This window comes from Lactococcus lactis, assembly GCF_029023865.1.
Classification (GTDB): Bacteria; Bacillota; Bacilli; order Lactobacillales; family Streptococcaceae; genus Lactococcus; species Lactococcus lactis.
The window spans coordinates 2,072,538-2,185,957 of record NZ_CP118969.1 but is presented as its reverse complement, the minus strand read 5'-3'; the positions used below and the strand labels follow the sequence as shown (position 1 = coordinate 2,185,957).

Genomic DNA, 113,420 nt, shown 5'->3' with positions numbered 1-113,420 from the left:
TTGCACAAATGAACAGAAAATATTATTACAAAAAAAGTCTTGCACCCTGAGCCTAAAAAGGAAAAAACAAATGAAAAAATTTAAAATTGGAGGCCTCATCGCACTACTACTGGGACTGGTTCTGTTTACAGGACTAATCGTTAATGCTGATGAATTCACGGATGTTGGAGGTCTTTATGATAAAGCTGTCAACGAAAACATTATTGACCCCAATCTTTATCCAAAAGCAAAATGAAAGTAAGGATGATTATTTTGTTCATTATATTAATTGATTGGATAGGATACAGTTAAGAGAAGAATTTGCGGAAGCAGAAATGATTCAAAATGAAGCACACAAATATGCGAATAATCAAGAAATAAAAGTTAAGATACTTGAAGAAAATTTTGAAACTTTGAACTATAACAATGAGTGGCTTGAATTGCATTCGCAAGAAAGATTGACCAGACAATACACTGATTACCGTTTCTTAGAATTAACTGCTAAAGCTTGTCATCAAATATTAAATAAAGAAGAAGTAACAGAAATTAGTGATTTTTTATTTGGAATCGAGCTTTGGCTTGAATATAGTTTAGGAATTTTGGCTTTAAATGCTTGGCAACTCCCTTACTCTTTAGTTTATGCAATAATATCAGATATTAATTTACATGAGAAAGAATATAAAGGAAAATTAATTTATCGACGTCGTATTGTACAGACTGCCAGGCGATGTGCTATGACACTCATAAGTAGAGGGGAAACCCAAAAAGCAAGTGACTTATTATCAATGGTTCATCACTAGGCAGAAGCACTTGATACACATGTCCAAGGACTTTATCGCTTTGCTTGGGCTTATTTAGATTATAGGAATGGAAAAATAGAAGGTCAAAAAGAAATGATTAGAGTGATTGCTTTATTTGACTTTTTAGAAGTTCCTATTAGTCGTGATTTTGCTCAAAAATATTATAATCGCCATGTTCTTAATTTAGAAGAATCATAGAAGTTAAAATATTTTCTAAATCCTACAAAAGTTGCTTGCTTTGGCTCACTTTTTGCGTTACAATAATAGAAAAGAGAGTGAGTGTTGGTGAAAGCTCATAGGGTTTGTGACAGTGTTTATCGGTGATAACGTTATAATCAATCTGAGGCTCTGATTTTCTAGGAGCAAATTTAGGTGGTACCGTGCAATGATGCACCCTAGAGCGAGAAGCTTTGGGGTGCTTTCTTATGTAAACGGTATCTTTGAAATGAATGTTCAAACCCAATGAATAATCATAAAGATTTTTACTCCCAGTTAACCGAAAGGAAAAAAATGAAACTTCAAAAACCAAAAGGAACAGCAGATTTACTGCCTGCTGAAACTGCAAAATGGCAGTACATCGAAGAAATTGCTCGTGGCGTTTTCAATGATTATAATTTCAAAGAAATTCGGACACCAATGTTTGAAAGCTATGAACTTTTTAGTCGTGCAACAGGTGAAACAAGTGATATTGTTACCAAAGAAATGTATGATTTTGAGGATAAAGGGGGACGTCATATTGCGCTTCGTCCAGAAGGAACTGCCTCAGCTGTTCGGGCTTATATTGAGAATAAACTCTATGCCCCTGAAGTAGTAAAACCAGTGAAGCTATGGTATGACGCACCAATGTTTCGTTATGAACGTCCACAATCAGGACGTTTACGTCAATTTCATCAATTTGGTGTAGAGTGTTTAGGAGTGAAAAATCCAGCAGTTGATGTAGAAATTATTGCAATGGCTGACACACTTTTCCGCCAGTTAGGAATTACTGGTCTTAAACTAGCTCTAAATACACTTGGAGATATGGAAAGTCGCATGGCTTACCGTCAAGCATTGATTGATTATTTGACTCCTTTTGAGAATCAACTTTCAGAAGATAGCCGTCGTCGTCTCAATGAAAATCCTTTACGCGTTTTGGATAGTAAAGAAGCAGAAGACATCGCAATTGTTAAAAATGCTCCAGCTATTTTAGATTATCTCAATGAAGCTTCAAAGGCTTATTTTGAAGAAGTGAAAGCCTTACTTGAAGCTTTACATATTGAGTACACTATTGACCCAAATATGGTTCGTGGTTTGGATTATTATAATGATACAATTTTTGAATTTATTGTTGATTTTGATGGCAAAGATTTGACCGTATGTGGTGGTGGACGTTATGATGGGTTAGTTGAATATTTCGACGGACCAGCAACTCCTGCCTTTGGTTTTGGTTTAGGAATTGAAAGACTTTTGATGATTGCTCAAAAACAAGAAATTAATTTCATTCCTGAAGAAACTTTGGATGTTTATATTGCTGTAATGGGCGAAAAAGCAAATCTTGAAGCAACAAAATTAGCTGAAAGCCTACGTGAACAGGCCTTTAAAGTCGAACGTGATTTCTCAAATCGAAAACTAGGAGCGCAATTTAAAACGGCTGAAAAATTGGGTGCTGAGTTGATTATTACACTTGGAGAAGATGAGATTCGCACAGGTCAAATCAAAGTGAAACATAATCAAACACGTAAACAAGTAGAAACAACACTTAAAGCTGTTCACGAATCATTTGCACCGATTTTTGAAGAGATTTATGCGGATGAAGAACTTTAAGTGACTTAAAGCAGGGGTGAATTGATGACGGATTGTCCATTTTGTCAGATGAAAGATACAATCTTTGAAAATGAATTGGCACAGGCATTTTATGATGCCTATCCAGTCAGTGAAGGTCATATGTTGATTACGCCTAAAAGACATGTGTCTTCATATTTTGAGATGACCAAAGCTGAAAGAAAAGCAATTGAAGAACTTTTAGACTTATCAAAAGATAATTTAACTGAGAAATTTCATGCCGAGGCCTACAATATTGGCATTAATGTTGGTAAAGCAGCTGGACAAACTGTTTTTCATTGTCATGTTCATCTAATACCGCGGCATCAGGGAGATGTAAAGAATCCAACCGGTGGTGTTCGTGGTGTCATACCTGAAAAACAAAACTATAGATAATAAAAAGAAAGAGGAGTAAAATTTTACTTTGTGTACTAGAAGAGTAAAATTTACATTTATATGAAACGTACAAATTACGCGGGAAATATTACAGAAGAATACTTAAATCAAACGGTTACGGTTAAAGGCTGGGTAGCCAAACGTCGTAATCTTGGTGGATTAATTTTCATTGATTTACGTGACCGAGAAGGGATTGTCCAAATCGTTGTCAATCCTGAAACAGCAGCGGCTGATGTGGCAGAAGCAGCTGATAAAGCACGCAATGAATTTGTTCTTGAAGTGACAGGTAAAGTCGTTGAGCGCGCAAGCAAGAATGACAAAATTAAAACTGGTGGTATTGAAATTGAAGCGACTGCCATTGAAATTTTGTCTACTTCTAAAACAACACCTTTTGAAATTAAAGATGATGTTGAAGTTCTTGATGATACTCGTTTGAAATATCGTTACCTTGATTTACGTCGTCCAGAAATGCTTAAAAATATCACAATGCGTCATGCGACGACTCGTTCAATTCGTGAATATTTGGATGGAGCAGGATTCATTGATGTTGAAACACCATTTTTAAATAAATCAACACCAGAAGGGGCGCGTGATTATCTTGTTCCATCTCGGGTTAATAAAGGTGAATTTTATGCTCTTCCACAATCACCACAATTAATGAAACAGCTTTTAATGACTGCTGGACTTGATCGTTATTATCAAATTGTTAAATGTTTCCGTGATGAAGATTTACGTGGTGACCGTCAGCCAGAATTCACACAAGTCGATTTAGAAACATCATTTTTGTCAGAAGAAGAGATTCAAGATTTGACAGAAGAGTTAATTGCTAAAGTCATGAAAGATGTGAAAGGAATTGATGTCACTTTACCTTTCCCACGTATGAAATATGATGATGCCATGAACTTTTATGGTTCTGACAAACCTGATACTCGTTTTGAATTGTTACTGACAGACTTGTCAGCACTTGCTAAAACAATTGATTTCAAAGTTTTCCAAGAAGCAGAAGTTGTTAAAGCGATTGTTGTCAAAGATGCTGCTGACAAATATTCTCGTAAGTCAATTGATAAATTGACAGAACAAGCCAAACAAAATGGGGCCAAAGGCCTTGCATGGGTTAAATTTGAAAAAGGTGAATTTGCTGGTGGCGTTTCTAAATTCTTAGCAGAATCTACTGACAGCTTTGTTAATGAATTGAAATTGACTGATAATGACTTGGTACTCTTCGTTGCTGACAGTCTTGATGTAGCAAATTCAGCTCTTGGTGCGCTTCGTTTAACGATTGGTAAACAACAAGGATTGATTGATTTCCGTCAGTTCAATTTCCTTTGGGTCATTGATTGGCCTATGTTTGAGTGGTCAGATGAAGAAGAACGTTATATGTCTGCTCATCATCCGTTTACTTTACCAACGAAAGAAACACAAGCCTTTTTATCTGCTGACGGACATAGCAAAGATTCTGATTTGAAAAAAGTTCGTGCCCATGCTTATGATATTGTTTTAAATGGTTATGAACTTGGTGGAGGGTCATTAAGAATTAATACCCGCCAACTTCAAGAAGAAATGTTGAGCGCTCTTGGCTTTAAATTAGAAGATGCAAACGAACAATTTGGTTTCTTGCTTGAAGCACTTGATTATGGTTTCCCACCACATGGCGGTTTGGCACTCGGTCTTGACCGTTTCGTAATGTTGCTTGCTGGAAAAGACAATATCCGTGAAGTAATTGCTTTCCCTAAAAATAACAAAGCCTCTGACCCAATGACACAGGCTCCATCCATAGTTGCTGAAAAACAACTGGAAGAATTGAGTATTAAACTTGCAAACAAAGATCAATAAAATTCTCGGCGCCCTTCTAGATAGAATTGGACTTTATCAAGTTTTAAAATCTATTGGCGCTGAAAAAATGGCAAATAAATTTTCGGCAGCAGTTGTTTATGCTGTCTTCTCATCATTCGCATTGAACTTTTTCTATCAGCCAGGACATGTGTATGCTTCTGGTGCGACGGGTGCAGCTCAGGTTGTTACTGAATTAGTAGCCAGAATAAGTGGTCATAATATCTTACCTATTTCTGCTTCTTTGATATTAGTAAACGCGCCACTTTTCATTCTTGCTTGGCGAGGAATAGGCAAACAGTTCACCGTTTATACAGTGATTACAGTTGTTATGAGTTCAGTTTTCATCCATTTTATTCCAGTGACGCCCTTAACTCATGAGCCAGTTATTAATGCTGTCTTTGGTGGGGCAATTATGGGATTTGGTGTTGGGAATGCAATGAAATCTGGGATTTCTTCTGGAGGGACTGATATCGTCAGCCTCTATATGCGTAAGAAAACAGGAAGAAGTGTTGGAACTTTGGCATTTCTGGTCAATGGTGTGATTATTTTTACAGCCGGAGTTCTTTTTGGCTGGGAATACATGCTCTATAGTTTAATTGCTATTTTCGTTAACTCTCGTGTACAAGATGCAATCTTTACAAGACAAAAACGTCTTCAAGTAATGATTGTAACTAAAAATCCAGAATTACTGACAAAGAAATTAGTGAATCGTTTTAAACATGGAGTAACCATTTTACATGACGCGGAAGGTGGCTATACACATACCAGTCAGACCGTCCTCATGACTGTCATTACAATGTATGAATATCAGGAATTCAAGGATATTATTCAAAAATATGACGAACATGCTTTTGTATCAATATCGGAGAATGTTCGAGTGCTTGGAAAATTTGCAGAAGTAGAAGATTAACTGCTTAGGTTTTACATTGAAAAAAGAAAGATAAAAGGGAGAAAGCCAAAAGGAGGACTTTCTCCCCTTATTATCTAAAAAAATAAAGGAGGAAATAAAATGAAAAGATTTGCACGAGTACATTTTTTGTACTTGCTTGCCATCGCAATTGGTACTGGAATTTATGCTTTTGGCTTTGTCGCCTTTAATATGGCGAATCACTTAGCTCAAGGAGGGGTCGCCGGACTTTCTTTGATTTCTTATGCTTTATGGCATATTGACCCTTCTTATGTTCAACTTTTAATCAACATTCCTCTTCTGATGATAGGTTATCGTTTTTTAGGAAGAAGAACCTTTATTTATACAATTTGGGGAATTGTGAGTTTAGCTGTTTGGATTTGGATTTTCCAAAGGGTCAGTTTTACAATTAATATTGGAAATGATACTCTAATAGCCGCTTTACTCGCCGGAGTCTTTTCAGGTTCAGGAATCGGATTAGTCTTTCGCTTTGGTGGAACAACAGGTGGGACAGATATTCTTGCTAAGTTATTTCAAATAAAAAAAGGAATTCCTGTTGGGCGAATGCTTTTTATCTTTGACTCTTGTATCTTGGCTCTATCTTTAAGTTATGTTGACCTTAAACATATGATGTATACTTTGATTGCCAGTTTTATTTCAATGCAAATGATTAATTTGATTCAAAATGGTGGTTATACAGTTCGGGGAATGCTTATTATCACAAATCATCATGTAGAAGTTGCTAAAACAATTATTGAAGAAATTGGTCGAAGCGCAACATATTTACACGGTGAAGGAGCCTATTCAGGAACTGAAAAAGAAGTGCTTTACGTTGTTCTTAACCCAAGTGAAATACAAGAAGTAAAACAAATTCTATCGGTAATTGACCCGAATGCCTTCGCTTCAGTCATCAATGTTCATGAAGTTGTGGGAGATTTCGCTCCTAAACGGGGTAGATTTAAAGATTTAAAAAAATAAAATAGCTCATTGGGCTATTTTTTTTAAGATACTTAAGTTAAAAAGGGAGAAGTTTTCAAAAGTTGACTAAATTCTAAATTTAAACTACAATAGATTTAAACATCCTTGCCCTCGGCAAGGATATTTCATCGAAATTTTTGAGGAATATTATGAAAAAATTATCTAAGGTGCATTTTTTGCAACTTCTTGCTGTTACAATTGGTACAGCAATCTATGCCTTTGGTTTTGTTGAGTTCAACATGGGGAACCACTTGGCTGAAGGTGGAGTCGCTGGGCTTTCATTGATTGGTTATGCTTTATTGAATATTGACCCTTCCTACACCCAGCTTATCTTAAATATTCCACTTTTAATTCTTGGCTATCGCTTTCTTGGGCGCCGAACTTTTGTTTATACAATTTGGGGAATCGTGAGTCTTTCAATCTGGATGTGGATTTTCCAACGGATTCCAGTCGCAATTAATGTTGGACATGATTATTTAATCGCTGCCTTGCTCGCTGGTGTATTTGCCGGAACAGGAATTGGTTTAGTTTTCCGTTTTGGTGGAACGACTGGTGGGGCCGATATTATTGCCAAGCTTTTGCAGATTAAGGCTGGGGTTGCTGTTGGACGAACTTTCTTTATCTTTGATGCTTGTGTGATGTTACTTTCATTAAGCTATATTGATTTACGCCATATGATGTACACTTTGATTGCAAGTTTTGTGGCAGCACAAGTAATTAATGTGGTTCAATCTGGTGGTTATACGGTTCGAGGAATGCTTATTATCACGAATAATCATGCTGAAATTGCTAAAGCAATTATTGAAGAAATCGGTCGTAGCGCGACTTATTTACATGGAGAAGGGGCTTATTCAGGAAATTCTAAAGAAATTTTATATGTTGTTTTAAACCCTGGAGAAATTCAAGAAGTAAAACAAATTTTGTCTATTCTTGACCCGAATGCTTTCACATCAATTATAAATGTTCATGAAGTCATTGGTGATTTCACTTATCCACGCAGTCGTTATAAAGTGGCTAAAAAAGGAAAAAAATAGCTCAAGAGAGCTATTTTTTATTTTTGTCAGTGAAATTAATTATCTTGAAAGACGTGCGCCTTCAATTTCACCAGTAGATTTGACTCCTTCAACAGAAAAACTATCTGCATTGATTCCAGTTTTGATATTTTCCAACTGCTTAATTGTCTTATCTAACTGAATCAAGTTTTGAACATTGTATTCAAAAGTATAATTACTAATTTCTCGTTTTGCTTTCTTCAGGTGAATAATAGCTTTTTCGATTTCTTCAGTGGCTTTTGTAGTACGCATATAGAAAACCCTTTCTATTTTCGGAATTGTGTGAATATTTATTTCTATATTTATTATAACTAAAAAACCTGGAAATTTCCAGATTTCATATCGTTTTATTTGATTCCATTCACAAAATTATCGAGAATAGTGATAATTTCTGCTTGTGATTCTGCTTGATTGACAGCAACTTTTACTTTTGCTGCACGAGAAGCTCCTTTTAGGTAATATGCTGCGTGCTGACGAAATTCTCGGCTAGCAAGATTATCACCTTTTAATTCGACGAGACGTGCCAAGTGAAGTTTTGCAATTTCCATTTTTTCCGCAACTGTTGGTTCAGGCAATAGTTCACCTGTTCGTAGATAATGCTCGGTACGATGAAGAATCCAAGGGTTTCCAAGGGCTGCTCTTCCCATCATGACCGCAGTGACGCCTGTTTCATCAATCATGCGTTTCGCGTCTTCAGGAGTCTTGACATCGCCATTTCCGATGACCGGAATATTGACATTTTCGGTCAATTTTTTGAGCCAGTGCCAATTTTCTTGAGCATTTCCTGTATAAGCTTGTGCTTTGGTTCGTGCATGCATAGAAACAGCCGCTCCGCCTCCCGCTTCAATTGCTTTAGCATTTTCAACTGCAAAAAGGTGGTCGTCATCCCAACCAATTCGGATTTTCACTGTTAGTGGTCTTGAAATAGCTTTAGAAACAGCAGAGACCACATCATAAACTTTATCAGGATCAAGCAAAAGACGAGAACCGGCTTCGTTTTTAGTTACTTTGGGTACTGGGCAACCCATATTGATATCAATAATATCAGCAACAGTATTTGCTTCAACAAATTTGGCTGCTTCAACCAGAGTATCTACTTCACCCCCAAAAATTTGCATTGAGAGTGGATGAGGGACCCCTTCAAAATCCATCATTTCCAAAGTTTTTTTGTTGCGATGTTCAATTCCTTTATCAGAAATCATTTCAGTTACAACAAGTCCAGCTCCAAATTCTTTAGCAGTAGTCAGAAAAGCTTTATTCGTAATTCCGGCCATTGGTGCTAACACAATTTTATTTTTTATTTCGATATCGCCAATTTTCCACGATTCGTTGTAAATTTTGTCCATAGTCATAAAGAATATTATAGCAATTTTTTGAGATTTCACAAGGTTTTAAGGCTTAAAAAGTTACTGACAGCTCTGTCGGTGAATTCTGTCAGTAAGTTTTACTGACAAAAAATACTGACAAAATCGTCAGTATCTATTTTTTTACTAAATAATGTAATTCAACAAATTGTCCGTAGGTTTTTGTGTCAATCAGTTGAAGTTTCTCTTTGTAATTTCCTGACGGAAAAAGTGAAATTCCGTCTCCTAGTAAAACTGGGGCAATGGTAACTTGTAATTCATCAACCCAATGATTTTCAAGAAAAAGTTTGATGACTTCTCCGCCGCCAACAACCCAGATATTTTTGTCAGTATCCGCAAAATTTACTGACAGCTCTGTCAGTTTTTCTTTGTCAATAAAAACGATATTGTCAGTAGAAGAAATTTCTTGATGAGTTAAAATATAAGAAGTTTTGTCAGAATAAGGCCACTGACCGGCTTGCTCTTTTTCTAACCAATCATAAGTCTTTTTACCCATAATGATTGTATCAATATCACTATAAAAAGCACCATAGCCGTTATCACCCTCACCCTCAACATCAAAAAGCCATTGGAGACTTTCTTCTTTGGTGGCAATATAGCCGTCTAATGTAGAAGCAATAAAAAATTTTACAGTCATTTTTCTCAATTCTATTTACTGACAGAATTTCTGTCAGTAAAATAATTAGTTATTTTACTTAAGGAGTGCTTTTAATTCATCTTCAGAATACTCATATTTGTTTTCACAGAATTGACAAATAATTTCAGCACCGTGATCCTCGGCTATCATTTCCTCAATTGGTTCTCTTCCTAAAGATTTAATGCCTTCAAGGAAACGTTCCTTACTACAATCACATTTGAATTCCAAAGGAAATTCGCCAAGATTTTTGTATTCCATATCGCCATAAATATTGTCTAACATCGTTTTTAATGGTTCTTCACTGGTCAGCATTGTTGCAATTGAAGGCATACTTTTAATATTATGTTCAATTTCGGTAATTTCTTCGTCAGTAGCATCTGGCAAAGCTTGCAACATAAATCCACCAGCAATTTTGACTGTATCTGAGTCTTCATTAAGCAAAACATTCACACCAACAGAAGAAGGAGTTTGTTCTGAACTTAAAAAATACCAAGCTAAGTCTTCGCCAATTTCACCAGTAATTAAATCAACTTGACCACTATAAGGTTGTTTAAGTCCCATGTCTTTGACCACAACTAAAAAGCCATTACCAACAAAAGGAGCAACTAACACTTCACCAGTTGAAGCTTTTTTATAGTCGAGTTCACGATTTTTGACATAACCTTTGACATGGCCGCGGCTGTCAGCGACTGCGATGATTGGCCCCATTGTTCCATCACCCAGAACTTTAACTGTAATTTTAGTATCACCTTTTTCATTAGCTCCTAAAATTTGTCCAGCAATCAATGTACGACCTAAGGCAACCGTCGAAGTTGGCCATGTTTGATGGCGTTCCTGTGCTTCTTTCACAGTTAGGGTTGAATCCAAAGCAAAAGCTCTGAAATGCCCATTTTTTGAGATTGATTTGATAATTTTATCCATGAGTCTATTGTACCACAAGACCCCAACTGACCTCAATAGAGCACAAAAATTGTCAATCAATAAATGATATAAAAGCAAGAAAAAACCTCAGATTTTCCTTTGATGTTTGAGAAAGCTTAAAAGTGTTTGTTAAGAATAAAGGATTTTGATAAACTAATAGCAGTAAATAAATTTTTTGAACATATTATTACTAAAAACAACAAAAAAATGATAATGAAGATGAGAGAGGCCTGCTATGGAATTTGAAGATTATTTTAAAAATGATGAGTTAATGAACATTGTCAGAGAAACTGTAAAATTGGTCTTTCCTGAAGCACAAGAACGTATTTCCTCCGGAATGCCTGCATGGTTTAAGGATAAGAATGTCCTTATTTATGCAAGTCCTCAAAAAAAGCACATAGGAATTTATCCCAAACCAAACTTCATTGAAAATAATAGTGCGTCTCTTAAAGAACAATATGAATGCAGTAAAGGGACCATAAAAGTTCCTTATGATGTTGAAACCAATGAACTCAAACGCTTGGTTAGTGAGATTGTAAAATGGAACTTGGACCATTAAATTTAACTGGTGTTTTGATAATAAACTATAAAAATTATTTGTATTTGTAAATTTATGTATCCTGAAACCAATTATTAAAAGAAAGAATGTGAATTATGCGAACTGTACCACTTGGACCAATATTAATATTTATTGCTTTTTTATATTAATTTATATAGGATTATTCATAGCAATTATTTTAACTGCTTTTATCAATGCAGTTCGTAAAAATGAAAATGTAGATGAATCATTTTTAGATATATTTGAACGTCTTAATAAAGAATATTTTTATACGTTGTTTAAGAAAGGTTACAAGCCTAAAAAAGAAGCTTTGCCCGAATGGATTCGTTGGATAAGTAAACCCTGAGAATGGTATTTTAAAATAATCATATGTAAAAATTTAATATAAATTAATTGAACAAATACAGAAGTAAAGGATAATAACAATGGATATGAGAAGAGCTAAAAGACAGGTTACAGATATTGAGCTAATTAAAGAACTGGTTGAAGAAGTACAAGTCGTTCGTCTGGCCATAAATGGAGAAATTTACCCCTATGTAGTACCAGTAAATTTCGGCTATTCTTGGGATAATAATGATCAACTAACACTATATGTTCATGGAGCAAAAGAAGGAAAGAAAGTATCAATGCTAGAAAAAAATCCTTTAGTTGCTGTCGAAATGGATAGTCATCATAAGCTAATCGAAGGAAATAAAAATGCTTCAACTTATTCTTATGCTTATCAAAGTTTGATTGGTTTTGGAAAAGCAGAAATGATAGAAAATTTGGACGAAAAGAGGGTGGCATTGGAGCTTTTAATGGAGCATGCAGCAAAAGGAAAAGAATACGACCCCATGCCAGAAAAAATGTTAGAGCGAGTTGGAGTAATAAAAATTGAATTGGACTCATATACTGTAAAACAAAATATCCATCCTGAGAAAAAAAATTAGAAATTTTTGGGACTGATATTGTTAAGCTACATAAAAATGTTGTTTAAAAGAGAATGATTTTATATAAATTATGAAAATTTGGAGTAGAAAATGATTAGAAAAAAGGAGTGGGAGAAATCCTTTAAAAATGTAAATGGGCGTGAGCCTAATGAAGAAGACTATGAAAAGGCTCTTTCACTAGGCTTGGTACGCGAGGAGTCTAGTGTTCCAAACTCTAATAAAAAAACAGTGCTTGTTTTAGGAACTGTTATTGTGAGTCTTTTAATATTTGCGATAGGAATTTTATTAACGATCTTTTTCTATCCCAGTCCAAAGAGTTCACAAGCAAGTTTTGCTAGTAGCACTTCTCAATCTTCCAAAAAAGAAAGGGAGTCTACAGATACTGGTTCTTCAATTGATTACAAGGATTCATCAAAATTATCACAAGAAGATCAGGAGAAACTTGAAGAAGGATATAAATCTATTGAACTTGAGAAAGAGGCTTGGCATAGACAAATGTTGCGAGATATCATTACCATGTATGCTGAACCAAAAATAAGTTATAGTGACAGTCAGTTTCAAGAAAAATATGATAGCGATTATAAGCAGTGTACAGAAGCGATTGAAAACAAAGTAAAAGAAATACTCCCTGAACATTTAAGAGCTTATACTGAAGCTCATTATGAAAATGGAGGATTAGGACTTCCTACTTTTGATAATATAATAAATGAGGCAAGAACATATTATAATTCAACCACTAAAAATTGGACATTTCCTCAAGATTCATAATTTTTCAATCACAAAATAAAAAAACAAATTGACATGGAATAAGAGTTTAACAACTAGGAGTAGTTATGAAAAAAATTATCTTATGGGGTCTTACTTTTCTTGTAATATTAACATTATCGTCATGCTCAAAGAATAAAAATAGCAAGTACGATTCAGTAATTTCAGATTTAAAATCAGAACTTGCTGTTAAAGGGGATTCGAAGCTTACTTTTGATAATTATGAATGGAGCTATAAAGTCGTTCATAATGTGACAAATGCAGATATTTCTAAAGGAGATATGATTGAAGTTTATCCAAAAAAAGAAAGAGATTCAAAAAGGCTATTTAATATAAATATAGATTCACAAATGGGGGATTCTTATGCACAAAGTAAAATTATAGTCCTGCAAAAAATAGTTTCTAAAATTGCTAAGAAGCTGCCTAACGATAATTCTGAAATTACTCTAGGTTTTAAAAGTCAACAAAAAAGTAAAAGAATTGTCCCAGTTGCTCGTTCTCTAAAATCTATGGATGCATTTCCGATAAATGATTGAGAAAATAAAGTTTTCTAAGACAATTAGCACTAATAATTCGAAAAAATATAGCTTATTTTGCTAAAATATTAAAACTTGTATTAGGGTGCAAACTATAATCTCAAGATAAATGTAATCTATCATCCAACTGGATAAAATCCATTTTTATAAAATAGAAAGAATTTAGAACATGAAAAAAGGCGACATCATCATCTTAGCTGATGGACAGAAAGCTACCGTTATATTTGGTGATGAATCAAATTATCAACATAGCTGTATTTGTAAAATTGGAAAATGGTCAATTAAAAGTAGTTGAAGAAAAAAATATCTCGCTTCTTTCACTAAATTAATAACTCAAATGTCAGATAAGTGATAATAATTGTATAATGGATATTTTTCTAGCTCTTAACTGAAGAATATTGTCCTGTCTTTTATTCGTTTTCTAAAATTTAAAGAATCGAAACTTACAAGTTGTAACAAAAATAATAAATATCCATGGAAATTGTTCAAAGCATTTAAAGTTGTCAATCTTAAACCCTTTGCTTATAGCTTTTTATTTAGTAGAATAATGAAAAAGCTCATCCTCAATAGCTTTGAGAGGTTAGAAAATGGTTAATATGTTTTCAGTTATAATAAATTCAACGGTTATCTACTGGGCAACAGCCCTAGATTTACTTATATTACTAGCAATATTATATGTTCGTTTTGATAAAAAAAGTCATTTATCTATTACTTTGGGACAAATAATTGGTTCTTTTGCACTTGTATTGGTCAGTTTATTTTTTGCGGTCATCCTAAAACTTGTTCCAGAAGAGTGGATTTTAGGCTTACTGGGCCTGATTCCTTTAGGACTAGGAATAAAATATTTATTCTTTGGGGATGATGATGACGATGAAGAATTAGATGAATTGCTACAAAAAAGGAAAAATAAAAGCTTGCTTGGAACTGTTATTATCATTTCTTTTGCGAGTTGTGGAGCGGATAATATTGCTTTGTTTACTCCATTTTTTATGACACTGTCAGCTAATAATTTGCTATTATCAATAATAATTTTTGCCTTAAACATATTAATTTTAGGGCTTCTTGGAAAAACAATTGCAAAAAATCCTCACCTTCATGACGTTTTAGAAAAATACAGTCGTTGGATTCTTGCTTTTGTTTATATAATACTTGGAATAATGGTTTTACTAGAAAGTGGAACAGTCTCCAAAATTCTCAGTTTTTTGTAAAACATAATTTAAAGATTAAAAAAGTTCCGTATTTCCGAACGATAATTTAGATTTAATCAAAAGCATCAGGATTTTTTAAGTAAATCTTGATGTTTTTTGATAAAATAAAAAATAGTGCGATAGGAGCTTTCAAGAAATGGTTTATCTTTTACTTTTGATAAATTAGTTCAAAAGTTGAAGAAGTTTTTTAGAAATGCCAGCCAAGCGAACTTGGAGCGTGCAAAATATTTTAAGAAAAGTGGATAGTCAAAACTATCCAAAAGGAGAATATTATGCCATCAGTAGTAGTTGTCGGAACGCAATGGGGAGACGAAGGAAAAGGTAAAATTACAGATTTCCTAAGCTCAAATGCAGAAGTTATTGCCCGTTATCAAGGGGGAGACAATGCAGGTCATACCATCGTCATCGACGGCAAAAAGTTCAAACTTCACCTTATTCCATCAGGAATTTTCTTCCCTGAAAAGATTTCCGTTATTGGGAATGGTGTCGTTGTTAACCCAAAATCACTGATTGAAGAAATCGCTTATCTCGCTGAAAATGGAGTTTCTGCAGAGAGTTTACGTATTTCAGACCGTGCACATGTTATCTTGCCTTACCATAAAAAATTAGACTTCCTTCAAGAAGAAGCCAAAGGCGATAAGAAGATTGGGACAACCATTAAAGGGATTGGTCCAGCCTATATGGATAAAGCAGCTCGTGTCGGAATTCGTGTTGCAGACTTACTTGACAAAGAAATCTTTGAGGAACGTTTACGTACAAACCTTGAAGCTAAAAACCGTGAATTTGTAAAAATGTATGATTCAGAACCAATCGAATTTGAAGAAATATTTGAAGAATACTATGAATACGGTCAACAACTTAAAAAATATGTGACAGATACTTCAGTTATCTTGAATGATGCCCTTGATGCAGGAAAACGTGTCCTTTTTGAAGGTGCGCAAGGGGTAATGCTTGATATTGACCAAGGAACATACCCATTTGTAACTTCATCAAACCCAGTAGCTGGTGGGGTAACGATTGGCTCTGGTGTGGGTCCATCAAAAATTTCAAAAGTTGTTGGTGTTTGTAAAGCCTATACTTCACGTGTGGGTGATGGTCCATTCCCAACAGAACTTTTTGATGAAGTTGGACATCAAATTCGTGAAGTAGGACATGAATATGGAACAACAACAGGACGTCCACGTCGTGTTGGTTGGTTTGACTCAGTCGTAATGCGTCATGCAAAACGTGTTTCTGGCTTGACAAATCTTAGCTTGAATTCAATTGACGTTCTCTCAGGACTTGAAACAGTAAAAATTTGTGTTGCTTACGAACGTAGTAATGGTGAACAAATTACTCATTATCCAGCATCACTTAAGGAATTAGCAGATTGCAAACCAATCTATGAAGAATTGCCAGGATGGTCTGAAGATATTACTTCATGCCGAACTTTAGAAGAGTTACCAGAAGCTGCTCGTAACTATGTTCGTCGGGTTGGTGAACTAGTTGGCGTACGTATCTCGACTTTCTCAGTAGGTCCTGGTCGTGAACAAACTAATGTTTTAGAATCAGTTTGGGGCGTATAAAGTCAAAATAAAAAAGCCAGAGCATGCTCTGACTTTTTTTGTTTACAAGAAGGGTCCAAAGACTTGTGAACTAGAGTTTTTATTATTGACGTTGACATCAATTACATTATAAAAGGCATTAGAAGTATCAGCTACATCCCAGACAGCCAAAACAATGTGATATCCAGATCGATCAGTTGGAATGTTAATCGTATGTGAGAGATTATTTGTTGCAGGAGACCCATCGTGATTGATTGTCCCTATAAGTTCTAATTCTGAACGTTTTAAAGGTGCATTTTGGTCCCAACCTGTTTTGGTCATATAGTAGTGCCACTTAGTTGTTTTATGAGGTGCAGTGTATTTCCAAGTAAAGATGTTAGAACCTGTACTAATAGATGTTTTTTTCCATCGTGTACTAGTTTGATTATCTAGAACAAAGTCGCCTATTTGCCCTAAGCCTCCATTTGCAGAAGCAATCCGACCATCAGCGGGACCAGACACCGGGAAGCCTTTAGGTGCTTCTAAAGATTGTGGGTTACTAATAACATTTCCATAAATGTTAAAAGCGGCGGTCCACCCTAAACTTTGAGAATCTAATTGTCCTTGATAGCCTCTGGCTGGTGGTGATTGAACATAACCATGAGCTGATACAGTATCTGTTTTAATTAAAAGGGAGACACTGAGTAGACCTGCAGCGACTAATAAACCAGTAAGTAGTTTTTTCATAAATTTATTCCTCTCCTATTTATAGCTTTTTCCATGGACCAAAATCTCCTGATTGGTCAGGTTGTTGGCCAGTATTCCACCATTTTGCTTCATAATTTACTCCATTAAAAGTAACACGATCACCTTGAACATAAACTTTATCCTTTTGCCAAGTATTATTTTCCGCTGATGTGTCCAGTGTCATAAATGTAGCTCTGGCCGTATCAGAACGATTACCTGAAGGGTCAACTGCTACAATTTCAACATTGTATTCAGTTTTTTTGGATAATCCAGTCACATCTTGTAAGCCGGAAGTACTTTTAAATGATTGAGTACCAATCTTAATTTCATAGTGATCAATGCGAACATTGTCTGTAGATTTTCCTTGAATCGTGGCAGTAGAAGCAGTCACATTACTAATTGAAATTGTGGGCAAGGTTGGTTTTTCAGTATCTTCAATCGGTTGATTGTTAAAGAGCATTGGGGCGTATGTATTTACAAAAGTATTATTATATTTTTCGCCATTTGAATTGGTTCCAGCATCCCAATTTACTGACCAAGTCATTAAACCTTTTATTTCGTTACCGGAAGCTTTTAAGCGATTCAATGCATTTTTTACGGCATTGGGGTCTTTCACATAACCTGTTGCAGCAGCGTCATTATTAGATGGTAGACCAATAACGAATTTACTGGCTGGGATTTTAATAAACCCATCTGTTCCTGTTACGAGACGTTGAGTTAAACCATAGAGAAAATCTTCTTTTTTTTCGTCATTTGATTGAGAAATCCACATATTTAAATCACTATCCCAGAAACCATCTCCTCCTTGATTATAGTATTGAGGATTGATGAAATCATAGTACGAATCTAAATTGTTGATATATGGTGCATATTTTCCTGAACTTGTTAAATAAGGAAATTCTGGAGCCATCGTAATCATAAAGTTTTTACCATCTTTTCGATAATGGTCTTTAACTTTTTTTAAAGCGGATGGGATAACAGTTTGATTATCTGCTGCTTCAATTGCAGCCTGCTCTAAATCAATATCTAATCCATCAAAGCCGTAAGTATCTACAAGACGAATGATTTCATTAACAAAATCACTTTCCTGACTTTTCTTTAATTCAATATGAGCGTCAGCTCCTCCTAAAGCGATTAAGACGCTCTTACCTTCGGCATTTAATTTTGAAATTTCGGCTCTGAATTCAGTATCGGTTTTGTTATAAGGCTTGAAAGTGGGAAGGGTTTGTCCTTCAGGTGTTTTCATAAAGGAAACATTAATTACATTGTAGCCTTCTTGTGTACTTGAAAGATTGAAGTCAGCAGAACTTCCTCCTTTATAACCATCTTTTCCTGTTGATTTCCAATTGTGCCAATAACCTACAAGCACTTTATCTTTTGGATTGACCATTTCACTAGCTGCATCTGCTAAGACTTGTTGCCCTCCTAATACAACAATTCCTATAGATGCTGTTACCAAAAAAGCCTTAATTTCTCTACGTTTTTTCACTGAAATATAAATATCTCCTAAACAATAGTGATTTTAAAGATTCCGGAATCTTGTTCTGTAAGCGCTAACTTTATTTTAACAATTTTTTTCCTTAACTAAAAATAAAAAGGTTTATAAAATAATTATTTTTGAAGGATAAAAAAACACTAATATTCATAAAATATTAGTGTTTTTCTTATTTTAAATCTTTAAGTAAAGAATCTAACCATTCTTTTTTAAAAGTTTCTCTTTGAATAGCAAAATCTAAAACCAAATAGTGGCCACTTTTTTTATTTTTTTCATCTTCACCAAAGAGGTCTTTTTGACGTTTAATCAGATATTCCAGTTTTTTCTGGTGGACAATACTTTCTTCTTCAATTAGTTTTTGGAGATTTTCTTCATTTTTGTCATCAAGAAAATAAAGGCGGAGCATGAATTCATCTTTTTGAATTGGATAGCGGTCAACAGGGTGTTTTAACCACTCGTTAAATAGTTCGATTCCTTTTGGAGTAATTTGATAGGTTTTTTTCTCTAACTTTTCACCTACAATGTGTACATCAAAAGTAACGGCTTGATCGTTTAATAATACTCTAAGTGAAGGATAAATTTGCCCTGTGTTGGCTTGCCAAAATTCACCGACTTCACTTTCAAACTTTTTCTTAAGGTCATAACCACTTAATGGTTCGGTCTTTAAAAGTCCAAGTATAATATAAGATAATTTATCTCTATGGCTCATATTTTTTCTCCTTTATTTCCATGATACACAAAAAATAGTAAATTGTAAATTTTTGATGTAGAATTTAAACTTCATTTTTAAAAAACTGTCTATTCTATTATATATAACGAAATTTAAGGAAATCTAAATTGATAATTATTTAATGTTGATAAGCTGGTATTCTATTGATTTCTCAAATAAAGAAGAGACAAATTAAATATTATTTGTCTCTTTTTTATTATTTTTGACTTGAAAATTAATGCTTAATCATTTTATAATTTTGGTCAAAGTATTTTCCGTTACGAATATCATTTGTCATTTCTTTGTAAGGAGCTTGTGCGACGACATCGTCATTATCTTTACCTGCTTCAGCAGCATAAGTGATTTTTGCAAATTCTGGGACTAAATATTTAGGATAAGTTTCATATTTTTCGCGAGATTCATGCATTAAGTCAATAAAATCATTTTGGAAGCAGACAGTGATTTCTGGGTGTTCTTCTACCCATTTCGGGAAGAAAATCATGCCATGTAATTTTCCTTCATTTGGAAGAAAATCTAAGGCAACATCAGTACCAGTAGGTTCTGTCCATGTAATTTTATAAATCCCTTCGGTTAACATCACTAATGAAACTTCTTGGTCTTTGACCCAGCGGCCAGCGACCATTCCGCCATGGATACGGTAATCAATGGTATGGTCGTTTTTGACGTAAAGTTCATATTCCCAACCATTATCATAGGTATAGATAAAGTGTGTTCCGACAAAATCTTCTAAGCTTTTAAATGTTTTCATTAAATTCCTTCTTTCTAAACATGTTTTATAAACATGTTTTAAATATATATTTATTATAAAATACGTTTTTTGTTTTGTCAAGATAAAAAAATACACTTTCTTAAAGTTGACAAATCTTATGAAAGTGATAAAATTAAGCATAGATGTAAGAAGAGTAGATTGTCTATGAAATTTGAGGGAATTGTGGTCACCGACTGAAAGCCACAATATGGAATTGCAATTGAAGTTCACCTTACTAAAGAAAGCTATTTTTAATCTACCATTTAGAGTGATAGTCTAAAATGTAGGCTTTTGTGTGAATTAAATAATTAAATTAAGTGATAAAATAGGATGGTACCGCGGCTTTCGCTCCTTTGGAGATGAGAGTTGTGGTATTTTTATTTTCTATTAAATTTGGCTCAAATCTCTTTTTAATAACAAATATATATTTTTCATAAGTTGAAAGGATAAAAATGAACTTACAAGAAAAAATTGAAGACCTTCGCAAGCGGACTTTGTCTGACTTACTCTCTGTTGCTGATGAAAAAACACTGAATAATTTAAGAACTGTGATGCTCGGTAAAAAGGGTGAATTGACTGAAATTCTGAAAGGGATGAAAGACCTGACTAATGAAGAACGTCCAGTTATTGGCGCACTTGCCAATGCTTTTCGTGATGAGTTTGGGGCAAAATTTGAAGCTAAAAAAGTGGAAATTGAACAAGCAGTAATGAATGCCGCTTTAGAATCAGAAACTTTGGATGTGACTTTGCCAGGAAAAGCTCAGAAAAAAGGAAGTCGCCATATCTTAACTCAAACGCAAGAAGAAATTGAAGAAATTTTCCTTGGAATGGGTTATGAAATTGTTGATGGCTATGAAGTGGAAACGGACCATTATAATTTTGAGCGAATGAATCTTCCAAAAGATCATCCAGCTCGTGATATGCAAGATACCTTCTATATCACTAATGAAGTTTTACTTCGTACGCATACTTCACCTATGCAAGCTCGGACAATGGATGCTCATGATTTCTCTAAAGGGGGTTTACGCATGATTGCTCCTGGTCGTGTTTATCGTCGTGATACAGATGATGCCACTCACAGCCACCAATTTCATCAAATTGAAGGTTTGGTTGTAGATAAAAATATCACAATGGCAGACCTTAAAGGAACGCTTGACCTTGTCATGAAAAAAATGTTTGGTCAAGACCGTGAATTACGCTGGCGTCCAAGTTATTTCCCATTTACTGAACCTTCTGTTGAGGTTGATATTTCTTGTTTCAAATGTGGCGGAAAAGGCTGTAACGTCTGCAAACATACCGGCTGGATTGAAATTCTTGGTGCAGGTATGGTCCATCCCAATGTGCTTGAAATGTCTGGTTTAGATTCTTCAGTTTATTCTGGTTTTGCTTTCGGGCTTGGTCAAGAACGTATTGCGATGCTCCGTTATGGAATTAATGATATTCGTGGATTCTATCAAGGGGACGTACGATTCTTAGAGCAATTTGGAAAATAAAAAAGTCAAAAAACTGTGAATAGAAAGTGAAATAAAATGCAAGTATCATATAAATGGTTAAAAGAGTTGGTGCCTAATCTTAGAGCGACATCGGCTGAATTAGAACAAAAGATGTCAACGTCTGGGATTGAGGTTGAAGGCGTGACAAGTCCAATGGAAGGTTTGTCAAAACTTGTTGTGGGAGAAATTTTATCAAGTGAAGATATTCCTGACACACACTTACACATCACACAAGTGAATGTTGGAGCTGAAGAATCATTGCAAATTGTTTGTGGTGCGCCAAATGTTCGTGTGGGTATGAAAGTAATTGTAGCACTTGTGGGTGCTCGAATTGCTGATAATTATAAAATCAAAAAAGGTAAAATTCGAGGAGTTGAATCTCTCGGGATGCTCTGTGCGCTTGATGAAATTGGGATTGATGAAAAAATTAATCCAATGAAGCATGAGGATGGTATTTTTGAAATGCCAGCGGATGCTAAAGTTGGTGATAGTATTTTCTCTTATCTTGATATGGATGATGAAATCATTGAATTATCAATTACACCAAACCGTGCGGATGCTTTGTCAATGCATGGGGCAGCTTGGGAAGTTGGTGCTATTTATGGTTTACCAGTTCAATTAGAAAAGAAAGATTTAGTAGAAGCTTCTGAATCAGCAGCAAGTAAAATTGCAGTAAAAGTTGAAACAGATAAGGTTCCAACATATAAAATTCGTTTGATTGAAGGGGTTAAGATTGCTAAATCACCACAATGGTTGCAAAACCGTTTGATGAATGCTGGTGTGAAACCAATCAACAATGTAGTGGATGTGACGAATTATGTTTTGATGGCTTTTGGTCAACCTTTGCATAGTTTTGATTTTTCTAAATTTGGTTCTGATGAAATTTTGGTTCGTCAAGCTAAGGCTGGTGAAAAAATGACAACCTTAGACCATGTTGAACGTGAATTAGATGATTCTGATATTGTGGTTACCGCAAATGGACTTCCTGTAGCGCTTGGTGGTGTTATGGGTGGCGCTGATAGTGAAATTACTGACGAAACAACAAGTGTTGCCCTTGAAGCGGCTCTATTTGATGGGACTTCAATTCGTAAAACTTCTCAAAAATTTGCTTTGCGTTCGGAAGCATCAAGTCGTTTTGAAAAAGGAATTAATGAAGGAACGGTTCGTGAGGCACTTGATTTTGCAGCAGCAATGATAGTTGAATTGGCTGGTGGAAAAGTTCTTTCAGGTGTTGTTGAATCAAATGATTATCAACCTATTTTTCCAAAAGTATCAATTACTTTGAGTCGTGTTAATAGTGCTTTGGGAACAGATTTATCTCTTGAGACTGTGGAAAAAATTTTTGTTCAACTTGGCTTTGGGGTTGAAGTTGAGGGTGAAAAATTTACTTGTGAAATCCCATCACGTCGTTGGGATATTCATATTGAAGCTGATTTAGTTGAAGAAGTAGCTCGTATTTATGGCTATGATAATTTGCCAAGTACTTTGCCTTCCTCACAAAATGCTGGTGAATTGACTCAAATGCAAAAATTCCGTCGTACGGTGCGAACAGGTCTCGAAAGTTCAGGGCTTAATGAAGTTATTGGTTATTCGCTTGTAACTCCAGAAAAAGCAACTGAATTTGTGGGTCAGCTTGAAACAACAACGCTTATGATGCCAATGACCGAAGATCGTCAAACACTTCGTGCAAACATGATTCCAGGACTTTTGGATATTGTAAATTACAATCAGAATCGTAAAAATGCTGATGTGGCAATTTATGAAATTGGCAATATTTTCTTACCAAATCCAGATGATATTCGTCCGATAGAAGTACCAAACCTTGCTTTTGCTATTTCTGGAAATGTTGTGGATAAATCATATAATGGGCAAGCTGTTCCTGTTGATTTCTACTATGCTAAGGGAATTGTGGAAAACCTTCTCGAAGCATACAAAGAAGTAGAATTTATTCCAAGCAATAATCAAGCAGCGATGCACCCAGGACGGACTGCTGTCATTAAAATTAATGGTCGTGTGGCTGGTTTTGTAGGACAAATTCATCCGGCGACAGCTAAAAAATACGATATTGCAGAAACTTATGTTGCTGGTCTTGATATGCAAGTGATGCTTGAAGAATTACCAGCTCAAACTATCTTTACTGACATTCCGAAAGTTCAAGCTGTTCACCGTGATATCGCACTTTTGATTGATGCTGAAGTGACACATGCACAAATTGTTTCTGTCATTAAATCAAGTCGTGTCAAAACACTTAGCCAAGTTGAGTTATTTGATATTTATCAAGGCAAAAACTTACCGGCTGGTAAGAAATCAATGGCTTACAGTCTCACTTTCCAACCTGTTGAAAATACAATGACAGATGATGAAATTACGGCTGCGGTCAATAAAATTACAAAAAATCTTGTGGAAAAATTGGATATAGAAATCCGTTAATTTGAAAAAGTACTGACAAAAAAACTGTCAGTAAAAATCTCTATTGGTATTTTACTGATAGAGATTTTTTTGCAAATAAATAATAAAGAAGCGAATGAAAATTTGCTTTCAGTAAATCAAAAGGCTCTTGTGGAAGTGTCGTTTTGTATTTATTTTAAAATTATGTTAATCTTAGTAAAGATATTGCAATTAAAATCCTGAGGGGATATGTTAGAATAGACAAAGTATGAAGAATTTAATTCCTAAAAAAATAAAACAAGTTGGAATACTTGTGGGAGCTTTACTGATGATTTTGTCAGTACTACCATCTAATCTCTTAGGAGTAACAAAGGTAAATGCTGAGAGCTCTCAAACGGAAGTCAACCAAGAACTTACAAACTTCCAAACAGAACTCGATAGCAAATTAGCGCAGGCAAATAAGATTTATAGTCAAGCGCAAGAAGCTCAAGAAAAAGTTAAGCAGTCAAAGAGCAAAATCACAGAATATGAAGGCAAAATTGCTGAAACTGAAAATGATATTGTTCAACTCAAGGCTTCTGTCGCAAAACAAATGCGGGCAGTACAATCAAATGGTGGGCCACGTTCTCATATATTGATGTCGTTGCGTCATCAAAAAATCTCTCAGAGATGATTACACGTTTGACCAATCTGAATGTTGTTTTGACAGCCGAGGCTGACCAAGCTAAATCTTTGATAGAAAAAGAAGATTCACTTAAAACAATGAAAGTTAAATTGGAAGAAACGCAAGAATCTCTTGTGAAAAACCAAAATGACTATCAAGGACAAGTAGATAGCTTGCAAAGTAGTATTTCATCGCTTAAGGATAAAATTAGTTCTAATAAACAACTTTTGAGTGAAATGCAAGAGAAAGCAGCAGCAGAACAAAAAGCTCGCGATGAAGCATTGGCTAAATCGGTAGCTGAGGTTAAAGCTAAAGCGGAGCAAGAGAAGGCTAAGACTTCATCAAGTTCGTCAAGTACTCAAAACTCAAGCTCATCAAGTTCTCAAAGTTCACAGGCTTCAAGCGATAAAGGAACGGATGGTGCTAACAATGGCTCATCTACAACAACTTCTGGTGGTCGTACTTTAAATGTAGAAGCAACGGCTTATGCTTTGAATGGGATTACAGCAACGGGAATTGATTTAAGTAAAAATCCAATTTGTATTGCGGTTGACCCAAGTGTTATTCCTTTGAATTCTCTTGTTGAAGTTCCAGGATATGGAATTGCAATTGCTGGTGATACTGGGGGAGCAATTATTGGGAATATCATTGATGTCCATTTTCCAACTAATGACCAAGCAATTGCTTGGGGACGGAAAAATATTCAAATCACTGTTTTGAGTTAATAAACTTTAAAAAATAATGAAAGGCTTACAGTGAAGCCTTTTTTTGGTATAATGAGAACATGATAAAAAATGGACGTATTGTCAAATCTTTGGCAGGCTTTTATGATGTAGAATCAGAAGGTGAAGTTTATCAGACGCGTGCGCGTGGTAATTTCAGAAAAAAAGGAATGAAACCTGTTGTGGGAGATTTTGTTGAATTTTCTACTGAGGAAAATTCAGAAGGTTATATTTTAAAAATTGGTGAGCGAAAAAATTCTTTAATTCGACCATCTATTGCTAATATTGATCAAGCTGTGATTATTATGTCAACAGTGAGCCCAAATTTTAGTTTGAATTTATTAGACCGCTTTTTGGTTTTTTTAGAGCATAAAAATATTCACCCGATGATTTACATTTCTAAGTTGGATTTACTGACAGAGATGCAGGAAGGCTCAGATAAGAATAAAAAAACTTTTAATCAGCTGACAGATTATGAACAGATAAAAAGTGATTATGAACAAATTGGTTATGATGTTTTTTTTGATGCTGAGCATTTGGTCAGTAATTTAGCGGGAAAAGTAACTGTCTTTATGGGTCAAACTGGCGCTGGTAAGACTACTTTGCTAAATAAAATTGCACCAGAAATGCAACTGGCAACGGGAGAAACTTCAGAAAAACTGGGACGTGGGCGTCATACGACACGTCATGTTGAATTTTTTGAATTGGCTGGTGGCTTAATTGCTGACACACCGGGATTTTCTAGTCTAGACTATGAAGTGACGAATCAGCCGGATTTAAATGCTGCTTTTCCTGAAATTTTAAGAATCAGTCATGATTGCAAGTTTCGCGAATGTACACATACGCATGAACCCAGCTGTGCAGTCAAGCTGGCACTAGAAAATCATGAAATTTTAGAGAGCCGCTATGATAATTATTTACAGATTTTAGATGAAATTAATCACACGAGGGAAACTTATGAGAAAAAACGAAAAAAACAGGGCTAAAGATAATATTTGGTTAAAACAAGCTGGTTTTTTTGCCCTTGTTTTAGCATGGATTTTAGCGATTTATTTTAAAAATGATTTGTCAAAAACAATGATGATTATTGTATTTATCCTCTTGGTTATTGCAACTTTCTTTGTTATTTTTTGGTTAAACCGTGTCTTTTTTGGATTAACTAATCAGCCCAAAGAGGATAAAAAAGATTTAGAGAGTTCACAGGACAAAGAAAAATGAAAAAACGATTGAAAACAGAAGCCTTTTTAGCGGTTATTTTTGCGCTTATTTGCCAAATTTTAGAAATGTTTGTCTTCAAAAGTGGAAGTCTGGCCTTTGTGATGAATTTCTTGACAGTCATTGCTTTAGGCTTAGCAATTATGCTTGGAGTTCGTGCGGCAACAGTTGTAGAGCATAAACGTGAGGGTGAATCTTGGAAAACAATTATTAAAGAAGAACTTCATGATGATTCATCAGAAAATAGTGGTGAATAAGTGTTTTTAGTTTCAAAAGATAAATTACTAATTCAAGTTATTTAGAGAGAGGATAGAAATGAAAAATAAAATTGCTCCATCAATTTTGTCAGCAGACTTTGGAAATTTTGCAAGAGATGTGAAACGTTTAGAATCTGCTGGAGCTGACCTTGTACATATTGACGTAATGGACGGACATTTTGTGGATAATTTAACCTTTGGAGCTGGCGTTGTTTCGGCACTTCGCGCACAAACTCATTTATTTTTCGATGTTCACATGATGGTTGAAAATCCTGAAAAATATGTGGAGGATTTTGCAAAGGCAGGAGCTGATAGCATGAGTATTCATGTTGAAGCAACTCATCATATTCACGGAGCACTTCAAAAAATTAAGAATGCCGGCATGAAAGCTTCGGTAGTTATTAATCCTGGAACTCCTGTAGAGGCGATTAAAACTGTTTTACCACTTGTGGATATGGTCTTAGTAATGACAGTCAATCCTGGTTTTGGAGGTCAAAAATTTATTCCTGAAATGATGGATAAAGTTCGTGAAATCGCTCAAATTCGAGCTGATAAAAAGCTTGATTTTGAAATCGAAGTTGATGGTGGAATTGATGACCAAACAATTAAAGTTGCTAAAGCTGCCGGAGCTAATGTTTTTGTTGCAGGGTCATTTATTTTTAAAGGTGAAGTTGAAGTAAATATTAATAAATTAAAAGAAGAACTAATGGAAAAACTATGATTATTTGGTTAAATGGTGCATATGGTTCGGGAAAGACAACTATTGCTGAACTCTTGCATGAACGTATTTTTCCCTCATGGATTTATGATCCAGAGGAAATCGGAGATTTTTTTAGAAAAAATTTGCCAAAAGAAATTCAAAAAGATGATTTCCAAAAATATCAAGAATGGCGGACTTGGAATGTTCAGATTCTTGAAAAGTTAAATAGAGAATATTCAGGAACCATTATTGTACCAATGACCCTACATATGAAGTTTTGTTTTGAGGAGATTTTTAAATCACTAGAAGTGCGAAATATCGAAGTTCATCGGTTTTTACTTGAAGTTTCTAAAGAGGAACTAATAAGGCGTCTTAATTTAAGAAATGATGCTTTAAAAAAATGGGGCTTATCTCATTTAGAAGAAGAACTGACATTTTTTGATACACTACCAGATAGTGAAAAAATTAATAATCAACAAAATCTAGAACTTGTAGTTAAAGAAATTTTAGAAAAAGTAGGAAAATAAAAAATCAAGATGGAAGTCATAATTATTATATTACTTATACTTTTGATTTTACTGTCCCTTGCCAATTTTTTCAAAAAAACTGACAAAGGAAATACGAGTCATCAGTTAAATTATCTTAATCAAAATTTATCGGAAATGCGCTCAGATATTAACCAGCAACTTGCGCAAAATAGGCAGGAACTTTCTAGTAGTTTACGTTCAGTCAATAATGATTTTTCGGCACTGACAGAAAATATCAATAGTAAGTTTGATTGGCAGTTTAAAGATTTACAAAACTCAAATGAGCAAAAATTAGAAAAAATTTCTGTAAGTTTGGTAGAATCTACTGATAGAACGGTTAGTAAACTGTCAGAACTGACAGAGTCAATTACCGCCAAATTTGACCATAAATTTAAAGAATTACAAGATTCAAATGATAAAAGATTGAGTCAGATTCAAGAAACGGTCGATGAAAAATTGCAAGAAACATTAAATCGCAGAATTTCGCAATCCTTTGAACAGGTAACTTTACATTTGAAAAATGTGGAAGAGGGCTTGGGCGAAATGAGAAATCTTGCCAGCGATGTGGACAGCTTACAAAAGGTAATGACCGGTGTTAAAACACGTGGGATTGTTGGTGAAATTCAGTTAGGCCGAATTTTAGAGCAAATGTTTACAAGTAGTCAATACCGTGAACAAGTCAATATCCAAGGGGGCAATGCAGTTGATTATGCTTTGATTTTACCTGGAAAATCTGATGATTCAGAGCTTTTATTACCAATTGACTCAAAATTCCCGATGGAAGATTATCAACGCTTGCAAATGGCTTTAGAATCAAATGACAGTCTGGAAATTGATAAGACAAGAAAAGCATTGTTTAATGCCGTCAAAGCTCAAGCCAAATCAATCAGTGAAAAATATATTGTTCCACCAAAAACAACAGATTTTGCCATCATGTTTTTACCAACTGAAGGGCTGTTTATGGAAGTGGTCAATAACCCTGAACTTTATGAACAAATCAGTCGTGATTACAAGGTCAATGTGACAGGTCCAACGACAATGACAGCCGTCTTGAACAGTTTGCAAATGGGCTTTAAAACTTTGCAAATCGAACAAAAATCAGCTGAAGTTTATGAGCTACTAGGTGCTGTCAAAACAGAATTTGGTAAGTTTGAAGGTTCACTGAAAAAAGTTCAAGAACGTCTGCAACAATCTGAAAAAGAGATTAGCAATCTAATCACCACAAGAACAAATGTGATGAATCGGAAATTACGGAATATCAATGAAATTGATAATAGTAAAAGTAGTGAACTTCTAGGGATAGATAATGAATAAACTTCTCTTTCTAGTTTAGGTTCGATATCTAAGAAAGTCGCTCTTAAAAGCGGTAAAAAATTAACATATAAAAGTGGGACGTAAGAAAGAAAAACATTTATTTCTTTGGTGAAATGAAGCGCCCCTGCAAATTAATTTAACTGAGTTCGGGCTCGTAGAAGCGTGTGAAATAGGAACTGGATTATATTCAGAACCACAATTTTCATCACTTCTGAATGCTCGTTCTCACATCTTAAAGGAGAAAACATGGTGCTCATTAAAAACTTAGAAATTGGCGAATTTTTTGAAGGGTTTTATCTGATTAAATCAGTTGAATTACGTCAAACTCGTGCAGGAAAAGACTTTTTAGCTTTAAGTTTTCAAGACCGAACAGGAACAATCAACGGAAATATTTGGGATGCCAATCCTAAAGCGGTTGAACAATTTAGAGCTGGACGTGTCGTACATATGAAGGCTCTCAAAGAACTTTATAATGGAATGCCTCAAGTCAATAAAATACAATTACGTTTGGCGACAGATAGTGAACCTAATCAACCTCATGATTACCGAGAAAGTTCTCCTGTTCAAGAAAAAGATCTACGTGAATATGTTCAATCAATCGTCTTCCGTATTGAAAATGCGACTTTAAATCGAATTGTACGAACGATTTTGAAAAAATTTGATAAAGAATTTTATGAATTTCCTGCTGCAAAAACTAATCACCATGCTTTTGAAGGAGGTCTTGCTTTCCATACAACCACCATGCTTCAATTAGCAGAAAAAGTTTGCGAAGTTTATCCACAACTCAACGAAAATTTGATGTTTGCCGGTGTTTTACTGCATGATATGGCAAAATGTTTAGAGTTTACAGGTGCGGAAAATACTTCTTATACTTTGCGCGGAAATTTGCTTGGGCACATTGTTTTGATTGATGAAGAAGTGAGTAAAGCCGCCATTGAACTTGGCTTTGATGATGACAATGAAGATTTATTAATGCTTCGTCATTGTTTGTTGAGTCATCATGGTGAGTTGGAATATGGTAGCCCTGTTCGTCCGCAAATTATGGAAGCAGAAATGATTCATCAAATTGATGTTATGGATGCCAATATGATGATGATGACTACGGCGACTCAAACGCTTGACCCAGGTCAATTTAGTCAACGCGTTTGGGCTTTATCTAATCGTAATTTTTATAAACCAAGAAAAGATTAAACCGTGGCGCATGGTTCAAGTGAATAAAAAAGCTGTTTTGCACCTAAATTTGAACAATTTGGTGTGGAACAGCTTCGCACTTCATGCTAGGCTCTCCACTCTCGCAGTCGAGTGGATTGTTAAAAGGGGAGCCCAAGCGGCTCCTCTTTTGTCTATTTCCACAGACATTTGAGTCATAATTTAACTTTTTGATTTTTTGTGGAAAGTACTTTGTCAACATTCTGAAGTGTGGCGTACATTTTTTTACTGACAGAAATTTTTGTTAGTAAAAATGGTAAAATAGAGGAAGTTAAAAAAATATAAGGAGTTTTTTATGAATTACACTTTAAAAAATGACCACTTAAATGTTGTTGTGGATACTTTTGGAGCAGAAATGCATTCTATTCAACATGATGATATTGAATATTTGTGGCAAGCAGATGCAAAATTTTGGGGCCGTCATGCTCCAGTTCTCTTTCCAATCGTAGGGAAATTGAAAAATGGGGAATATCGCTATAATGACAAAACTTATAAAATGGGCGGACACGGTTTTGCACGTGATAATGACTTTGAATTAATTAAGAAATCAGCTGATGAACTTGTTTTTGAACTTCGTGACAATGAAGATAGCTTAAATCACTATCCCTTTCATTTTGTTTTCCGTGTTTCTTATAAACTAGTAGACAATAAAATTAGAGTTCGTTATGAAGTGAAAAATGAAGATGAAAAATTCATGTCTTTTGGCGTAGGGGCTCACCCAGCTTTCAATGTTCCTTTAAAAAATGGAACTTTTGAAGATTACCAATTAATAATTTCACCAGATGAAAAGCGGACATTTATTCCACTTGATCCACCGTCAGGAACTTTGAAACTAGACGAAAGAGTTGAAAGTCAAGTCAGTCAACTTCCGTTAACAAGAGCACTTTTTGATAAAGATGCTTTAGTTTATACCTCATCAAAGGAGATGAAAGTTTCATTGACCAATAAATTAGATGACCACGAAGTCAGCCTAACATGGAAAAATATGCCTTATTTTGGTTTATGGTCACCTTATCCAAATGAAGCACCCTTTGTTTGTATCGAACCTTGGTGTGGAATTGCAGATGATGAAAATACTGATGGAGATATTACCAACAAATTTGGAATCAATCAATTGGCACCAGAAGGAAAATTTTCTTGTGAATATACCATTGAAATTAAATAATCAAAAAAGACTCTCGTATTTTTACGGGAGTTTTTGCTTAAAAAAATGCTAGAATTAATTGAGATAGGCTGTCAGTAAACTTAGGAGTTACAAAATTACTGACAGAATAAAAAACGACTGACAGAAAGTAAAATAATGACTACAATTCTTCTCAACGCCTTGAGTATCATGCTTGTTTTATTTTTAGCTCTCCTACTAAAGAAAATTAGAATTCTTCATCAAAAAGACGGAGCATTAACTTCAAAAATGGTTGTTTATCTAACCTTGCCAGCAACAATTTTAATTGGAGTCAATCATACGAAACTCTCTAATATTTTTTTTATCTTGATGTTTATGGGACTTTTTTTCAATCTTCTTTTAGTTTTTCTAGGAAAATTTATTGGACGAAAAGCTACTGTTGAAGAACGTGGACTTTATATGTTTGATTTGTCAGGTTATAATATCGGAAATTTTTCAATTCCTTTTGTTTCTAGTTTTTTTCCAGCAGCAATTCCATTTCTTGCCATGTTTGACATGGGAAATTCATTAATGGTGACAGGGACTACTCAAGCAATTGTTGAACTTTCAAGTGGTAGAAAAAAACACGGCTTTATCTTACAAGAAATATTTGGCGTCTTATTTCGTAATCCACCCTTTGTTGTTTATATTTTTATGTTTATTTTAGCAATTTTCGGCCTATCTTTTCCGGATGAATGGCTGATTCCAATTCGCCCCTTAGCAAATGCTAATACTCTTTTATCTATCTTTACGATTGGGCTTTTTATGGAATTTCGTCTGCCAAAGGGAAAATTAAAACTTGTCTTAAAAATATTGACTTGGCGCTATTTACTAGCCTTTATTTTAGCTAGTTTGGTTTATTTTTTCCTTCCATTTCCAGCTATAATAAAAGAAATTCTTTTATTAATCTTCTTTTGCCCAATGTCCTTTTTACATATGATTCAGGCTATAGAACTTGGAAATGATAAGGCCTTAGCTGGATTGACAATAAGTTTATCCATGTTTATTTCTTTAATTTTAATGAGTATCATTGTAATAATTTTGTGAGGTGAAAAATGAAAAATCAAATAGAAAAATTATTAGAGAATTTTGTACCAGAAGGTCAGCAAGAAAAAACAGATTTTAAAGTTTTTCAAGATTTTGCAGCTGATGAAAAAAATTTGAATCGGTCTTCTATTGCACATTTTACAGCAAGTGCATTTGTTTTGAATGAAAGTCATGATAAAATTTTAGGAATTTATCATAAGATTTATCAAAGTTGGGGTTGGGTAGGCGGCCATGCTGATGGCAATGCTGACTTATTAGCTGTAGCGGTAAAAGAAGTTCAAGAAGAAACGGGACTGCGATCTTTCAAAAAACTTTCAGAAATGCCAATTTCAATTGAAGCCTTACCTGTTTTTGGACATCATCACAGAAAATATGGTTATGTCAGTGCTCATATTCATCTTAATGTTACTTTTTTATTTGAAGCAAAGGAAAGTGATTCACTTCAAAAGAATACGGATGAAACAGGGGGATTAGCCTGGATTCCCCTAGAAAAATTTTCCGAAAAATCCTCAGAAAAAGAAATGAGAGTAATCTATGATAAAATCATTGCTCGAATTATAAATAAATAAATAAAATACAAAACGAGACTTGCCATAGGCAAGTTTTATTATAAGATTAAAAATTTTAAATTAGACCATCACAGAATTAAAATGCGAGACTATTGCAAAAAAATCACGAAGGGCTATAATTGAGTCTAATTCTATTTGAAAGTTGAGTGATTTATGCCGGTAAAAGTGATTGAAGGTCTGCCCGCAATTGATGATTTGCGAGCGGATAATATTTTTGTTATGAATGATGAACGAGCGAAGAATCAAAATATTCGCCCTTTAAATTTGCTGGTGGTCAATCTCATGCCGCGTAAATTAATAACTGAAAGACAAATTTTACGATTACTATCGAACACTCCATTACAAATTAATGTTGAATTTTTATATATGACTTCTCATGATTTTAAAAATACGAAACAAGGGCATTTAGATTCCTTCTATAAATCTTTTTCTGAGATTAAGAGTCAATATTACGACGGATTAATTGTCACAGGAGCTCCGGTTGAGCAGTTAAACTTTGAAGAAGTGGACTATTGGAGTGAGCTTTTGAAAATTATTGACTGGTCTAAAAGCCATGTCTATTCAAGTCTGCATATTTGTTGGGGGGCACAAGCGGCACTTTATGCTCGCTATGGTGTAACTAAAGAAAATCTTCCGCAAAAATTGTGTGGTATTTACAAAAGCTCAGTAGAGCAACCTAAAAATCCATTATTTAGAGGATTTGATGATTTTTTTAATTATCCACAATCGCGATATACCCAATCAAATCCATCAGAAATAAAAAAAGTACCTGATTTGGAAGTCTTGTCAAGCTCCAAAGAAACCGGATTTTCAATTTTAGCGAAGAAAAATTTGCGTGAAATTTACCTTTTTGGCCATTTAGAATATGACCGTGAAACTTTAGCTTGGGAATATGAGAGAGATAAAGAAGAAGGACTGAAACCCAATCTTCCCCAAAATTATTTTCCAGAAAATGATGATAAAAATAAGCCAAAAAGTACTTGGGCTTCAGCAGCTTCCCTCTTTTTTTCAAATTGGTTGAATTATGCGGTTTATCAAGGAACGCCTTATCTAGGAGAACGTCTGAGTCAACATTTGAATGAAGAAAATTATGATTTTAATCAAAAAGAGTAAAAGTAAAAAATAATGAGTTAAAAAATGAGGAAATTTATGGATAAAAGATTAGATACTTTATTGGCGCAAGTCGGAATTCATCAAGATGAGGCAACGGGAGCTTTAGTTAGTCCTTTGCATTTTTCAACGACCTATCAACATCCAGAATTTGGTCAATCGACTGGCTTTGATTACACCAGAACCAAAAATCCAACAAGAGCAACCTTGGAAGAAGCACTTGCTTCAATTGAATCAGGACAATTTGCTCTAGCAACTTCGTCAGGAATGGCTGCAATTGTCTTGGCCTTTTCAGTTTTTCCAGTCGGTTCCAAAATCGTTGCCAGTCGAGATTTGTATGGAGGTTCATTTCGCTGGTTCGATGAACAAGAAAAAGAGGGGCGATTTTGCTTTTCCTATGCTAAAACTGAAAAAGAAATGCTTGAGCTAATAGATGAAAATACTGATATTGTTTATATTGAAACACCGACAAATCCAATGATGGTTAAATATAATATTGAAAAAATCGCCAATAAAGCACAGGCATATCATGCAAAAGTGATTGTTGACAATACTTTTTATACCCCAATTTATCAAAAACCATTAGAATTGGGTGCGGATTTAGTGATTCATTCGGCAACAAAATATTTATCAGGACATAATGACGTCTTGGCTGGAGCGGTCATTGTTTATGATGAAGATCTTTATGAAAGATTATTATATCAGCTCAATACTACAGGAGCAGTTCTTTCTCCGTTTGATAGCTATCTTGTCATGCGAGGCTTGAAAACTTTAAGCCTCAGAATGGAGAGGGCAACTAAAAATGCCCAAAAAATTGTGACTTTCCTAAAAAAACTTCCGTCAGTAAAAGAAGTACTTTACCCAGGATTAGGTGGCATGATTTCTCTAAAAGTTACTGACAAAAACAAAATTCCCGCTATTTAAAATCACTTGAGCGTTTTTACATTTGCTGAAAGCTTAGGAGGTGTTGAATCTTTAATCACTTATCCAACAGCGCAAACTCACCATGATATTCCACTTGAGATTAGAGAAAGTTATGGTTTAACAGATGATTTGCTTCGCCTTTCGATTGGGATAGAAGATGTTCGCGATTTAATAGAAGACCTCAAAGAAGCTTTAGAAAATTAAAAAATTACTGATGAACAAACTAGCATATCCGTAAAGGCTATCTACGCACTGCGTGCTATGCTGTCCGTTTTGTCTATCCGCTAAAGCGAAACGCCAACGGCTATCCTATGATGAGACTACCAGCGTATCCATAAGTGCTAAAATATGTTCTGTCAGTAAATTTTTTACTGATGGAACTACTAGCATATCTGTAAACTGTTAAAGCAGTGACAGTTATCCTATGATGAAAAGAAAAAAGAGAGTATAAAAATGACAAAATATGATTTTACAACCATTCCAAATCGACTTGACCACAATTCTGTAAAATGGCAAGAAATAAAAGAGAATCCTCATAAACTTCCATTGTGGGTGGCTGATATGGATTTTCTTGCCTTACCAGAAATAAAACAAAGTATCCATGATTACGCAGACTATGGAGTTTATGGATATGCTTATGTTGAAGAAGATTTAATTAAAAGCATTCAAAATTGGGAAAAAAATCAACATCAGTATGACTTTTCTAAAGAAGCTTTAATTTTGGTTGAAGGAGTTGTTCCAGGAATTGGTCTGGCCATTCAAGCATTGACCAAAGAAAATGATGCTGTTTTAATAAACACACCTGTTTATCCCCCGTTTGCCAGAACAGTTAAGCTAAATAATCGAAAGCTAATTGAAAATAAACTGATTGAAAAAAGTGGGGAATTTCTAATTGATTTTGAAGTTTTTGAAAAAGAAATTGTTGAAAATTCCGTGAAATTATATATTCTTTGTAACCCCCACAATCCTGGTGGGCGCGTGTGGACGAAAGAAGAACTGATAAAACTTGGCCAAATTTGTAAAAAGCATAATGTGATTGTCGTTTCTGATGAAATTCATCAAGATTTAACATTGTTTGGTCATCAGCATCAGACCTTTAACACTCTTTCAGAAGACTTCAAAGATTTTTCAGTTGTTTTATCTTCTGCCACTAAAAGTTTTAACATTGCTGGTGTGAAATGCGCTTATGCAATTATTGAAAACCAAGATTTACGTGAAAAATACTTGCAAAGAAGACTAGCAAATAATCAACAAGAAATTAGCACTTTAGGAATGCTAGCCACCAAAGTTGCTTATGAAAATGGAAGTGAATGGTTAAATGAACTCAAAAATGTGCTTGAAAAAAATATCACTTATATTGAGTCAGAACTTCATCAAAAAACAAAAATCAAAGTAATGAAACCTCAAGGAACCTATTTAATTTGGCTTGATTTTTCTGAATATCAATTAGAAGATAAGGTATTGGATGAAAAATTAGCAGAAGAGGCAGGTGTGATTCTAAATAAAGGAATAAGCTTTGGAAAAGCTGGACAAGCGCATGCCAGATTAAATGCTGCTGCACCTTTCTCATTGATTGAAGAAGCAAGCAAACGACTCGTAGAAACATTCAAAATTTAAGGATTTTAGTCGAAAATGTGTTTTTAAGAATGAAAAATATGTTAAAATCAACTTATGAATGATATTTTACAACTCACAATTGTTTTAATTGCCTCTTTAATTGCTACTCTTGTTTCAAGACGCCTTAAAATTCCAGCTGTCGTTGGACAAATGCTTGTTGGGATTTTGATTGCTCCATCAGTTTTAGGCTTGGTTCATAGCGGTCATGTTCTAGAAGTAATGTCTGAGATTGGGGTTATCTTACTCATGTTCTTAGCGGGAATTGAGAGTGATTTAACTGTTCTAAAGAAAAATTTTAAAGCATCAATGCTCGTTGCAGTTGGTGGTGTAATTGTGCCATTAATTGCCTTTGGACTTGTTGCTTTTGGCTTTGGTTACGGAATATCGACCAGTTTCTTTTATGGAATTGTTTTCGCTGCGACCTCAGTGTCGATTACGGTTGAAGTCTTACAAGAATATGGTAAACTCAGTACACGTGCAGGTTCGATTATTCTAGGAGCAGCAGTTGTTGATGATATTTTAGCTGTATTGATTTTATCAATTTTTACTAGTTTTAAAAATGGTGGTTCTGGTTCTCATCTTTTCATCCAATTTTTGCTTGAACTTCTCCTTTTTGCCTTTTTATTTCTTGTGCATAAGCTTATTCCAAGATTTTGGAAATTCGTCCAAAAACTACCCATTGCCAACAAAAATACGATTGTTGCCTTGATTATTTGTTTGGGCTTAAGTCTACTTGCTGATAGCGTAGGAATGTCAGCGGTAATAGGTAGTTTCTTTGCAGGACTTGCTATTTCACAAACAGAAGTAAGTCATAAGATTGAAGAATATACTTCAGCAATCGGTTATGTTATTTTTATCCCAGTATTCTTTGTACTTATCGCCATATCTGTTCAATTCGATAGTTTAATTCATCATCCTTGGATAATTTTACTCTTTACCTTCTTAGCAATTTTGACAAAATTTATCCCCGCCTATTTTGTTGGAAAAGCAAGTAAATTAAGTACTGGTGAGAGTATGTTGATTGGAACAGGAATGATTTCACGAGGAGAAATGGCCCTGATTGTGGCTCAAATTGGTCTGACGAGTGCCATTATTACAGATGAAGTTTATTCGGAGCTGGTTATCGTGATTATTTTAGCAACTGTATTAGCACCATTTTTAATTAAAATGGTCTTGAAAAAATATGATAATTAAGAAAAAATAAAGAATAAAAGACGAAAAATTTAAATTTTTTTAAATTTCATCTTATTCCTCCCAAAAAGACCAAAAAAGTGGTAAAATAGAAAAAATGCTTTTAGAGAATAGCGAACTTGCTAGGCTCTAAAAAATTTTGCCTAAAATTAGCAAAATTGCCTTTTAAAGGCAGTTTACAAATCTGAACTTTGCTTAGCAAAGGGATCTAGCGAAAGGAAAATCAAAATGTCAAAATTTCAAGTCGTAGAACATCCATTGATTCAACACAAACTCTCAATCTTGCGTCGTAAAGAGGCATCGACAAAAGAATTCCGTGAACTTGTTGATGAAATTGGAATGCTCATGGCCTACGAAGTATCAAGAGATTTACCCCTTGAAGATGTCGAAATCGAAACACCCGTTCAAAAAACGACGGTTAAACAAATCGCAGGTAAAAAATTAGCGATTGTACCAATCTTGCGTGCTGGTATTGGGATGGTAGACGGAATTTTGAAATTGATTCCAGCTGCTCGTGTAGGGCATATCGGAATGTATCGTGACGAAGAAACACTTAAACCAGTTGAATATTTAGTGAAACTTCCAGCCGACATTGCTGACCGTCAAATTTTCCTTGTTGACCCAATGCTTGCGACTGGTGGTTCAGCAATTTTAGCAGTTGATTCTCTTAAAAAACGAAATGCTAAAGCAGAAAATATTAAATTTGTTTGTCTTGTTGCTGCACCAGAAGGAGTGAAAGCTCTCCAAGAAGCACATCCAGATATTGAAATTTATACTGCAGCTTTGGATGAAAAACTTAATGAACATGGTTATATTGTCCCAGGTCTTGGTGATGCTGGAGACCGTTTGTTCGGTACTAAATAATAAATTTATCCCTATTTCAAATAGGGATTTTTTTATTTTATAAAAAAAGTAATTTTTTGAATCAAAATAGTTTACAAGTGTAAATTTATTTGATAAGATTACATATGTAAACAATAAAAACAAAAAAGGAAGTAATTATTATGTCATTCATTAAATCATTAGAAAACCGTCGCACAATCTACGCTCTTGGAAGAAACGTTCAAGATGAAGAAAAAGTGATTGAAACAATTAAAGAAGCTGTACGTTTTTCACCAACAGCTTTCAATTCACAAACTGGACGTCTTTTGATTCTCACAGGTGATGCCCAAGATAAACTTTGGAATGAAATTGTTGCCCCAGAACTTAAAGCAGCCATGGAAGCACAAGGTGTTCCTGAATCAGCTTGGGATAACACACGTGCAAAACTTGATGGATTTAAAGCTGCTTTTGGTACAATTCTTTTCTTTGAAGACCAAGCAGTTGTTAAAAATCTTCAAGAACAATTTGCTCTTTATGCAGATAACTTCCCAGTTTGGTCAGAACAAGGTTCAGGAATTATTTCTGTAAATGTATGGACTGCTCTTGCTGAACTAGGTTTAGGCGCTAACTTGCAACACTACAATCCATTGATTGACGAAGCTGTTGCTAAAGAATGGAATCTTCCAGAAAGCTGGAAACTTCGTGGACAACTTGTATTTGGTTCAATCGAAGCACCTCCTGGCGAAAAAACTTTCATGGATGATGCAGACCGTTTCATCGTTGCTAAATAATCAATCATTTTTAATGACCGTCAGTAAAATTTACTGACGGTTTTTTATTTTGTAAAGTTGAACTCTTAAAAGCTGCATGCTATAATTGTCCAAAAGGAAGTGAAAATGAAAAGGATAAAAATGAGGCGATTTTTACAAGATAAAAAATATCCAGCCCTTGATTTTTTGAAGTATGTTGGACCAGGATTGATTGTTGCGGTGGGATTTATAGATCCAGGAAATTGGGCTGCCAATCTTGCTGCGGGTTCTCAATTTGGTTATAAATTACTTTGGGTAATTACACTATCAACAATTATGTTGGCTTTTCTCCAGCATAATGTGGCCCACTTAGGGATTGTCACAGGAAAGTGTTTGTCAGAAAATGCGACCCAATACCTTAGACCCTGGCTCAGTAGAACAGTTTTGGGAACGGGAGTTTTAGCTTCTATTTCGACAGCAGTTGCTGAAATTTTGGGTGGAGCAATAGCTTTGCAAATGCTCTTTAAATTACCAATTGTGGTAGGAGCAATTTTAACAGCTGGTTTGGTTATCTGGTTTTTGTTTAGTAATTCATATCCTAAAATTGAAAAAGTTATTATTGGTTTTGTAAGTTTGATTGGGATTGCACTTTTACTAGAAATTTTTATTATTCCACATATTAATTGGGGACAAGCAGCAAAAGGAATGGTCATTCCTTTTGCTGATGCAAAATCAATGCCAATCATCATGTCAGCCCTAGGGGCTGTTGTCATGCCACATAATCTATTTTTACACTCGGAAGTTATTCAAAGTCGTCAGTGGAATTTAAAAGATGAAGCGGTGATGGAAAGACAATTGCGTTTTGAGTTCTTTGATACAATTTTTTCAATGTTTCTAGGCTGGGTGATTAATTCTGCAATTATTATCATTGCTGCGGCTTTATTTTTCCCTCGAATTGTAACAGAAATTAATCAAGCACAAGAAATGCTCGTTCCTCTCCTTGGTCCAGTGGCTGCAATTATTTTTGCGATTGCTTTTCTTTTTGCAGGAGTAGCCTCATCGGTAACAGCCGGAATGGCAGGTGGGTCAATTTTTGCAGGAATCTTTGCAGAACCTTATGATGCACAAGACCCACATAGTAAATTAGGTGTTTTAATCACAATAATTGGAGCAACGATTGCTATTTGCGCTTTAAGTTTTGTGACTTCGCCCTTTAATATTTTAATTTATTCACAGGTTTTCTTAAGTATCCAATTACCAATTACTATCTTTTTGCAAATTTATTTGACAAGTTCTAAAAGGGTAATGGGCAAATATAAAAATGTTTGGTTTACAAAGTGGCTCTTATTAGCAACAGGAGTTTTTGTAACTTTACTCAATATCGTATTAATCGTCGAAACTTTTAAATAATTCCGAAAAATTTGGTATAATAGTATTGTAAGAAGATTAAAAAATAAGGAGAAATTGATGCAAGCAAAATTAGTTAATAAAGTAGTTATCAAACGTAATGGACATGTCGTTGACTGGGATAGCTTCCGCATTCAAACGGCAGTATTCAAAGCTGCAATCAATGGTAAATACAAAGATAAACTGCTCCACGCCAATATGATTGCTAATAATGTAACAAAAGTCGTTGAAAAAGTAATTGCTGAGCTCTCTTTTGAAAAAATTGAGATTGAAACGATTCAAAACCAAGTGATAAAACAACTCAATGATTTTGATAAAGATGTGGCACGCGATTTTCTTGCTTACAAAACAAAGCAAAATATTGAGCAAAGACATTAATATAAAAAGAACTCATTGAGTTCTTTTTTACTCGTCAGTAAAAATTACTGACAGAACTTTTAATTTTGGGCTGTCAGTAATTTTATTTAGTATTATTTCCTTCTTGACAAATTTTAGGTCAAGCTTTACAATATAAAAAGAGACATGTTTTTAGTGAAAATTTCTAAGAAATCAGGCGGTTGATGCGAGCCTGAAAATGGCAGCTAAAAATACCACTCACTACTTACAGACTTTTTGTAAGTTAAATTCTTTTTTGGACAACAGAAAAGCGTCTCTGACACGTTACGTCAAAGAAGAGAAATTTACTGACAGCAATTTTATAGCTAGAAATTGAGCACTTTTGTAAGCAATAATTGCTAGAAAGAGCTTAACGAATTTTGTCAGCAAATAGAACAAAGGTGGTAACACGCAAGTAGCGTCCTTTATAGGATGAGATTTGCGTTTTTTTATTTCCATAAATTATTGACAAGACTTTAACAAGTAATTCATTGCTCCCAAGCAATTCGGATTTTTCTGTCAGTAATTTCCAACTAAAAAAAGATTAAAGAAAGGCACATAAAATGATTAAAATAACATTTCCAGACGGTAACGTAAAGGAATTTGAGGCGGGCGTAACAACATTTGAAATTGCTAAATCAATCTCACCTAGTCTTGCCAAAAAAACACTTGCAGGTAAGGTCAACGGAAAATTAATTGATGCCACTCGAGCAATCAATGAAGATAGCAACTTTGAAATTGTAACACCAGACCATGAAGATGCACTTGGAATTTTACGACATTCAGCTGCTCACCTTTTTGCTCAAGCAGCAAAACGCCATTTCCCTGATATTCACTTGGGTGTTGGACCAGCTATTCAAGATGGTTTCTATTACGATACAGATAACGAAGCCGGTCAAATTTCAAATGATGATTTGGCAACAATTGAAGCTGAAATGAAGAAAATTGTCAAAGAAAACTTCAAATCAGAACGTAAAGAAGTAAGCAAAGAAGAAGCAAAAGAAATTTTTGCAAATGATCCATACAAACTCGAACTCATTGAAGAACACAATGAAGATGAAGGTGGACTTACTATCTATACTCAAGGTGAATATACTGACCTTTGCCGCGGCCCACACGTTCCATCAACTGGTGTCATCAAATTTTTCCACCTTCTCAACGTTGCAGGTGCTTACTGGCGCGGTAATTCTGATAACAAGATGATGCAACGTATTTACGGTACAGCTTGGTTTACAAAAGAAGAATTAGAAGAAAATCTTAAACTTCGTGAAGAAGCAAAAGAACGTGACCACCGTAAACTCGGTCGCGAACTTGACTTGTTCTTTAATGACGCAGAACTTGGTGCGGGAACTGCTTACTGGCTCCCAGCTGGAGCAACAATTCGTCGAATTATTGAACGTTTTGTCGTTGACCAAGAAGTGAAAAACGGTTATCAACACGTTATCACACCAGTCATGATGAACCTTAATACTTATAAACAGTCAGGTCACTGGCAACATTACCATGAAGATATGTATCCACCAATGGATATGGGTGATGGCGAAGAAATGGAACTTCGTCCAATGAACTGTCCGAGCCATATAGCTATCTATAAACACCATGTCCATTCTTATCGTGAACTCCCAATTCGTATTGCCGAATTTGGTATGATGCACCGTTATGAAAAATCAGGAGCACTCTCAGGACTTCAACGTGTCCGCGAAATGACTTTGAATGATGGTCATACTTTCGTCATGTTAGAACAAGTTCAAGAAGAATTTAGTAAAATTCTTCAATTGATTATGGACATGTACCGTGACTTTGGAATCAATGATTACAGCTTCCGACTCAGCTACCGTGACCCTAAAGATACAGTGAAGTATTTCCCAGATGATGAAATGTGGGAAAAATCTCAAGCAATGCTCAAAGCGACAATGGATGACATGAATCTTGACTACGTTGAAGCAGAAGGAGAAGCAGCATTTTACGGTCCTAAACTTGACATTCAAGTTAAAACTGCGCTTGGTAATGAAGAAACACTTTCAACTATTCAGTTGGACTTCCTTAATCCTGAAAACTTTGACATTTCGTATATCGGTGCTGACGGGGAAAAACATCGCCCAGTAATGATTCACCGTGGCGTAATCTCAACACTTGAACGTTTCATTGCCTACCTTATCGAAGTTTATAAAGGTGCTTTCCCAACATGGCTTGCTCCAACTCAAGCAACCATTATTCCAGTAAATAATGAAATTCATGCCGATTATGCTTGGAAAATTCAACGTGAACTTCAAGATAAAGGCTTCCGCGTTGTTGTCGATGAAGCCAATGAAAAAATGGGCTGGAAGATTCGTCAATCACAAACACACAAAATTCCATATCAAATCGTTATTGGAGACCAAGAACAAGCTGATGGAAGTGTAAATATTCGTCGTTATGGCTCAAAAGAAACAAAAGTCATTCCGCTTGAAGAATTTATTGAAAATATCAGCGCAGATGTTGCTAATTTTAGCCGCGTTGATTAAAGAAAAAGAGACTGTTGAAAATCAGTCTCTTTTTTATTTATATTGGAGAATTATAGGGTATAATAAATTGTATTAAAAAGATTATTAAGGTGAAGTATAAAGGGATATGGAAGTGATTAGCAGTTTTTATTTATTTTTGGAAATTTTAGGAACCGTAGCATTCGCTATTTCGGGGACCGTGGTGGGGATCAATCATAAACTAGATATTTTTGGTATTCTTGTGATGTCAGTAATAACAGCAGTTGGTGGTGGGATATTTCGAGATTTACTCTTAGGAGCAACACCTCCTACAGCATTAAAATCGCCATTTTTTATAGTTATTTCGATTATTGCATCAATAGTAGCTATGCTTGTAGCACTAATAATTAAATCAAGAAGAGAAGCATTGAGTATTTTTAAAGCAGCACGTTTCTACAATAATCTTCTCTTAGTTTCTGATGCCATAGGTCTAGGAATTTTTACTGTATTAGGGATTGATGCTGGAATAGCACATGGTTATTCACAAAATATCTTCTTCATTGTATTCTTAGGAGTATTGACAGGTGTCGGTGGTGGAATGATACGCGATGTGATTGCAAATCAAGTTCCGATGATTTTTAGAGAAAACATCTATGCCCTACCATGTATTATTGGTGGAATTCTATATGTATACCTTCAATCGGTAATCAGCCATAACTTAGCTTTGTTTATTTCTGTCATCTTTATCGTTCTCATCAGAATCATTTCGGAACAGAGAAAACTAAATTTACCAAGAATCGAATATTAATGTATTTAATAAAACATGACAACCGTGGGATTTTCCGGATGTAAGATAAAAAAAGTCGTAAAAGTCACAGTTAATTCTTGACAAGTTTAGTTAGGTTTGATAGAATATAATAGTTGTCGCAAGAGACGAGAGTCTTGAAGCGATAAGCTAGACCATTGAAAACTGAATAAAGAAGAATGACTCATGTGATGTAGTAAGATACATCAAAAATCTGTCAATCAATAATGAAAGACAAGCCAGTCACTAAGGTGACTTAAATACTTTATTTGAGAGTTTGATCCTGGCTCAGGACGAACGCTGGCGGCGTGCCTAATACATGCAAGTTGAGCGCTGAAGGTTGGTACTTGTACCGACTGGATGAGCAGCGAACGGGTGAGTAACGCGTGGGGAATCTGCCTTTGAGCGGGGGACAACATTTGGAAACGAATGCTAATACCGCATAAAAACTTTAAACACAAGTTTTAAGTTTGAAAGATGCAATTGCATCACTCAAAGATGATCCCGCGTTGTATTAGCTAGTTGGTGAGGTAAAGGCTCACCAAGGCGATGATACATAGCCGACCTGAGAGGGTGATCGGCCACATTGGGACTGAGACACGGCCCAAACTCCTACGGGAGGCAGCAGTAGGGAATCTTCGGCAATGGACGAAAGTCTGACCGAGCAACGCCGCGTGAGTGAAGAAGGTTTTCGGATCGTAAAACTCTGTTGGTAGAGAAGAACGTTGGTGAGAGTGGAAAGCTCATCAAGTGACGGTAACTACCCAGAAAGGGACGGCTAACTACGTGCCAGCAGCCGCGGTAATACGTAGGTCCCGAGCGTTGTCCGGATTTATTGGGCGTAAAGCGAGCGCAGGTGGTTTATTAAGTCTGGTGTAAAAGGCAGTGGCTCAACCATTGTATGCATTGGAAACTGGTAGACTTGAGTGCAGGAGAGGAGAGTGGAATTCCATGTGTAGCGGTGAAATGCGTAGATATATGGAGGAACACCGGTGGCGAAAGCGGCTCTCTGGCCTGTAACTGACACTGAGGCTCGAAAGCGTGGGGAGCAAACAGGATTAGATACCCTGGTAGTCCACGCCGTAAACGATGAGTGCTAGATGTAGGGAGCTATAAGTTCTCTGTATCGCAGCTAACGCAATAAGCACTCCGCCTGGGGAGTACGACCGCAAGGTTGAAACTCAAAGGAATTGACGGGGGCCCGCACAAGCGGTGGAGCATGTGGTTTAATTCGAAGCAACGCGAAGAACCTTACCAGGTCTTGACATACTCGTGCTATTCCTAGAGATAGGAAGTTCCTTCGGGACACGGGATACAGGTGGTGCATGGTTGTCGTCAGCTCGTGTCGTGAGATGTTGGGTTAAGTCCCGCAACGAGCGCAACCCCTATTGTTAGTTGCCATCATTAAGTTGGGCACTCTAACGAGACTGCCGGTGATAAACCGGAGGAAGGTGGGGATGACGTCAAATCATCATGCCCCTTATGACCTGGGCTACACACGTGCTACAATGGATGGTACAACGAGTCGCGAGACAGTGATGTTTAGCTAATCTCTTAAAACCATTCTCAGTTCGGATTGTAGGCTGCAACTCGCCTACATGAAGTCGGAATCGCTAGTAATCGCGGATCAGCACGCCGCGGTGAATACGTTCCCGGGCCTTGTACACACCGCCCGTCACACCACGGGAGTTGGGAGTACCCGAAGTAGGTTGCCTAACCGCAAGGAGGGCGCTTCCTAAGGTAAGACCGATGACTGGGGTGAAGTCGTAACAAGGTAGCCGTATCGGAAGGTGCGGCTGGATCACCTCCTTTCTAAGGAATATATACAAAGACGTGAGCATTCAACTTTATTCAGTTTTGAGGGGTTTAGTCATAAACCTAAGCAAGAATCAAATTCTTGATTGTGGGGCCTTAGCTCAGCTGGGAGAGCGCCTGCTTTGCACGCAGGAGGTCAGCGGTTCGATCCCGCTAGGCTCCATTGTCAGACAAGACGTTAAAATCACTTGAACATTGAAAACTAAATAACAATATCTAATAACGATAAATAAACCAAAAGCTGTGAATTTTAAAGAATTTACAAACTTATACTTGAAAAACGATGATTATAAATCATCATGGCAAAGTTAATAAGGGCGCACGGTGGATGCCTTGGCACTAAGAGCCGATGAAGGACGTGACTAACGACGATATTCTAGGGGGAGCAGTAAGTACGCATTGATCCCTAGGTCTCCGAATGGGGAAACCCAGCTGCTACTAGCAGTTATTCATGAGTGAATACATAGCTCATGTAAAGGTAACGCAGAGAACTGAAACATCTAAGTACCTGCAGGAAGAGAAAGTAAAAACGATTTCGTAAGTAGCGGCGAGCGAACGCGAAGAAGGGCAAACCAAGAAGCTTGCTTCTTGGGGTTGTAGGACTGCAACGTGGACTTAAGCATTATAGTCGAATAACCTGGGAAGGTTAATCAAAGAGGGTAATAATCCCGTAGACGAAATAGCGCTTATACCTAGCAGTATCCTGAGTAGGGCTGGACACGCGAAATCCAGTTTGAATCCGGGAGGACCATCTCCCAACCCTAAATACTCCTTAGTGACCGATAGTGAACCAGTACCGTGAGGGAAAGGTGAAAAGAACCCCGAGAGGGGAGTGAAATAGCACCTGAAACCGTGTGCCTACAAGAAGTTCGAGCCCGTTAATGGGTGAGAGCGTGCCTTTTGTAGAATGAACCGGCGAGTTACGTTATGATGCGAGGTTAAGTTGAAGAGACGGAGCCGTAGGGAAACCGAGTCTGAATAGGGCGACTTAGTATCATGATGTAGACCCGAAACCTAGTGACCTATCCATGAGCAGGGTGAAGGTGTGGTAAGACGCACTGGAGGCCCGAACCAGGACACGTTGAAAAGTGTTTGGATGACTTGTGGATAGCGGAGAAATTCCAAACGAACTGGGAGATAGCTGGTTCTCTCCGAAATAGCTTTAGGGCTAGCGTCGAAATGTAAGTGTATTGGAGGTAGAGCACTGTTTGGGTGAGGGGTCCGTCTAGGATTACCAATCTCAGATAAACTCCGAATGCTAATACACATGTTCGGCAGTCAGACTGCGAGTGCTAAGATCCGTAGTCGAAAGGGAAACAGCCCAGACCAACAGCTAAGGTCCCAAAATATATGTTAAGTGGAAAAGGATGTGGGGTTGCACAGACAACTAGGATGTTAGCTCAGAAGCAGCTATCATTCAAAGAGTGCGTAATAGCTCACTAGTCGAGTGACCCTGCGCCGAAAATGTACCGGGGCTAAACATATTACCGAAGCTTTGGATTTAATTTAATTAAATGGTAGGAGAGCGTTCTTAACCGCGATGAAGGTATACCGTGAGGAGTGCTGGAGCGTTAAGAAGTGAGAATGCCGGTATGAGTAGCGCAAGATAAGTGAGAATCTTATCCACCGTAAGACTAAGGTTTCCAGGGGAAGGCTCGTCCGCCCTGGGTTAGTCGGGACCTAAGGCGAGGCCGAAAGGCGTAGTCGATGGACAACTGGTTGATATTCCAGTACTAGATATGATCGTGATGGAGGGACGCAGTAGGCTAAGAGATGCCAGTTAATGGATTCTGGTCTAAGCAGTGAGGTGTGAGATGTGTCAAATGCATTTCTCTTTAACATTGAGCTGTGATGGGGAAGCAACTACGGTTGCGAACTCTCTGATGTCACACTGCCAAGAAAAGCTTCTAGCGTAAAGTCATATCTACCCGTACCGCAAACCGACACAGGTAGTCGAGGCGAGTAGCCTCAGGTGATCGAGAGAACTCTCGTTAAGGAACTCGGCAAAATAGCCCCGTAACTTCGGGAGAAGGGGTGCTGGTGTAAAAGCCAGCCGCAGTGAATAGGCCCAAGCAACTGTTTATCAAAAACACAGCTCTCTGCTAAACCGCAAGGTGATGTATAGGGGGTGACGCCTGCCCGGTGCTGGAAGGTTAAGAGGAGTGCTTAGACGTAAGTCGAAGGTATGAATTGAAGCCCCAGTAAACGGCGGCCGTAACTATAACGGTCCTAAGGTAGCGAAATTCCTTGTCGGGTAAGTTCCGACCCGCACGAAAGGCGTAATGATTTGGGCACTGTCTCAACGAGAGACTCGGTGAAATTTTAGTACCTGTGAAGATGCAGGTTACCCGCGACAGGACGGAAAGACCCCATGGAGCTTTACTGTAGTTTGATATTGAGTACCTGTAAGTCATGTACAGGATAGGTAGGAGCCATTGAAATAGGGACGCTAGTTTCTATTGAGGCGTTGTTGGGATACTACCCTTGACTTATGGTTACTCTAACCCGCTGGCATAATCGGCCAGGGAGACAGTGTCTGACGGACAGTTTGACTGGGGCGGTCGCCTCCTAAAGAGTAACGGAGGCGCTCAAAGGTTGGCTCAGATTGGTTGGAAATCAATCGTAGAGTGTAAAGGTAAAAGCCAGCTTGACTGCGAGAGCTACAACTCGAGCAGGTAGGAAACTAGGACTTAGTGATCCGGTGGTACCGCATGGAAGGGCCATCGCTCAACGGATAAAAGCTACCCTGGGGATAACAGGCTTATCTCCCCCAAGAGTTCACATCGACGGGGAGGTTTGGCACCTCGATGTCGGCTCGTCGCATCCTGGGGCTGTAGTCGGTCCCAAGGGTTGGGCTGTTCGCCCATTAAAGCGGCACGCGAGCTGGGTTCAGAACGTCGTGAGACAGTTCGGTCCCTATCCGTCGCGGGCGTAGGTAATTTGAGAGGATCTGTCCTTAGTACGAGAGGACCGGGATGGACTTACCGCTGGTGTACCAGTTGTTCCGCCAGGAGCACGGCTGGATAGCTATGTAGGGAAGGGATAAGCGCTGAAAGCATCTAAGTGCGAAGCCCACCTCAAGATGAGATTACCCATTCGTAAGAATTAAGAGCCCAGAGAGATGATCTGGTAGATAGGCTGGAAGTGGAAGAGTTGCGAGACTTGGAGCGGACCAGTACTAATCGCTCGAGGACTTTACCAAAAGAGTCAAATATAATATGCTTATGGTTTAAAAGTTAGAAGAATTGTTATTTAGTTTTGAATGTTCAAGGTAACATTTAATGATTTGGTCATCATTGCGATGGAGATACACCTGTTCCCATGTCGAACACAGAAGTTAAGTCCATCTACGGCGGAAGTACTTGGGGGTTGCCCCCTGGGAGATAGGCGAGTGGCCAAGTTTTGGGAGTTTAGCTCAGCTGGGAGAGCATCTGCCTTACAAGCAGAGGGTCAGCGGTTCGATCCCGTTAACTCCCATTGGTTGTTTCAGCCATTAAGTGAATAAAGGTTCTGTAGTGTAGCGGTTATCACGTCGCCCTGTCACGGCGAAGATCGCGGGTTCGATTCCCGTCAGAACCGTTAGTAGAAATACTAATGACTCGTTAGCTCAGTTGGTAGAGCATTTGACTTTTAATCAAAGGGTCGCTGGTTCGAGCCCAGCACGGGTCATAATCCTAGCGGATGTGGCGGAATTGGCAGACGCACTAGATTTAGGATCTAGCGCTTAACGGCGTGGGGGTTCAAGTCCCTTCATCCGCATACTAGGTATTAGCCGACTTAGCTCAGTTGGTAGAGCATCTGATTTGTAATCAGAGGGTCGCGTGTTCGAATCATGTAGTCGGCATTGTCGTAAGACACAAAGTTTAAGTGCGAACGTAGTTCAGGGGTAGAACACAACCTTGCCATGGTTGGGGTCGCGAGTTCGAATCTCGTCGTTCGCTTGATAATTCTCCCCAGTGGGAGTTTTTGTATAATACCCGGGGTGGCGGAACTGGCAGACGCACAGGACTTAAAATCCTGCGAGGGGTAACCTTCGTACCGGTTCGAAACCGGTCCTCGGGATATGCTAAGATTAATAGTTATTAAACTATTAATCTTTTTTTATCTTTCTTTAAGAATGGCTTAATAAAGCGGTTACTTTGTATTTTTGCGAGCTTGGACTAGAAAAATACTTCACAAAATGCTATACTAGGTAAGTAATAAAATATTCGGAGGAATTTTGAAATGGCAATCGTTTCAGCAGAAAAATTCGTACAAGCCGCTCGTGATAACGGATACGCTATCGGTGGTTTCAACACAAACAACCTTGAATGGACTCAAGCTATCTTGCGTGCAGCAGAAGCTAAAAAGACTCCAGTATTGATCCAAACTTCTATGGGTGCGGCTAAATACATGGGTGGTTACAAAATGTGTAAACTCCTCATTGAAACTCTTGTAGAATCAATGGGAATCACAGTTCCAGTTGCTATTCACCTTGACCACGGTCATTTTGATGATGCTTTGGAATGTATCGAAGTTGGTTACTCATCATTGATGTTTGACGGTTCACATCTTCCAATCGAAGAAAACCTTAAACTTGCTGAAGAAGTAATCGCTAAAGCTCATGCTAAAGGCATCTCAGTTGAATGTGAAGTTGGTTCAATTGGTGGTGAAGAAGACGGTATCGTTGGTGAAGGTGAACTTGCTCCTATCGATGATGCAGTTGCAATGGCTAAACTTGGTGTTGACTTCCTTGCAGCAGGTATCGGTAACATTCACGGTCCTTACCCAGAAAACTGGAAAGGTCTTCACATCGATCACCTTGAAAAATTGAACAGAGCACTTGTTGAAGCTATGGGACACAATGTGCCAATCGTACTTCACGGTGGTTCTGGTATCCCTGATGATCAAATCAGAGAAGCTATCGCTAATGGTGTAGCTAAAGTTAACGTTAATACTGAATGCCAACTTGCTTTCGCAGCTGCTACTCGTAAATTCGTTAATGAATTTGATGCTAATGAAGCAGAATACATGAAGAAAAAACTTTTCGACCCACGTAAATTCTTGAAACCTGGTTTCGATGCAATTACTGCGTCTGTTGAAGAACGTATCGACGTATTCGGTTCAGCAAACAAAGCTTAATCAACTTTTAAAACATGATTAAATAAACGTTTGTCATTTATGATGGACGTTTTTTTATTTTTCAATTTGCTTTGATATAACATACTTAAGTATATAAGTTCAACAAGTATTTTCAATTTTATAGATTGGATGCTATTAAAAAAGTTTATCTGGTTGTTGGAAATCAATCATTGCTTACAGAATATTGAAAGAAAGAAAATTTGACTTTAACGAATTGGCACATTGAATTCCTGATTGCGCCAGAAGAATGCTTGTCTTACAAAAAAATTTTGTCTAATTTACGAATAATCTGGTATAAGCTTTATTGATTTGAACTATTATACAGCAAAAGAGTGTACTCTAGTAATTCCTTCATTAATTGTTCTTAGGATATTTGAAATTTCTCCTTTAAAAGACATTTGAGAGGGACTAAAAAAAAAATGAATATAAGAATCTATTTTATGCGAATGCTACCTTTTTAAAATATTACCTAGATGAAGATAAGAAGAGTTGTGAAATATGAGCGGACGATGTATAAGGTTTTTTTGACTGAATTTGATTTTTCTACATTATTAAATTTGTAATAAATATATTATTTTTTAGTAATTTGACTTAGAAATATAAGATAAAGAGAACAGAATATTTTTTAGGGACGATAGTAGTCCTTTGTTTTAGAGAGAGCACGGGTTAATTCAACTAAGTCATAAACAACTTATTATAAAATATGATTAAATATGGCTTTGTCACTTATGAAGGACATTTTTTATATGATTTTACTACTAGCTATATCGTATAATAATTTTTTCAAATAAAAATGGAAATGTGTTCAATAAATAAAAGTGATTAATTTGACTTGCTTGTTTTTAAATGTTACAATTGTGTAAAAGTAGATGTCTTGAAAGAAATGATGTTGAAATTATAATACATACCATGGAGGATTAACTAAAATTGACTAATAATGATAAAATTAAGCGCTTAAAAAAGGAAAAATTTATTGCGGGAACAGCGCTGATTTTAGGAATGACGACTTTTGGCGTGGCTGGCCATGCTGATGGAGTAACTGTTGGAAGTAGTTCAGATGCATCATCAAGCACAGGTAGCTCAAGTTCATCATCAAGTACGGGTAGTTCAAGTTCATCATCAAACACAGGTAGCTCAAGTTCATCATCAAGTACGGGTAGTTCAAGTTCATCATCAAGCACAGGTAGCTCAAGTTCATCATCAAGTACGGGTAGTTCAAGTTCATCATCAAGTACAGGTAGCTCAAGCTCATCATCAAATTCAAATGGTTCAAGTTCATCGTCAAGTACAGGTAATTCAAGTTCATCATCAAAACCAAGTACTTCAGGTTCGACATCAAAACCAAATAATCCAAGTTCATCAACAAATAATAATTCAACTAGTAATTCCTCTACAACAACTCAAGCACCATCAATTTCAGTTTCTACCACAGCTCCTTCAGCGTCAACTTCTACAGTTGCACCCTCTAATTATTCACAGGATAATGCCTACTATCAGACATCAACTGCAGCACAAATTCCTAATTCTTCAGCAGATTCAGCTCCTTCTATTTACGCTGGCCCTGTTTTGAAAACAATTGAAGCAGCTAAGTCAATTGATAAAATTGATACTTCTAGTACAGAAGCCTTTATTAAAAGTATTGCAGACCGCGTGAGAATTTTAGCTGGTAAGAATAATTTGTATGCGTCAATTATATTGGCACAGGCGATTTTAGAATCTGGTTCTGGTCAAAGTAATATGAGTCAGCAGTATTTTAATATTTTCAATATTACAGGTGCTTATTTAGGAAAATCAATTTCATTTAAGACGGAAGAATTTTCGGGAAATAATCCTTATTATATTGAACAAAGTTTTAGAGTTTATAGTAACTATGACCAAGCCTTGGATGATTATATTAATTTGATGATTAAAGGGACAACTTGGAACTCAGAAATTTATGCTGGCGCATGGAAGTCACACGCTAAGACTTACCAAGAAGCAGCTCAAGCTTTGCAAGGTATTTTTGCTACTGACCCAGCATATGCACAAAAATTAATTGAAATTATTCAAGAATATAAATTAGATGCTTATGATAATGTTGATAGTACAACACAAGTTGTAGATAGTAAAATTCCTGAAAGTCCATTGGTGGCATCAAAATTAGATAATTCAGCTTATCCAGAATATAATGGGGTAGAATATCCAGGTGCTGATAGTTATGCTTTTGGTAATTGTACACAGTATGTTTATAACCGTATCATTCAATTAGGTGGGCTCGTTGGAACACATATGGGAAATGGTGGAGAATGGGGAATTAATGCCCAAGCTCAAGGTTATTTCACAACAACTGTTCCAACTGAGGGTTATGCTGTTAGCTTCCCACCAGGAGTAGCTGGTTCAAGTTCAGAATATGGTCACGTAGCTTTTGTTGAAAAGGTTTATTCAGATAACTCTATTCTCGTTTCAGAGATGAATGTTAAAGGTAATAATATTGTCAGCGAACGCCATATTTCTGCTGGTGTAGCTGCTTTGGCAACTTATATTCAACCTAAATAATTACTGACAAAATTAATTAGTAGTTCTGTCAGTAAAATAGGAGTATTGAATCTTTTATTTAGCTAAAAAAAGAAGATGTTAAAAATCAGCCCAAAGGCTGATTTTTATTTGGTAAAAGTTTGAGATAATAAGTGTACGAGATAAAGATAATCTCAATAAAAAAAGTTTTTAAGATATTGAATGCTTGAATGAGCAGAGAAAGGATCTAAAAAAATGGCTAATAAAAAAGATAGAATTATGGATTTGATGCGTCGTGGAATTATCACGGAAGATGAAGCTTTAGAATTACTTGAAAAAAATGGTTCAGTGAATGGAGAAGCTTCTGATGATAAAACTGAGAACAAAGAATTCACATATACAGATAAAGAAGGATATGTTAATCACGATGTAGATTTTCCTGATGCAATGAAAAATGTTGCAGAAAGTTTGTTTGCTAGAGGTAAAGAAATTTTCCAAGGGGTTGCAAAATCTGTTGATGATAATATTGATTTTTCAAAAGGATTTCCTAAGGTTAAATCAATTTCTCACACTGTAGAAAAAGATATCAACGAAGATTTCAAAAATGTTAATCTTAATCTTAAGAGTGGTAAAGTAAATATTTTACCGGGTGAAAATGCCCATGTAAAAGTAGAATATAAAATTTACGGGGCAGTTGAAGATGGTGATGTAGAAGCTTATATTGCTGAAAAAACTAAACTTGAAGTTGAAGATGATGTGCTTGAAATTGAAGCAAATGGTCGAATTTCTGCGGATATTGAACTTTACTTACCAGTAAAAGAATATGAAAATATTGAGATTAATACACCTCATGCAGAACTTAAAGTTGAAAAAATTTCCAGTCAAAAAATGAATATTAATCTTATGAACGGAAATGCTGAAGTGCTTGAAGTAAACAGCGATGAGTTGAAGATTAACAATAAGAATGGTGAAATCAAAGTAATTGATGGCACGAATTCAGATTTAGAATTAACTGGAGTTAATGGTAATATCAGAATTACAACTGCTTTTGAATCTGGTGATGTCTCACTCGTAAACGGAAATATTTTGCTGACCGAAAAAACAGGAACGGCTCACAAATTAAATCTTAAAAATGTGAATGGCGATATCAAAGTTTCTGTACCAGAAAGTTTGGGCTTGGTTGGTCATGTTCGCACAATCTTTGGCGGATATAAGACACGTTTAAATCTTGATAGTCCTTTTGAAGCTGGCCGTAATGGAGCAGCGATTGTCCGTCAAGGTGCTGAGTCATTAACCTTTGAATTTGAAACAAAATCAGGAACGATTTGGCTTAAAGATACTGAAACTACTGACAAAGAAGAAACTGAATAAAATTTTACTGACAGAAATTTTATAAGAGTTCTGTCAGTAAATTTGAAAAGAAAGGTGAGAAATGGCTAAGAAAACTCTGAAAAGATCAAGTAGCAATCGAGTCATCGCAGGAACCGTCGGGGGACTTGGTGAATACTTTGGCTTGAGCCGTACAGTAATTAATGTAATTCGGGTTCTGATTGTGCTTGGTACTTTCGGAAGTTGGGGAACATTACTCATTGTTTATGTGATTGCGAGTCTATTGATGACACCGTCACAAGGTTAATTCAACGATTACGAAGAAAGGATAAATTATGTCTCAAAGACAATTAACAAAATCAGTGACAAATCGTAGAGTCAGTGGTGTCATTGCAGGTATTGCAGAATATTTTGGTCTGGGTCGTGATGTTGTGACGATTCTACGTATCCTATTTGTTGTTCTGGCTTTTGGAAGCTGGGGCGGATTGATTCCATTGTATTTCGTAGCAAGTTGGATTATTCCAAGTGCTAGACCACGAAATTACTATGATGATTCAGAAGATGATTATCAAGAAAAATGGAATCGTAAAGCGCAACATTTTGATGAAAAAATGGATCGTTGGTCAGAACGTTATTCAGATAAAATGAATAATTGGGCACGTCGTTATGAAGATAAAGGACGTCAAAATCAACAAGATTCAAACCAATGGGGAAATTCATGGGATGAACCAAAAAGTCGTAAGACTAAGGAAGCACAACCAGTTGAAAAAGAAAAAGAAGATGACTGGTCAGATTTCTAAAAAAGTTACTGACAGAAAGTTCTGTCAGTAAAATAATTCTGGTCCACCATGACCTAAAACTGGCCTCCTATATAATATAATAATAATAACTGAAAAAATGGACTGATTAAGTCCATTTTTTTAGTGAGATTTCGCCACTGGAAAGTATTTTTTGCTGACCATTATCTAAATTTACGATAAGCTCACCTTTAGAGGTTAAATCTGTGGCTCTTCCGGAAAAAGTTTGTCCAGATTGAACAAATTCAACTTGTTTGCCAAGAATAAATGAGTGAGATTTATAAATTTGGAAAAATGAACCCTCTGATAAACGATGAAATTCAGACCAGATTTCGGCAATTAATTCCGAACGACTGATGCTTGCTTGTTCATTATAAAATAAAGAAGTGGCTCTTTCTTCGATTTCAGTTGGAAATTGGGAAATAGAAAAATTAATTCCGACACCAATGATAACTTGAGCTTCTTGAGTTGGATTAAGTGAAGTTTCGGCAAGAATACCAACAAATTTTTTATCGTCTAGATAAATATCGTTAACCCATTTAATTTGAGGCCTTTTGTCAGTTAATTTTTCGATTGCTGACACAATGGCAGCTCCTGTCAGCAGAGTGAACTCTGGAAGTTTTTCTAGTTCAACTTTGGGCTTGAGTGACAAACTCATATAAATTCCGCCAGACGGCGCAGCAAAATACTGACGGCCAAAACGACCATAAGTTTTATTTTGTCTTTCAGTTAAATAAAGACAATTTTCTTGTCCGTCTAATTTAGCATCTTTTTGAGTTGATTCAGATTCAGCGACAATTTTTACATCAGTCAGCCAAGGATTTTTTTGTAAAATAATAGATTTTTCAAGTTTGTCGTTCATTTTTTTATTATACCATGTGAAGTCGACTGCAAGCGAGAGGGAAAATTAGGAAATTACGTTTCTGCACTTGCGCAAGTTCAAAGTTATCTATTTTCTAGAATCTAGGAGACTGACCTCGGTTATGGGCAAAATCTTTAGCAATTTACTGACAATGAAAATTTTCAGAAAAATCTAACGATAGTAAGTATTTGACTTTCAATAATCTACGGAGTATAGTTTTATTAGAACAATGTTAGGAAAGGGAAGAATAACTTGGTATTTGAAAAAACAGTTTTGAACAAAGCACTTGCAGTTGCTTTCGATATCCCCATTGCAGTAACTTATTGGGATGGAAAAACAGAAAAGTATGGTGAGGGAGAAACGCAAGTTCACATTACTTTTAATAAAAAATTCTCATTTAGTGAATTGAGCTCAATGCCAACCTTAGTATTGGCTGAAGCTTACATGAATGAAGAAATTGAAATTGAGGGGAGCATTCAAGAGCTTGTTACATCAGCATATCGTAAGGCTGGTAGCTTTTTAACAGACCAATCTGGTTTTGGGAAATCAATGATAAAACTTTTGGGAAATCATTCTCAAAAACAATCTCGTGAAGATATTCATAGTCATTATGATATTGGGAATGACTTTTATAACAAATGGCTTGACCCAACGATGACTTATTCATGTGCTTATTTTGAACATGAAGATATGACTTTGGAAGAAGCACAAATTGCTAAAGTTCATCATATTTTGGACAAACTCGATAGTAAACCTGGGGGACGTTTGCTTGATATTGGTTGTGGCTGGGGAACTTTGATGTTTAAGGCTGTTCAAGAATATGGCCTTTCAGCAGTCGGAGTGACACTCTCAGAAGAACAATATTATTATGTTCGCAAAAAAGCGGATGATTTGGGACTTTCTGATAAAGTGAAAGTTTATTTGGTTGATTATCGTGACCTCAAAGAAGAACCTTTTGATTACATTACATCTGTCGGAATGTTTGAACATGTTGGGAAAGAAAATTTGGAAATGTATTTCCAAAAAGTTTCTGATTATCTCAAACCAAACGGTCGTGCATTGATTCATGGTATTACTGGACAACATCGCGGTGCTGGTGTGGATCCATTTATTGAAAAATACATTTTCCCTGGAGGTTATATTCCAAATATTGCTGAAAATGTTGAACATATTATGACTGCTGGTTTGCAAATGGATGATCTTGAACCTCTTCGTCGTCATTATCAAAAAACGCTTGAAATTTGGAATGAAAATTATCTCGAAGTTTTTGATGAAGTAGAAAAAGAAATGGGTAGACCATTTGCAAGGATGTGGACACTTTATCTTCAAGCCTGCGCTGCAAGTTTTGAAGCTGGAAATATTGATGTTGTTCAATATCTTTTGACTAAAGGTGCTTCAGGTCAAGGTTTGCCAATGACCCGCGAATACATGTTTAAAAAACATTAAGTTTGACAATTGATAAGTTGAAAAACAAGACCATTCAGCATTTCGGGTTTGAATTATCATAAGGACAACTTATTTAAAATTTATCAGTAGATTTATTTTAGAATCATGTAAAGGAAAGAGTGCATTTTTTCCAAAAAAGAGGTAAAATAAGAGAGTTACGAGTCCCGAAAGGATTTGATTTATTTTAAAAATTACTGATGAAAATACTAGCATATCCGTAAGCGCTGAAGCGCCAACGGCTATCCTATGAAGGTTTTTCGTCAGCAAATATTAGATAAGTTTAAAGACGCCTTGTAACCAAAATTTAGATTGGGGGACATTTTTAATGTCAGAAAAACATTTATTTACATCAGAATCAGTATCAGAAGGCCATCCAGATAAGGTTGCAGACCAAATCTCAGATGCCATTCTTGATGCCATTCTCGCACAAGACCCACATGCACACGTTGCTTGTGAAACGGTCGTATATACAGGGACGGTCAATGTCTTTGGTGAAATCTCAACATCAGCTTATGTTGATATTGCTCATGTCGTTCGTGAAACAATCAAAAAAATTGGCTATACAGATAGCGAAAATGGATTTGATTATAAATCAGTGGGCGTTCACGTCTCACTTGTTGAGCAATCAAGCGATATTGCACAAGGGGTAAATGAAGCCGAAGAAGTTCGCGATAAAAATGGCCAATTAGTTGACCCGCTTGATTTGATTGGTGCTGGTGACCAAGGAATGATGTTCGGTTTTGCGACTAACGAAACTGCCGAATATATGCCACTCGCCATCTCACTTTCACATAAATTAGTTAAAAAATTAGCTGATTTACGTAAATCAGGTGAAATTTCATACTTGCGTCCTGATGCAAAATCACAAGTAACTGTAGAATATGATGATAATGGCAAAGCAAAACGCATTGACACAGTCGTTATTTCTACTCAACATGCTGCGTCAGCAACAAACGAAGAAATTCACGATGATGTGATTAATAAAGTCATCAAGGCTGTTATTCCAGCTGAACTTTTAGATGATGAAACTAAATACTTCATCAATCCAACAGGACGTTTTGTTATTGGTGGTCCTCAAGGGGATTCAGGCTTGACTGGACGTAAAATTATTGTTGATACTTATGGTGGGTATGCTCCCCACGGTGGTGGAGCTTTCTCTGGTAAGGATGCAACAAAAGTTGACCGTTCAGCTTCTTACGCAGCACGTTATGTAGCCAAAAATATTGTGGCAGCTGGACTTGCAGAAAAAGCGCAAATTCAACTTTCGTACGCTATTGGTGTTGCGACACCAACATCAATCAATGTTGATACTTTTGGCACAGGTAAAGTCTCAGATGATGAACTTTTAGCAGCAATTCGTAAAGTATTTGATCTTCGCCCAGCAGGAATTATTCAAATGCTTGACTTACTCCGTCCTATTTACGGACAAACAGCAGCTTACGGGCACTTCGGCCGTACAGATGTAGAATTACCATGGGAACAAACAGATAAAGTTGAAGAACTTAAATCCGTTTTAGGTAAATAATCGGCCTCGCCGACCTTCGTTCGGTCTACGTCGCCATTGTCTCCTCCGCTGTCCTTTCTCGCTAATGGGCTAAAGCCCAAAGTCGAAAGGCACTTCGGCCGTACAGATGTAGAATTACTATGGGAACAAACAGATAAAGTTGAAGAACTTAAATCCGTTTTAGGTAAATAATCGGCCTTGCCGACCTTCGTTCGGTCTACGTCGCCATTGTCTCCTCCGCTGTCCTTTCTCGCTAATGGGCTAAAGCCCAAAGTCGAAAGGCACTTCGGCCGTACAGATGTAGAATTACCATGGGAACAAGCAGATAAGGTTGAAGAACTTAAAATAGCTCTTAAAAAATAATAAAAAAAGCGGATTTCCGCTTTTTTTATTTTCAACGAGTAGAATTGCTTTAAATAGAATACTTAATCCTGTAAAATAGAAGTAACAAGAAAAAAGGAGCTCCTATGAAAAAAATAATCACTAAAGATTACGCCACAATGAGTGAACTTGCTGCAGCGATTGTTCTTGATAAGATGATGCTTTCAAAAAGGGTAAATCTTTCGCTTACAGCGGGAAATACCCCTCTTGGAATGTATGAAATTCTTATTGATAAACTCCAAAAAATGAATTTTGATCGCTCAAATATCCATTATTACAATTTTGATGAAGTACCACTTGCTGGTGAACGCTATGGATTAACAATGAGTGCTTTAAAGACAGCTTTCTATGATCGAGTACATATTGATGATGGTAATCTTCATGAATTAAATGCTCAAAATAATCAAGTTTTTGACCAAAAAATCTTACAGGACGGTGGGATTGATTTGATTGTTATGGGGATAGGAGAAGATGGTCATTTTTGTGCAAATATGCCAGGACATACAAGCTTTGAGCGAGAAATTTTTGCTGTTCCATTTGAAGAAGGGGATGAGATTTATCAGTCAATCAAAAATTTCACAGATAAAGAACCGGCTTCTCCTTATGTCACTTTTGGTCCACGAACAGTTCTAGCTAGCAAGCAACTTTTAGTTTTTGCTGACGGAAAAAAGAAAGCAGAGATTATGAAAAAAGTTCTTGAGGGCCCAATCACAGAAGAAATTCCAGCTTCTATTTTACGGACACATCCAAATATTACTTTTATTTTGGATGAAGAAGCAGCTGCTTTACTTGAAAATTAGTTGATGAAGACAGTTAGTAAAATAACTGTTTTTATTTATTCGTGAAGGAGGTCAATTTATGATGACATAATTGACTCTAAATTATTCTGAAAGCGTTACACTATCTTTCATTGAATTATGAGCCTTAAAATGATATAATAAATGAGTGTTTTACTATGTAAAATACATTAATTTATAATCAAACTGTGAGTAGAATTTATTGGAATTACTACTGACTTTAGAGGAGACTAATGGACATTATTTCTATCGTTCTCTTGGTCTTATTGGTTGTATTAGTTGTCGCATTTATTTTTTACGCTCAAAATATAAAGAAAAATAAGCAGGATGCTGAATCTCTTTTTAATGAAGCTGAAAATAAAGCAAATGAGGTGATGGCGAATGCTAAACGTGAGGCGGAGTCTTTGAAAATGGAGGCTGAAGCCTTCAAAAAAGAAGCCCGTTACACCCTTCGTGAAGAAGAACAAAAGCAACGTCGTGAAATCGAAGATGAATTTAAGCAAGAACGTCAGGAGTTAAAGGAGACTGAAAAGCGCCTAAAACAACGTGAAGAAATCTTAGACCGTAAGGATGATACCTTAACGAAAAAAGAAGAAAACTTAGATTCTAAAGAGGAGAACCTCGTTAGAAAAACTGATACGCTCAGTAAGCGAGAAGAACAATTAGCGCATATTGAAGAAAAGAAACGACTAGAATTGGAGCGTATTTCAAATTTGAGCATAGATGATGCTCGTGAAATTATTTTGAGTGAAACTCGAGATGGTTTGACAAAAGAAATGGCTCAAATTATTCGTCAAAGCGAAGAAAAAGCTCAAGTTGAAGCAGATAAGCGAGCTAAAAATATTATCTCACTTGCTATTCAACGCGTTTCATCTGATTCTGTAGCTGAACAAACTGTTTCGGTTGTCAATTTACCAGACGATGGTATGAAAGGTCGGATTATTGGTCGTGAAGGTCGTAATATTCGTACTTTTGAAGCTTTGACTGGGATTGATGTCATCATTGATGATACGCCAGAAGCAGTTGTACTTTCAGGATTTGACCCAATTCGTCGTGAAATTGCTCGTATGACTCTTGAACAATTAGTTCAAGATGGTCGAATTCATCCAGCGCGAATTGAAGAGTTGGTTGAGAAAAACCGCAAAGCACTTGATCATAAAATGCGTGAATATGGTGAACAAGCAGCCTTTGAAGTTGGGGCGCATAACTTGCATCCTGACTTGATGAAGATTATGGGACGTTTGCATTTCCGTACTTCATATGGACAAAACGTACTTGATCACTCAGTTGAAGTTGCTCATATTGCTGGTAATTTGGCTGGCGAAATGGGAGAAAATGTGGCACTTGCTAAACGTGCAGGTTTCTTGCATGATATTGGTAAAGCACTTGACCATGAAGTTGAGGGAAGCCACGTTGAAATTGGAACAGAACTTGCGCGTAAGTACAAGGAAAATCCAATTGTCATCAATACAATTGCGAGTCACCACGGTGATACAGAACCTTTGAGTAACATTGCGGTACTTGTTGCAGCGGCTGATGCTTTGTCAGCAGCACGTCCTGGAGCTCGTCGTGAATCAATTGAAAATTACATCAAACGTTTGAAAGACCTTGAAGCAATTTCAACAAGCTTTGAGGGTGTGGAAACAGCATTTGCCTTGCAAGCTGGACGCGAAATTCGTGTAATGGTTAAACCAGAAAAATTAACGGATGACCAAATTGTGATTTTGGCGCATGATGTGAAAAATCGAATTGAGGATGAAATGGATTATCCTGGTAATATCAAGATTACTGTTATCCGTGAAACTCGAGCGATTGACTATGCAAAATAAAAAACTGTCTTTTGACAGTTTTTTTGTGTCTTATTACGAAATTATATTTCTTTTTTGTTACAAAAGCTAGTTTTAAGAGCTAGCTTTTGATAGAATGAGTTTAATCGTTGATTAAGAGATGGAATTAGAGATATATCGGAGGAAAAAATGCGTGAGCGTGGTTTATTAATTGTTTTTTCTGGACCTTCTGGTGTTGGAAAAGGAACAGTTCGTGCTAAAATTTTTGAGAGTGAAAACAACTTTGAATATTCAGTGTCAATGACAACGCGTAAGCAACGTCCTGGCGAAGTAGATGGAAAAGATTATTATTTCCGGACACGTGATGAATTTGAAGAAATGATTCGCAATGGTCAGATGCTGGAATATGCTGAATATGTTGGAAATTATTATGGCACACCTTTAACTTATGTCAATCAAACATTGGACGAAGGAAAAGATGTTTTTCTAGAAATTGAAGTGCAAGGTGCGCTTCAAGTGAAGGAAAAAGTTCCAGATGGTGTTTTTGTCTTCTTGACTCCACCAGATTTGGAAGAATTGCGTGGACGTTTAGTTGGACGTGGGACAGATTCGGCTGAAGTCATTGCTTCACGACTTGAAAAAGCAAAAGAAGAAATTCGCTTGATGAGTGAATATGATTATGCCGTCGTTAATGACAAAGTTGAACTTGCTGCCGAACGTGTTAAGAAGATTATTGAAGCTGAACATTACCGTGTGGACCGCGTGATTGAACGCTACGTTCATATGATTGATGATGTGAAAGTTTGATTTAATTGGAAAAATTACTGACAGATTTGTCAGTTTAATGCGAAGGAGCTATCAATTCTACTGATAGTCCTGCCAGAAATGATAAAGTTGATAAATTTTACTGACAGAATTTTATTTTGACGATAACAAGTCTGTCAGTAAAAATAGAATGAAAAGTTTAGAAAATGAGGTAATGAATTATGATGTTAGAACCTTCAATTGACAAGTTATTGGACCAAGTTGATTCAAAATATTCTTTAGTAGTTTTGGAAGCAAAACGTGCGCATGAATTGCGTGATAAAGAACGTCCAACAAAAGAATTTAAAGCTGTAAAAAATACTTTGCGTGCTTTGGAAGAAATTGCTGATGGAACAGTTAAAATTCACCCATCACCTGAATTGAAACGTGAAACTTTAGTTGAAAAACGCGAATTGGAACGTTTGCAAGCTAAGATGAAAGAACAACTCATCAAAGAGCAAATTGCTAAAGAAGAAGCTGAAGAAGAAGCAAAACAAAAAAATAGCCGCGCCGCTAAAGCAGCTGCCGCAGAATAAATTTTTTAAGCGTCAATTGGCGCTTTTTTTATTTCTAAAAGTTACTGACAGCTTTGTCAGTAAGAAGCGGATAAGTCAAAAGCAGGAAAAATGCTTTTCTGTTATAATTAAAGATAAGAAAACGGAGGTCAAAAATAAATGAAAATTGCTAAAGTCATCGTTGATGTGCCTCTGATGCAGACGGATAAACCCTTTTCTTACAGCCTTTCAGCTGAATTTGAAAATTTGCTTGAAGTGGGCATGCGGGTTCATGTTCCTTTTGGAAGTGGAAACCGGCTTGTTCAAGGAATTGTCATTGGATTTGAAGATGAAGAACTTGAGCCGTCAGTAAATTTGAAAGGAATTTCTGAACTACTCGACGTTGAGCCAGTCCTAACGGATGAACAGCTTTGGTTGGCAGATGAAATGCGTCATTCAGTATTTTCTTATAAAATTTCATGTCTAAAAGCCATGTTACCTAATCTTTTGAATTCTAATTATGACAAGCTCCTGAAATCGACTGACGGAACTTCTGTCAAATGGTCACAACTGACAGAAGCAGAAAAAATCTCGTCAGCAAAGGCTGTGCGTTTGGGTCAGCTGTCAGTAGAATATTTAGCAAAATCTAAAGAAAATAGAAAAACAGAAAAATTCTTATCTATTCCAGATATCGAAAAACTAGCTGAATTTGAAATTGAAAAGAGAGCCAAAAAACGCTTAGAGTTGAAATATTTTCTATTAAGACTTCAAGAAGAAAAAATTGCAGTCAAATCATTAAATTTTTCTTCACAAATCATTAAATTTTTCGTTGAGCATGACCTAGTCAAAATTGAAGAGGTTGAAATTTCGAGGACGAAAGAAAAATTTGAAGATGTGGAAAATGACAGTGCTAAAATTCTCAACTCCGAACAAAATGCATCTTACGAAAAAATAATTGCATCTTCTGACAAACCATTTTTGTTGGAAGGAATTACTGGTTCAGGTAAAACAGAAGTTTACTTACAGACCATTGACCATTTTCTCAAACTCGGTAAAACAGCAATTATGCTTGTGCCAGAAATTTCTTTGACGCCACAGATTACTAATCGATTTATTGCTCGTTTTGGAGATAAAGTGGCGATTATGCATTCTGGTTTATCCGATGGTGAAAAATATGATGAATGGCGAAAAATTAAATCTGGCAAAGCTCAGGTAGTTGTCGGTGCACGTTCAGCTATTTTTGCACCTGTTGAAAATTTGGGAATTATCATCATTGATGAAGAACATGAAACTTCATATAAGCAAGATTCAAGTCCCCGTTATCATGCAAGAGATATTGCGCTTTTGCGTGCAAAATGGCATGGTGCAAGACTTGTTTTAGGTTCTGCAACGCCAAGTTTAGAAACGCGAGCACGTGCCATGCGCGGAGTTTATGAACTTTTATTACTGACAAAAAGGGCAAATGAAGCAGCAATCCTGCCAGAAATAAAAATCATTGATATGCGCAGTGAAATTTCTGACCAATCTGCTAATTTTTCACAATCTTTACTGACAAAAATAAAAGAAAAAATTGACAAAGATGAACAAGTCATTTTGATGTTGAATCGAAGGGGTTATTCTTCATTTGTCATGTGTCGTGAATGTGGTTTTGTTGTTGATTGTCCCAATTGCGATATTTCCTTGACCCTTCACATGGATACCCGAACTTTGAATTGTCATTATTGTGGTCATGTCGAAGGAATTCCGCAAACTTGTCCTAATTGTCATTCACGAAAAATTCGTTATTACGGTTCAGGAACGCAAAAAGTCGAAGAAGAACTTCGAGAAATCATGCCTGAAGCACGAGTTTTGCGAATGGATGTAGATACGACTCGGACAAAAAATGCTCACGAAAAAATTCTTGAAAAGTTTGGTAATCATGAAGCTGATATCCTCTTAGGAACTCAGATGATTGCCAAAGGTTTAGATTTTCCAAACGTAACCTTAGTGGGTGTCATTAACGCAGATACTGGCCTAAATCTACCTGATTTTAGAGCGAGTGAGCGTTCCTTTGAATTGTTGATGCAGGTGGCTGGACGAGCTGGACGAGCAGATAAAAAAGGTGAAGTATTAATTCAAACTTTCAATCCACATCATTATGCTATTGAAATGACCAAGGCTCAAGATTACGAAAAATTTTATGAAATGGAAATGAGATTTCGTCGTGAACTTTCCTATCCACCTTATTATTTCACCGTTCAAGTGCTTGTTTCTCATCAAGATGAAGAAGTTGCCATTCAAAAATCTTATGAGATCGCTCAATTACTCAAGCAAAATTTGACAGAAAAAGCTAAAATATTAGGGCCAACCGCCAGACCAATTGCCAGAACACATAACCTTTATCATTATCAAATCTTAGTTAAATATCGTTTTGAAGAAGAATTAGAATCAGCTTTAAATCAAGTGCTTGAATTAACCCAACTTCGGGATAACAAAAATTTACGAGTATTGATTGATAGTGAGCCACAAAATTTTGTATAAAAATTTCCACAGGTGGAAAAGTTAAGAATTTGAAAACAAAAGAAAGTTGGTGTGGAAAATGCAGAAAATAGAACTTTTTCAACAAACAATTGACGCATGGTTAAATAAAGACATCAAAAAGTTACTGATAGTTTTATCAGAAGATATTTTATGGACAGAATATTTCGGCGCTCAGTATCAAGGAAAAGCTGAAATTGAAAAATGGTTCTGTCAGTGGAATAATCCTGTGGAAAACAAAGTTAAGTCATGGACTGTGGATAAATATTATGTGGATAATGAGACTGCTTTATTCACATGGACTTTCCGGTGTTTTTATGAAGGTAAAGAAGGCATTCTTGATGGAATTTCTCTTGTTAAATTTTCCGGAAATAAAATTTGTGAAATTCAAGAATTTGAACAAAAATATGAAAAATTTCGGCCATTTTTGAAATGAAATGAGGTAAATATGTTTGAGAAATTCGATTTATTGAAGCATTTTGGAGTCTATGGTGTGGCAATTGACAATGAGAAATTACTTGTCATTGAAAAAAATTCAGGTCCCTATCAAAATCGCTATGATTTACCTGGCGGTTCGCAAGAAGTTGGTGAATCAATGTTTGACACATTAGAGCGAGAAGTTCTTGAAGAAACAGGCTTTACGGTTCTTGCAAGTACTAATAATCGCCTGTATTCCGCTTGGATTTATGAAAATGACCGTCGAGTCGTTGGGCACCACATTTTCAATCTTTTTGATGTAAAATTAAATAGTGTAGCCAAAAAATTACCACAATTTGTTGCTGACGGAAAAAATGACTCTGACAGAGCAGTCTGGAAGTCGATTAAAAACTTGTCAGTAGAAAATTCATCTCCACTTGTCCTAAAAGTAATTGCCGAAATCAATAATTATCCCCATGCGGATAAAGCTGAAATTTACAGAGATTGGAAGGTCAACTATGGAAGCAAAAATTATCCCAAGCCTTTGGTTTGATAACAATGCCAAAGAAGCAATGAACTATTATGTATCTGTATTTCCAAATTCAAAAATCAAAAACATCGAATATTATCCTGATGAAAAGCTAGATGAGCATTTCGTAGGAATGTCTGGAAAAGTATTAAATGGTGAATTTAGTCTGAATGGCCTTGACTTTATCTGCCTTGATGGCGGTCCAATTTTCAAATTTAATGAAGCAGTTAGTTTTACTGTGACTTGTAAAAATCAAGCCGAAATTGATGATTATTGGTCAAAACTTTCTCATGTTAAAGAAGCCGAACAATGCGGTTGGTGCAAAGATAAATTTGGTATTTCTTGGCAAATTATTCCAGAAAATCTTGGACAGTTAATGGCAAAAGGCGATAAGGCTGTTCAAGTATTAATGAAACAAAAGAAAATTATTATCGAGGAGTTTGAAAACTTATGACAAAAACAAAAATTATCTTTATGGGGACACCACAATTTGCTGCGACCGTTTTAAAAGGTTTGATTGATTCTAATCAATATGAAATTCTAGCAGTAGTGACTCAACCAGACCGTAAGGTTGGTCGGAAACAGGAATTAAGAATGACACCAGTTAAAGAACTTGCCTTAACGGTTAACTTGCCTGTTCTTCAACCAGAAAAACTTTCTGGCTCAGTAGAAATGACTCAAATCATGACGCTCCTTGAATCAGGAGAAGTTGGAATTGTGACTGCCGCCTTTGGACAATTTTTGCCAGGTAAATTATTAGATGTTGCTCAATTTGCAGTCAATACTCATGCTTCTTTACTACCAAAATATCGCGGTGGGGCACCTATTCATTATGCTATTATGAATGGCGAAAAAGAAGCTGGTGTAACCATCATGGAAATGATTCGTAAAATGGATGCCGGTGACATGATTGCTCAAGATTCTACTCCAATTCTTGAGGATGATAATGTTGGCACTATGTTTGAAAAGTTAGCCCTTGTTGGACGTGATTTGTTACTTGAAACATTGCCAAAATACCTGAGTGGCCAATTAAAAGCTCAAGCTCAAAACGAAGATGAAGTGACTTTTAGTCCTAATATTTCGCCAGAAGAAGAAAAAATCGACTGGAATAAATCTGCACGTGAAATTTTCAATAAAGTTCGTGGTATGAATCCATTCCCAGTTGCACATACCACATGGAATGGTGATCGTTTCAAGATTTATGAAACAAAAGTTGTTGATGATTCTGTCAGTAACTTACAAGCTGGTGAAATTGTGGAAAAAACGAAGAAATCATTAAAAGTTGCCACAGGTGAGGGCCTCCTTGAACTTCTTTTCGTTCAACCAGCCGGTAAACCCAAGATGGATATCGTTAGCTTTCTTAATGGCCTAGGTCAAAAAATACAGGTTGGGGATAAGTTTGGCGAATAAATTTGTCCACAATAATAAATTAAAAGTTCTATCAATTTTAATGATAGAACTTTTTTTACTTCAAAATTTAGCAAGTAAGTTAGGGTGTAATAAAAAGAAAGCGAATTACTTTAAAAGTTGCTTGAACTTTGATATATTAAAAATGTACAGGAACTGTACTAGAAAGAGGTATTTATGATTTGGTCATTAATCGTCGGAGCTATTATTGGTGTAATTGCAGGAGCAATTACAAATAAGGGCAAATCAATGGGATGGATTGCTAATATTTTAGCTGGTCTTGTTGGGTCTTTCGTCGGGCAAGCACTTTTAGGCTCTTGGGGTCCAAGTTTAGCTGGTATGGCACTTATCCCTTCTATTGTTGGTGCTGTCATCGTTGTTGCTGTCGTTTCATTCTTCTTAGGTAGAGCTAACAACTAGATAAAGCAGCAAAAGAGAGGAGGTATCGTGTCAAAAGGAAAAAAATTTATTTTTATTTTGGCTGATTTATTCTTTCTCACCATTCTTATCCCCATATTATGGGATTACTTTAATTATATGAATTTTCGTTGGGAGCTTATGCCCTCATCAGAAATTCCTTACATTGGGAATCATCTTTCCCAATATATATTTATCAGCTCTTCAATTTTAGGAGCATTATTGTTAATTTGTTTGCTGATTCTTATTTTTTATCCAAAAACTTATCAGGAAGTTCTACTAGATGATAAAACAGGAAATCTAACTTTAAAAGTTTCAGCAATCGAAGGATTGGTTAGAGAAATTGTTAGTAACAACGGTTATATCAGAAATCCAAAAATCAATGTGACTTTATATCAAGCCAAAATAAAAATTGATGTTAAAGGAGAAATTATTCCCAGAGTTGAGATTGTCGAAAAAACAAAAGAAATTGAGCAAGAAATTAAAGAAAGTATCCAAAATTTCTTTGGTATAAATTATGACTTAAAATTAAAAATAAAAGTTAGCTCACTTGCTGAAAATAAAAGTTCGACAAGTCGTCGTGTAGAATAAGGAGGTGGAAATGAATCTTTTAGAAAGATATCGCTATCCGATAATTGGAGGAATAGTAGGTTTAATTATAGCTATTTGTATCTTCACAATCGGATTTTGGAAAATGATTCTTCTCTTCTCTTCTTACTTATTGGCTTAGGAATTTTCGTTGGCCTTTATCTTCAACGTACGGGAATCATTGAACAACTATTAAAGAAAAAATAAGAAAATACTAGGAGGAAATTATGGTACAAGAAAACACAAAAACAGAAGTAACTGAAGTTAAAGGTAGCTTGACTTACGAAGATAAAGTGATTCAAAAAATTGTTGGACTTGCCCTTGAATCTGTCAATGGACTATTGTCTGTCGATGGAGGATTTTTCTCAAATCTGACAGGAAAACTAGTAAATACAGATGATGTTACAGCAGGTGTCGGTGTAGAAGTTGGTAAAAAACAAGTTGCAGTGGACCTAAAAGTAGTCACAGAATACAAGAAGAACGTTCCTGATATTTACCAAAAAATTAAGGATGTCATTCGTAAAGAAGTTTCTGATATGACTGATTTAGAAGTTGTTGAAGTTAATGTTACAGTTGTTGATATTAAGACAAAAGAACAACAAAAAGATGATGAAAAAAGTTTACAAGATCGTGTGGTTGGCGCAGCTCAAACAACAGGGAAATTTACATCTGATCAAGTAGATAAAGTAAAAGAAAAAGTTGATGACATGGGTGATGATGCTCGTGTAAAATAAGAATCAATTTAACAAAAAAACTGACAAGATGTCAGTTTTTTTGTTACTTTCAAGAAAATTTTACTTTAAATAGAAAACCGTTAAGTATTATATATAGTACAAAAGAATCATGAAAAGAGAGTATTTTTAAGAAATTTAAGGAAAATCATCTGACGAAAGTCATTGACAGTCATTGACTACTAAGGGTATAATAGCTCTGTATCACAACAAATGCCTAGAACCCCATATATAAAGGGATTTCAGTTGTCATTATATTAGTTAGTTACGTTTTTAGTTACGTTCGGGAAAAAACTCGAAAAATCATAGTGCTTTAAGTATATTAGCGAACTTTTCAGCAGTTTCTTTCTTTTTCTCTTTAGCAAGATGACTGTACAAATTCATTGTGATCGAATAGTCTGCATGTCCTAATCTCATTTGAATTTCTTTAGGATTTACATCATTGTTCATTAGTAGGCTTGCGTGAGTGTGACGGAAACCATGAAAACCTATGTTAGGAACTTTTGCTTTTTTAAAGTGTCGAACTAAGTGCTGTCTTTCGAGTTCGTAAGTTCTCATTTTTTGATGATATGAGAAAACTAGAGAATCATGCAAAGATATAGCACCATAATTTTGGTATTTTCTCCACTCTTTCAACATTGAAATTGTCTCGCTATCTACAGAAACTAAACGATTGCTTTCTTTTGTTTTTGCGCTGTCTTGTATCTCATTGCTGTATTGTATGAGTGTCTTAGATACACTAACGGTATTATTGACAAAATCAATATCAGACCATGATAAGGCTAAAGCCTCACAGATACGCAAACCAGTAGCAAGTAAAAGCTTGTATAGAGTAGTGCTTTTTATATTTGCTGTGGTTGATTGTAACGAGTCAAGGTAATCCAAGAAGCGTTTGAGTTCATCATTGTTAAAATACTTTATTTTTTTGACTGTTCTTGTCTTGAGTTTTGGAGAAAATACTTTTATAGCTGGATTGTCTGAGATAACACCTAATTGCATACCATAATCAAGAATGCGTTTGATGATATTGAGTAACAATTTATAATCTTTACTTTTTCCCTTTTCACGATTACCGTTAACTATTTCAGCAGTATTGGCATTTCTAGCCCAGTCATTAACAATATTTTGCAATAGTACAGTTGTAATTTTCTCAACTTTATAGTTTCCGAGTGCTGGCAAAATATAATTTTTTAAAAAATTACTATTGATTCTGATAGTGTTTGCTTTTACTGTCAATTTATAAGAATCAAACCAACTAGTGGCTAAGGCATTAAAATTGTCAAATGAAACTTTTTCTCTTGCAACAGTAGAGCCATTTTTGATAAACTTATTCATAGCTTGGTGAGCTTTGTTTTCGCACGTTTTACGGTTCTTGGCTGTAACCGTAGTGCGTACTTGCTTACCTGTTAGGCTATCTACACCAAGATAGACATTTACTTTATAGACGGTTGTACCGTCTTTTTTTTGAACTTCTTTAATATTCATTTTTTTCTCCTGTTCTATTGTCGGGCAAGACATGATTAAGGAGAAAGCAATAGTATCAAAGTTTTATTTATTCAAATTCCATATCATCAATACCATCAGTGAAATTTTCTAAAAACTCGTACTCGTTCATGAAGTTTATCCAGTAAGACACTTGCTCTTCATGATTATGAAAGCTAGGCTTGTTTTCTGCATTTTTAATTCCTTCGGATACGCTGATAAAAGCACCGCTTATATTCATATCCCACATCTTATTAGCTTCTTTTTCAATGCGAGAATCAGGCCATTTTGCAGATGATTGTCTGCTGACGTTTTTGTCTAATAAATATATTGTAGCTTTTTCCAAAAACTTACCTTGGGCACGAGTGTTTTCTTCAACATATTTTCTAAATTCTGTGTAATCCATTTTTCACCCCTTACTATAAACAGTGGCTATGTAGTTGAGGTTGACCGATTATTTCATCAAACACCTCAACAACCAATCCATAATGACGTTTTTCTAACTCAAAATATTCAATAAATTTATCATAATCAATAACATCCGGTTCCCAATCGAACTGAGCAAGCCATTCATCCGCTCTATGTTCAATCATATAGCGGTCGGCTTCTCTTTCCTGCCTTCTGTCCCAACCAGAAGAACGACAATCAAGATGTCTATGTCCAAAGGAAACGTGCCCTATTTCGTAAAGTAATATATTCTGAGTTACCTTTTCACTATTGAATATATCAATAAAAATATAAGCTGTTCCTCTAATATTAAATTTCATTCCATCTTTAAGATGAGGGTAATCTGAAGGATTATAGTATTTTATTTTTAGTCCGAGTTCTGAAAGCAACTCTTTTATAACTGACATATATTTTACCCCCTGCCATGGTCTTCTTCCCATGTTTCACGGAGCAAATGTTTATAAAGTTCTTTTTCTCTATCTGTCAGAGGTACACCATCAAAAGCTACAGCTTCGTCAACAGCCTCTTGAAGCTCTTCGTCAGTAAGCGGAGAATTTATATCAAAAAGAGGAGTAACTTTTGGTTTTGGTTTAACAGCTCTTTTAGCCTTTTCTTGCTCTTCCAATTGAGAAGAAGCAGTATCGAGGACTACTTTTTGCCTTGGCTCTTCCAATTTTTTCATAACTGTAATAGTTTCTTCTATAGTTTCAGAATCATTTTCTGATTCGCGCGGTTCAATCATTGGAACGTCATAGCCCATTAACCACGGCTCACTAACTCCCAAAGTTTGAGATAGTAATATCAATTTTTGTTGATCGGGGTTAGATTTTCCGTTTACATAATTAGATAAATGAGTTTTTGACATTTTTATACCCAATTTATCTTGAAAAGGTTTAGATTTTTCAAGTATATCAACTTGTCTTAATCCTCGATCGTTCATTATTTTCTTTAATCTTATTTGAGAGTTTTCTTTTTTCATGAACTTATTATAAAACATTTATAAAAAAAGTTCAAATTTTTTATACTTTTCCCTTGACAATTATTTCTCAAATGATATAATGAAATCATAAAGTTCAAAATATTTGGACTTAGTGTCAAACAAGCGAACAATCATGGAGCATTCAGTACGGCAGACGGAACAGGCTCAAATGACGGTACACGACGTATCCACCGCGACGTAAGTAGCAAGTTTGGCAAATAAAAAATATCAGGAGAAATTATGGAGAGTTTACAAATCCTAATTGGGTTGTTAAAGAATTAGAAACAGCAAGTATTGGTTCGCACGGTAATTGTCCTAGATTCCTTAGAGGATTTGACAGTTATTCTAAAGAATTTCAAAGTTTTTGGTTGAATAACTATGATATCTGTAATGCATGGTTAAATCCTTTGACACGAAAATTTGTAGAAGTTATTTAAAATAAAAAGCCCCAGAGGGGCAAGGAGGCGGTTATTATGTACAAAAATTATAATGGTAGCGGCGCATTAGCTGCGTTCATTCTATCGGTGATTGCGTTCATTATTGCGATTATAAATGCTTTTCTGTAATACAATTATTCTTTTTAAAAAAAGAATATCCAACTTTAACAAACAAGTTATTTCTAGTTTCGTATATCCCTCTTGGATCAACATCATAATAAAAATCTCCTTCTGAGGTTTCTATATACATTGTGAGATTTTCTGAGCGAGATGCAGCAATTACAGAATCAAAACCATTAAGTGAAAATCCTAAAAAATATGCTGAGTTAGTATAAGGTAACACAGTTACTGGAATCGTAGCACTTTTTTCTGGATATGTTATTTTATTTTCTCCATTGTTGAAGGTGACATTTTTAGAAAAAGGAATCGTTAAGCCTGGTTCTACTATATACTCATTAGAACTTTTATCTAACTTATCTGGAAATTTTTTCATATGTATATCGAAAAGTTCAATATATTCTATTGTGATGGGTTTAGAAGAATGGTTGAGAAAGTTCATCTTTACAAATAATATTTGTTGCTCTATATCTGGTGTAAAGTACTCAGCTTTAATCCCGAGATTCATTCTTGAAGATATAAAATCTTTAAAAAATACGATCGATGAAAAAATTAACGAAATACCCGACATTAATAGGGTAATGAAATCTTTTAAGTTCATAAGAACCTCCAATATAATTTTAGTTTGGTCACTTACATTATATCACGGAGTTATGATATCGCTCACAATGAGCAGGGAAGACTGGCGAACAGGTTCGATTCCTGAACTTCCCTTACTGCGTATGCAGAAATTTAATAAACAGAAAGGATGTATCATGACTATTGATTATTCTAAATTGAAAGGTCGCATTAAAGAAAAGTATGGTAGTCAGCAAGATTTTGCAAAGGCTATCGGTTTATCAGAAAAAATCATTTCTGATAAACTTAACAATAAATCATACTGGAAGCAATCAGATATCGATGCCGCTACAGAACTTCTTGGTATTAAAAAAGAAGACATTGGTATTTATTTTTTTAATAAAAAAGTCCAAAAAATTTGAACTTTATAAAAAAGAAAGGATTTAAACATGAACGAATTACAAAATTTCACAAATGGAATTTTCAATCTTGACGTTAAAGTCGAGGGAGAAGAAGTTCTATTTAGTGCAGAACAAGTCGCAAAATCGTTAGGTTTAACTCAAAAGCAAAATAAGAGTGGAAAGATTTACGAGAGCATTCGCTGGGAAACTATTAATAAATATCTTCCCCAACTTTCTGGGGAAATTGAAAAAGGCTCATTCATCAGTGAACCTATGGTATACAAACTTGCATTCAAAGCAAACAATGCTGTATCTGAAAAATTCACAGATTGGTTGGCTGTTGAAGTCCTCCCAACAATCCGCAAGCACGGAGCGTATATGACGGATGCGAAAGCACAAGATGTTATTTCTGGTAACGGTTTGGCTGATTTACTACTTCAAGCAGGTAATCAGATTAAGCAACTTGAACTAGAAAAAAGCCAAATGAAACCAAAAGCATTATTCGCTGATAGTGTTTCAGCTTCCGAAAACACGATTCTCATTCGAGATTTAGCGAAAATCCTGAAACAAAATGGAATTGATATCGGAGAGAAACGATTATTTACTTGGCTTAGAGATAACGGATACCTCGTTAAAAAAATTGGTAGCGATTATAACTCACCAACTCAACGTTCGATGAATTTAGGTATTTTAGAGTTTACCGAAAACACTCATGTTCATAATAGTGGGAAGATCACCGTAACCAAAACGCCCAAAGTAACAGGCAAAGGTCAAATCTATTTTGTAAACAAATTTTTACAAGATTTAGCTAGTTAGAAAGGAGAAGCTATGGGAGAACGATATGATCCAATGGCTGCGTATCTAGCCAATGGCGTCCTAGAAGAATTTCGTAAGATGACGAATGAATGGCTGAAATTCCAAAAGGAGCTGTTCAAATATGAAAGTAAGACCGGAGAAATCAGGCAGTCTGATTTGTTAAAAGAATTCCATATGTCATCAGATACGCTGAAAAAGTGGAGAGAAAACGGATTACCTTCGATAAATCGAGGTGGTTCAGTCTTCTATCTATTGGAAGATTTACATGATTTTTATTACTAAAATGTCGGGCAAGACATGATTAAGGAGAAAACGACTACCTCCACATACCAAGTTAATTTATTAAATGCGGTGCTCCGCTAGAAAGGCAGAAAATGCACTATATACCTAAATATTCAAGAGATAGACAAAATAAAAGACAGTCACAAAATTTTGTAACCGTCATTGATAAAGAGAAATTTGCTAAAAGTTTGGATGAAAACAAACTCATTGTTACTAATTTGCGAGTAGATACTTTAAAAAAAGTAAAGCTTACAGGGAATAAAACGAAAATGAATATTATCGAAGCAACAAAAAAAGCAGTAGATGAAAATAAAGCCATCTACCGCAAATCACTTCCGCATATTAAGTTTATTCCTACAAACTCAAAAAATGCTGCATTTATCCTGTTTTCAGACGACAATGACAGTCCAGCTGGAAGAATATGGAATCCTATGGCAAAAGACATATTATCTAATGATTGGGAAGTTCTTAATTAAGCCCAAGAGACTTAGTTATTACTGAAGAAGCGATTGTTGCCAACATCGATAAAGAAACACTACCAACCTTAGATGCAACTTCTTTTGTTTCACTCCAAACCTTAGAGTCTCTAACATTGTCTAGAAATTCATGGCCTTTCCAAGTTAGACTGCCTACAGAAACATAAAAAGGCCTTGCATTAACCCAATCAATTGTTGCAATGATAAATCCAGCTTCTTCTAGTCGAATAATAGTATATTCTATTTCCTCTTTAGAGAACTTAGAAGATTGACTTTCTTCAAAATCTTTCAGATGAAGGAAACTACCAAATTGATACTCATTCTCCACATCAAGAAGCACAGCACGGACACAGTCTTCATTTAATTTCAAATCAACTTCCCTCCTTTCCATAGAACTAAGCAAATACCGCAAATATCTGCTCACAGTAATTATAGCACTCGGAGGATTAAAACGCATACATAGAAAGGAAATTAAAAATGTTCGGATTTAAAACAGAAGAAGAAAAATTTAAACTTGCGGATTATGATCGCATAAAAAAAGAATTGGAAACAACTCAACAAAGTCTTTCTAATTGCGAAAAAAGTCGTCAAGATTGGATTAAATTTTCCAATGATTTGCAAGAAGAAAATAAAGAACTGTTTGCAGAAAACATGCAACATCATAAGAATGATATTGCCCGTCAGAAAATGACAAACAAGAATTTAACGATTGCAAAATAAAAAAGCCCTGCATGGCACGCAGAGCAAGTAGAAAATTTGCCAAAACTTCTACTTAAATTATACCACGAATGCCTAGAAATTTGAAATGGAGAATTTAAATGGACTTACAACTTATACCAGTAGATGGAGATGGACAAAGGGTTGACTTGAATCCATCAGCTATAAAAGATATGGATAATATCACACTTACAGAATTCTTAGCTCAGGCAAAGATTATAGCTGACCTTTATAAAAAGGGCGAAACTGAGGTTAAAAAACGGCTTGATGAAGGTCAACAATTCAATCGTTTGAGTTATGGCGAACCAGCCAAGCGAAGAGTGTTAAAAATGAATAATAAACAGAAGCGTGATTTAGTAATTTCTCGCGGTTGGGATTGTGTAGAACCAATTCCATTGGGCAAATTAATAGAAAAATTTGGGAACGACATCGAAAATGAATTACCAGTAGTAATTGTTGAAAATAAAGCCCCTCTTAAATGGGATGCGTGAGGTAAATCATGGCAGATAAAGAGAAGTCAGTTTTTGAACTGTTAAATTCAATAGATGTCAGTGACAAAGTCGAAAAAAAGAAATCGGGTAAAAATGAGCTAAGTTATCTTAGCTGGACTTGGGCTTGGTCTGAATTTAAAAAGAAATTTCCAAAAGCAACTTATGAAATCAAGAAGTTTGTTTCAAAAGATGGAAATGAGGTGCCGTATATGTATGATAGCACTACTGGTTTTATGGTTTTTACATCAGTAACCGTTGAAGATGTTACTCATGAAATGTGGTTGCCTGTCATGGATGGAGCAAACAAAGCTATGAAAGATAAGCCTTATAAATATATGACAAAATATAATGGCGAAAAATCAGTTGAACAAGCTTCAATGTTTGATGTAAATAAAACAATCATGCGTTGTTTGGTAAAAAATATAGCAATGTTTGGATTGGGGTTATATATCTATGCTGGAGAAGATTTACCAGAAGAACCACCTCAACCTCAATTAAGCGATGCTGAGTTAATTGAGAAATATTTAAAACAAAATCCAGAAAATAAACCTAATGTTGATGAATTTTTGAAAACAAAATCGGAACACGAAGTTGCTGAAATGATGAAAGCATATATAGATTGGAGTAAATAATGATTAACAACGTTGTATTAGTAGGTCGCTTAACTCGTGACCCTGAACTTAGATATACACCACAGAACTAAGCAGTAGGCACATTTGGATTAGCTGTAAATCGTCAGTTTAAGAACGCCAATGGAGAGCGAGAAGCTGACTTCATTAATTGTGTTATTTGGCGACAACAAGCCGAAAATTTAGCCAAATTTGCTAAAAAAGGCGCTTTGATTGGAATAACTGGACGAATTCAAACACGAAACTATGAGAACCAACAAGGACAAAAAGTTTATGTGACTGAAGTTGTTGCAGATACTTTCCAAATGCTAGAAAGCAATAAAACACAAGGTCAGCAAACAAGTAAACCGCAAGCTCAAAATAAAAAGCTACAAGCACCAGATCCTTTTAAAGCTCCTGCTGCTGATCCATTTGCTGGTGGTACTGAAATTTCAGACGACCAACTACCATTTTAATTAACAACCAGGTGCAGCGTGCGTAACAAATGCTTAAATTCGAGGGGATAGGCAATGTGCAACATCCCCCAGCCTTTAATTTTAAAAATAAAATTTGAAATAAATATAGAAGAAAGGAGTATTCGTGGCACAAAGAAGAATGTTCAGCAAAGAAGTAACAACGAGTGATTTATTCGTTGATATGCCGTCATCAAGTCAGCTTTTATACTTTCATTTAGGAATGGAAGCTGATGACGAAGGATTTATTGGTAATGCAAAAATGTTAAGCAGAGCATACGGTTCAAATAATGATGATTTGAAACTTTTGGAAGCCAAAGGATTTATTATTGCATTTCCGAGTGGAGTCACAGTTGTTAAAGATTGGAATTTGAACAACAAAATAAGAAAAGATAGACAAAAACCAACGATATATACAGAAGAAAAAACACTGTTATCTCTTGATAGCAAAGGGTCTTATCTACTTGGCAACCAAGTGTCAACCATTCCGCAACCAAATGACAACCAAATGTCCGCACAGGATAGGATAGGAGAGGTTAGGTTAGGTAAGGATAGTATAGGTAAGGATAGTATAGACGCTTCGCAACCAAATGCCTTTCAAGAAAAAAGTTCAGGAGAAGATATAAACTCACTTCTTTCTGAATATCTTGATTCGTTTATTGAATTCTCTAGTAAAAATATTGCAAAAAGAGCAATGGCACAAGTTGAATTCATGAAACTCTCATCAGAAGAAAAGAAACAAGCAGTAATCGGAGCTAAAAATTACTTTGAATGGTACAAACAAGAAAATCCAGAAGATAAAACTAAAAAATTTAGTATAAATTCCTATGCGTTTTTAGAAAGTGCAACTTTCAAATCGTTCCAGCAAAAAGTTAAAGTTAAAAAAGAAACTCTCGGAGGTCTTATCTAATGGCTTTTGATACATGGAGAGATGACGGAGAGTTTGCTATCAAAGCAACTGATGTTTTAAAAAACTATCAAGAAGGTGGGGAACTTGGAGCCTGTGAAGTCCACGGCTGTGAGATTATCGGATCTAAGAAACCTGTGCTTTCTTATCCTAAGAATGAAAAAGGTGAAGTGATTGGAGAACCTTACTTATATGATGCAAGAGTTTGCCCGATGTGTCATGCTGAAGGCATAAAGACAGTTGCTACTAAAGCTGTCAATGACTTCTTAGGAGAATTCAAAGCTAAAAAAGGTATTGATTTGACTAAAAATGTCATTGTTAAATATGATTTCGCTGATGAATTAAGTGTTGTATCTTGTGACAATATGGTCAAGTGGATTGTTACCAATGTTGGCAGACAGAAAAAAGTAAAACGATTAAAGGTCAGAAAGTACATACAGATTGCTGAAAATAGATTTTCTAGTGATGAAGCAAGAGAAAAATATTTGAAGATATTACATGATATTGAAGAAGCAGAAATTCTGATTTTCGATTCATTGGCAGACTTCACATCGAATCAAGCTGAAAAAGCATTGACTCCTTTATTAAGCGCAAGTGATAACTGCTCAATTATTATACTAACAATTCCAGAAAGTGATGAAAGGCTTGAACAATTGCCAGCAAGATTGAAATTTAAACTCAATAATGCGCAAGTAATGAATTTCTCAAGTACAGGACACCAAAGATGAAGTTTCAGCAAACTAAAAAGTCAAAATATGGAGCAAAGAAAACAACGGTAGATGGCATTGTATTTGATAGCAAAGCTGAATCAATCTACTATTTGCAACATAAAAATGATAAACGGATGACCATGCAAGAGAAGTTTGTTCTCATGGATAAATTTAGGTTGAACGGAAAACTTTATAGAGAAATAGCTTATAAAGCGGACTTTGTTTTTAGAAATGAAGCTAACGAGATTATCAAAGTTGTCGATGTAAAAGGCATGGTCCTACCTGAATTTAAAATGAAAGCAAAATTATTTGCTAACAGATATGGAATTCCAATAACAATCGCGAAGCAAGTAGCGAGAATGAATATGTTCGAGGAGAGCGAGATATGAGTATGATTAAAACAAATTTTAACACTTTGAAAAAGCTGAATGGATTGGCAATAAATAATAATTTAAACGTTAACCACAAAGAATTGTCTGTGAAAATCAGCGGTCGAACTAAGCACAATCACGAACTTTCTCAGCTTTACTTAGATATTTGCAATAAATACAACCATTCAAAGCAAATGAAATGGAAAGATTTATACAAAATACTTGAAGAATTGACCAAAGATAAACAAATAGACCTGTAATAGCTCTAATTCATGAAAATTACGGTTACATTGAGTGCTTAAACCGTTTCATGGATAATTTATCATGAACAAGCTAAAAGCGCTTAAAAGCTAAAATAAGAGGTGTTAATATGACAACGCAAAAAGAAAAAAATGTCCTAGATTTTAAAGACAAGGATATCTTGAAGAATCATAAAGTCGCTGACAAAGACGACGAATGGTTTCACGAACAATGGAAAAATAAACTAAGTGGATTGAAAGAGGCAGGAGATGGCAAGGTTAGAAAAAATTTATGATGTTTATTTCAATGGTATAAAAATGGGAACTGGTACGAAAAAAGAGCTTTCGAAAATGCTTCTTGTTTCACCTCATTCAGTCGCTGGATGGGTTAAAAATGGTATGGCTAATTCTCCAAAAAATAACGCAGTCAAAGTCGCCATTGTAAATGAAAAAGCGTTGATGGATAAATATCCCGGTTGGAAGCCTTATGGTGGTTCAAAGTCTAAGATTTCTGATGAAATAACCGATCGTGACCGTAGAAAGCACGAAACAAAAGAAGAACGTAGATTGCGAAGAAATATCAGAGCGCAAATTGCAATCGAAAACTCAAGAAAAGAAGAATTAGGATTATAGGAGCAGCTAGATGAAACCAAAATTAAGAGCTTGGGATAAACAAGATGAGCGTATGAGTTATGGAGAGGTTGAATATTTCGACGATAGCATTAATTATCGTTTTGACCATTTCTGTACTGGCGCTGATGAAGACGTTGAATTTATGCAGTCAACAGGAATAAAAGATAAAAATGGCGTTGAAATTTATGAAGGTGACATTTTAAAACTGCATGCTATATTCTTAGCTCCTGATGACAAAATCGGTTATCTTGAATATTCTCCAAAATATGGATATTCAATTATTTTTGAAGGAAATAGGTTATATCGGCAAGAATACTGGGCGAGTACAAATAAATTGAATTATGAAGTCATCGGAAATATCTATGAGAACCCTGAATTATTGGAAGGAGCAGCTAGATGATACTAAGCGAGATTGAATGCCCACAATGTGGTAGTGAAAATGTAGTAGAAAAATATTGTTGCGATTTTTGCGGATCAACTGGATTTTATTGTTCTGATTGCGCAAATGTCTGGACAGAGGAGTAAGAAATGACAGTTGAAAGTTTATTAAAAACAATTGCGGATCATACCGCAGTGATTTTAAAAGATACTATCGGTAACACTTTAATTAAATTTAATTATGGCGATGAGATTGAGGTATTTAGCCCAGTATTCCTCTATCGTAAAGTAAAGATTCTTGAAATAGACAATGCTAGAGAACTAATCGCAATATTGGAGGACACGAAAAATGACTAAGTTTGAAGAAGAATTAAGTAGTTTACCAGTTTCGAAAAGTACAAATTATGCAGAGTACTGGAATAAAGCTCAGCTACTAACGGCATTCAAAGATTGGCAACCACAGCAATCCCTGCCAGTCGTGCCTGAGTGTGTGGGTAGCTGGATTGAATGTGTAAAAGGAAAAAATAATAATGCGTTAGCTTTACTAGATGATGATAATATGCCAGACGATGTGAATGAGTGGCTTTTCTTTCAAAGAAATGATGAAAATATCAACTTGATTCTTCGTGCATGGCTAGACGGCTACACAGTCGAAAAACCGCAGCTGTTCTATTTGAAGAATAAACTGACAACAAGTTACTTGATATTAGACACAAGCACTGGATATTTTGAACACTGGGGTAGTACCGAAGCGACAGGTCGGTATAAATCATCCTTCACCCAGCAAGAAATCGACAGCATGCAAACTGGGAGCTATGAACAGATTGAGGTGGCGGAATGAGCGAAGTTTATAAAAATATGGTCATAGCAAATGCAGCTATTTCAAATGATATTTATTTAACAACAATAAATAAAGACGGGATGATGAGCCTTAAACGGAAAGTTATAACAGAAGATGTTCTCCGAGCGACTGTTCAAAACATGCAAAAAGATACTGAAAGAAATGGTCGTGCTATTTATTCTTGGGATGCTAGTGGTAAAATTGTGACCCTTGCCTTTATTCCAGATGAGCTAAGAGTTCAATTCTTAAAATGGTGTGATGAAGTAGGATATTCGAGAACTGATGTGCCTGTGGAGGATGGAGAATGAAAAGACAATTTGTAAAACTAAATAAAAATGCGACACTTCCAGAAAGAGCGACAGAATACAGCGCAGGTTATGATATTTCAGCAAGCGAAACAGTTACGATTCAACCTGATGAAATTAAATTGGTAAGCACTGGTCTAGCTGTTCAACTTGGACATGATGAAGTATTGAAATTATACGACCGTTCAAGTAATCCAGTTAAGCGTGGCATTGCATTGATTAATTCAGTAGGAATTATCGATTCAGATTATTATCCTAATGAATTTAAAGGCTTGTTTATGAACATCTCAAAAGAGCCTGTAACCATTTCTAAAGGTCAAAGAATAATGCAAGGGGTATTTGTCAAATACCTTACAACAGACGATTACAACGCAAATGGAAAGCGTACAGGTGGTTTTGGCTCAACTGATAAGCATTAAAAGCTAGAAAGCTAGTAAATGAAAGATTTAATTTATAAAAACATTAAGCATGGACTTTATGAAATAGATGAGTTCGGAAATGTTTATTCAAAATATAAAAATGGATTTTTAAAGCCAAAACGTGATAAAGATGGTTATTTATCGTTAGCATTATCTGGTGGTAAAAGAGGTAATAGCTGCTTTACAAGAGTTGCAACTTTAGTGATAGTAACATACGTAGGGCTTCCTGAAAAACATATCAAAGACCCAACGGTTAACCATATTGACGGTAACAAATTAAATAACCACTATTCAAACCTAGAATGGATAGGACGTTCTAAAAACAGTTCAATTAGAGAAAATAAAGGTGTGGGATCTAAAAATCCTGCTGCTATATTGAACGAAACAGATGTAGAAAAAATTTGCGAACTTTTATTAAAAAAAGAGCTTTCAATGTATGAAATATCATTGATGTTTGGAGTTACTAAAAGCGCAATAAATAATATAAAAAGGTGCAAAGTATGGAAAGAGATAACGAGTAAATACTTTGGTAGCACTGGGGAGGTGTGAGAATGACAGATATTTCAGGAAAAAGCATGGAAGAGATCTATAGAGAAGAAGCTAGAAGATATAAAGAGTCGATAGAAAAAGGCCGTGTGTATAGTGAACCAGAAGATATTTTAACTGGTAATTTTGATAAAAGCAAATCTTTGACTGTCACAATGCCTATGGAAGAATTTGACAAGCTTGAAAAGCTGGCACTTTCAGCTCACACTGGCAAACTTTCGGTTGAAAAACTCCAAGAACAGCTTAACAGTAAGGTTAAAGCACTGACAGAAATCAGAGCAAATATAGAAGAGCATAACCAAATTTATGATTTGAGCGTAGATACTGCATTACTTTTAGAAGTAATTGACGGAATAGCATTTGATGCACTCGCAGCGATTGGAGGGGATGATGATTGAATACGCAATATATAAAGGCGAAAAATTTATAGCAGAAGGAACAGCTGACGAACTTGCTAAATTACTAAATGTTAAACCTACAACTATTAAATGGTGGTCAAGACCAGTTAATTCAAGGCGCGATAAAGGTAATAGGAAGATAGCAGTTAAGTTATGACCGACAAACTAATATCGCTGGTCAATGACTGGTGGGGAGGGATTGAATGAATCCATATATAAGTGAGCTATTTGATAAGATAACCAAACTTGAATATTTTCAAGATGATTGCATTAAAAGTGGTTGCTTATCAACTGTTATCACAATAGGGACTCAAATTTTAGAACTAGAAAAAGAAGTTAAAAAAATCAGCAATATTATACACCCACTAATTCCAGAACCTTGGGCTAGTATGAGCGCTGATGAGATTATTAAAGGATTAGGAGTATATAAATGAAACTTTTGTGTAAGCTGTTCGGGCATAAGTGGGTATATCTAGGAACTTTAAGCAATGGAGAGTACCAAAGGTATAAAGAAAGGTGTGAAAGATGCGGTAAGGTTGTAAATGCAACATTTGCGACGAAAAACCCCTATTTTATCAACCGCTCAGACCTTGACGAGTCAGAGAACGTGTTCCCTGAAAAATGGCTTGATAAACATATGGATTGAGGTGGAAAGTGGATAGAATCGAAAGCATAACCTACGTTCCTATTGAAAAGAAAAATATAATTTTATCCAATCAAGAGATTTCTTACTCAGAATTTATAGAATTATTGGAACTTAATAATATTAAGATGAGCAAAATAATGTTTTTGAAATTCATGAGAGATCGAAGGATAACTATAGATGAAAAAGGTAAATTTTATAATTTCCCCACAGCATTTTCAATTGAAATGGGAATAATGTTATTATCTTCGACAACAAAAGAGAATGTACAAAAATATATTCCTAAGATAACCATTGAAGGGCAAAAATATTTTATAGAGAAATTCCATTACATGATTGAGGATAAAATTCCGAATGATTTTAGTTGGTATATGAATAATGATATTCGAGGTAATCCAACTTTTGATTATTTTGGTAATCAAGGAACATCTAAAAGTAAAATATATGCGTTCAGAACTGGAAGTAGTAGTCGGATTAAATATATTGAAGACAATATGGATTGAACGCAAAAAAAGCCCAAGCTGACCAAGCTTGAGCGAAATACTGAAGAATACTGCGATTTTTATTTTTGGTCATCAACATTATAGCACACAGACCAATAATTTATTCCAAAATAAAAATGCCCGAATTGACCAAATTCGAGCTTAATAGAACAATGTTTCATGGATAATTTTTATGGTCTAACAAATTATATCATACTGAGCTAGGAACTCGCTAAACTCAACTGGAGGAGAAAGAATGAAAGACAATAAACAAGTATCATTAATTCAAAGAACACTGCTAGAAGTTGCACATTTTAAAAAACATAATCTAAATGAATTTTTGATAGGGAAAACGGACTGGTGGTATTCTCCGCATTACGATAGGATTATGGCAATGAATACAGGGGAAAGACCATTACCTTTCAATAAAAAATATCCCGAAATTAACGATTGGTTATGGATTATGTCAACAATAGACGGAAATCTTGTATTGGATTGAACGCAAAAAAAGCCCAAGTTGACCAAATTCGAGCTTCGCATGTAAAAAATAATACTTTTTCATTTTATTTTGTGGTCACACATATTATATCATACTGAGCTAGGAACTCGCTAAACTCAACTGGAGGGAAAATAAAATGTTTTATATCACACCAACACCAACGTCATGGATTATCTGGACAATTATTTGGGTAATCGGAGTATTACTAGGTTTAGGATTGTTTATTCTAGGTTCAGTATTACGCGAAAACAGAAAAAATAATGTCGCTTATGGAGTTTTTGTTTTAGTAGCTTTAGTAGCGTTAACTTTAGTTGGACTATCCGGTTCATCATATTATCATAATTATACTAATTCATCGTCATATAACATGGCCAAGAAGAATCTCAAAATTGAATATGATATGAATCAACAGCGTACTATCATTATTAAAGATTATAAGGGAGATGTATTTTATGAATATACAGGTTCATTTTCTTATAAAATGTCTGGTCGTAAAGTTGATTTAACCGATAATAAAACCGGAAATAAGATTTCAGTCTATATGGGAGATAACGATACATTTATTGTTACTGACGCAGGGATTAAAGGAGAAAAGAAATGATTGCAAATATAATTATTATAGCCTACGTGTTACTAATGATTATCGGCCTGTTCATTACACCTTACGCAATTGGAAAGCCAAGAAGTCCAATAAGTGTTGGAACTGCAACCTTTAATATATTATTTGGAATTGCGTTTCTAATATCATTATATTTTAAATTAATTAATTAAACAAAAAAAGCCCACGGCAATGGGCTTCGGCAACTGAATTTCTAACTTAATTATACCACAAAAGGAGAATTTGATTAATGGCAGATAAGTTAGATAGAATTATTGGAGATTACGTTAATGGCAGACTTGAAGCCAGAATAAAATCAATTGAAAGCAGATATCTTTATAAGCAAAAAGTAGATAACTTAGGCATTCGTACGGCTTATTCTGGTGGTTCGGAACCTGAAAGTCATGTTTTAAATAAAGAAGCACTTGAAAATGATGAGGAATACATCAAACTCAAAGACCTGATGTACCAATTCAGCTTGTGGTACGAACCTTTAATTAAGGAGGAAAAAGAAATAATCAAGTTAAAACACTGTGGTTACGGTGGTTTTACATGGTACAGAGTAATGATGGAACTTGATAATGAAGGGATTGAGATTTCAGAAAAGAAAGCTAAGTTTATTTATTATCGCTTTAGAAAAGATATAAACCCTCATATTGGCTATTTCATTTGAAAGCATGGGTCAAATTGGGATAAAAACGACACGAAAAAGGCACGAAATTGGAGTGTTGCTCCTTGTTTTTGCTGATATACTTGTATTATGAAGTAAAAGGCAAAAGCACAAATATCATAAGTATAGGTTTGAATTTGCTTCATATTAGTGGCTGCATGGTCAAGGGGTTAAGACACTGCACTTTTAATGCAGAGGCGTGAGTTCGAATCTCACTCAGTCACATAATGGGTTGATAATAATATTCCCTTGGTTTGAATCCATAAAAACAGCAAGGTAACTTGCGACTGTACAGTGATGTCGTTACATTCACAACGGGGTTATTTAATGTTGTCTATCTCGTCATAGACGTTGCTGACTAACCCATAGGACTTTCTAGGAGTCAAGGGCTTACAGCGTAGCAAGTACGGAACGGAAACGTAGGCGCTCAGGGTTCGACTCCCTGACTTGCTATTATATTTTATTACAGGTTGTCCAATGGGCAGCCTTTTATTGTTGGAAAGGAGATTAAATGCCAGTATTAGAAAATGCAAGACACGAAAAATTTGTTCAATGCCTAATTTCTGGCATGAGCCAACGAAAAGCATACAGAGAAGCATTTAAGCAATCATCAAAGTGGAAAGACTCAACTGTAGATGTAAAAGCAAGCGAACTTTTTGGTAAGGTTTTGGTAAGGTATAAAGAACTTCAAGAAGAAGCTCAAGATGCCGCGATTATGACTCGTAAAGAGCGAATGGTCGCTTTATCGGAGATAGCTAAAAATGCTGAAAAAGAAGCTGACATGATTAAGGCAATTGACACTCTTAATAAAATGGATGGTGATTATACAAGCAAAGTTGAATTATCTGGTTCAGTCAAAACCAATCCTTATGTAGACTTATCGACAGAAGAGCTTAGAAAGTTGGCGAGTCGAGATGGATAAAATAGCGCTAGGGGCGAAAATCGAGCTGTCTAAGCGCTTTTTCTTTGATTACTGTAATCTCATCATGCCAAGCTTTTATAAACGAGATAGAGCTTATCTGGTGACAATGTGCGAAGAGTTTCAGTCGTTTCTAAATGATGATGAACACGATGTTTTAGTTTTGAATCTTCCGCCACGTCACGGGAAGTCGCTCACGCTCGGTAAATTTGTAGAGTGGGTGCTTGGTAATGACCACACGAAGAAAATCATGACTGGTTCATATAACGAAATTCTATCAACAGTTTTCTCTAAAAATGTTCGTAACACTATTCAACAAAATAAAGCGGATGTGGATAAGATTGTTTACTCCGATATTTTTGATTCCAAGATTAAAGACGGAGATGCTGCGAAAAACCTGTGGAGTTTGTCAGACGGTTATAACAACTATCTGGCGACTTCTCCAACAGGTACCGCAACAGGTTTTGGTGCTGATATTATTATCATTGATGATGTTATTAAGAATGCTGAGGAAGCCAACAATGCGACAGTCTTAGAGAAACACTGGGATTGGTTCGTAAATACCATGCTTTCACGTTTGGAGTCAGGCGGTAAAATCATAATCAATATGACTCGTTGGCATAGCGAAGATTTGGCTGGTCGCGCTTTGCGTGAATTACCTAAGAATGGCTATCGAGTAAAGCATATTAATTTCAAAGCTTACAATGAGCAAACGAATGAAATGCTTTGTGATGATGTTCTGACTCTTGAAGATTATAAGCGCAAAGTAAAAACAATGGGGGCTGATATTGCCAGCGCCAACTACCAACAAGAACCGATTGATGTCAAAGGTCGATTATATAGTGAGTTCCAAACCTACAACGCTCGCTCAGAGTACAAAAAGATTTGGAATTATTGCGATACCGCAGATACTGGGAAAGACTATCTCTGTTCAATTGTGTGGGGTGAAACCTCAGACGGTTTTGCGGATGTACTCGATATTATTTACACTCAAAAGCCAATGGAGTACACAGAAAACGCAGTGGCCAATCAGTTAATTAATAACAGAGTAAATGCATCAAGAATCGAGCGCAACAATGGCGGTCGGTCTTTTGCTCGTTCTGTCAGGGATAAGATTCAAGGTAAAGTTGCTTGTGCTGTGGAAGATTTCTTCCAAGGAAATAATAAAGAAGCTCGGATTTATTCCAATAGTTATTGGATAGAGCAGCACGTTCGATTTCCCAATGACTGGAGAACTCGTTTCCCTGAATACTATCAAGCAATGACAACTTATCAACGTGAAGGTAAAAATAAACATGATGATGCGCCCGATGCAACAACCGGCATTGCTGAGACAATGAGTGGTAAGCGAATAAAAGCCGGATTAAAATCATTTAAAATATAAAAGGAGATTTCTAATTGAAATACAAACCACCTAAATTAATGACATTTCCAAAAGATGAACCAATCACAGTTGAAGTGGTTAACAAGTTCATGGAAAAACATAAATTAGAAGTTGCTCGGTATGAGTACTTAAAAAATATGTATCTTGGAATTATGGCTATTGATGATGAACCGGCAAAAGACTCTTGGAAGCCTGACAATCGTTTAGCTGTTAATTTCACTAAATATATCGTTGATACTTTCACGGGTTACTTCAATGGGATTCCAGTTAAAAAGTCACATTCAGATAAAGAAATACTTACTAAATTACAAGAATTTGATAATTTGAATGATATGGAAGATGAAGAATCAGAACTTGCAAAAATGGCATGTATTTATGGTCGAGCTTTTGAGCTTTTGTATCAAGACGAGGACAAAAAACTTCATGGAGAAGTTTATACTCTACTTGAAACTATTAAAATCAGCGGAGAAAATGATGAGATTAGCTTTGGAGAAAAGACTTACAACCTATATCCAGATTTACCAGTTGTAGAGTTCTATTTCAACGAAGAACGGATGAGTATCTTTGAATCTGTTATTTCATTAGTCAACGCTTTTAACAAGGCTATTAGTGAAAAAGCAAATGATGTTGATTATTTCAGCGATCAGTATTTGGTTTTCATGGGAGCAGAAATAGACGAAGAAGATGCTAAAAATATCAAAGATAATCGTCTAATTAATTATTATGATAAGAATCAGAATAATCAAAGTGGTTCTGCTTCAAAAGTAGATGTTAAATTCTTAGAAAAGCCTGATAGTGATTCTCAAACAGAAAATCTATTGGACAGACTAACTAAATTAATTTTCCAAACAACAATGGTTGCGAATATCTCTGATGAATCTTTCGGGTCATCAAGTGGTGTCTCGTTAGCTTACAAGCTTCAAGCAATGAGTAACTTAGCTTTGTCATTTCAACGTAAGTTCCAATCTTCTTTGAATAGTCGATACAAACTATTTTGTGAGTTAAGTACGAATGTTTCGAACCGAGAAGCTTGGAAAGATATCGAGTATACCTTTACTCGTAATGAGCCTAAAGATATTAAAGAACAAGCTGAAACCGCTAGTATTCTTGCGGGAATTACAAGCCAAGAAACAGCTTTGAGTGTCATTTCTGTTATTCCAGATGTCCAAGCTGAAATGGAGAAAATCAAAAAAGAAGAAGCTTCTACAGCTATCTTTGACAAGGACAAGCAATCTAGTGAAAAGGGAACAGTAGTTCCTGAAACGAACGAGGAGGTAACCAATGCCCAAGATTAAAGTTGAAGCTGTAGTAAAGCAGCGCCTATTTTACAGATTCAGTATTATTAAAATAAGATTTATCTCTTTTTTCAATAAGCAACTTGCATCTAAGATGGCAGAGGAATTGATTAAAGATATTGAATCTAATTTCAAAAAATACTTTCTGTGTAAGGTCAAATCACCAAAGGAGTAACCTATGAGAACTCCCGACTATTGGATAAAACGTGAGCAAGCGTGGCAGGCGCAACAAATCAAAGATGATACCAAACGCATGAAGCAAATCATGGATAAGCTATTTGAAGCTCAAGAAGCCATTCAAAAAGAAATCAATGCCAACTGGCAGAACTTTGCGAATGGGCAAGGGATTTCTATCAGTGAAGCCATGAAACGTGCGGATAAAATGGATGTCAAAGCATTTGCCAATAAAGCTAAGAAATACGTAGAAGAAAAAGACTTTTCGCACCAAGCAAATCAAGTGTTGAAACTTTATAACTTGACCATGAGAGTGAATCGTTTAGAACTCCTGAAAGCAAATATTGGTCTGGAGCTTATTTCTGTATTTGACGATTTGGACAAATATTTCTCAAAGAATTTGACTGGTGCAGCTCTCACAGAATTTGAAAGACAAGCCGGAATTCTTGGTTTAAGCGTTCCTAAAGGTGGGTACACAATCTTAATTGAATCAGTGCTAAATGGAAGTTATAAAGTCGAAGGATTTGCCAGTTTCTCTGACAAGCTTTGGCAGTATCAATTTGAATTGAAAGCTGATATTGAAAAACTTCTCATTCGTTCAGTAACTGGTGGAATCAATCCAAAAGCACTAGCCCCACAACTAAAAAGGCTAATGACAGAAAAGGGAAAGCTCAATGCCACTTACAACGCCCAACGATTGCTAGTTTCAGAAACAACGAGAATTCAAACAGCTATTCAAGAAGAAAGCTATAAAAAAGCCGATATTGATAGCTATGAGTATATTGCTGAACCATCAGCTTGCCCTATCTGTGGAGCATTGAATGGTAAAATATTCAAACTTAAAGATATGTCGCCAGGAGTCAATGCTCCTAATATGCATCCGTTTTGTAGATGTAGCACCGCACCGCATGTTGATGATAAAGGTTTATGGGATGATTTACTTGATAGAAAAGTAATCAGTCAAGATGAATACAAGCAAGCTTTTGATGACAGGACAGAAGCTGACAAAGCGATTGAAGAATTGCGCAGAAAAAGAAAAGGATAGATTTCAATGAATAATGAACCAAAAAAGGCTGTAACTGGACAGCCTTTTAGTTATAAAGTCAAAGGGATTGATTCCCCAGAGACATTGTCGGGGATAATCAGTCGTCAGATGGAGCAGTTAAATCGCCATTTCCGCTGACACCTAAAACATCTTCCGCAAAAATTGTCAAGGTACCATAGGACTCAGAGTTATCAAGTGTCCTAACATTTTTCAAATGTATTAAGCTTATTTCTTCAGAAACTTTATCTGTTTTACTCTCTGAAAAAGTCATTTCCCAAGCTTGGTTTACAAAGTCTGTTTCAAGTTCGCTTGAAGATACAGGTTTGCCAATATACGTACCATTGGAAGTCAAAACCACTAATTCAGCATCTGAATCGTTTTTCTGATTAGCTACCAAAATCAATGTGTACCAGAACTTGATGTAAGCATTTTTTATAGAACTCAAATTATTTTTCCTTTCTACTAGATACTAGGCAAATGAGCCAGTAATTCAATTATAGCAAATAAACTTTTAAACCCGTCGAATCCCATGGGTTTTTCTTATGTCCGTTTCCGAACGTTGTGGACACTAAATAAAACACGAGAAAATCAGACTCCCAAGTCTTTAAATGCGAGTAGGAGGAACCAGAAATGGAACAAACAGAACTTTTACCCCTTAATTTGCAAACGTTCGCAGAAGAAGCAGCCGATGAGACGTCTGAAGCTGGTTCAGAAACTGAAACAGAAACGAATGAAGAAGAGCAACAAGAACAATCAACTGACAATGACAAAATTGTCGGAAAGCTTCAAAAACGAATCGGCAAAGAACAAGCTGAAAAAAATGAAACAAAAACACAGCTTGACCAAGCGCTGGCTCGTATCGAAGAACTTGAAAAAGGTGGCAAAAAGTCAGTCAAAGAAAAATCTGACGAAGAAAAAGCTGCCGAACTTCAAAAAGCTAAAGACGATGAAATCGCAAGCCTTAAAGCACAAATCAAAATTTCAAACATTACCAGCCAAGCTGATGAAGTATTGAAAGAAAGTGGAATTGCTTTGAGTGCTGCTGAATTAGGATTGTTAGTTGATGTTGACGAAGAAAAAACTTACAGTAATGTAAAAACTTTCCTCAATTTACTTGATAATCAACGCTCACAGTGGGAAAAAGCACGAAACACAGGGACAACGCCTAAACGTGTTCCTGGTAACACTGATGTCGATGTTTTTAAACAAGCGGCAGCCAAATATTAATAATAGGAGATCTAAATTATGGCAATTAAATATTTCACAAAACAATACGCTGGTATGTTACCAGACCTTTTCGCAAAAAAATCAGCTTTCTTGCGTGCTTTTGGTGGAGTTCTTCAAGTAAAAGATGGTGTCACTGAAAATGATACTTTTATGGAACTCAAAGTAAGCGACACTGATGTAGTTATCCAAGCATATTCAACTGATGCAAATGTTGGTTTTGGATCTGGAACAGGTAATACTTCACGCTTTGGTCAACGTAAAGAAGTTAAGTCAGTCAACAAACAAGTGAGTTACGATGCTCCTTTGGCAATTAATGAAGGAATTGATGATTTCACAGTCAACGATATCAAAGACCAAGTTGTAGCAGAACGTTTAGCACTCCATGGTGTGGCATGGGCCCAACATGTCGATAAATTGCTTGGTAAACTCTTATCAGATAGTGCCAGCGAAACGTTGACTGTAAAACTTGATGAAGATTCCGTGACTAAATTGTTCTCAGATGCTCATAAGAAATTTGTAAATAACAACGTTTCTACAGCCGTGCCTTGGGTTGCTTATGTTAATGCTGATATCTATGACTTGCTTATTGACTCTAAACTTGCAACAACTGCTAAAAATTCAAGTGCAAACGTTGATGAACAAACACTTTATAAATTTAAAGGTTTTATTTTATCTGAACTTCCTGATGAAAAATTCCAACTTAATGAAGGAGCTTACTTTGCTGCTGATAATGTTGGTGTAGCTGGTGTCGGAATTCAAGTGACTCGTGCAATGGATTCAGAAGACTTTGCAGGAACAGCACTTCAAGCCGCTGCAAAATATGGTAAATACTTGCCAGAGAAGAATAAAAAAGCAATTCTTAAAGCCACAGTAACAAAGTAATTGCCCCTAAGAGCGTAACGTTAAATAAAACAACGTTATCGCTTGCAGTTGGGGCAAACGAAACATTGACAGCAACTGTCTTACCAGTAGATGCAGATGATAAAACAGTAACCTTTGCTTCAAGTGAACCTACAATTGCTACGGTAACACCGAAACAAGGGAATGTAGTTGGTAAAGCTGAAGGTAAAACGAAAATTACTGGAACAACAGCTAACGGATTAACTGTTACATGCGATGTTACCGTAACTTCTGTATAATAAGGAGTAATTTATGGCTATCACTGATGATTTAAAAAAGCTTTTGGGCGGTTCATCGGATGAGCGCTTGGAAGTAATCGAAAAACGCACTCGTGAACGTCTATTGCTTATTCTTGGTTCTGACATTGAAGAAGTACCGCCAGAACTCGAATATGTTGTTTTGGACGTTTCCTTGAAGCGTTTTAACCGTATCGGACAAGAAGGCATGCAGTCCTACTCACAAGAAGGATTAAGCATGACATTTTCAGAATCTGATTTTGATGAGTATGCTGATGAAATTGAATCGTGGCGAAAATCTAAAGAAACAGAAGGAAATAAAAAAATTGGGAGGTTCAGATTGTATTGAGATATTTAGATGAAGTTACTTTTATCAAAGAATCGCCTGACTCCCATTATGACCCTGATTTAGGCGAATGGGTTGAAAAGGAGCCTACCAGAACTGTTTTTAGTGCAAATATCACTGATATTGGAACTGACAGAAGTGTAGAAGTTTTTGGAGATATTAAAAAAGGGGCAAAAGTCATGCGAATGATGCCCCTTTTTACTATGCCAGAATATGATTACATTGAGTTTGATAATAAAAAGTGGGCTTTAATGACTTACCGCAATCCAAGTGAGCGAAACACTTTTATTTTGCAGGAGGTCAATCAATGAAATCTAGCTTATCTATAAAAGGGATTGACCAGCTTGTAAAGCATTTGGATAAAGCAGCTTCTTTAAAGGATGTTCAACAAGTTGTAAAGTCTAACACTTCAAATATGACAGCGAATATGCAGAAACTCGCTCCAGTTGATACCGGATATATGAAACGATCCATAAAAATGGAGTTGACAGAAGGTGGATTCAGCGGACAAGCTGGACCACACACAGATTATTCCGCATACGTTGAATACGGAACACGTTTTCAATCTGCTCAACCCTTTGTAAAGCCTGCTTATAATGAGCAAAAAGGTCTTTTCATTAAAGATTTAGAAAGGTTGCTGAAATGATTAAAACTCGAGACCAATCTATTTTTGACGAATTGTTCAAACGAATACAAGCTTTGGGTTATACCGTTTATGATTATAAGCAAATGAATGAAGTGAGATATCCATTTGTTGAATTGGAGAATACTCAAACCATTCATGAACCAAATAAAACGGATATCAAGGGGACAGTAAGTCTCTCATTATCTGTTTGGGGCTTACAGAAAAAGCGCAAAGAAGTGTCTGATATGGCAAGCAATATATTTAATCAAGCATTGAATATAAGTTATACAGAGGGCTATTCTTGGGCTTTGAATTTACAAGCAAGTACCATTCAAATGCTGGACGATACAACAACAAAAACACCGCTCAAAAGAGCGTTGATTAACTTAGAATTTAGACTAAGATAGGAGATTTAATATGGCAGAATTAATAGCCAAACAGGGTAAAGATATTATCTTGCTCTATCGTTTGCTTAGTAAAGCAACAAAAGAAGCCGCTTGGAAACTTGCATTCCAAACAGAACACTCGAATGAAAAAACTCGAGATTACAACACTACAGCTACCAAAGATGGGACAATAGGTTCTCTTGCAGCAATTGAATACAGTTTATCTGCCACATCTATTGCAGCAAATGGTGACCCACATCTTGGCGAAATGGATGACGCCATGGATAATGGCGATATTATTGAAGTGTGGGAAATTGATAAAGCTGAAAAAGGATCTGATGGAAAGTACAAAGCGAAATATCTTCGTGCTTATCTCACAAGTTTCTCTTATGAACCTAACTCAGAAGATGCGCTTGAATTGAGTTTAGAATTTGGAGTGTTTGGTAAACCTCAAAAGGGCCAAGCCACACTAACTGAAGAACAAGCTAATGTTGTTCAGTATGTATTCAAAGATACTGTTGCGGGATAAAGCTGAAAATATTACTGACTCTGCCTGGAGTACAGTTGTAGAAGTGACAATTTAAATACTATAAACAAAAGGCTAGAGATTCGCTCTAGTCTTTATTTTTTAAGGAGAAATCAAAATGGAATTAACAATTAAAGGTAAACAAGTTCATTTTAAATTCGGAGTAAAGTTTGTACGTGAACTAGATAAAAATTTAGTAATTGAACAGAATGGCGTATCTTTTGGTCTGGCACTTGCTGTTAAAATCATTCCTGAACTAGAAATGGCTAACATTGCAACTTTATCGAATGTATTATTTTTAGGAAATCGAACAGAAACGCCTAAACTTTCTCAAGGCGATATTGATGATTTTATTGATGAATGCGAAGATATTGAAAAATTATTTGATGATGTTTTGAAAGAAATTACTGAAAGCAATACGGGGAAGTTAATCAAAGCAAAAATGACCAAATAGCCGAAAAGTTTGAAAGTTCGGAGGACACTTATGAGTCAATGATGATTAGATTCTTACGGTGTTTCGGCATCCAAGACTTATCTGTATTTGAACGCATGACAATTCGAGAATATTCAATCCGTTCAATCGCCTTTCAGTTGAGAACTTTGGACGAAGAAGAATTCATTTATGAACAAGCATGGGCCAATTGGCAAGTTCAAGCAACGAAACAACAAGGTAAAAAGCCACTTTATCCAACATTTAAAAAATTCTTTGACAAGAAAAAACTAGAAAATAAAATTTTAGGAATCGAAAGCCCAGAGAATAAGTTTAAAAAGGATAACAAATTAATTGACCTCATGAAAAAAGCAAATAACTAGGAAAGGAGGAAAATATGGAATCTTTTAGTGTACAAGCCTATTTGAAGGCTACCGATAATAATTTTGTTAGTACATTTAAAAACGCTGCTAAAGAAGTTCAAAATTTCCAAAATAATACTAATAGTACGATGTCTACAGTAGGGCAAGTTACTACATCAGCAGGTAAAACTTTGACTAAAGCAGTTACAGTTCCAATTATAGGAATTGGAGTTGCAGCCGCAAAAGTTGGTGGAGATTTTGAATCTCAAATGAGCCGTGTTAAAGCCATTTCTGGTGCAACAGGTTCGTCTTTTGAAGAACTTAGACAACAAGCGATTGACTTAGGAGCAAAAACAGCATTTAGTGCAAAAGAGTCAGCCACTGGCATGGAAAATTTAGCTTCTGCTGGTTTTAACACCAAAGAAATAATGGCAGCAATGCCGGGTCTTTTAGACTTAGCGGCTGTATCTGGTGGAGATGTTGCAATGGCATCTGAAAATGCTGCCACCGCTTTAAGAGGATTTAATCTTGATGCTAGTCAATCTGGCCATGTAGCTGATGTTTTTGCAAAAGCTGCCGCAGATACTAATGCAGAAGTTGGAGATATGGGAGAAGCGATGAAATATATCGCTCCCGTTGCTAATTCTATGGGTTTTTCAATTGAAGAAGTATCTGCAGCAATCGGTATAATGTCAGATGCAGGTATTAAAGGTTCTCAAGCTGGTACTTCACTTCGTGGAGCGCTTTCTAGGTTAGCAAAACCGACTGATGAAATGCAATCAAAAATGGATGAACTTGGTCTATCATTTTATGATTCAGAAGGTAAAATGAAACCTTTGAAAGACCAAATTGGCATGTTAAAAGATGCCTTTAAAGGTTTAACGCCCGAGCAACAACAAAACGCTTTAGTCACACTATACGGGCAAGAATCATTATCTGGAATGATGGCATTAATTGATAAAGGGCCAGATAAGCTAGGAAAATTAACTGATTCTCTTAAAAATTCAGACGGTGCTGCTGACAAAATGGCTAAAACTATGCAGGATAATATGAACTCATCATTAGAACAAATGATGGGAGCATTAGAATCTGCAGCTATTGTTGTTCAAAAGATTTTAGCTCCAGCAGTTAGGAAAGTTGCTGATTCAATTTCAGGATTAGTTGATAAATTTGTTTCTGCTCCTGAGCCTGTACAAAAAATGATAGTTACAATTGGGCTGATAGTAGCTGCAATTGGACCTTTATTGGTAATATTTGGGCAAGCTGTTCTTGTTCTACAAAGAGTAAAAGTCGGCTTTCTAGCCTTGCGTTCTGGACTTGCTCTAATTGGTAGTGGTTTTACTGCTATTTCTTTACCTGTTTTGGGAATAATCGCTGCCATAGCGGCTGTTATAGCTATAGGAATTTTAGTTTATAAAAATTGGGATAAAATTTCTAAATTCGGGAAAGAAGTATGGGCAAATGTGAAGAAATTTGCGTCCGATGCAGCCGAAGCAATCAAAGAGAAATGGGGAGACATTACTCAATGGTTCAGTAATACATGGAAAAGCATAAAAGAAGGCGCTAAAGGACTTTGGGATGGAACAATCCAAGGCGCAAAAGATGCCGTTGATAGTGTTAAAAACGCTTGGAATGGCATTAAGGAGTGGTTCGCTAATCTTTGGAAAGGTACGACAAGCGGGTTAACTAGCGCTTGGAATAGCGTTACAACAACCTTAGCTCCATTCGTTGAAACAATCAAAACAATCTTTCAACCAATGCTTGAATTTTTTAGTGGATTATGGGATCAAGTTAAAACTATCTTTGGTTCAGCTTGGGAGATTATTAAAACGGTTGTTATGGGCCCTGTTTTACTACTCATTGATTTAATCACTGGGGACTTTAACCAATTCAAAGAAGATTTTGGAATGCTTTGGCAAACACTAGCAACAGCGATTCAAACAATAGTCCAAACTTTTGTGAATATCGTAGTTGGATTTTACAGTTCATTTTTCCAAACTGTAGTTAATATCTGGACAACAATTGTAAACACAATCCAAAGTCTTTGGGGAGCTTTCACAACATGGGTCGTTAATATGGCTAAGTCTATTGTTGACGGAATTGTTAATGGTTGGAATTCATTTAAACAAGGTACCGTTGATTTATGGAACGCAACTGTTCAATGGGTCAAGGACACTTGGGCTTCATTTAAGCAGTGGGTTATTGATTCTGCTAATGCTATTGTGAACGGAGTCAAACAAGGTTGGGAAAACTTGAAACAAGGAACAATTGACTTGTGGAACGGAATGATTAACGGACTCAAAGGAATTTGGGATGGTTTGAAACAAAGTGTTAGTGATTTGATTGATAATGTAAAAACGACATTTAACAATCTAAAAAATATAAACTTGCTAGATATTGGTAAAGCCATCATTGATGGACTTGTAAAAGGTTTGAAGAAAAAGTGGGAAGATGGAATGAAATTTATCAGTGGAATTGGTAAGTGGATTCGTGAGCATAAAGGGCCAATCCGTAAGGATAGAAAACTTTTAACTCCTGCTGGTAATGCCATTATGACTGGTTTGAATTCTGGTTTAACTGGAGGTTTCCGTGATGTTCAATCTAATGTTTCGGGAATGGGGGATATGATTGCTAATGCAATTAATTCTGACTATTCTGTGGATATTGGGGCGAACGTTGCGGCTGCTAACCGCTCAATTAGTAGTCAAGTTTCTCATGATGTGAATCTTAACCAAGGCAAACAGCCAGCTTCATTCACTGTGAAGCTTGGGAATCAAATCTTTAAAGCCTTTGTGGATGACATTTCTAATGCACAGGGTCAAGCAATTAACTTAAATATGGGATTTTAGGAGGTAGAAATGTACAAGTTTAGAGATACGACAAAACAGGAGCATTATCGCAACCTTCCTTTTATTCCAACCAGCGCCATGAGTTATGATGGGACTTGGTTAGAGGAACTCATAGAAGGTTATCAGACATTGACTGTAGAGGGGCGAGAGATGTATTCTCTTAGCTTTGAATCACAAGAAATGCAAGTGGGAGGAGTGATAACCAATATTAAATATCCTCCTCGAGAGTTGACGATAAAATATAAGTTGGAGGATAGGGATCCTCGAGTATTACAAGAAAAGTTTGATACTTTAAAAGCGTTCTTGATTCGTCAAGAAGATGTTCCTATTATTTTTCATGATGATTTGGAATATACTTTTTATGGACGTTTCCAAACTGCTGATACTGTGGCGGGAGATACTAATTCAATTATTTCAAGTTTTACTGTACTTTGTAGTGATCCATTTAAACATGGAAAAATTCAAAGCGTTAAAAACAAAGTGATTGAAGTTTTGCCTTACCCAGTTAAACCTGATAAGCTATCATTCAAGTTATTGACAGATGGATTACTTGCAACTTATGGAAATTATCGCTTGAAGTCATCACAGGCTAAAAATGGCGACCTTTTGGAATTTGATTTCCAATCTGGCAATACTTTTATTAATGGAAAAGTAAATAACAACCTCTTAGACCTTGATTCTGATTTTAAAAATATCAGATTGACAACTGGAACAGATTTTTCAAGTTCAAACTATGAGTTAACGATTCAATATAGAAAGGCGGTGCTTTAGTGAGTATTATCTTATTTTTAGATAAGATGCAACAAGTCATCAAAAGTTATGATTCCAACGAGTTCATAGAATGTGTTCAGACAAAAGAAATCACAACCAACACTTCTGAATTAATGAATGACACACTTTCAGTTTCTTTACCTTTTAACGAAACAATTAAAGATGCCAGCTATATTGCAGTCAATGATACGAAAGAACAAGAGTTTTCTTTATATCGAATTTTAACCGCAAAAGATGAAGATAATTTATTATCATCTGAAGCGATAAATTTTGCAGTCGATGAATTGGATAATTTTATCATCAAAGATATAAGGCCTAAAAATAGGTCTTTTTCTTATGTGATTAATCAACTGTTATCTGATTCAGGTTGTGACTGGGTATTGGGTGTCTGTGAACCGATTAAAACAGTTTCAAGCATTTTTTACTATACTTCTATGCGTGAAGCGCTCAAAGCTTTGCAAGAACTAGGCGCAGAGTTCACATTTTCAATTGAAATTACAGGGAATAAGATTACGAAAAAAATCATTAACTGTTATAACCAAATTGGAAAAATTACCAATAAACGCTTTGAATATGGCGAGGAAGTTTTGAAAATTGTTCACCAACAAGACCGCACAAATATTGTCACTGCCCTAATTGGACGTGGAAAAGGTGAAGAAGTTGGGGACGGATACGGACGAAGACTTGAGTTTTCAGATGTCGAGTGGAGAAAGTCAAATGGAAAGCCCCTTGATAAGCCAAAAGGTCAAAATTGGATTGAATATCCAGAAATGACGAAAGAATATGGCATTCCATCAAACGGAAAAATGTTACCACGTAAAACGGTTGTTGTTTTTGATGATGTGGAAGATGCAAGCGAACTTTTACAAAAGACTTATGACCAACTGGCTTATTACTGCCGGCCACTTGTTCAGTTTAGTACTGAGATATTAGGCAGTGATTCAATTGGAAATACTGTTTCAATCCACAGAGGAGACCGAAATTATCACTATCAGACAAGAGTCTTTAAAGTAGTTACTGACCATGTAAATGGTCGTGTGCAAGCTAGTCTAGGCGATAATTTAAGTGGAAACTCAATTAATCGCCAGTTGTCACAAGTTCAAAGCAATATCTCTGACCTTGATAATAATAAAATGACATTTTATGACTCCACAGAAATTGGGAAGTATCAAGACGATATTATGCGCGGTGCTGGTGCGAACGGTGGCTCGATTTACATGGTCAACGGAATTGAAGCTGGTGTCTCTCAATCAAGAGAGACCTATGAGCAAGTTTTTATGGATGGTCCAAAGATTCAAGATTCACAGTATTTCATGATTCAAAATAATACTGGGATATCTTTTAAGCAATGTAAAAAAGGGCAATGGACGACAATCCAAGATGTCCACAATGGAGCAAGTACAACTGCTTGGACTTTAGACGGAACATTTAATGCTTCTTTCATTGCGGCAGGGATATTAGCAGGAGTTCTTATCCAAGGGGTTGTTGTTAAGTCAATCGGAACTAATTCTTTTTTTCAATCCGTATTATCTAATGGCGCTTTTTCGATTGAGCAATACAAAGAAACAAATAATGTTGATTATACAAATTCTGATTGGCAAAAATATATCCACGGTGGGAAAGTTGGAGAGTTTATCGGAACTTATGACGGGAACACAAGGAAGGCGAACGGATCAGCTTTAATTAATTACCCGGGTTATATTTTGTCAATTAACCAAGATAACGGAAAAGGGTCATCTACACCAGTTTTTCAAATTCCTTCAAATTCAGCTTTTGACAATCCAATGTATAAGTTATTTGGAAAAGGAACAATTTACGATGACCTTGAAATAAAGGGAAATCTCACAGCAAATAGTCTTAAAGTTAATGGGCGATTAGAAACAAAAGAATTGTATGTTAATGGTGTAAAAATCGATACCAACGGTGGAGGAAACTCTGGCGGCGGTGGCGCTGGTTGGAATGGGCAATATCCACCAGAAGTCACGAGTGATCGTGATAAACGTTACTGGCAAATCTGGGCAATGGCAATTGGGGCTGGTTTTTCTAAACAAGCTGCAGCCGCTTTACTCGGAAATGCACAGGGTGAATCTGATGCAAATCCAACGGCTGATGAGGGCGGCGGACGTCCTGGCTTTGGTTATGGTGTTTGGCAATGGACGGATAGTTCAGGCGCTAGCTCTGGACGTGTTTATATGATTAACCTCATGACACGGGCAGGAGTGATTGACAATCCTGACTCAATCACAGCCCAATTCAAGCTCTTGATGTGGCATTCACCAAACGGCCAATGGATTGCGAAAAGTTCTTATCCTTATTCTTGGACTCAATTCATGACATTAACGGATATTAACACTGCCACTCAAGCATTTGTAGCTAACTTTGAGCGTCCCTTAAACGGACACCCTGAACGTAGCACTTGGGCCCAAGAATGGTATAACAAATTTGTTAATCTTGAAATCCCAAGCGGTAGCGGAGGTTATATTGCTCCAATTTCAAGTCCTATTACCGTAACAAGTGAAATGGGTTGGAGAACTAGTCCAATCACCGGAGCGCAAGAATTTCACAATGCTATGGACTTGGTTAATGGCAATCCAACAACTCCAATCTTAGCTTCTGGCGATGGTCAAGTGGTACAAGCGGGAAGTAATTATTATGACTGGTATGGAAATTATACGGTCATCAAGCATGCGGATGGACTTTATACAGGGTACGCACATCAAAGCAGAATCGATGTTTCTGTGGGTCAAAATGTTAAAAAGGGCCAACAAATTGGACTTATGGGAGCGACTGGTCCGGTCACTGGACCACATTTGCACTTCCAATTTATGGACCAATATTGGCCATCATCAAGCGCTCACTTTAAGAATCCAAGGGATTATATCAAATTTTAGAAAGGGTCTATTATGACAGAACATTTTATAACACTGTCCACCACAGAGCCTAATAACAATGTCGGTATTGTTAAATTGAGACATGCGGACGTGAATAGTCAAGTGATTGTTGCTCAAATCGTAGAGAACGGTCAACCTAAGAACTTTGAAGGCTTACAGCCGTTCTTTTGTTTAATGGCGCAAGAAGTCACAGGGCAAGGTGTTTCAGAAGAAGCGGTGATTTCTTTCGATGCCAAAAATGGAACATTGAATTATATTGCCAGTGACAATGCGCTTCAAATGGTTGGACGAAATGAAGCTTATTTTAGCTTTAGAAAACAAGAAGGCGGGCGGTGGATTGAGCAATTCTCCACTCGGACTTTTCACTATATTGTTGAGAAATCCATTTATTCGCAACCTTTCAAAGACTCTAATTACTGGTGGACCTTTAAAGAACTTTACCGAATTTTTAGTCAAAATATCGAAGATGGGAAAAAGAGTTGGGAAGAATTTGTAGAATCGAACCGTGAAATCCTTGAATCCATTGATCCAGGAGGACGGTTACTTGCGGAAGTTTTAGACCTCAATAAAATTATTTATCGTAAAGTTCCAAGTGGATTTAATGTAGTAATTGAGCACGATTCAGAGTATCAACCGGATGTGAAAGTAACTTATTACAAAAATTCAATTGGAACCGAAGCCAATGGATTTGATACTGGTCCAGTATTTGGCGGAGAGCGAATTTATAACCTAGCTTCTTCATTAAGTTATATCAGAAATAAAGTCAATGTTGAGCTTCCGTCAGTTTATGCAATGGGCGGAGAAGTTGTAAATAATGGTAACGAACTGTTGTTAATCAACGGAACTGAGGTTATGCGTTTTGTTATTGAGGACGCAACAATCACCAAAGGCTATGTTGAAAAAGTGAAGCCACCAACTAATCTAATTGTTTATGATATCACTTCTTCAAGTGCAAAAATTTCGTGGGAAAACGGGGGATAATATGGCAGATAAAAATTATTTACATACCGCCTATGCCAACAGCGCAAACGGTACTGACGGTTTCACGACTGTTTATCCGAATTTGAATTTGTTGAAAAACACGAGAACTTTATCATCAACTTCAACTACAACAGTTTGGGATACTTTATTTAGTTCCAGCCAAATATATGATTCTGCAATTAAATCTAAATCTGGAGTTTCAGCAATGAACTTTAGTTTCGATATCCATGTGCCATTGAATGCTATAGTTGGAAGTGCAATTTCTATCCAGCTTAAAGGTCAAAGTTCTCAGGCTTATGGAAATATTGGAACTGATGATTACAACACAATTGTAGGTTCTTGCTGGTATCCTATTAAACAAAGCGATTTAGGTAAAATAATTCGTGTAAGTAGTCCAGTAGAATTAGGGGCTAAATATCAGTCTTTTGATAGTGCTTTAGCTGATACTGATAGCATTACCATTAGACAATCATCAAACATATCAGATTTTGTGTATTCTAGATTGAAACTTGAACCAGGTTCAACCGCTACTCCATACATGCCCTCATCTAGCGAAGTCACAACTGCTGACTGGCCAAAGTATGTAGGAACTTATGTTGATACGAATCCAACTTCTAGTACGGAACCCAGTAAGTATGATTGGGATGAAATGAAGTATCGGGTTTATTTAGATGGTACACCCGTAGGCGGAAGTAAACTTCTGTCATTTGATTTAGAAAATCTAAAGGCGGGCAAATCATACAACGTTCAGGTTAGTCAAATAAATGGCAATGTTGAAAGCGATAAGTCAGAAAGTGTTGCTTTTAAAACAACACTACCCAAATAATAGAAATAGGAGAAGAAAATGGCTGAATTAACTAAAATTTATCGTGGTATGCAAAATGGTGCTGAAACGATTAATGATAATTTTAATAAAGTAAATACTGAACTGGATAACGCAGTTCATAAAACAGGGGATGAGTCTATTTCTGGCAAAAAAACTTTTACGGATGATGCCAGTTTTAAAAACATTCAAGTTTCAGAAACAATAAAAATAAAAAACTTACAAGTAACAAGTTCTATTAACGCTTCATCAACAATTTATAAAGGGGATGGGCAGATTGTTTTTTATCGAGTTGGAAATATGGTGCAAGCAAATATCCGTTCTGTTCCAACTGTTCCATCCGCAACTAGCCTCCCTGGTGTTGTTCCTGCTGGTTATAGACCTCCGTATGATTTCAGTTCAGTAACCAAAGCAGGTAACCGACTTATTTTTTATGCAGATGGACATGCATTGCCAGACGGTAGCGGCCTAGCTTCTGCTGATGGCTATTACTCTTGTTCTTGGACCACAACATATGCAATGCCAACAACATAAACTAAACATAGAACCTAGCAACTTTTAGGTTCATTAACAACGTAAGGAAAAATAAAAATTGGAGTATCAATTATTAGAAAGTAGGGGTTATGGAATATCAATTATTAGGAGTTTCAGGCTTAATCTTAATCATCTTAGGATTGACATGGTTAAAGGATGGGGAGAAAATGGACCCACCTTTGAGAAAAAGAATCATTATTGATTTAACAACAATCGCTTTGTTTTGGATTGTCTTTGAGTTTTGGCATTTCTCAAGCTCAAGGGCTTATGAAAATGAAGTAAATTGGATTATTAATGGTTCACTTGCTTTCTTTGGGGCACGAATGATTCAATTGATTTGCCAAGTAAATCCAATGTTTCAAGAGTTGGTGAATTACTTGAAATCTAAGAATGGCAAAACAGATGTTATTGAAAATGAAAGTACAGAGGAAAATAAATGAAAAAGTTAATTAAAAAAGCTGCCATTGGAATGGTAGCTTTCTTTGTTGTTGCAGCAAGTGGACCAGTATTTGCGGCAGTTGGTGACCAAGGGGTAGACTGGTCAAAATATAACGGAACTTACGGTAATTTTGGCTATGCACATGATAAATTTGCTTTTAGCCAAATCGGAGGGACTTACGGTGGAACCTTTGTAGACCAAGCCACCTATGAAACGCAAGTAGCTTCAGCAATTGCTCAAGGTAAACGAGCGCACACTTATATTTGGTACCAAGTCGGAGGTTCGCAAGAAGTAGCAAAAGCAGCACTTGACCACTACTTGCCAAAAATTCAAATGCCAAAGAATTCTATTGTAGCTCTGGACTATGAAGGTGGAGCAAGTGGAAACAAACAGGCCAATACTGATGCGATTCTTTATGGAATGCGACGTGTAAAAGCTGCTGGATATACTCCAATGTATTATTCTTATAAGCCTTACACTTTGGCCAATGTTAATTATAAGCAAATCATCAAAGAATTCCCTAACTCACTATGGATTGCGGCATATCCAAATTATGAAGTGACACCAGTTCCAAACTATAGCTTCTTCCCAAGTATGGACGGAATTTCAGTATTCCAGTTCACATCAACTTATGTTGCTGGCGGACTTGATGGAAATGTTGATTTAACAGGAATCACAGATAATGGATACGGAAAACAGCAAGGCCAAGAAGTTAAACCCGATACTGCTACACCGGCCATTGAAAATGGTAAAGAAGCCAATGAAGTTAAAGGAAACGATGTAGAAGTTGGAATGACGGTTAAAGTAAACTTTGGCGCTAAGAATTATGCCACAGGAGAAACAATTCCTCAATGGGTAAAAGGTCAACCACATAAAATCATCCAGAAGAATGGAGATACTGTCTTGCTTGATGGTATTATGAGCTGGTTATCCGTTCATGATGTGGAAACTATTGATGCTTCTACAAGCCAGCCAACGACACCCGCAAAAAGTTATATTGTAAAACAAGGTGATACACTTAGTGGCATTGCTTCAAATTGGGGAACCAACTGGCAAGAATTAGCACGTCAGAACAGTTTATCTAATCCGAATATGATTTATTCTGGTCAGGTTATTCGCTTCACAGGCGGTCAATCTGGGGCTACATCACGATCTTACACTGTACGCTCTGGCGATAACCTTTCATCGATTGCCAGTCGTCTTGGAACGACAGTTCAAAGTCTGGTTTCAATGAATAGCATCTCAAACCCTAATTTGATTTATGCTGGTCAAACTTTAAATTATTAAAAAAAGCTCTGACATTTAGTCAGGGCTTTTTTTATTTACTATTAACACCTTTGATAGATGAGACTTTATAATACTTTGCCATCCACAAATTAAACCAAGATTTTGGATTATCGTCAAGATAAGCAGTTCCATTATAAGGATTGTACAATGAATGCGATGGGGTTAATAAGGGGACAATAATTTCTTTATTAGGATTTGATGTTTCTATTATTTTAATCTGATTGTCAACTTCTCGATAGTTTTTGTATATATCATTGAAAGCATAACAATATACTATAATACTTACAGTTATTAAAACAATCGAAAGATATTTTTTTAGTGAAATAAATCCAGATATGCAATTTAATAAATAGACAATAGCAATTATTAGTAAAATATTGGAACCAAAAAATGTACGAAGTGGTTGACCTGTCGAAAGTACAAGGCAATATATAGATGAAAAGTGTCCGATTAACATTATTGTAGTAAAAATAAAGTTAGATTTAGAGTATTTTTTTTGATATACCAATATAAAAATAAATAAAATCAGTATTAAATATTCGAAAAAGAAGTGACTAACACTTGCAGAATAGACATGAACAAGTCTATCTTTTAGAAGATCAAGACTAATTTGTTGTTGCCCTCTTTTTTGAGATCCGGGGGATGTAAACATAATAAGATATCCCACACAAGAACTTAATATCCCAAATATTCTCCATACGTCTAAAGTTTTAGAAGATAAGTACTTCCATAACACTAATAAAATAATAACAAGGATTATTGCGGGGCCAGAATTTTCATTTGTGGCACCCGATATAAATCCAAGAACTATAACTAATACATAAGTGAGTAAGTTTGATTTTTGAGTTTTTAAATTGAATAATAGAAATGAAGAATATATTATAGAGGTCCATAAGTAATTACCTGCTCCAGATAGCCAAAGGACACTTTTCCCAAACTCTGGTGTAAAAAGCCAAAGTAATGTGAAAATAAATATAAATGTTTCTATTTTGTTGTTTATGTTAGAAACTTTTTTTAGTATTGAGTATATAATGAAGCCCAATAATATAAATATTAAGGTATTAAAAACATCAAAAATAATCTTGTTATATTGCATAAAGAACTGGACGATAAAGTGAGCTACAAATCTTCCATTCCACAATTTATAATGAGATATTTGTGATTTAATGATGCTAAAAATACCATTAATTTTTTCTGGACTAGTACCTGGTAAATGAGATTTAAATACAAATCTATAAGCATAATCATCTGATGTATAGTGTGTCATATAATTTAAAATAAATATTAACACAAACATACTGATTATCATTAATATACCAAGTAAGTTATTTTTGTTTTTTCTTAACATTGTGATTCTTTCTACATTTTCTGTAAATATTATAACATAACTTAAGTTTAAAATTTTAAATGAATAAAAATATATGTTTAAATTTGCCATTTACATTAGAAATACTATATTAGTCTGTGCTATAATAAGTTTTGGAATTATAGTATTTTTATTTAAGATAATTGTATATAAAATTTTCGATTAACTTAGAACATACTTTATATAGAAGTTAATGGATGGAGAAATTGTGTTAAAGCTATCAATCGTAGTACCAGCATATAATGAAGAAGAAACTCTAGAATTATTTGTCAGTGAAGTCAACAAACAAACGGAAAAATTACCTTTAGAAAAAACTTTTTATTTTATTAATGATGGTTCAGTGGATAATACATTAGGTATTTTAAAAAAACTTTCTGTAAATAAAAATATTAAATATATTTCTTTTTCTAAGAATTTTGGTAAAGAAGCAGCATTATTAGCAGGATTAAGAGAAGCTGATGGTGATTATATAACAGTTATGGATGCAGACTTACAAGACCCACCAGTAATGTTGAATGAAATGTATACTAAGATACAAGAAGGTTTCGATATAGTGGGGACATGTAGGGTTTCACGAGACGGAGAACCACCAATTCGTTCTTTCTTTGCTAAAACCTTCTACAAGATTATCAATAAAATATCTGATACTGAAATGGTTGATGGAGTACGAGATTTTCGTTTAATGACTCGCCAAGTTGATAGCATTCTTAAGTTGAAAGAAAATAACCGTTTTTCTAAAGGCATTTTCAGCTGGGTGGGATTTAAAACGACTTATCTACCTTATGAAAACCGAGAACGAGTTGCTGGAACTACATCATGGAGCTTCTTCGGTTTGCTAAAATATTCTATTGATGGCATTGTAAATTTCTCAGAAGCACCTCTAAATATTGCAACGTTTGTTGGTTTTGTTAGCTTTTTAACCTCATGTTTACTTAGTCTTTTTTACCTTGTTAAAACCCTTATATTTGGTGATGCTGTACAAGGCTTTCCGACCCTAATTGTATTGATTTTATTATTGGGAGGATTGCAATTACTTTCAATCGGAATTATCGGAAAATATATCGCTAAGATATTCCTTGAAACAAAAAAAAGACCCAATTATATTATCAAAGAAAGCAATATAAAGTCAAATTGATTATTTGATAAATAAAATTTTCTTGAACATGGCTGCAGTAATTTGCTGCCATTTTTACTTGTGCCAAATTTTGTGCCAAAAGTTTTGATTACTTGCTTCAAAAGAGACAGTTTCGGTGTGATATCCAAGTAAGAAACGTTGATATTATCAGCTTATTTCAATAATGATAGGTGCGCCTTTCCCCCTCGGATCATGGTGCCAAACCTCGCCCCACCTTCGTAGTGGGGCATTTTTTTATACTTTTTTACGAAAAGCAATTTAAAAGAAACATATTAAAAAAGGATAAACCATTATAAAAAAAGAAAATAAAGTCCTAATAAAAATTGTGCTATAATAGAAAAATGACAAGATACAAAGCCACAATAGCCTATGATGGCACAGATTTTGCAGGTTTTCAAAGCCAAACAAATCAAAGAACAGTTCAAAAAGAAATTGAAAAAATACTGACGAAGTTAAATTCTTTTGAGCCAGTTATTTTACAAGGCTCAGGCCGAACAGATTCTGGAGTTCATGCTTTTGGTCAAGTCATTCATTTTGATTTAAAGGGCAAAGTTCGTGATTTGGAACGTCTGCGATTTGGTTTAGACACTCAAACCCCAGCAGATATTGCAGTAAAAAAAGTGGAACTTGTCCCAGATGATTGGCATGCAAGATATCAAAAGCATGAAAAAACCTATGAGTATTATCTAGAAAATTCAATTACACGAAGTCCATTTCAAAGACATTCTAAAGCCTATTTTCGCTATCCACTTAATTTTGAGCGGATGCAAGAAGCAATGTCAAAGTTGGTTGGAGAACATGATTTTACAGGTTTTACAGCATCGGGTTCATCAGTTGATGACAAAGTAAGAACGATTTATCAGGCAGAAATTATCCGTCTTGACGAAGAAAATTTCAAATTTATTTTTCGTGGCAATGGCTTTTTGTATAAACAAGTGCGAAACATGGTTGGAACAGTCATTAAAATTGGTAATGACCGAATGCCTGTCAGCCAAATAGATAAAATATTGACCTCTAAAAATAGAGATTTTGCAGGACCAACAGCGGCACCTGAAGGTTTATATTTGAAAGAAGTCAAATATGCGGAAAATACTGACATCTAAAAGCTACTGTCAGTAAAATTAATGGAGAGAAGATGCCAAAGAATTTAAATGAAAGCAAAAAAATTCTAACAATTGCAGGTTCAGATATCCTATCCGGAGGCGGGATGCAAGCTGATTTAGCGACTTTTGCAGCCAATGGGCTTTATGGCTTTTGCGCCTTAACAAGCATTGTAACTGTCAAAGAAGATAAATTTTTTGTTCATCCAGTAGAAAAAGAACTCTTTCAAGAAGAGTTGGAAAGTTTAAGCGATGTGGACTTTTCAGCCATAAAAATAGGACTATTACCCAATAAAGAAATACTTGAACTGACCAAAAACTGGCTGACAGCTCTGTCAGTGAAATCTGATACTCCAATTATATTAGACCCAGTCATTGTTTTTAAAGAAAATGCTGACTATTCGGTCAATGAAATGCGTGACCTTTTCATCAGCCAACTCTTTCCTTTGGCGACTGTAATTACCCCGAATCTCAAAGAAGCAGAAATACTGACAGGGCTGTCAGTAAAAAGTAAATCAGAGATGAAAGAAGCAGCCAAACTTTTGCATGATTTTGGAGCAAAAAATGTCGTCATCAAAGGAGGAAATCGATTTGACCAAAAACAAGCCATTGACCTTGCTTATGATGGAAAAGCTTTTTATGAATTATCAAGCCCGATTATAGAAAATAATAACAACGGAGCAGGTTGTACCTTTGCTTCATCGATTGCGGCTAATATGGCTTATAATCACCTCTTTAAAGATTCAGTCAAGAATGCAAAAGACTTCGTTTATCAAGCCATTCAAAATGCAAATGAATATGGTGTTTTTCAAAATAAAAAATAAATTTCCAAAAGTAAACCAAACTTCTAGGAAAAGTAGGAGATGAAACTCATGGACAACAGAAATATCAAAAAATTAACTTTACTTGCGATTTGGACAGCAGTCACTTTTGTTCTAGGTCGCCTATTTACCTTCCCTATTCCAGGTTCAGCCGGTAATATATTAACTCTTTTGGATGTCGGAATTTATACAGCAGTCTTTCTATTTGGTAAACGAGAGGCGGCAATAATTGGGGGCTTTGCAGCCTTTCTACTTGATTTGACTGCAGGCTACAGTAACTACATGTTTTTCAGCTTAATTATTCATGGCGGGCAAGGCTATCTCGCAGGATTGACAAGATACAAATGGCTTAACTTTTTGCTCAGTCTTGTCTTTATGGTTGGAGGATATTTTATTGTTGGTGGATTAATGTATGGCTGGGGTTCAGCCATTGCGGGACTTTGGGTAAATATTATTCAAGTTGTGGTTGGCTTTGCTTTAGCAAAAGTCTTGAGCCCGCTCATTGAAAGGACAGGTATTTTAAATGGATTTAGAAAAGCTTAAAAAAGACACACAAGTCATTATCGATGATGTCATAAAACAAACAGAAATTAAAGCTGGTCAAGTCTTTGTTCTTGGTTTATCTTCATCAGAAGTAAATGGTGGTTTAATTGGCCATGCCAGTTCTAGTGAAATCGGTCAGGTCATTGTTTCTGTCATACACAAGACCTTGTCAGACAAAGGAATTTATCTGGCGGTCCAAGCATGTGAACATCTTAATCGTGCCTTACTCA

The 113,420-nt window shown here is 35.9% G+C and carries 128 protein-coding genes, 9 tRNA genes, 3 rRNA genes and 4 pseudogenes (1 of these 144 only partly in view); 127 read left to right on the top strand and 17 right to left on the bottom strand.

What is annotated here, in order from left to right; translation table 11 throughout:
• Window positions 1-70 precede the first annotated feature (70 nt).
• The 8 genes from PYW37_RS11065 to PYW37_RS11030 all read left to right on the top strand — a co-directional run bounded on the left by PYW37_RS11065 (window position 71) and on the right by PYW37_RS11030 (window position 7,727).
• Window positions 71-235 carry a hypothetical protein gene (locus PYW37_RS11065; protein WP_023188658.1) on the top strand — a complete coding sequence of 55 codons (165 nt, stop codon included), beginning with the start codon at window positions 71-73 and terminating at the stop codon, window positions 233-235.
• A gap of 79 nt (window positions 236-314) precedes the next feature.
• Window positions 315-779: an Rgg family transcriptional regulator gene (locus tag PYW37_RS13345; protein ID WP_223848559.1), complete on the top strand. Its 465-nt coding sequence runs from the start codon at window positions 315-317 to the stop codon at window positions 777-779.
• Between the two features lie 510 nt (window positions 780-1,289).
• A complete protein-coding gene (gene hisS / locus PYW37_RS11055; RefSeq protein WP_004254776.1) occupies window positions 1,290-2,582 on the top strand; it encodes a histidine--tRNA ligase in 1,293 nt (430 codons plus the stop codon).
• A 24-nt stretch (window positions 2,583-2,606) separates the two neighbouring features.
• Window positions 2,607-2,975, top strand: a complete 369-nt coding sequence (locus PYW37_RS11050) for an HIT family protein (protein ID WP_012898482.1) — start codon at window positions 2,607-2,609, stop codon at window positions 2,973-2,975.
• 60 nt (window positions 2,976-3,035) lie between these two features.
• Window positions 3,036-4,808 carry an aspartate--tRNA ligase gene (gene aspS / locus PYW37_RS11045; protein WP_004254782.1) on the top strand — a complete coding sequence of 591 codons (1,773 nt, stop codon included), beginning with the start codon at window positions 3,036-3,038 and terminating at the stop codon, window positions 4,806-4,808.
• Window positions 4,789-5,718, top strand: a complete 930-nt coding sequence (locus PYW37_RS11040) for a YitT family protein (protein ID WP_004254786.1) — start codon at window positions 4,789-4,791, stop codon at window positions 5,716-5,718. The genes aspS and PYW37_RS11040 overlap by 20 nt, the downstream gene beginning before the upstream one ends.
• Window positions 5,719-5,817: 99 nt before the next feature.
• On the top strand, window positions 5,818-6,693 hold the full coding sequence (locus PYW37_RS11035; protein WP_012898480.1) for a YitT family protein: 876 nt from the start codon (window positions 5,818-5,820) through the stop codon (window positions 6,691-6,693).
• Between the two features lie 149 nt (window positions 6,694-6,842).
• Window positions 6,843-7,727, top strand: a complete 885-nt coding sequence (locus PYW37_RS11030; RefSeq protein ID WP_004254791.1) for a YitT family protein — start codon at window positions 6,843-6,845, stop codon at window positions 7,725-7,727.
• 39 nt (window positions 7,728-7,766) lie between these two features.
• On the opposite strand, the gene PYW37_RS11025 is transcribed toward PYW37_RS11030, so the two are convergent.
• The 4 genes from PYW37_RS11025 to hslO all read right to left on the bottom strand — a co-directional run bounded on the left by PYW37_RS11025 (window position 7,767) and on the right by hslO (window position 10,667).
• Window positions 7,767-7,997, bottom strand: coding sequence for a hypothetical protein (locus tag PYW37_RS11025; protein ID WP_004254795.1), 231 nt, complete (start codon window positions 7,995-7,997; stop codon window positions 7,767-7,769).
• Between the two features lie 95 nt (window positions 7,998-8,092).
• Window positions 8,093-9,097: a tRNA dihydrouridine synthase DusB gene (gene dusB, locus PYW37_RS11020; RefSeq protein ID WP_012898479.1), complete on the bottom strand. Its 1,005-nt coding sequence runs from the start codon at window positions 9,095-9,097 to the stop codon at window positions 8,093-8,095.
• A 127-nt stretch (window positions 9,098-9,224) separates the two neighbouring features.
• Entirely contained in the window at window positions 9,225-9,746 is a 522-nt protein-coding gene (locus tag PYW37_RS11015; protein WP_023188661.1) for a dihydrofolate reductase family protein, read from the bottom strand.
• Window positions 9,747-9,800: 54 nt separating this feature from the next.
• Entirely contained in the window at window positions 9,801-10,667 is an 867-nt protein-coding gene (hslO, locus tag PYW37_RS11010; protein WP_023188662.1) for an Hsp33 family molecular chaperone HslO, read from the bottom strand.
• 235 nt (window positions 10,668-10,902) lie between these two features.
• Between hslO and PYW37_RS11005 the strand changes: the two genes are divergently transcribed.
• The 8 genes from PYW37_RS11005 to PYW37_RS10970 all read left to right on the top strand — a co-directional run bounded on the left by PYW37_RS11005 (window position 10,903) and on the right by PYW37_RS10970 (window position 16,229).
• On the top strand, window positions 10,903-11,226 hold the full coding sequence (locus PYW37_RS11005) for an iron chaperone (RefSeq protein WP_023188663.1): 324 nt from the start codon (window positions 10,903-10,905) through the stop codon (window positions 11,224-11,226).
• Between the two features lie 88 nt (window positions 11,227-11,314).
• The gene (locus PYW37_RS11000) at window positions 11,315-11,572 is read left to right on the top strand and encodes a hypothetical protein (protein WP_232238876.1); all 258 of its coding nucleotides are present in this window, start codon (window positions 11,315-11,317) and stop codon (window positions 11,570-11,572) included.
• Between the two features lie 85 nt (window positions 11,573-11,657).
• Window positions 11,658-12,155 carry a pyridoxamine 5'-phosphate oxidase family protein gene (locus PYW37_RS10995; RefSeq protein ID WP_025016932.1) on the top strand — a complete coding sequence of 166 codons (498 nt, stop codon included), beginning with the start codon at window positions 11,658-11,660 and terminating at the stop codon, window positions 12,153-12,155.
• Between the two features lie 90 nt (window positions 12,156-12,245).
• Complete coding sequence (locus PYW37_RS10990; protein WP_044009611.1) at window positions 12,246-12,923, top strand: hypothetical protein; 678 nt, start codon at window positions 12,246-12,248, stop codon at window positions 12,921-12,923.
• 65 nt (window positions 12,924-12,988) lie between these two features.
• The gene (locus tag PYW37_RS10985) at window positions 12,989-13,456 is read left to right on the top strand and encodes a hypothetical protein (RefSeq protein ID WP_017865065.1); all 468 of its coding nucleotides are present in this window, start codon (window positions 12,989-12,991) and stop codon (window positions 13,454-13,456) included.
• Window positions 13,457-13,625: 169 nt separating this feature from the next.
• Entirely contained in the window at window positions 13,626-13,751 is a 126-nt protein-coding gene (locus PYW37_RS10980; protein ID WP_232238877.1) for a bacteriocin, read from the top strand.
• 292 nt (window positions 13,752-14,043) lie between these two features.
• Window positions 14,044-14,664 (top strand): cadmium resistance transporter, encoded by a 621-nt coding sequence (locus PYW37_RS10975; protein WP_023188667.1) that lies wholly within the window; start codon window positions 14,044-14,046, stop codon window positions 14,662-14,664.
• A gap of 272 nt (window positions 14,665-14,936) precedes the next feature.
• Window positions 14,937-16,229 carry an adenylosuccinate synthase gene (locus PYW37_RS10970; RefSeq protein WP_004254838.1) on the top strand — a complete coding sequence of 431 codons (1,293 nt, stop codon included), beginning with the start codon at window positions 14,937-14,939 and terminating at the stop codon, window positions 16,227-16,229.
• A gap of 42 nt (window positions 16,230-16,271) precedes the next feature.
• Here PYW37_RS10970 and PYW37_RS10965 read toward each other — a convergent pair whose 3' ends face one another.
• From PYW37_RS10965 to padC, 4 genes are all read right to left on the bottom strand, one after another.
• Window positions 16,272-16,934: a lytic polysaccharide monooxygenase auxiliary activity family 9 protein gene (locus PYW37_RS10965; protein WP_025016933.1), complete on the bottom strand. Its 663-nt coding sequence runs from the start codon at window positions 16,932-16,934 to the stop codon at window positions 16,272-16,274.
• A gap of 19 nt (window positions 16,935-16,953) precedes the next feature.
• Entirely contained in the window at window positions 16,954-18,405 is a 1,452-nt protein-coding gene (locus PYW37_RS10960) for a glycosyl hydrolase family 18 protein (RefSeq protein ID WP_370664257.1), read from the bottom strand.
• A 193-nt stretch (window positions 18,406-18,598) separates the two neighbouring features.
• Window positions 18,599-19,138: a PadR family transcriptional regulator gene (locus tag PYW37_RS10955; protein WP_004254847.1), complete on the bottom strand. Its 540-nt coding sequence runs from the start codon at window positions 19,136-19,138 to the stop codon at window positions 18,599-18,601.
• Window positions 19,139-19,373: 235 nt separating this feature from the next.
• A complete protein-coding gene (padC, locus tag PYW37_RS10950) occupies window positions 19,374-19,907 on the bottom strand; it encodes a phenolic acid decarboxylase (RefSeq protein WP_010906203.1) in 534 nt (177 codons plus the stop codon).
• 452 nt (window positions 19,908-20,359) lie between these two features.
• On the opposite strand from padC, the gene pheS reads away from it, so the two are divergent.
• The 39 genes and pseudogenes from pheS (at window position 20,360) to PYW37_RS10750 (ending at window position 56,194) form a co-directional block, all read left to right on the top strand.
• On the top strand, window positions 20,360-21,400 hold the full coding sequence (gene pheS / locus PYW37_RS10945; RefSeq protein ID WP_004254858.1) for a phenylalanine--tRNA ligase subunit alpha: 1,041 nt from the start codon (window positions 20,360-20,362) through the stop codon (window positions 21,398-21,400).
• Window positions 21,401-21,436: 36 nt separating this feature from the next.
• Window positions 21,437-23,830 carry a phenylalanine--tRNA ligase subunit beta gene (gene pheT, locus PYW37_RS10940; protein WP_023188671.1) on the top strand — a complete coding sequence of 798 codons (2,394 nt, stop codon included), beginning with the start codon at window positions 21,437-21,439 and terminating at the stop codon, window positions 23,828-23,830.
• A 226-nt stretch (window positions 23,831-24,056) separates the two neighbouring features.
• A pseudogene (locus PYW37_RS13275) lies at window positions 24,057-25,177 on the top strand (3D domain-containing protein).
• Between the two features lie 59 nt (window positions 25,178-25,236).
• Complete coding sequence (gene rsgA, locus PYW37_RS10925; protein WP_004254873.1) at window positions 25,237-26,160, top strand: ribosome small subunit-dependent GTPase A; 924 nt, start codon at window positions 25,237-25,239, stop codon at window positions 26,158-26,160.
• Window positions 26,132-26,392, top strand: coding sequence for a hypothetical protein (locus PYW37_RS10920; protein ID WP_012898465.1), 261 nt, complete (start codon window positions 26,132-26,134; stop codon window positions 26,390-26,392). The genes rsgA and PYW37_RS10920 overlap by 29 nt, the downstream gene beginning before the upstream one ends.
• Window positions 26,389-26,646 carry a hypothetical protein gene (locus tag PYW37_RS10915; protein WP_004254880.1) on the top strand — a complete coding sequence of 86 codons (258 nt, stop codon included), beginning with the start codon at window positions 26,389-26,391 and terminating at the stop codon, window positions 26,644-26,646. Before PYW37_RS10920 ends, PYW37_RS10915 begins: the two co-directional genes overlap by 4 nt.
• 58 nt (window positions 26,647-26,704) lie before the next feature.
• A complete protein-coding gene (gene rpe, locus PYW37_RS10910) occupies window positions 26,705-27,367 on the top strand; it encodes a ribulose-phosphate 3-epimerase (protein ID WP_023188674.1) in 663 nt (220 codons plus the stop codon).
• The gene (locus tag PYW37_RS10905) at window positions 27,364-27,873 is read left to right on the top strand and encodes an AAA family ATPase (protein ID WP_017865057.1); all 510 of its coding nucleotides are present in this window, start codon (window positions 27,364-27,366) and stop codon (window positions 27,871-27,873) included. Before rpe ends, PYW37_RS10905 begins: the two co-directional genes overlap by 4 nt.
• A 9-nt stretch (window positions 27,874-27,882) precedes the next feature.
• Complete coding sequence (locus PYW37_RS10900) at window positions 27,883-29,187, top strand: DNA recombination protein RmuC (protein ID WP_004254886.1); 1,305 nt, start codon at window positions 27,883-27,885, stop codon at window positions 29,185-29,187.
• Between the two features lie 246 nt (window positions 29,188-29,433).
• Complete coding sequence (locus PYW37_RS10895; protein ID WP_004254890.1) at window positions 29,434-30,378, top strand: 3'-5' exoribonuclease YhaM family protein; 945 nt, start codon at window positions 29,434-29,436, stop codon at window positions 30,376-30,378.
• A 313-nt stretch (window positions 30,379-30,691) separates the two neighbouring features.
• On the top strand, window positions 30,692-31,561 hold the full coding sequence (locus PYW37_RS10890) for an aldose 1-epimerase family protein (protein WP_023188675.1): 870 nt from the start codon (window positions 30,692-30,694) through the stop codon (window positions 31,559-31,561).
• 135 nt (window positions 31,562-31,696) lie between these two features.
• Window positions 31,697-32,605, top strand: coding sequence for an AEC family transporter (locus tag PYW37_RS10885; protein ID WP_032944299.1), 909 nt, complete (start codon window positions 31,697-31,699; stop codon window positions 32,603-32,605).
• An 8-nt stretch (window positions 32,606-32,613) separates the two neighbouring features.
• Window positions 32,614-33,174 carry an NUDIX hydrolase gene (locus tag PYW37_RS10880; protein ID WP_023188677.1) on the top strand — a complete coding sequence of 187 codons (561 nt, stop codon included), beginning with the start codon at window positions 32,614-32,616 and terminating at the stop codon, window positions 33,172-33,174.
• A 153-nt stretch (window positions 33,175-33,327) separates the two neighbouring features.
• Window positions 33,328-34,287, top strand: a complete 960-nt coding sequence (locus PYW37_RS10875) for a homoserine O-succinyltransferase (RefSeq protein ID WP_023188678.1) — start codon at window positions 33,328-33,330, stop codon at window positions 34,285-34,287.
• A gap of 36 nt (window positions 34,288-34,323) precedes the next feature.
• Window positions 34,324-35,412, top strand: a pseudogene (locus PYW37_RS10870) (cystathionine gamma-synthase).
• 249 nt (window positions 35,413-35,661) lie between these two features.
• Window positions 35,662-36,825, top strand: coding sequence for a MalY/PatB family protein (locus PYW37_RS10865; RefSeq protein WP_025016936.1), 1,164 nt, complete (start codon window positions 35,662-35,664; stop codon window positions 36,823-36,825).
• A gap of 54 nt (window positions 36,826-36,879) precedes the next feature.
• Complete coding sequence (locus PYW37_RS10860; RefSeq protein ID WP_023188681.1) at window positions 36,880-38,019, top strand: cation:proton antiporter; 1,140 nt, start codon at window positions 36,880-36,882, stop codon at window positions 38,017-38,019.
• A gap of 225 nt (window positions 38,020-38,244) precedes the next feature.
• Window positions 38,245-38,880, top strand: a complete 636-nt coding sequence (gene upp / locus PYW37_RS10855) for a uracil phosphoribosyltransferase (RefSeq protein ID WP_011835873.1) — start codon at window positions 38,245-38,247, stop codon at window positions 38,878-38,880.
• 140 nt (window positions 38,881-39,020) lie between these two features.
• On the top strand, window positions 39,021-39,629 hold the full coding sequence (locus tag PYW37_RS10850; RefSeq protein ID WP_025016937.1) for a nitroreductase family protein: 609 nt from the start codon (window positions 39,021-39,023) through the stop codon (window positions 39,627-39,629).
• A gap of 105 nt (window positions 39,630-39,734) precedes the next feature.
• A complete protein-coding gene (locus tag PYW37_RS10845) occupies window positions 39,735-40,997 on the top strand; it encodes an Nramp family divalent metal transporter (protein WP_025016938.1) in 1,263 nt (420 codons plus the stop codon).
• A 57-nt stretch (window positions 40,998-41,054) separates the two neighbouring features.
• Window positions 41,055-41,372, top strand: a complete 318-nt coding sequence (locus tag PYW37_RS10840; protein WP_025016939.1) for an ATP cone domain-containing protein — start codon at window positions 41,055-41,057, stop codon at window positions 41,370-41,372.
• Window positions 41,373-41,932: 560 nt separating this feature from the next.
• Window positions 41,933-43,873 carry a threonine--tRNA ligase gene (thrS, locus tag PYW37_RS10835; protein WP_025016940.1) on the top strand — a complete coding sequence of 647 codons (1,941 nt, stop codon included), beginning with the start codon at window positions 41,933-41,935 and terminating at the stop codon, window positions 43,871-43,873.
• Window positions 43,874-43,979: 106 nt separating this feature from the next.
• Complete coding sequence (locus PYW37_RS10830) at window positions 43,980-44,639, top strand: trimeric intracellular cation channel family protein (RefSeq protein WP_004254956.1); 660 nt, start codon at window positions 43,980-43,982, stop codon at window positions 44,637-44,639.
• A 262-nt stretch (window positions 44,640-44,901) separates the two neighbouring features.
• Window positions 44,902-46,448, top strand: a 16S ribosomal RNA gene (locus PYW37_RS10825).
• A gap of 93 nt (window positions 46,449-46,541) precedes the next feature.
• A tRNA-Ala gene (locus PYW37_RS10820) sits at window positions 46,542-46,614 on the top strand.
• Window positions 46,615-46,752: 138 nt separating this feature from the next.
• Window positions 46,753-49,653 (top strand): 23S ribosomal RNA (locus PYW37_RS10815).
• 83 nt (window positions 49,654-49,736) lie between these two features.
• Window positions 49,737-49,852 (top strand): 5S ribosomal RNA (rrf, locus tag PYW37_RS10810).
• The 16S, 23S and 5S rRNA genes sit together here with 8 tRNA genes alongside, the layout of an rRNA operon.
• 3 nt (window positions 49,853-49,855) lie before the next feature.
• Window positions 49,856-49,928 (top strand) — tRNA-Val (locus tag PYW37_RS10805).
• Between the two features lie 29 nt (window positions 49,929-49,957).
• Window positions 49,958-50,030, top strand: a tRNA-Asp gene (locus tag PYW37_RS10800).
• Window positions 50,031-50,047: 17 nt separating this feature from the next.
• A tRNA-Lys gene (locus PYW37_RS10795) sits at window positions 50,048-50,120 on the top strand.
• Between the two features lie 8 nt (window positions 50,121-50,128).
• Window positions 50,129-50,210: transfer RNA gene (locus PYW37_RS10790), tRNA-Leu, on the top strand.
• A gap of 12 nt (window positions 50,211-50,222) precedes the next feature.
• Window positions 50,223-50,295, top strand: a tRNA-Thr gene (locus tag PYW37_RS10785).
• A gap of 25 nt (window positions 50,296-50,320) precedes the next feature.
• Window positions 50,321-50,392: transfer RNA gene (locus PYW37_RS10780), tRNA-Gly, on the top strand.
• Window positions 50,393-50,427: 35 nt separating this feature from the next.
• Window positions 50,428-50,513: transfer RNA gene (locus PYW37_RS10775), tRNA-Leu, on the top strand.
• A gap of 162 nt (window positions 50,514-50,675) precedes the next feature.
• A complete protein-coding gene (locus tag PYW37_RS10770; protein WP_023189139.1) occupies window positions 50,676-51,572 on the top strand; it encodes a class II fructose-bisphosphate aldolase in 897 nt (298 codons plus the stop codon).
• Window positions 51,573-52,544: 972 nt separating this feature from the next.
• The gene (locus PYW37_RS10765; protein ID WP_373364395.1) at window positions 52,545-54,107 is read left to right on the top strand and encodes an amidase domain-containing protein; all 1,563 of its coding nucleotides are present in this window, start codon (window positions 52,545-52,547) and stop codon (window positions 54,105-54,107) included.
• A 213-nt stretch (window positions 54,108-54,320) separates the two neighbouring features.
• Window positions 54,321-55,436, top strand: a complete 1,116-nt coding sequence (locus PYW37_RS10760) for a DUF4097 family beta strand repeat-containing protein (RefSeq protein ID WP_023189137.1) — start codon at window positions 54,321-54,323, stop codon at window positions 55,434-55,436.
• A gap of 61 nt (window positions 55,437-55,497) precedes the next feature.
• Complete coding sequence (locus PYW37_RS10755; protein ID WP_003131460.1) at window positions 55,498-55,701, top strand: PspC domain-containing protein; 204 nt, start codon at window positions 55,498-55,500, stop codon at window positions 55,699-55,701.
• Window positions 55,702-55,729: 28 nt separating this feature from the next.
• Window positions 55,730-56,194, top strand: a complete 465-nt coding sequence (locus tag PYW37_RS10750) for a PspC domain-containing protein (RefSeq protein WP_017865035.1) — start codon at window positions 55,730-55,732, stop codon at window positions 56,192-56,194.
• 106 nt (window positions 56,195-56,300) lie between these two features.
• Here PYW37_RS10750 and PYW37_RS10745 read toward each other — a convergent pair whose 3' ends face one another.
• A complete protein-coding gene (locus tag PYW37_RS10745) occupies window positions 56,301-57,053 on the bottom strand; it encodes a biotin--[acetyl-CoA-carboxylase] ligase (RefSeq protein ID WP_025017160.1) in 753 nt (250 codons plus the stop codon).
• Between the two features lie 252 nt (window positions 57,054-57,305).
• Here PYW37_RS10745 and PYW37_RS10740 point away from each other — a divergent pair, with 252 nt between their 5' ends.
• The 15 genes and pseudogenes from PYW37_RS10740 to PYW37_RS10670 all read left to right on the top strand — a co-directional run bounded on the left by PYW37_RS10740 (window position 57,306) and on the right by PYW37_RS10670 (window position 70,875).
• On the top strand, window positions 57,306-58,499 hold the full coding sequence (locus PYW37_RS10740) for an SAM-dependent methyltransferase (protein WP_012898453.1): 1,194 nt from the start codon (window positions 57,306-57,308) through the stop codon (window positions 58,497-58,499).
• Between the two features lie 325 nt (window positions 58,500-58,824).
• A complete protein-coding gene (gene metK / locus PYW37_RS10735) occupies window positions 58,825-60,024 on the top strand; it encodes a methionine adenosyltransferase (RefSeq protein WP_017865032.1) in 1,200 nt (399 codons plus the stop codon).
• 446 nt (window positions 60,025-60,470) lie between these two features.
• Window positions 60,471-61,184: a glucosamine-6-phosphate deaminase gene (locus PYW37_RS10730; RefSeq protein WP_025017159.1), complete on the top strand. Its 714-nt coding sequence runs from the start codon at window positions 60,471-60,473 to the stop codon at window positions 61,182-61,184.
• Window positions 61,185-61,414: 230 nt separating this feature from the next.
• Complete coding sequence (gene rny, locus PYW37_RS10725) at window positions 61,415-63,010, top strand: ribonuclease Y (protein ID WP_023189132.1); 1,596 nt, start codon at window positions 61,415-61,417, stop codon at window positions 63,008-63,010.
• 147 nt (window positions 63,011-63,157) lie between these two features.
• Entirely contained in the window at window positions 63,158-63,775 is a 618-nt protein-coding gene (gene gmk / locus PYW37_RS10720; protein WP_003131468.1) for a guanylate kinase, read from the top strand.
• Between the two features lie 179 nt (window positions 63,776-63,954).
• Complete coding sequence (gene rpoZ, locus PYW37_RS10715) at window positions 63,955-64,308, top strand: DNA-directed RNA polymerase subunit omega (RefSeq protein WP_010906189.1); 354 nt, start codon at window positions 63,955-63,957, stop codon at window positions 64,306-64,308.
• A gap of 138 nt (window positions 64,309-64,446) precedes the next feature.
• Window positions 64,447-66,786 (top strand): primosomal protein N', encoded by a 2,340-nt coding sequence (locus tag PYW37_RS10710; RefSeq protein WP_023189130.1) that lies wholly within the window; start codon window positions 64,447-64,449, stop codon window positions 66,784-66,786.
• Window positions 66,787-66,844: 58 nt separating this feature from the next.
• Window positions 66,845-67,219 (top strand): nuclear transport factor 2 family protein, encoded by a 375-nt coding sequence (locus tag PYW37_RS10705; protein WP_025017158.1) that lies wholly within the window; start codon window positions 66,845-66,847, stop codon window positions 67,217-67,219.
• 12 nt (window positions 67,220-67,231) lie between these two features.
• On the top strand, window positions 67,232-67,753 hold the full coding sequence (locus PYW37_RS10700; protein WP_025017157.1) for an NUDIX hydrolase: 522 nt from the start codon (window positions 67,232-67,234) through the stop codon (window positions 67,751-67,753).
• Window positions 67,719-68,183 carry a VOC family protein gene (locus PYW37_RS10695; protein ID WP_003131474.1) on the top strand — a complete coding sequence of 155 codons (465 nt, stop codon included), beginning with the start codon at window positions 67,719-67,721 and terminating at the stop codon, window positions 68,181-68,183. The genes PYW37_RS10700 and PYW37_RS10695 overlap by 35 nt, the downstream gene beginning before the upstream one ends.
• Complete coding sequence (gene fmt, locus PYW37_RS10690) at window positions 68,180-69,139, top strand: methionyl-tRNA formyltransferase (protein ID WP_023189127.1); 960 nt, start codon at window positions 68,180-68,182, stop codon at window positions 69,137-69,139. Before PYW37_RS10695 ends, fmt begins: the two co-directional genes overlap by 4 nt.
• A gap of 174 nt (window positions 69,140-69,313) precedes the next feature.
• Complete coding sequence (locus PYW37_RS10685) at window positions 69,314-69,556, top strand: GlsB/YeaQ/YmgE family stress response membrane protein (protein ID WP_003131476.1); 243 nt, start codon at window positions 69,314-69,316, stop codon at window positions 69,554-69,556.
• A 27-nt stretch (window positions 69,557-69,583) separates the two neighbouring features.
• Entirely contained in the window at window positions 69,584-70,144 is a 561-nt protein-coding gene (gene amaP, locus PYW37_RS10680; protein WP_010906186.1) for an alkaline shock response membrane anchor protein AmaP, read from the top strand.
• A 10-nt stretch (window positions 70,145-70,154) separates the two neighbouring features.
• Window positions 70,155-70,348 (top strand): annotated as a pseudogene (locus tag PYW37_RS10675) (DUF2273 domain-containing protein).
• Between the two features lie 20 nt (window positions 70,349-70,368).
• Window positions 70,369-70,875, top strand: a complete 507-nt coding sequence (locus tag PYW37_RS10670) for an Asp23/Gls24 family envelope stress response protein (protein ID WP_012898444.1) — start codon at window positions 70,369-70,371, stop codon at window positions 70,873-70,875.
• A 300-nt stretch (window positions 70,876-71,175) separates the two neighbouring features.
• Here the strand turns inward: PYW37_RS10670 and PYW37_RS10665 are convergent, their stop codons facing one another.
• The 5 genes from PYW37_RS10665 to PYW37_RS10645 all read right to left on the bottom strand — a co-directional run bounded on the left by PYW37_RS10665 (window position 71,176) and on the right by PYW37_RS10645 (window position 74,935).
• Window positions 71,176-72,357, bottom strand: a complete 1,182-nt coding sequence (locus PYW37_RS10665; RefSeq protein WP_023189126.1) for a tyrosine-type recombinase/integrase — start codon at window positions 72,355-72,357, stop codon at window positions 71,176-71,178.
• A gap of 67 nt (window positions 72,358-72,424) precedes the next feature.
• A complete protein-coding gene (locus PYW37_RS10660; protein WP_023189125.1) occupies window positions 72,425-72,760 on the bottom strand; it encodes a hypothetical protein in 336 nt (111 codons plus the stop codon).
• A 13-nt stretch (window positions 72,761-72,773) separates the two neighbouring features.
• Window positions 72,774-73,208: a hypothetical protein gene (locus PYW37_RS10655; RefSeq protein ID WP_023189124.1), complete on the bottom strand. Its 435-nt coding sequence runs from the start codon at window positions 73,206-73,208 to the stop codon at window positions 72,774-72,776.
• A 5-nt stretch (window positions 73,209-73,213) separates the two neighbouring features.
• Window positions 73,214-73,780 (bottom strand): helix-turn-helix domain-containing protein, encoded by a 567-nt coding sequence (locus PYW37_RS10650; protein ID WP_025017155.1) that lies wholly within the window; start codon window positions 73,778-73,780, stop codon window positions 73,214-73,216.
• A gap of 546 nt (window positions 73,781-74,326) precedes the next feature.
• A complete protein-coding gene (locus tag PYW37_RS10645) occupies window positions 74,327-74,935 on the bottom strand; it encodes a hypothetical protein (RefSeq protein WP_023189122.1) in 609 nt (202 codons plus the stop codon).
• Window positions 74,936-75,002: 67 nt separating this feature from the next.
• On the opposite strand from PYW37_RS10645, the gene PYW37_RS10640 reads away from it, so the two are divergent.
• The 4 genes from PYW37_RS10640 to PYW37_RS10625 all read left to right on the top strand — a co-directional run bounded on the left by PYW37_RS10640 (window position 75,003) and on the right by PYW37_RS10625 (window position 76,867).
• The gene (locus PYW37_RS10640) at window positions 75,003-75,314 is read left to right on the top strand and encodes a DUF739 family protein (RefSeq protein ID WP_370501535.1); all 312 of its coding nucleotides are present in this window, start codon (window positions 75,003-75,005) and stop codon (window positions 75,312-75,314) included.
• Window positions 75,315-75,341: 27 nt separating this feature from the next.
• Entirely contained in the window at window positions 75,342-76,109 is a 768-nt protein-coding gene (locus PYW37_RS10635; RefSeq protein ID WP_023189121.1) for a phage antirepressor KilAC domain-containing protein, read from the top strand.
• Between the two features lie 12 nt (window positions 76,110-76,121).
• A complete protein-coding gene (locus PYW37_RS10630; protein WP_014570757.1) occupies window positions 76,122-76,391 on the top strand; it encodes a hypothetical protein in 270 nt (89 codons plus the stop codon).
• Window positions 76,392-76,483: 92 nt separating this feature from the next.
• Entirely contained in the window at window positions 76,484-76,867 is a 384-nt protein-coding gene (locus tag PYW37_RS10625) for a Thoeris anti-defense Tad2 family protein (protein WP_023189120.1), read from the top strand.
• Here PYW37_RS10625 and PYW37_RS10620 read toward each other — a convergent pair.
• Window positions 76,860-77,237 carry a DUF2513 domain-containing protein gene (locus tag PYW37_RS10620; RefSeq protein ID WP_025017153.1) on the bottom strand — a complete coding sequence of 126 codons (378 nt, stop codon included), beginning with the start codon at window positions 77,235-77,237 and terminating at the stop codon, window positions 76,860-76,862. The two genes, PYW37_RS10625 and PYW37_RS10620, sit on opposite strands and share 8 nt — an antisense overlap.
• A gap of 107 nt (window positions 77,238-77,344) precedes the next feature.
• Here PYW37_RS10620 and PYW37_RS10615 point away from each other — a divergent pair, with 107 nt between their 5' ends.
• The 30 genes and pseudogenes from PYW37_RS10615 (at window position 77,345) to PYW37_RS10470 (ending at window position 92,612) form a co-directional block, all read left to right on the top strand.
• Window positions 77,345-77,587 (top strand): hypothetical protein, encoded by a 243-nt coding sequence (locus PYW37_RS10615; RefSeq protein WP_023189118.1) that lies wholly within the window; start codon window positions 77,345-77,347, stop codon window positions 77,585-77,587.
• A gap of 98 nt (window positions 77,588-77,685) precedes the next feature.
• Entirely contained in the window at window positions 77,686-78,075 is a 390-nt protein-coding gene (locus PYW37_RS10610; RefSeq protein ID WP_025017152.1) for a hypothetical protein, read from the top strand.
• Between the two features lie 8 nt (window positions 78,076-78,083).
• Window positions 78,084-78,707, top strand: coding sequence for a Sak single strand annealing protein (locus tag PYW37_RS10605; protein ID WP_023189116.1), 624 nt, complete (start codon window positions 78,084-78,086; stop codon window positions 78,705-78,707).
• Window positions 78,707-79,159: pseudogene (gene ssb / locus PYW37_RS10600) on the top strand (single-stranded DNA-binding protein). The gene PYW37_RS10605 and the pseudogene ssb overlap by 1 nt, the downstream one beginning before the upstream one ends.
• 124 nt (window positions 79,160-79,283) lie before the next feature.
• On the top strand, window positions 79,284-80,066 hold the full coding sequence (locus tag PYW37_RS10595; RefSeq protein ID WP_023189114.1) for a phage replisome organizer protein: 783 nt from the start codon (window positions 79,284-79,286) through the stop codon (window positions 80,064-80,066).
• On the top strand, window positions 80,066-80,791 hold the full coding sequence (locus tag PYW37_RS10590; RefSeq protein ID WP_025017151.1) for a hypothetical protein: 726 nt from the start codon (window positions 80,066-80,068) through the stop codon (window positions 80,789-80,791). The genes PYW37_RS10595 and PYW37_RS10590 overlap by 1 nt, the downstream gene beginning before the upstream one ends.
• Window positions 80,788-81,162: a DUF1064 domain-containing protein gene (locus PYW37_RS10585; protein WP_023189112.1), complete on the top strand. Its 375-nt coding sequence runs from the start codon at window positions 80,788-80,790 to the stop codon at window positions 81,160-81,162. The genes PYW37_RS10590 and PYW37_RS10585 overlap by 4 nt, the downstream gene beginning before the upstream one ends.
• Window positions 81,163-81,164: 2 nt before the next feature.
• Complete coding sequence (locus PYW37_RS10580; protein WP_025017150.1) at window positions 81,165-81,404, top strand: DUF1031 family protein; 240 nt, start codon at window positions 81,165-81,167, stop codon at window positions 81,402-81,404.
• Between the two features lie 110 nt (window positions 81,405-81,514).
• Window positions 81,515-81,679, top strand: coding sequence for a hypothetical protein (locus PYW37_RS10575; protein ID WP_010905354.1), 165 nt, complete (start codon window positions 81,515-81,517; stop codon window positions 81,677-81,679).
• Complete coding sequence (locus tag PYW37_RS10570) at window positions 81,654-82,016, top strand: DUF658 family protein (protein ID WP_023189110.1); 363 nt, start codon at window positions 81,654-81,656, stop codon at window positions 82,014-82,016. The genes PYW37_RS10575 and PYW37_RS10570 overlap by 26 nt, the downstream gene beginning before the upstream one ends.
• Before the next feature lie 10 nt (window positions 82,017-82,026).
• Window positions 82,027-82,416, top strand: a complete 390-nt coding sequence (locus PYW37_RS10565) for a YopX family protein (RefSeq protein WP_023189109.1) — start codon at window positions 82,027-82,029, stop codon at window positions 82,414-82,416.
• 128 nt (window positions 82,417-82,544) lie between these two features.
• Complete coding sequence (locus PYW37_RS10560) at window positions 82,545-82,751, top strand: DUF1125 domain-containing protein (protein ID WP_023189108.1); 207 nt, start codon at window positions 82,545-82,547, stop codon at window positions 82,749-82,751.
• Complete coding sequence (locus PYW37_RS10555) at window positions 82,744-83,235, top strand: DUF1642 domain-containing protein (protein WP_023189107.1); 492 nt, start codon at window positions 82,744-82,746, stop codon at window positions 83,233-83,235. The genes PYW37_RS10560 and PYW37_RS10555 overlap by 8 nt, the downstream gene beginning before the upstream one ends.
• The gene (locus PYW37_RS10550; protein ID WP_023189106.1) at window positions 83,232-83,543 is read left to right on the top strand and encodes a DUF7446 family protein; all 312 of its coding nucleotides are present in this window, start codon (window positions 83,232-83,234) and stop codon (window positions 83,541-83,543) included. Before PYW37_RS10555 ends, PYW37_RS10550 begins: the two co-directional genes overlap by 4 nt.
• Window positions 83,540-83,959: a dUTP diphosphatase gene (gene dut / locus PYW37_RS10545; protein WP_044009614.1), complete on the top strand. Its 420-nt coding sequence runs from the start codon at window positions 83,540-83,542 to the stop codon at window positions 83,957-83,959. The genes PYW37_RS10550 and dut overlap by 4 nt, the downstream gene beginning before the upstream one ends.
• A gap of 18 nt (window positions 83,960-83,977) precedes the next feature.
• Window positions 83,978-84,508 carry an HNH endonuclease gene (locus tag PYW37_RS10540; RefSeq protein WP_023189104.1) on the top strand — a complete coding sequence of 177 codons (531 nt, stop codon included), beginning with the start codon at window positions 83,978-83,980 and terminating at the stop codon, window positions 84,506-84,508.
• A gap of 2 nt (window positions 84,509-84,510) precedes the next feature.
• Complete coding sequence (locus PYW37_RS10535) at window positions 84,511-84,903, top strand: hypothetical protein (protein WP_059232548.1); 393 nt, start codon at window positions 84,511-84,513, stop codon at window positions 84,901-84,903.
• The gene (locus tag PYW37_RS10530; protein ID WP_010905361.1) at window positions 84,896-85,060 is read left to right on the top strand and encodes a hypothetical protein; all 165 of its coding nucleotides are present in this window, start codon (window positions 84,896-84,898) and stop codon (window positions 85,058-85,060) included. Before PYW37_RS10535 ends, PYW37_RS10530 begins: the two co-directional genes overlap by 8 nt.
• Before the next feature lie 46 nt (window positions 85,061-85,106).
• Window positions 85,107-85,337, top strand: coding sequence for a hypothetical protein (locus tag PYW37_RS10525; protein WP_044009616.1), 231 nt, complete (start codon window positions 85,107-85,109; stop codon window positions 85,335-85,337).
• Window positions 85,334-85,549, top strand: coding sequence for a DUF1660 domain-containing protein (locus PYW37_RS10520; protein WP_032944974.1), 216 nt, complete (start codon window positions 85,334-85,336; stop codon window positions 85,547-85,549). The genes PYW37_RS10525 and PYW37_RS10520 overlap by 4 nt, the downstream gene beginning before the upstream one ends.
• An 8-nt stretch (window positions 85,550-85,557) precedes the next feature.
• A complete protein-coding gene (locus PYW37_RS10515) occupies window positions 85,558-86,049 on the top strand; it encodes a phage antirepressor KilAC domain-containing protein (RefSeq protein ID WP_015968427.1) in 492 nt (163 codons plus the stop codon).
• 235 nt (window positions 86,050-86,284) lie between these two features.
• Window positions 86,285-86,527: a hypothetical protein gene (locus tag PYW37_RS10510; protein ID WP_023163998.1), complete on the top strand. Its 243-nt coding sequence runs from the start codon at window positions 86,285-86,287 to the stop codon at window positions 86,525-86,527.
• A gap of 136 nt (window positions 86,528-86,663) precedes the next feature.
• Window positions 86,664-87,128: a hypothetical protein gene (locus tag PYW37_RS10505; RefSeq protein WP_023189037.1), complete on the top strand. Its 465-nt coding sequence runs from the start codon at window positions 86,664-86,666 to the stop codon at window positions 87,126-87,128.
• Window positions 87,129-87,375: 247 nt separating this feature from the next.
• The gene (locus tag PYW37_RS10500) at window positions 87,376-87,798 is read left to right on the top strand and encodes a RinA family protein (RefSeq protein WP_010905372.1); all 423 of its coding nucleotides are present in this window, start codon (window positions 87,376-87,378) and stop codon (window positions 87,796-87,798) included.
• Between the two features lie 147 nt (window positions 87,799-87,945).
• A tRNA-Lys gene (locus PYW37_RS10495) sits at window positions 87,946-88,020 on the top strand.
• Window positions 88,021-88,306: 286 nt separating this feature from the next.
• Entirely contained in the window at window positions 88,307-88,717 is a 411-nt protein-coding gene (locus PYW37_RS10490; RefSeq protein ID WP_023164002.1) for a terminase small subunit, read from the top strand.
• Complete coding sequence (terL, locus tag PYW37_RS10485; RefSeq protein ID WP_025016871.1) at window positions 88,710-90,098, top strand: phage terminase large subunit; 1,389 nt, start codon at window positions 88,710-88,712, stop codon at window positions 90,096-90,098. Before PYW37_RS10490 ends, terL begins: the two co-directional genes overlap by 8 nt.
• A 14-nt stretch (window positions 90,099-90,112) precedes the next feature.
• The gene (locus PYW37_RS10480) at window positions 90,113-91,393 is read left to right on the top strand and encodes a phage portal protein (protein WP_025016872.1); all 1,281 of its coding nucleotides are present in this window, start codon (window positions 90,113-90,115) and stop codon (window positions 91,391-91,393) included.
• The gene (locus tag PYW37_RS10475) at window positions 91,380-91,568 is read left to right on the top strand and encodes a hypothetical protein (protein WP_025016873.1); all 189 of its coding nucleotides are present in this window, start codon (window positions 91,380-91,382) and stop codon (window positions 91,566-91,568) included. Before PYW37_RS10480 ends, PYW37_RS10475 begins: the two co-directional genes overlap by 14 nt.
• Before the next feature lie 3 nt (window positions 91,569-91,571).
• Window positions 91,572-92,612: a minor capsid protein gene (locus PYW37_RS10470; protein WP_025016874.1), complete on the top strand. Its 1,041-nt coding sequence runs from the start codon at window positions 91,572-91,574 to the stop codon at window positions 92,610-92,612.
• A 97-nt stretch (window positions 92,613-92,709) separates the two neighbouring features.
• Here PYW37_RS10470 and PYW37_RS10465 read toward each other — a convergent pair whose 3' ends face one another.
• Window positions 92,710-93,057 (bottom strand): hypothetical protein, encoded by a 348-nt coding sequence (locus tag PYW37_RS10465; RefSeq protein ID WP_023164006.1) that lies wholly within the window; start codon window positions 93,055-93,057, stop codon window positions 92,710-92,712.
• Window positions 93,058-93,242: 185 nt separating this feature from the next.
• Here PYW37_RS10465 and PYW37_RS10460 point away from each other — a divergent pair, with 185 nt between their 5' ends.
• The 18 genes from PYW37_RS10460 to PYW37_RS10375 all read left to right on the top strand — a co-directional run bounded on the left by PYW37_RS10460 (window position 93,243) and on the right by PYW37_RS10375 (window position 108,225).
• The gene (locus PYW37_RS10460; protein ID WP_025016875.1) at window positions 93,243-93,839 is read left to right on the top strand and encodes a DUF4355 domain-containing protein; all 597 of its coding nucleotides are present in this window, start codon (window positions 93,243-93,245) and stop codon (window positions 93,837-93,839) included.
• A gap of 18 nt (window positions 93,840-93,857) precedes the next feature.
• A complete protein-coding gene (locus PYW37_RS10455; protein WP_025016876.1) occupies window positions 93,858-94,721 on the top strand; it encodes a hypothetical protein in 864 nt (287 codons plus the stop codon).
• On the top strand, window positions 94,721-94,978 hold the full coding sequence (locus tag PYW37_RS10450) for an Ig-like domain-containing protein (protein ID WP_031558858.1): 258 nt from the start codon (window positions 94,721-94,723) through the stop codon (window positions 94,976-94,978). Before PYW37_RS10455 ends, PYW37_RS10450 begins: the two co-directional genes overlap by 1 nt.
• 13 nt (window positions 94,979-94,991) lie before the next feature.
• Entirely contained in the window at window positions 94,992-95,324 is a 333-nt protein-coding gene (locus PYW37_RS10445; protein ID WP_025016878.1) for a phage head-tail connector protein, read from the top strand.
• Complete coding sequence (locus tag PYW37_RS10440) at window positions 95,321-95,632, top strand: hypothetical protein (protein ID WP_044009618.1); 312 nt, start codon at window positions 95,321-95,323, stop codon at window positions 95,630-95,632. The genes PYW37_RS10445 and PYW37_RS10440 overlap by 4 nt, the downstream gene beginning before the upstream one ends.
• Complete coding sequence (locus PYW37_RS10435) at window positions 95,629-95,967, top strand: HK97-gp10 family putative phage morphogenesis protein (protein WP_025016879.1); 339 nt, start codon at window positions 95,629-95,631, stop codon at window positions 95,965-95,967. Before PYW37_RS10440 ends, PYW37_RS10435 begins: the two co-directional genes overlap by 4 nt.
• Window positions 95,964-96,353 (top strand): hypothetical protein, encoded by a 390-nt coding sequence (locus tag PYW37_RS10430; RefSeq protein WP_025016880.1) that lies wholly within the window; start codon window positions 95,964-95,966, stop codon window positions 96,351-96,353. Before PYW37_RS10435 ends, PYW37_RS10430 begins: the two co-directional genes overlap by 4 nt.
• A gap of 10 nt (window positions 96,354-96,363) precedes the next feature.
• Window positions 96,364-96,861, top strand: coding sequence for a phage major tail protein, TP901-1 family (locus PYW37_RS10425; protein ID WP_025016881.1), 498 nt, complete (start codon window positions 96,364-96,366; stop codon window positions 96,859-96,861).
• Window positions 96,862-96,976: 115 nt separating this feature from the next.
• Window positions 96,977-97,312, top strand: coding sequence for a tail assembly chaperone (locus PYW37_RS10420; protein ID WP_015966829.1), 336 nt, complete (start codon window positions 96,977-96,979; stop codon window positions 97,310-97,312).
• A gap of 38 nt (window positions 97,313-97,350) precedes the next feature.
• A complete protein-coding gene (locus PYW37_RS10415; protein ID WP_375710762.1) occupies window positions 97,351-97,671 on the top strand; it encodes a hypothetical protein in 321 nt (106 codons plus the stop codon).
• 14 nt (window positions 97,672-97,685) lie between these two features.
• On the top strand, window positions 97,686-100,499 hold the full coding sequence (locus PYW37_RS10410) for a phage tail tape measure protein (protein ID WP_025016883.1): 2,814 nt from the start codon (window positions 97,686-97,688) through the stop codon (window positions 100,497-100,499).
• 9 nt (window positions 100,500-100,508) lie between these two features.
• Window positions 100,509-101,270, top strand: coding sequence for a distal tail protein Dit (locus tag PYW37_RS10405; RefSeq protein WP_025016884.1), 762 nt, complete (start codon window positions 100,509-100,511; stop codon window positions 101,268-101,270).
• Complete coding sequence (locus tag PYW37_RS10400; protein WP_025016885.1) at window positions 101,270-104,161, top strand: phage tail spike protein; 2,892 nt, start codon at window positions 101,270-101,272, stop codon at window positions 104,159-104,161. The genes PYW37_RS10405 and PYW37_RS10400 overlap by 1 nt, the downstream gene beginning before the upstream one ends.
• Window positions 104,162-104,173: 12 nt before the next feature.
• The gene (locus PYW37_RS10395) at window positions 104,174-105,142 is read left to right on the top strand and encodes a BppU family phage baseplate upper protein (protein ID WP_025016886.1); all 969 of its coding nucleotides are present in this window, start codon (window positions 104,174-104,176) and stop codon (window positions 105,140-105,142) included.
• A 1-nt stretch (window position 105,143) separates the two neighbouring features.
• Window positions 105,144-105,968 (top strand): fibronectin type III domain-containing protein, encoded by an 825-nt coding sequence (locus tag PYW37_RS10390; protein ID WP_025016887.1) that lies wholly within the window; start codon window positions 105,144-105,146, stop codon window positions 105,966-105,968.
• A gap of 18 nt (window positions 105,969-105,986) precedes the next feature.
• Window positions 105,987-106,499, top strand: coding sequence for a hypothetical protein (locus tag PYW37_RS10385; protein ID WP_025016888.1), 513 nt, complete (start codon window positions 105,987-105,989; stop codon window positions 106,497-106,499).
• Between the two features lie 89 nt (window positions 106,500-106,588).
• Complete coding sequence (locus PYW37_RS10380) at window positions 106,589-106,939, top strand: hypothetical protein (RefSeq protein ID WP_025016889.1); 351 nt, start codon at window positions 106,589-106,591, stop codon at window positions 106,937-106,939.
• On the top strand, window positions 106,936-108,225 hold the full coding sequence (locus PYW37_RS10375) for a LysM peptidoglycan-binding domain-containing protein (protein ID WP_025016890.1): 1,290 nt from the start codon (window positions 106,936-106,938) through the stop codon (window positions 108,223-108,225). The genes PYW37_RS10380 and PYW37_RS10375 overlap by 4 nt, the downstream gene beginning before the upstream one ends.
• 31 nt (window positions 108,226-108,256) lie before the next feature.
• Here the strand turns inward: PYW37_RS10375 and PYW37_RS10370 are convergent, their stop codons facing one another.
• Window positions 108,257-109,573 carry a DUF3329 domain-containing protein gene (locus PYW37_RS10370; protein WP_025016891.1) on the bottom strand — a complete coding sequence of 439 codons (1,317 nt, stop codon included), beginning with the start codon at window positions 109,571-109,573 and terminating at the stop codon, window positions 108,257-108,259.
• Between the two features lie 211 nt (window positions 109,574-109,784).
• On the opposite strand from PYW37_RS10370, the gene PYW37_RS10365 reads away from it, so the two are divergent.
• The 5 genes from PYW37_RS10365 to PYW37_RS10345 all read left to right on the top strand — a co-directional run.
• Window positions 109,785-110,726, top strand: coding sequence for a glycosyltransferase family 2 protein (locus PYW37_RS10365; protein WP_044009619.1), 942 nt, complete (start codon window positions 109,785-109,787; stop codon window positions 110,724-110,726).
• Window positions 110,727-111,067: 341 nt separating this feature from the next.
• Window positions 111,068-111,829, top strand: a complete 762-nt coding sequence (truA, locus tag PYW37_RS10360; protein ID WP_003131523.1) for a tRNA pseudouridine(38-40) synthase TruA — start codon at window positions 111,068-111,070, stop codon at window positions 111,827-111,829.
• A 32-nt stretch (window positions 111,830-111,861) separates the two neighbouring features.
• Entirely contained in the window at window positions 111,862-112,650 is a 789-nt protein-coding gene (locus PYW37_RS10355; RefSeq protein ID WP_023188975.1) for a bifunctional hydroxymethylpyrimidine kinase/phosphomethylpyrimidine kinase, read from the top strand.
• Between the two features lie 39 nt (window positions 112,651-112,689).
• Window positions 112,690-113,190 carry an ECF transporter S component gene (locus PYW37_RS10350; protein ID WP_003131521.1) on the top strand — a complete coding sequence of 167 codons (501 nt, stop codon included), beginning with the start codon at window positions 112,690-112,692 and terminating at the stop codon, window positions 113,188-113,190.
• Window positions 113,171-113,420, top strand: the 5' end (the start) of a protein-coding gene (locus PYW37_RS10345; RefSeq protein WP_010905395.1) for a TIGR01440 family protein. It continues 293 nt past the right edge of the window; only the first 250 of its 543 coding nucleotides appear in the window; its start codon is at window positions 113,171-113,173; its stop codon lies beyond the right edge, outside the window. The genes PYW37_RS10350 and PYW37_RS10345 overlap by 20 nt, the downstream gene beginning before the upstream one ends.

What these genes read in the sequence shown, in the direction of transcription:
- PYW37_RS10890 (WP_023188675.1), top strand. Translation starts at nt 30,692, where the DNA reads ATGAATTACACTTTAAAAAATGACCACTTAAATGTTGTTGTGGATACT.
- PYW37_RS10425 (WP_025016881.1), top strand. Translation starts at nt 96,364, where the DNA reads ATGGCAGAATTAATAGCCAAACAGGGTAAAGATATTATCTTGCTCTAT.
- PYW37_RS10965 (WP_025016933.1), bottom strand. Translation starts at nt 16,934, where the DNA reads ATGAAAAAACTACTTACTGGTTTATTAGTCGCTGCAGGTCTACTCAGT.
- PYW37_RS11025 (WP_004254795.1), bottom strand. Translation starts at nt 7,997, where the DNA reads ATGCGTACTACAAAAGCCACTGAAGAAATCGAAAAAGCTATTATTCAC.
- PYW37_RS10970 (WP_004254838.1), top strand. Translation starts at nt 14,937, where the DNA reads ATGCCATCAGTAGTAGTTGTCGGAACGCAATGGGGAGACGAAGGAAAA.
- PYW37_RS10350 (WP_003131521.1), top strand. Translation starts at nt 112,690, where the DNA reads ATGAAACTCATGGACAACAGAAATATCAAAAAATTAACTTTACTTGCG.
- PYW37_RS10755 (WP_003131460.1), top strand. Translation starts at nt 55,498, where the DNA reads ATGGCTAAGAAAACTCTGAAAAGATCAAGTAGCAATCGAGTCATCGCA.
- aspS (WP_004254782.1), top strand. Translation starts at nt 3,036, where the DNA reads ATGAAACGTACAAATTACGCGGGAAATATTACAGAAGAATACTTAAAT.
- PYW37_RS10730 (WP_025017159.1), top strand. Translation starts at nt 60,471, where the DNA reads ATGAAAAAAATAATCACTAAAGATTACGCCACAATGAGTGAACTTGCT.
- PYW37_RS10375 (WP_025016890.1), top strand. Translation starts at nt 106,936, where the DNA reads ATGAAAAAGTTAATTAAAAAAGCTGCCATTGGAATGGTAGCTTTCTTT.
- PYW37_RS10365 (WP_044009619.1), top strand. Translation starts at nt 109,785, where the DNA reads ATGGATGGAGAAATTGTGTTAAAGCTATCAATCGTAGTACCAGCATAT.
- PYW37_RS10415 (WP_375710762.1), top strand. Translation starts at nt 97,351, where the DNA reads ATGATGATTAGATTCTTACGGTGTTTCGGCATCCAAGACTTATCTGTA.
- PYW37_RS10665 (WP_023189126.1), bottom strand. Translation starts at nt 72,357, where the DNA reads ATGAATATTAAAGAAGTTCAAAAAAAAGACGGTACAACCGTCTATAAA.
- PYW37_RS10590 (WP_025017151.1), top strand. Translation starts at nt 80,066, where the DNA reads ATGGCTTTTGATACATGGAGAGATGACGGAGAGTTTGCTATCAAAGCA.
- PYW37_RS10555 (WP_023189107.1), top strand. Translation starts at nt 82,744, where the DNA reads ATGACTAAGTTTGAAGAAGAATTAAGTAGTTTACCAGTTTCGAAAAGT.
- PYW37_RS10685 (WP_003131476.1), top strand. Translation starts at nt 69,314, where the DNA reads ATGATTTGGTCATTAATCGTCGGAGCTATTATTGGTGTAATTGCAGGA.
- PYW37_RS10860 (WP_023188681.1), top strand. Translation starts at nt 36,880, where the DNA reads ATGAATGATATTTTACAACTCACAATTGTTTTAATTGCCTCTTTAATT.
- PYW37_RS10470 (WP_025016874.1), top strand. Translation starts at nt 91,572, where the DNA reads ATGAGAACTCCCGACTATTGGATAAAACGTGAGCAAGCGTGGCAGGCG.
- rpe (WP_023188674.1), top strand. Translation starts at nt 26,705, where the DNA reads ATGAAAAATAAAATTGCTCCATCAATTTTGTCAGCAGACTTTGGAAAT.
- PYW37_RS10920 (WP_012898465.1), top strand. Translation starts at nt 26,132, where the DNA reads ATGAGAAAAAACGAAAAAAACAGGGCTAAAGATAATATTTGGTTAAAA.
- PYW37_RS10995 (WP_025016932.1), top strand. Translation starts at nt 11,658, where the DNA reads ATGAGAAGAGCTAAAAGACAGGTTACAGATATTGAGCTAATTAAAGAA.
- PYW37_RS10850 (WP_025016937.1), top strand. Translation starts at nt 39,021, where the DNA reads ATGTCATTCATTAAATCATTAGAAAACCGTCGCACAATCTACGCTCTT.
- PYW37_RS10550 (WP_023189106.1), top strand. Translation starts at nt 83,232, where the DNA reads ATGAGCGAAGTTTATAAAAATATGGTCATAGCAAATGCAGCTATTTCA.
- PYW37_RS10880 (WP_023188677.1), top strand. Translation starts at nt 32,614, where the DNA reads ATGAAAAATCAAATAGAAAAATTATTAGAGAATTTTGTACCAGAAGGT.
- PYW37_RS10510 (WP_023163998.1), top strand. Translation starts at nt 86,285, where the DNA reads ATGAAAGACAATAAACAAGTATCATTAATTCAAAGAACACTGCTAGAA.
- terL (WP_025016871.1), top strand. Translation starts at nt 88,710, where the DNA reads ATGGATAAAATAGCGCTAGGGGCGAAAATCGAGCTGTCTAAGCGCTTT.
- PYW37_RS10770 (WP_023189139.1), top strand. Translation starts at nt 50,676, where the DNA reads ATGGCAATCGTTTCAGCAGAAAAATTCGTACAAGCCGCTCGTGATAAC.
- PYW37_RS10625 (WP_023189120.1), top strand. Translation starts at nt 76,484, where the DNA reads ATGCACTATATACCTAAATATTCAAGAGATAGACAAAATAAAAGACAG.
- truA (WP_003131523.1), top strand. Translation starts at nt 111,068, where the DNA reads ATGACAAGATACAAAGCCACAATAGCCTATGATGGCACAGATTTTGCA.
- PYW37_RS10405 (WP_025016884.1), top strand. Translation starts at nt 100,509, where the DNA reads ATGTACAAGTTTAGAGATACGACAAAACAGGAGCATTATCGCAACCTT.
- fmt (WP_023189127.1), top strand. Translation starts at nt 68,180, where the DNA reads ATGACAAAAACAAAAATTATCTTTATGGGGACACCACAATTTGCTGCG.
- PYW37_RS10355 (WP_023188975.1), top strand. Translation starts at nt 111,862, where the DNA reads ATGCCAAAGAATTTAAATGAAAGCAAAAAAATTCTAACAATTGCAGGT.
- PYW37_RS10435 (WP_025016879.1), top strand. Translation starts at nt 95,629, where the DNA reads ATGAAATCTAGCTTATCTATAAAAGGGATTGACCAGCTTGTAAAGCAT.
- PYW37_RS10455 (WP_025016876.1), top strand. Translation starts at nt 93,858, where the DNA reads ATGGCAATTAAATATTTCACAAAACAATACGCTGGTATGTTACCAGAC.
- PYW37_RS10585 (WP_023189112.1), top strand. Translation starts at nt 80,788, where the DNA reads ATGAAGTTTCAGCAAACTAAAAAGTCAAAATATGGAGCAAAGAAAACA.
- dusB (WP_012898479.1), bottom strand. Translation starts at nt 9,097, where the DNA reads ATGACTATGGACAAAATTTACAACGAATCGTGGAAAATTGGCGATATC.
- pheT (WP_023188671.1), top strand. Translation starts at nt 21,437, where the DNA reads ATGCAAGTATCATATAAATGGTTAAAAGAGTTGGTGCCTAATCTTAGA.
- PYW37_RS10830 (WP_004254956.1), top strand. Translation starts at nt 43,980, where the DNA reads ATGGAAGTGATTAGCAGTTTTTATTTATTTTTGGAAATTTTAGGAACC.
- PYW37_RS10505 (WP_023189037.1), top strand. Translation starts at nt 86,664, where the DNA reads ATGTTTTATATCACACCAACACCAACGTCATGGATTATCTGGACAATT.
- rpoZ (WP_010906189.1), top strand. Translation starts at nt 63,955, where the DNA reads ATGATGTTAGAACCTTCAATTGACAAGTTATTGGACCAAGTTGATTCA.
- PYW37_RS10395 (WP_025016886.1), top strand. Translation starts at nt 104,174, where the DNA reads ATGACAGAACATTTTATAACACTGTCCACCACAGAGCCTAATAACAAT.
- PYW37_RS10370 (WP_025016891.1), bottom strand. Translation starts at nt 109,573, where the DNA reads ATGTTAAGAAAAAACAAAAATAACTTACTTGGTATATTAATGATAATC.
- PYW37_RS10630 (WP_014570757.1), top strand. Translation starts at nt 76,122, where the DNA reads ATGGGAGAACGATATGATCCAATGGCTGCGTATCTAGCCAATGGCGTC.
- PYW37_RS10975 (WP_023188667.1), top strand. Translation starts at nt 14,044, where the DNA reads ATGGTTAATATGTTTTCAGTTATAATAAATTCAACGGTTATCTACTGG.
- PYW37_RS10570 (WP_023189110.1), top strand. Translation starts at nt 81,654, where the DNA reads ATGGCAAGGTTAGAAAAAATTTATGATGTTTATTTCAATGGTATAAAA.
- PYW37_RS10430 (WP_025016880.1), top strand. Translation starts at nt 95,964, where the DNA reads ATGATTAAAACTCGAGACCAATCTATTTTTGACGAATTGTTCAAACGA.
- PYW37_RS10705 (WP_025017158.1), top strand. Translation starts at nt 66,845, where the DNA reads ATGCAGAAAATAGAACTTTTTCAACAAACAATTGACGCATGGTTAAAT.
- PYW37_RS10670 (WP_012898444.1), top strand. Translation starts at nt 70,369, where the DNA reads ATGGTACAAGAAAACACAAAAACAGAAGTAACTGAAGTTAAAGGTAGC.
- PYW37_RS10905 (WP_017865057.1), top strand. Translation starts at nt 27,364, where the DNA reads ATGATTATTTGGTTAAATGGTGCATATGGTTCGGGAAAGACAACTATT.
- PYW37_RS13345 (WP_223848559.1), top strand. Translation starts at nt 315, where the DNA reads ATGATTCAAAATGAAGCACACAAATATGCGAATAATCAAGAAATAAAA.
- upp (WP_011835873.1), top strand. Translation starts at nt 38,245, where the DNA reads ATGTCAAAATTTCAAGTCGTAGAACATCCATTGATTCAACACAAACTC.
- PYW37_RS10460 (WP_025016875.1), top strand. Translation starts at nt 93,243, where the DNA reads ATGGAACAAACAGAACTTTTACCCCTTAATTTGCAAACGTTCGCAGAA.
- PYW37_RS10420 (WP_015966829.1), top strand. Translation starts at nt 96,977, where the DNA reads ATGGAATTAACAATTAAAGGTAAACAAGTTCATTTTAAATTCGGAGTA.
- PYW37_RS10895 (WP_004254890.1), top strand. Translation starts at nt 29,434, where the DNA reads ATGGTGCTCATTAAAAACTTAGAAATTGGCGAATTTTTTGAAGGGTTT.
- PYW37_RS10990 (WP_044009611.1), top strand. Translation starts at nt 12,246, where the DNA reads ATGATTAGAAAAAAGGAGTGGGAGAAATCCTTTAAAAATGTAAATGGG.
- PYW37_RS11015 (WP_023188661.1), bottom strand. Translation starts at nt 9,746, where the DNA reads ATGACTGTAAAATTTTTTATTGCTTCTACATTAGACGGCTATATTGCC.
- PYW37_RS10615 (WP_023189118.1), top strand. Translation starts at nt 77,345, where the DNA reads ATGTTCGGATTTAAAACAGAAGAAGAAAAATTTAAACTTGCGGATTAT.
- PYW37_RS10410 (WP_025016883.1), top strand. Translation starts at nt 97,686, where the DNA reads ATGGAATCTTTTAGTGTACAAGCCTATTTGAAGGCTACCGATAATAAT.
- PYW37_RS10500 (WP_010905372.1), top strand. Translation starts at nt 87,376, where the DNA reads ATGGCAGATAAGTTAGATAGAATTATTGGAGATTACGTTAATGGCAGA.
- PYW37_RS10650 (WP_025017155.1), bottom strand. Translation starts at nt 73,780, where the DNA reads ATGAAAAAAGAAAACTCTCAAATAAGATTAAAGAAAATAATGAACGAT.
- PYW37_RS10710 (WP_023189130.1), top strand. Translation starts at nt 64,447, where the DNA reads ATGAAAATTGCTAAAGTCATCGTTGATGTGCCTCTGATGCAGACGGAT.
- PYW37_RS10655 (WP_023189124.1), bottom strand. Translation starts at nt 73,208, where the DNA reads ATGTCAGTTATAAAAGAGTTGCTTTCAGAACTCGGACTAAAAATAAAA.
- PYW37_RS10385 (WP_025016888.1), top strand. Translation starts at nt 105,987, where the DNA reads ATGGCTGAATTAACTAAAATTTATCGTGGTATGCAAAATGGTGCTGAA.
- padC (WP_010906203.1), bottom strand. Translation starts at nt 19,907, where the DNA reads ATGAAAACATTTAAAAGCTTAGAAGATTTTGTCGGAACACACTTTATC.
- hslO (WP_023188662.1), bottom strand. Translation starts at nt 10,667, where the DNA reads ATGGATAAAATTATCAAATCAATCTCAAAAAATGGGCATTTCAGAGCT.
- gmk (WP_003131468.1), top strand. Translation starts at nt 63,158, where the DNA reads ATGCGTGAGCGTGGTTTATTAATTGTTTTTTCTGGACCTTCTGGTGTT.
- PYW37_RS11035 (WP_012898480.1), top strand. Translation starts at nt 5,818, where the DNA reads ATGAAAAGATTTGCACGAGTACATTTTTTGTACTTGCTTGCCATCGCA.
- thrS (WP_025016940.1), top strand. Translation starts at nt 41,933, where the DNA reads ATGATTAAAATAACATTTCCAGACGGTAACGTAAAGGAATTTGAGGCG.
- PYW37_RS10745 (WP_025017160.1), bottom strand. Translation starts at nt 57,053, where the DNA reads ATGAACGACAAACTTGAAAAATCTATTATTTTACAAAAAAATCCTTGG.
- PYW37_RS10610 (WP_025017152.1), top strand. Translation starts at nt 77,686, where the DNA reads ATGGACTTACAACTTATACCAGTAGATGGAGATGGACAAAGGGTTGAC.
- metK (WP_017865032.1), top strand. Translation starts at nt 58,825, where the DNA reads ATGTCAGAAAAACATTTATTTACATCAGAATCAGTATCAGAAGGCCAT.
- PYW37_RS10660 (WP_023189125.1), bottom strand. Translation starts at nt 72,760, where the DNA reads ATGGATTACACAGAATTTAGAAAATATGTTGAAGAAAACACTCGTGCC.
- PYW37_RS10900 (WP_004254886.1), top strand. Translation starts at nt 27,883, where the DNA reads ATGGAAGTCATAATTATTATATTACTTATACTTTTGATTTTACTGTCC.
- PYW37_RS11005 (WP_023188663.1), top strand. Translation starts at nt 10,903, where the DNA reads ATGGAATTTGAAGATTATTTTAAAAATGATGAGTTAATGAACATTGTC.
- PYW37_RS10380 (WP_025016889.1), top strand. Translation starts at nt 106,589, where the DNA reads ATGGAATATCAATTATTAGGAGTTTCAGGCTTAATCTTAATCATCTTA.
- PYW37_RS10700 (WP_025017157.1), top strand. Translation starts at nt 67,232, where the DNA reads ATGTTTGAGAAATTCGATTTATTGAAGCATTTTGGAGTCTATGGTGTG.
- PYW37_RS10885 (WP_032944299.1), top strand. Translation starts at nt 31,697, where the DNA reads ATGACTACAATTCTTCTCAACGCCTTGAGTATCATGCTTGTTTTATTT.
- PYW37_RS10475 (WP_025016873.1), top strand. Translation starts at nt 91,380, where the DNA reads ATGCCCAAGATTAAAGTTGAAGCTGTAGTAAAGCAGCGCCTATTTTAC.
- PYW37_RS11030 (WP_004254791.1), top strand. Translation starts at nt 6,843, where the DNA reads ATGAAAAAATTATCTAAGGTGCATTTTTTGCAACTTCTTGCTGTTACA.
- PYW37_RS10980 (WP_232238877.1), top strand. Translation starts at nt 13,626, where the DNA reads ATGAAAAAAGGCGACATCATCATCTTAGCTGATGGACAGAAAGCTACC.
- PYW37_RS10640 (WP_370501535.1), top strand. Translation starts at nt 75,003, where the DNA reads ATGAGCAGGGAAGACTGGCGAACAGGTTCGATTCCTGAACTTCCCTTA.
- PYW37_RS10875 (WP_023188678.1), top strand. Translation starts at nt 33,328, where the DNA reads ATGCCGGTAAAAGTGATTGAAGGTCTGCCCGCAATTGATGATTTGCGA.
- PYW37_RS10750 (WP_017865035.1), top strand. Translation starts at nt 55,730, where the DNA reads ATGTCTCAAAGACAATTAACAAAATCAGTGACAAATCGTAGAGTCAGT.
- PYW37_RS10845 (WP_025016938.1), top strand. Translation starts at nt 39,735, where the DNA reads ATGAAAAGGATAAAAATGAGGCGATTTTTACAAGATAAAAAATATCCA.
- PYW37_RS10560 (WP_023189108.1), top strand. Translation starts at nt 82,545, where the DNA reads ATGACAGTTGAAAGTTTATTAAAAACAATTGCGGATCATACCGCAGTG.
- PYW37_RS10645 (WP_023189122.1), bottom strand. Translation starts at nt 74,935, where the DNA reads ATGAACTTAAAAGATTTCATTACCCTATTAATGTCGGGTATTTCGTTA.
- PYW37_RS11050 (WP_012898482.1), top strand. Translation starts at nt 2,607, where the DNA reads ATGACGGATTGTCCATTTTGTCAGATGAAAGATACAATCTTTGAAAAT.
- PYW37_RS10985 (WP_017865065.1), top strand. Translation starts at nt 12,989, where the DNA reads ATGAAAAAAATTATCTTATGGGGTCTTACTTTTCTTGTAATATTAACA.
- PYW37_RS10575 (WP_010905354.1), top strand. Translation starts at nt 81,515, where the DNA reads ATGACAACGCAAAAAGAAAAAAATGTCCTAGATTTTAAAGACAAGGAT.
- PYW37_RS10525 (WP_044009616.1), top strand. Translation starts at nt 85,107, where the DNA reads ATGAATCCATATATAAGTGAGCTATTTGATAAGATAACCAAACTTGAA.
- PYW37_RS10535 (WP_059232548.1), top strand. Translation starts at nt 84,511, where the DNA reads ATGACAGATATTTCAGGAAAAAGCATGGAAGAGATCTATAGAGAAGAA.
- PYW37_RS10955 (WP_004254847.1), bottom strand. Translation starts at nt 19,138, where the DNA reads ATGAGCCATAGAGATAAATTATCTTATATTATACTTGGACTTTTAAAG.
- PYW37_RS11065 (WP_023188658.1), top strand. Translation starts at nt 71, where the DNA reads ATGAAAAAATTTAAAATTGGAGGCCTCATCGCACTACTACTGGGACTG.
- rny (WP_023189132.1), top strand. Translation starts at nt 61,415, where the DNA reads ATGGACATTATTTCTATCGTTCTCTTGGTCTTATTGGTTGTATTAGTT.
- PYW37_RS10635 (WP_023189121.1), top strand. Translation starts at nt 75,342, where the DNA reads ATGAACGAATTACAAAATTTCACAAATGGAATTTTCAATCTTGACGTT.
- PYW37_RS10445 (WP_025016878.1), top strand. Translation starts at nt 94,992, where the DNA reads ATGGCTATCACTGATGATTTAAAAAAGCTTTTGGGCGGTTCATCGGAT.
- PYW37_RS10390 (WP_025016887.1), top strand. Translation starts at nt 105,144, where the DNA reads ATGGCAGATAAAAATTATTTACATACCGCCTATGCCAACAGCGCAAAC.
- hisS (WP_004254776.1), top strand. Translation starts at nt 1,290, where the DNA reads ATGAAACTTCAAAAACCAAAAGGAACAGCAGATTTACTGCCTGCTGAA.
- PYW37_RS10565 (WP_023189109.1), top strand. Translation starts at nt 82,027, where the DNA reads ATGAAACCAAAATTAAGAGCTTGGGATAAACAAGATGAGCGTATGAGT.
- pheS (WP_004254858.1), top strand. Translation starts at nt 20,360, where the DNA reads ATGAACTTACAAGAAAAAATTGAAGACCTTCGCAAGCGGACTTTGTCT.
- dut (WP_044009614.1), top strand. Translation starts at nt 83,540, where the DNA reads ATGAAAAGACAATTTGTAAAACTAAATAAAAATGCGACACTTCCAGAA.
- rsgA (WP_004254873.1), top strand. Translation starts at nt 25,237, where the DNA reads ATGATAAAAAATGGACGTATTGTCAAATCTTTGGCAGGCTTTTATGAT.
- PYW37_RS10865 (WP_025016936.1), top strand. Translation starts at nt 35,662, where the DNA reads ATGACAAAATATGATTTTACAACCATTCCAAATCGACTTGACCACAAT.
- PYW37_RS10760 (WP_023189137.1), top strand. Translation starts at nt 54,321, where the DNA reads ATGGCTAATAAAAAAGATAGAATTATGGATTTGATGCGTCGTGGAATT.
- PYW37_RS10840 (WP_025016939.1), top strand. Translation starts at nt 41,055, where the DNA reads ATGCAAGCAAAATTAGTTAATAAAGTAGTTATCAAACGTAATGGACAT.
- PYW37_RS10695 (WP_003131474.1), top strand. Translation starts at nt 67,719, where the DNA reads ATGGAAGCAAAAATTATCCCAAGCCTTTGGTTTGATAACAATGCCAAA.
- PYW37_RS10915 (WP_004254880.1), top strand. Translation starts at nt 26,389, where the DNA reads ATGAAAAAACGATTGAAAACAGAAGCCTTTTTAGCGGTTATTTTTGCG.
- PYW37_RS10490 (WP_023164002.1), top strand. Translation starts at nt 88,307, where the DNA reads ATGCCAGTATTAGAAAATGCAAGACACGAAAAATTTGTTCAATGCCTA.
- PYW37_RS10580 (WP_025017150.1), top strand. Translation starts at nt 81,165, where the DNA reads ATGATTAAAACAAATTTTAACACTTTGAAAAAGCTGAATGGATTGGCA.
- PYW37_RS10540 (WP_023189104.1), top strand. Translation starts at nt 83,978, where the DNA reads ATGAAAGATTTAATTTATAAAAACATTAAGCATGGACTTTATGAAATA.
- PYW37_RS10530 (WP_010905361.1), top strand. Translation starts at nt 84,896, where the DNA reads ATGATTGAATACGCAATATATAAAGGCGAAAAATTTATAGCAGAAGGA.
- PYW37_RS10605 (WP_023189116.1), top strand. Translation starts at nt 78,084, where the DNA reads ATGGCAGATAAAGAGAAGTCAGTTTTTGAACTGTTAAATTCAATAGAT.
- PYW37_RS10520 (WP_032944974.1), top strand. Translation starts at nt 85,334, where the DNA reads ATGAAACTTTTGTGTAAGCTGTTCGGGCATAAGTGGGTATATCTAGGA.